Source organism: Oceanospirillum sediminis (assembly GCF_014164585.1).
Classification (GTDB): domain Bacteria; phylum Pseudomonadota; class Gammaproteobacteria; order Pseudomonadales; family Halomonadaceae; genus Oceanospirillum; species Oceanospirillum sediminis.
In genome coordinates, this window is record NZ_JACJFM010000017.1 from 1 (window position 1) to 102329 (window position 102329).

Below are 102329 nucleotides of genomic sequence, written 5' to 3' on the forward strand. Positions count from 1 at the left end.
CAAAGAACTTTATCAATATGATTTACCTGATTGGCAGTCCAATAGAGGTACAGGTTCAATCAGGTAAATCCACATGAAACGTCGAAGAACCGAAAAACAGCAAACCCGGCCTCTGGGACCGGGTTTTACTAACAGATATGATTGTGAGCTATATCAGGAGGCTTCTGAGGTACTGAGAACCTGACTGGATTTCTTATCCTGCTGATCAGACTTCTTACCTTTAAAAAGCCTGCGAAGTAAACGAAACAGCCAGTTGTTTGCAAAGCCTTCGCCAATCACCAGCATACAAGGTGTCAGGAACAGTGTCAGCAAGGTCGCAAAGGCCAACCCACCAGCAATTGCACTGGATAACTGAGTCCACCACTGAGTAGACGGAGCCCCTATACCCAGAGAGTGCTCAACCAGATTAACATTAACTCCCAGCACCATAGGCATCAGCCCCAGAATGGTTGTCGTTGCAGTCAATAGCACTGGCCGAAGTCTGATAGAGCCAGTTTCCAGTGCTGCATCAAACGCGGACAAGCCATCTTGGCGCATATGGTTATAGGTATCAATCAGAACAATATTGTTGTTTACCACAATACCGGCCAGAGCAATAATCCCCATACCGACCATCACAACACCAAAAGCCTGACCTGTTACCAGCAGCCCCAACAGCACGCCTGCAGTAGAAAATACAATGGCGGAAAGTACCAGAAGTGTCTGATAGAAACTGTTGAATTGAATAATCAGAATCAGCATCATCAGCAGAATCGCGATGACAAAAGCACTGGCCAGGAAAACCATAGATTCCTGTTGATCCGCATCTTCACCACCAAACTGAACTTTTACTGTATCTGGCAGCTCGTTCAGACGAACTTTCAGAACTCCCAGGCGCTCATCGACCTGATAACCTTCTGCCACATCCCCCTCAATCGTAATGGTTCTCTGTCCATCCAGACGACGTAACACCCCTGTTTTAGGCACAGGTGTCAGCGTCACGAAGTTACTGAGAGGAACCAATCCAGCCGGTGTATTCAGAGTCTGACGATTCAACTGATCCAGTGTTCGGGCATATTCTGGCAGACGAACCCGGATATCTACTTCATCACTGGCATCTTCCGGACGATAGGTTGCCAGCTTTAAGCCATTACTCACCAGTTGTACCGCATTACCCACACTGGCAACAGTGGCACCATAACGAGCCGCCTGAGCACGATTAACCTCAAAGCGCCATTCAATACCCGGTAATGCCCGGTTATCATTAACATCAGAAAAGCCACCCAGCTCATCCATAATATCCCTGACTTGCTGTACGGCGCGGTTAATCTCAGCGGGTGCAGCACCACTGACCTGAACCTCAACAGGCTTACCGCCAGAGGGACCATCTTCCTGTTTGCGGAATTCAAGTATCAACCCCGGAATATCCCGGGTACGTTCTTTCATTTCCGCCATGATTACACTGGCAGGCCGGCGCTCTTCCCAGTCAATAAACTGGAACTGGATCACACCGATAACATCAGCTCCCAGCTGGCCATCTGTACCATCAAATGAACGGGCGTAAAGTGCTTCAACTTCAGGCATGCCATACAAACGGGATTCAACCCGACGCAGCAACTCATCCTTTTCATACACAGAAAAATCACCCAGGGTACGAATCTGCACCTGAGCAGATTCGGGTTCAACATCGGGGAAGAACTCAACACCATAATTATTCTGGGCATAGAACCAGTAGATACCCGCCATAATTAACATTAATCCCGTAAACGTCGTACCGGGCCAGCTTAACATTCCTCTGAGTACAGCCCGGTAACCACGTCCTGCCAGAGATGGCTGCTCCACTGACGTCTGATCATTTTCTGCCTCTGTTTTTTTACTGGATTCGGTACGCTCTTTTCGCCCAATAACCTTTCCCATTACAGGCAGAAATACCAGCGCCATAGCCAGAGAGGCAAACAGACAGATCATTACTGTTGCGGGCAGATATTTCATAAACTCGCCCATCACGCCAGGCCAGAACAGCAGAGGAAGAAAGACCATAATAGTCGTCATTGTAGAAGCGATAATCGGCCAGGCCATTCGACTAGCCGCCTGCGCCCAGGCCTCCTGACGACTCATGCCTTCAGACTGATTCCGATCTGCCAGCTCTGAAACCACAATCGCACCATCAACCAGCATCCCTGCAACCAGAATCAGAGAGAAGAGCACAATCATATTCATGGTAAAGCCCAGCCCCCAGACCACCAGAATGCCAGTCAGAAAGGCTCCGGGAATCGTCAGCCCCACCAACAATGCCGGTTTGGTCCCCATAGCAAACAGCATAATGATCAGCACCAGAATGACCGCAGTCAGTACGTTATTCAGCAGATCTGATAACATATTACGCACTTCAGAGGACTGGTCCATAATAAAACGGACATCCAGATCGGCAGGTAACTGATCACTGGCAATATCCAACAGAGCTTTTACTTTCTCTGTGGTCATTATGATATTCGCACCCGCCCGCTTGGATATTTCCAGTACAACACCCGGCTGCCCATTAATGCGGGCAAAGCCTTTAGGATCAGTAAAGGTCCGGCGAATCATAGCCACATCCTGAAAAGTCACGACGGTATCGCCATCAACCTTCACCGGCATATTCATCACATCATCCAGCCCTTCAATGACTCCGGGGATTTTAAGTGTCATTCGCCCGGCACCTGAATCCAGGCTGCCAGCAGCGACCAGCTGGTTGTTACTGGTCACCAGGTTATACAGATCGGTATAGTCCAGGTTGTAGCTGTCCATTGCCTGCGGATCGACAATAATTTCCAGTAAATCCTCACGATCACCGCCAATATCCACTTCCAGTACTTCAGGAATACCTTCAATTTCCTGCTTCAGGCGACGGGCAATAAACACCAGATCCGCTTCACTAAGCGGACCGGATAACCCTACTGATAATACCGGAAACAGCGCTACATTAATCTCATGAACCGCGGGCTCATCAGCTTCTTCCGGCAGTTTGGCTTTTGCGTTATCTACTTTTTCCCTGACATCCTGCAATGCCGTTTTAGGGTCAAAACCAGCATCAAACTCCAGAGTAACCGAAGAGTGCCCCTCCCCTGCCACTGACGTCATTTTTTTCACACCAGCCAGAGATCTCAACTCCTGTTCCATTGGTCGAACCAGCAAGCGTTCAGCATCTTCCGGGCTGATACCGCTAAGGCTCATGGAAACATAAATAACAGGAATAGTGACATCCGGGTTAGATTCTTTCGGAATCACCTGATAGGCGGAGAAGCCGCCGATAATCAGCATCATGAGGATAAAAAGTGTTGCCCGGCTACGATCCATGGCAGCGCGAATTAAGGCTGTCATATTCAGTTACCTCCGGCAGAAGCCGTGTCAGCCAGAGCCGGACTAACCTGTTGCCCGTGCTCAACAAAGCCACCACCCACCGAGATCACACGTGTCTTTTCAGGCAGACCACCAATCCAGGCACCATCTGTTCCGGTACTAAGCAACTCTACCTTCTGAAATACAACCCGATCTGCGGCATCAACCCACTTCACACCCAGCTGGCCTTTATCATCCAGACTTAACAGAGCCGGGGATACTTTATGAGCACGGATACTGCCCAGGTTGATGACCAGAGTGGCACTGGCACCCGCAATACGCAGCTGCTCAGGGTTTTCAACCATCACTTCGACCCGAAAGCTCCGGGTACTGGTTTCAGCAGCACTGGCAACAAAACTGACCACTCCCTCCAGTTCCCGGCCATCCAGCAATACAACCCTGGTCGTCTGCCCTACTGAAACTTCAGCAATATGTTGCTGAGGTATCTGAGCCGTTACTTTCAGCTTATCGATATTGACCAACCTGCCCCAGCTATCTCCGGATGACAGAAATTGCCCCAGCTCGGCATCATTTTTATCCAGCACACCGGCAAAAGGTGCTACAGGTGCCGCATGTTTCAGGTTTTCTTTTGCCGACACCAAAGATGCTCTGGCATTTTCCAGCTCACTTTGAAGCCTAAGAACTTCTGTCTCTGTCTGCAGATTCGTACGCTTCAGCCGTTTTGCTGCTTCCAGCTCAGCCTTTTTCAAACGAACCTCAGCTTCTGCACTACGCAGCCGGGCCTTAAATTCAGAGTCAGACAATTTCAGCAGCAGGTCGCCTGCTTCCAGGCTATGCCCTTGTTCAACAGGCAGTTCGCGAACCGTGCCTGAAACCTGAGCTCTTAGCTCAACACTGCGCCAGGCTTCAATCTGCCCCTGTGCTACTCTTTGCTTATCATAAGACTGCGCCTGAATAATACGGGTCTCCACCTGGGTTAATGCTGACACCGATACAGCATTATCTTCTGCATCCGGAGCTTCTTTTTGTGCAGACAACACTTCTGCGGTCATTCCCCAGTATATAAGACCAGCAACAGCCGCTACTGCAACGATCCGGGAAAACCTAATCTTTGAGGAAATCATACCTGTACCATATGCGCAGACGTTGCTGCGAAGAACGAAAAGAATATAGATGTAATACTCTAAATATTACCAAAAACCCATTACAGCAGTCACTTCTGCAAACATATAAAGCCTGTTAACACCGATTATAACTACTGAATAAAAACCAGTCCCCGTTCAAAAATATCCTGACGCGATGACCTGATAACAGACTGATCAGCTTAATCTATAGTGGTGGGCGTGATCAGTCCGGGCCAGGTACTTTTTACGATAATCTTTGCACCTGGGTATTTTTAATACCTCAGAAGGTATAGGTTGTGATCAGGCTGGTACTCCAGATTTTATCTTTACGTACAATCGGAGAATCGGAAATGCCATCACCCAGCCAGGTGTAAGTGTTCGCATTAATAATGTTCCAATGATCTGTGATCGGAATGATAAAGCTGACACCCAGTGTTGTATTTACTGTGCCATCGCCTTTGTAAGCGGCGCGATCAGCCGTAGCTTCTTTATCCTTTACGCCGAAGTAATAGTCGACATAATCTTCACTCTGATAGCTTACCCCGGCAGATGGAGATACCAGCAGATACGGGTGCACAGGTAAGGTGATTTCATAGCCCAGATCCAGTTGCTGGCCTTTATGGGTATCAGATACATCCTGACGCACCATAGCAGAGAAAGACCCCATACCCGTTTCCCAGGCGATTCCTGCACCAATATCAACACCATCATGACGACGTGACATACCTTTCAGACCGTCAGCATCACTGCTTTTGTAGCTGTTACCGGATACACCCAGACCTGCACTAATTGCAAACTGGCCATCTTCGGCTTCGGTCAGACGATATATAATGCCCTCTCCGCTGATGCTTAACGGGCCGTTCTCATAAGAGATAACAGGGAATGCAAAATCCTCTGTATCCTGCCCTTTGTATAAACCATCGTGTACTCCGCCGCCTACCCCCAGAGTCAGCGTTCCTTCATCCAGCATGTCTGCTGTGACGTGAGCAGAAGAGATGACAGAGCAACACAGTGCCGTAAAAACAAGCTGTTTCATAACTAATCCTGATTAATCAATCCCGGAATTAAGTCTGAAACAGGCATCATTAGAATAAAAGCTCGTATGTGTATGAGTATGTAATACTGCAATAACATGCCATGACATCACTCCGACTACTTCAGACATCCTCCTGCAGATCTGCAGGCAGCACCAGCATAATACGGGCTCCTCCAAGATCAGAATCTGATATCTCCAGACGGCCTTTGTGCAGTAAGGCAATTTCCCGACAGATCGACAATCCAAGACCATAGCCACCTGAAGAACGATTTCTGGAACGATCCAGACGTTCAAAAGGTTCCAGTACCCTTTCACGGTCCGACTCAGGAATACCCGGCCCATCGTCGTCAACGGCGATGATGACGTGACGCCCCGAACGATAACAGGATACCTCCACAGTAGTCTGAGCATACGTTGCGGCATTACCGGTCAGATTACTTAAAGCCCGCCGAACAAGATCAACATCCAGGTTGATACAGATAGCAACAGCATTTTCTGCAGGAAATAAAATTTGCTTCGGACAGGCTCTGGCGAAAAAATCTGTCTGCTGCCGCAGCCAGCTATTCAGTTCGGTACTTTGTAAAGAAACAGACTGCCGCCCTGATTCCATTCGGGCATAGCTCAGCAACTCATCAACCAGAGTATCCAGTTCTTCCAGATCTTCATCCATACTGACAACAAAAGCATCAATCTCTTCCTCCGACATATTGGGAAATAGTAACTCCAGCTGACAACGTAAACGGAAAACCGGTGTTCTTAATTCGTGAGCAACGGCATTAGTCAGACGTTTATGACTGGAGATCAGCACCTCCAGCCGCTCTGCCATATGATTAAAAGCTTTATTCAGATGACCTACATCCTGAAAAAAACCCTCAGGCGCTCTGGCTGACAGATTACCTTCTGCCAATTGCTGTGCCACCAGTTGTAGCTTCATCAGTTTGCGATGAAAGCGCCACAACCAGAGTGCCAGAGCAATTGCAATAATGATAAAAAGACCAAAGCGAACAAAGAAAATAGCTACTTCAGATTCCTGCCAGTAATCACTGCTATCATCATAACGAACCCTGACGACGGCTCCGGGCGTTGTTTCAGCAATGAAAAATTCATCATAAGGCGTTCCCTGCTGACTTCTGGCCAGAGAACCCTGTTTATGAAGTTGCTGTTTTTCTTCATCAGACAAGAAATCATCAACGTTAACCGGTTCGATTTTCATCAGATTGATTCTTGCCGCAGTATTAAGTGCTTCCAGCCAGGCCTGTTCACCTTCCATCTCATAAATCATACCGGATAAAGCGGTATAGCCCTGAAGAATCCTGCGGGATTCTATCTGCTCCCGTTCGCCATACAGATAGACCATCGTGACCCAGAACAGCAGAATCGCTGCAATAAGACCGGCATACAAAGAAATAAAAATACGGGCCATGTCTTCCCCATCAGAGAATAAAAAGAAAGAAAACGGGAAGGTATGGGCAAAGACTTTAGCAGTACCAGCTATTAAAAATGCTTACACTGAACCCTATCGCGTTTACCAGCTATCTGTTGCCAGCATATAACCTTTCCCACGTACAGTGATGATATGTTTCGGCCTTGAAGAACTATCTCCCAGCTTTTTGCGTAAGCTGACAATTCGATTATCAATGGTTCTGTCCAGGCCATCATACTCAATGCCCCGGGTTTTCCTGACCAGTTCATCTCTTGATAAAGGCTGATCTCCGTGACAGGCCAGCAGCCAGAGCAGATCAAACTCTCCGGATGTCAGAGCGACCTCTTCTCCGTGGAGTAAACAAACCTGTTGTTTTCTTCTCAGCTCCAGAGAACCTATTAACAGGCTTTTCTGGGATTCATCACCGTGATTGCCAGGCTGAGATTCCTGCTCTTTGCGCCTGAGCAGCATACGAATTCTGGCCAGTAAGACTCTGGGCTGCAGCGGCTTGCAGACAAAGTCATCCGCTCCCATTTCAAGAGCCGCAACCTGATCCATATCATCGTCACTGGCAGTCAGAAACAGTATTTTTCCAGCATAATCTGAACGTATATGACGACAGATACTCAGCCCGTCCATACCGGGTAACATCAGATCCAGAATAATGATATCCGGCTCAATATTTTCCAGTAGTGCAATGGCATCTTCACCTGTCAGCGCGATATCAACATCAAAACCATTGCGGGTAAAATAAGCCTTAAGAATTTCGGCAAGTTTTTTATCATCCTCAACCAGCAGGATTTTCTGCACCACATTTCTCCCCTGAAAACCACCTGCCAGTCTGCTGTAGCAAGCGGAGATTATCGTAAAGCTGCCGAGCCCTGGCAGTATAGAAATGTATGAAAGTGTATAGCAGACACATAGCAAGTCATGATGCTATATGAACAGAAAAGGTTTATCAGCCTCAATTCACTGATATATGTACAGTAGATTTAATTTCAGCCGTCAGATAATAGCTCCGGAGACTGCTTTAATTTCAAAGCGCAAACACTGAAGACGCTGGCTATCCTTCACGGGACCAGGCTCTGATCTGCGTAATTTCTTCAGCATCGATATTCAGAGACTCCAGAAACTTCTGATGCTCTTCTGGCCGGCTTAATTCAAACTGACGATGCCAGTTATGCATATCATCATCAGTGAGCCCTGCATCGCGCATGATCTGCGTCCAGCCTTCTTTACTGATCATTTTTTGTTCCAGTAACTCTGGACATCCCATAAATTGAACAATGGCTTTTTGTTGTAGTCTGAGCTGCTGAATTTCCTGCTCCAGAGCATTAAACTGAGCCATCAGAATACTTTCTTGAGCCACGGTGTCATTCTGTGGTCTGTCCAGTAAATCAGTCAGTTGCGCAACAGAGACACCAAAGGAGCGATAAGCCAGTATTTTTTCTAACCGGGCCTCTTTTTCAGGACCATACCAGCGATAACCATTATCTGAACGCCGGGAAGGCACTAACACACCTTCTCGTTCGTAATAGAGTAGTGTGGTTCTTGATAGCGCAAATTTCTTTGCCAGTTGGGATATTGTGATCATAGGCATCCTTTACAGGCTATAAAACCAGTGCATCAGACAACGATATTAAGTAAATTTTTGCTCATAACTTATTCAAATAACATAAAAAATTGAGGTAAAGATGTTTATTGCAATGAACCGTTTCAAAATCAAACCAGGCCATGAGCAGGAATTTATCGAGATCTGGAAAGGACGTGATTCCTACCTGGAAACCGTACCAGGTTTTAAGAACTTTAATCTTCTTCAGGGCGCAAGTACTGATGAATACACTCTGTTCTCTTCTCATGCCAGCTGGGAGTCCCGCGAAGCGTTTGAGAACTGGACTAAATCGGAAGCTTTCAGAAAAGCCCATGCTAATGCCGGATCCCGTAAAGAAATTTACATGGGACCGCCTCAGCTGGAATGCTTCGAATCTGTGCTGTAACGCAGTAATCCCGAACCGGAATATGAGCAAAACATCTCATATCGCGGGCTTTTACCCGGGTGCTATTTATAAGCACCCGGTTATCAATTAATCATTTTCTATCAGACAGGCGGCTGATTCGAGCTGAACCTGCGGACAGATAAAAACGTCATCAACAAAGGCAGTATCGCACTGGTAAAAATGATCAGTACTCCCAATACCGCTAACGTGTCCGGAGTCTCAGCAAATAACCAGTAACCCAGCGCCAGAGAATAAACAATTTTGGCGTACTCCACATTCGCAATAACATTCGCTTCTGCCAGTTTATAAGCCGTGATGCCAATCCACTGAGCAACAGAAGAAATAACTCCAACCAGAATTAACAGCATCAGTTCATATAAAGTCGGCCATTGCCAGCTCATAAGGCTGGGAAGTAAAGCGATCAAACCAACAAATACAGCCTGATAACTCAGCAAAACAACTCGGGGTTCTGTTTGAGCCATTTTTCGAACACAAACCACGGCAACAGCAGCACCTGAAGCAGCAATCAGACCTGTCAGGGTATACACAGCACTCTGATTAAACTCTGGTTGTACCACTAATATCACACCTGCAAAACCGATCAATATAGTTAACAATCTGGATAGCCCGACCGCCTCAGACAGAAATAACCGTGAGATGACTGCCACAAACAGTACCTGAGTAAATCCCAGTGCCGTTGCGTCTGCCAGGGGGATATGGCTGACAGTGACAAACCCCAGGTAGAGTGCCAGAAATGCGCCGAAGATACGCAGGAAGTGTAATTTGACCTGCCGGGGCTTTAACAATATATCGATCGAAGCTTTAACGGATGGAAGTAATAGCACAATAAAGACCAGCTGGCGGAACAACAGAATCTGAAACAGATCAATGCGTTCACTTAATATCCTGACCAGAACCCCCACCAGTACAAACAAACCGGTAGATATTAATGCCAGCAAAATCCCTTGTATCTTTACCGGAATCACATGATTAATGCGTTGTTCCAGCCGCTTTAAAACTAGCTCTCTGGTGAGTACTGACATGAACCTGACCTCATTTCTTCACAAAAAGCCATCATCAAGCCGTCACCTGTAGACGGGTCAAGCGCCTTTGATTCAGTTGTAGTCAGGTTGCCAGCTTGCCGATATGAAAATGCGGACTGAGATCTGGACGCACAATGTCACTTCATTCATTTTAAAGTCCCGCTTTTCTGGTATCCTTGCGCGCTTTGCCTGAAATCCGGGCAAACGGTAAGTGTGTCGATAACGTTCTGATTCACTCAGTGAAATAAACAGCAGGTAAGCAGGCGATAGGTAAAAAAATGGCCATTGGTTTTGATTTTGGTACAGCAACATGTTCAGTCGCTCATGTGGTCAATAATGAGGTACAGGCAATTCCTCTGAATGGCGATGAGCTGTTAATTCCGTCAACACTGTGTGCACCTAACCGTGAGACCGTATCAGAATACCTGTACCGCCACTGGGACATTAAGCCAATTGGTGCTGTCAGCGAAGGATTGTTGAGAAGCTCAATTAACACCAATCGATACGAAGGTTTTGATGTGCTGAGGGATGACTTACGCTTTGGTAAACAGGCGACAGATCTGTATCTGGAAGATCCCACTGATTTTTATTACGTCAAATCGCCAAAATCTTTCCTGGGAATGCTGGGGCTGGATGAGATCCGTTATGCCATTTTTGAAGATATTGTCTGTGCCATGATGGCGAACGTTAAACAGCGCACAGAGTTATCCTTACAGCAGGAAGTTGATTCCGCGGTGATTGGTCGCCCGGTCACCTTTCATAACCGGGGCGGTGAAAAATCGAATCAGCAGGCAATCAATATCCTGCACAAAGCTGCAACCCGGGCCGGTTTTAAACATATTGAGTTTCAGTTTGAACCTGTGGCTGCCGGGCTTGAATATGAAGCCAGCCTGACATCTGATCAGAACGTCCTGATTGTGGATATTGGCGGCGGTACATCTGATTGCTCTCTGATTCGTATGGGGCCTGACTGGGTGGGTAAGCATGAACGCTCTGAAACCCTTCTGGGCCACACAGGCAGTTTTACCGGTGGTAATGATCTGGATATCCATCTGGCAAATAAGAACTTTATGTCCGAGTTTGGCAAAGACACTGAGACGCGCTCAGGGCTGCCAGTCCCTAATATGCCGTTCTGGGAATCGATTGCGATCAATGATGTTGAAGCTCAGAGGCGATTCTATGCCCGGAATAATATCCATGAGCTGAAGCAGATTCAGCAAACGGCTCAACAACCGGATAAGCTTCAGCGTCTGATTGAGGTGCATGAAAATACACTGGGTTACAGCCTGGTTGCAGAAGCCGAACAAGCTAAAATAGCGCTTTCCAGTGCAGATCACTATCAGGCCTGTATCGATTTGCCATCCGGCCCACTAGATATTCCGGTCACCACTGAAGCAATGGAACGGGCAGTCAGTACTCCGGTCAGGCGAATTAAAAAGCTGGTTGAAGAGACTATTGCTCAGGCTGCAGTTAAACCGGATGTCATTTATATTACAGGCGGATCATCACGTTCGCCGGTACTAAGAAGTGCTGTGCAATCGGCAGCAGGCGACATTCCCATGGCTAACGGTGATTACTTTGGTTCAGTCACGGCGGGGCTGGCTCGGTGGGCTGAGTTGTGTTTCAGATAAGCTTTTTTACTAAGCATCTGAGCAAAAATTATTCTGCAAGAAACTGAAGCATTCTCCAATCTATGGCTGGAGAATGCTTCATATTCACTGATGGCAAAGATCTGTGCTGATGACGGTTTTCAGCATAAATCAGCTCTTGCAGTAAGGCAGATCTCTGGTGGCCAGAGCAATACGCTGTTTTTTTCCTTCATCACGGAATGGGCTCCAGTATCTGGCGGCCCCCAGCCACGACCCACTAAAAAACAACCATCCGGTATTACCGGATACAACCTTGTCCCTCTGACCTACCCAGCGATTCAGAATACGTACGCCACAACTGATGTTGGTTTTAGGGTCATGTAACTGCTGAGGGTTCGTTAGTCCACACTGGTAGCCGTTACCGCTTTCAATAGATATCTGTAACAACCCCCGGCTGATGACTGGCCGACCTTGAGCATCGTTAAAACGTTCCTGATACCAGACCTGATTTTTATGGTTGCTTTCGAAATAAGATAAGCTGGAGATAAACCTGTTCCAGAACTGCATTCTTTCCCATCGGGTCGCATCAGCATAAGCCGGACAATACATTTCGATATCATCAGGCACTGTTTTTAACAGATCACGACCATGCTTCTGTAAAGCTTCTTCAGTATAACTTTTGAGTTGTCCGGGGTTGTCGTATCCCTGCCAGTTTGAAATAGGCTCTTTGTTCAGACCCGATAGCTTCGGACTACTGCTACAGGCGACAATCAATAGCGACAAAACAGAGATTACAGAAATCCGGGCCAGACAATTATTCATACCATCTCTCAGCGAGTTAAAAAGCACTACTTGTAACAAGCCCCTGACCTTATAGCAAGAAACAACCCGGACTCATCTGATTTTCCCCGAAAGAACATTTTAATGTCCCGGATACGTTAACTCTCCATATAAATGCACTCATTCTGAGTGCAGCATAAGTGGCTATTTCTGGCCATTATAAGAGTTACTAATAGTGGTTATATCTGCTTGTTGGCTGTCAGGGAATTATCAAGAATAGTCTGAAGAAACCGCTTCAGACTGGTGAGTCAGAAGTGAATTATTTATCTGATAACACCCGTTGTGTATTCGAATGTCGTTATCACATCAGGTTCCTGTAAGTCTTAATAAGGATAACACTATGGCTTTTCCAACCCATTCCCCCTACGTCATTATTGGTGCAGGTATTCATGGCCTGAGTACGGCTTATCATCTGGCTCTGCAGTTAAAAGCTCAGGGTAAAGGCAGTGGCAGCGATATTCTGGTGATTGATAAATCAGGTATCAGTGCTGGCGCTACAGGCATTGCCTGCGGTGTTATCCGCAACAACTACTACCAGCCAGCAATGCGGGAACTGATGGCCCACAGCGTTAAGGTATGGGAAAGCGATCCTGAAGCATACAGCTACCACCCTGTGGGCTACATGCAGATCAGTCCTGAGTCGATGCATGAAGATGTTGCTTCTATCTATGAACAGCAGCAGGCTATCGGTTATGAGTCTCGCTTCATCGAAGGCGAAAAAGACTGTATGAACTACATGAAGGATATCTTCCACGACTGGCAGGCTCAGGGCATCACTTCGGTACTGCATGAAATGCCTGGCGGTTATGCGAACAATACGAAAGCCATGTATGGCCTGGCTGGTAAAGCAGAAGCAGAAGGTGTTCGTATCATGTCCGGCGTGGAAGTCACCGGCTTTAAACAAGCCACGGATGGTGCGATCACCGCTGTAGAAACCAATCGCGGTACGATTGAAACTGACTATCTTGTGATAGGTGCAGGTCCCTGGGTAAAAACCTTCTGGGATATGCTGGATATGCCCAATACCGTGGATATCAAAAATCCGGCAGATGGCACTATCGCAACGGATATCCCTATGTGGGTGTACTGGTCTCTGCAGGAAGGTACTCTGGGCGTGGATCCGAAAATGCAGGTCACCAATGATGGCAAGATGCCACCTGTTATTCATGTCGACTCTAATGCACCACTGTTGTCGGATGAAGATGGTTCTCTGATCACAGACGAGATGTGGGGTATTTACTACAAACCTGATTTCCACTTTGGTGGTGTTCAGGGTGGCGCAGCGCCCTTTATTGTTGATAAACCGGCGGATAAAGTTCAGGTTGATCCGTATGGCCCTGAATCACCGGAGTTTATTGTCGGCCCTGAGTTTGCTCATATGTGGGTATCCGCACTGGCGCACTGTCAGAAACGTTTCTCCGGTACTATTGTGAAGTACAAGGACGAGCCATCCGGTGGTATCGGCTGCTTTACTCCGGATAGCTTCCCGGTATTTGATACCGTACGCAAAAACTGTTTTGTGATTGCAGACTCTAACCACGGCTATAAAATGCTGGGAGTCGGTAAACTTGTGGCAGAAGAGATCTGTGGTGCTAAACCTGCTCTGCTGGAACCATTCCGTTTATCCCGCTTTGCTGAAGGTAAACTGCATCCGGTTTCTAACAGCCCGTTTCCATGGAGTTAAGCGGTTATTTCAGACTTCAATCTACTTGCCTTGCGCTGAACACCTGAACAAAAGCGCCATATGGCCATGCCATCTATTACTGTTATTACGCGGAATATCTCGGGAACGCTTTTGTTCAGTATTGGGCAGATTCCGATCTGCCTCCTTTTCTTTATTCCGGTTATGATTTCTTTTCAGCATGAGTAATGTATGCTGCGGATTTAATCCTTCGGACAGTGCTTGTAATGACTCTCTGATACTGTCCCGCAGACTCTGTCTTTGCTGATTTCACAGGTTATTGATTATCACAGGAGAGCATGATGCTGAAGCCAGAAAAATCAGTTGAGTTCAGTGCATTGCGCATTCTGCTGACAGTGGCAGAGTCTGAAACCCTGACTCAGGCAGGGGAAAAGCTGCACATCACTCAGTCTGCCGTTTCACAGGCTATGAAACAACTGGAAAGTCAGCTGGGCACCGAGTTAGTGGTACGACGTTCCCGCCCGTTAAAATTAACGCCCGGTGGCAGGGTACTACGTCGCTATGCTCGTAAACTGTTCGCCGATATGCAGCGGATGCATGCGGATGTACAGATGGCTTCTGGGCATAGTCTGAGCAAATTACGGCTGGGCATGATCGATTCTTTTGCAGACGCTGCAGGGCAACAGATTCTGGAAATGCTGATGCCGGTAGCGGATCAGCTGACGCTTCGCACCGGTCTGGTTGCTCCGTTGAAAGAAGCCCTGCTGGAGCGGGATATTGATATGCTGCTGACCAGCGACCCTATGCAGGATCATCCTGAACTGATCATGCAGCCCATATTGCGAGACCCTTTTGTTTTGCTGGTGGCTGAACATCATACTCAGCTATCCGGTAGTACCGTCTCTGAACTGGTTCAATCGCTGCCTTTTATCGCGTATAACCGCCAGCTCAGGCTAGGCAGCCTGACTCAGTTAATTGCCCGTCGTATCGGTGTTGAATTACCGATCCGTTTTGAACTGGATAACACCACCACTCTGCTGCGTTTTGTCCAACAGGGTCATGGCTGGGCGTTTGCGCCTGCGACCTGCCTGCTACAGAATCAGGCTCTGCTACAGGGTGTCAGAGTATTACCCATTGAGCAGGGCAATCATGCCCGTTATATCGGCTTATTATTCCGCCGTGGAGAGTTCGGAGATCTGCCTCAGCAAGTGGTGCAGATCTGTCAGGATATTTACACTCAACAGCTGGTTCCTCAACTTCCGGCTTTTGCACCCTGGTTGCAGGAGCAGGCCTATGCCATTGATGAGCTTCCACCTCTATAGAGACGTCACTTTCCTCTCCTTACATCTGCTATTACTGCGTAATATTTTGTCCTCATAGCATTCATCGGAGTTAATCCTCTGAGTATTGTTTCTGTACCTCTGTTTTGACCGGATCAACCCTATGGTTGATTACCTTTATCTGACAAATCCGTTGCAATAGAACTCCGTTCACCCGACATCAAGAAATCGGATTCGGATAAATCTGCTTTGCTCTACTCAATCGCACCGAATCATTTATCAGAGTAAAACAAGAATTTTTACTAAAAAAACAACGCATTCACTCAGTAAACAGGCATAGCCAATAAATAAAAACAGAGGTAATCCTATGAGAAAAATAAAAAAAGTTCTGATCGCTGCAGCGATGGTTGCTGCCCCTCTTCTGACCAGCCATGCAGTTGCTGCAGAATATCCTAATCGTCCGGTTAAGTTTGTTGTCCCCTGGCCTCCCGGTGATCTGGAAGATGTTCTGACTCGTCTGATTGCTGAAGAGATGTCACGGGAGACAGGCAAACCCGCTTCGGTACTGAATAAACCCGGCGGCGGCGGTGTACTGGGTGCCAGCAGTGTTGCCCGTGCACGGGCTGATGGCCTGACAATCGGCTCTTTTGTAGCCGATCTGGTAACCACTCAGCTGGTATCGGGTAATGCGCCCTATGATCAGGATACGTTTGAACCGGTAGGCATCTTCCTGGATTATCCATTTGTTATCGCCACAAAAGCCGATGCCCCTTATAGCAATCTGCAGGAGCTGGCTGAATACTCTAAGAGCAATAAAGTCTCGCTGGGTCATTTTGGCTATCAGGCTCTGCCAACAGCAATTACCTTCAAAGCGGCAGAAGCTGCAGGTATTCACTTCTCGTCTGATGCCCCATTTGACAGTAATGACTGCTCAACACTGGCCAATGGCGATGCCGATGTCATTAACACCACAACTCAGCAGATTCTGGCCTGCATTAAATCTGGCGAAGTAAAACTGCTGACCTCTCTGACCAATGAGCGTCTGAGCATTGCACCTCAGATACCAACGTTGCAGGAAGAAACAGGTATCGCCCAGACAACCTGGAATGGTCTGTTCGTGAAGAAGGGTACACCTCAGGCAGTGAAAGATAAGATTGCCTCTATTGCCCAGAAAGCTCTTAAATCTAAAAAGGTTCAGCAACTGGTTGAAAATACCGGTGCAGCGGTATTCTGGATACCGGAAAGCAGCGCTAAGAACATGATCAGCAATGACTACAAAGAAGCAGAAAGCCTGCTGAAGTTCATGCAGAAGTAAACCCCTGGTTAACCGCAAGAATCCCGACTGCAGTAGCGCTATGCTGCTGCAGCCGTCAATCAGGATATTTATTATGAATGCAGAAAACACTCCGGGCACCCGTGAGAGTCAGGGCTTAAATCCATTATCGGCAGCCAGCACGCAGGACGCATTTCAAAAGTCGGCTTATCATCCGGACACCACAGAGCAGGATGTACAGCAGGCTATTAAGGAAACACGCAGCAACAGTGTGTACTGGTTAATACTGCTGGCCGGTCTGGTACTGATGGCCAGCGTGCCGGAACAGGCCGGATGGATCGATACCAAACGAGGCTGGTTTACGCAGCCAATGGTGGGGTCTGTTCTGGGGTTAGGCGCTATGGTGCTGTTTGCCGCCTGGAAGGTACTTTTTTCCTGCCGGATCAGAAGCCTGAATCCGGGCTATCTGCTGGAAGCCGCTTTTATCAGCGCAGGACGTTACCGGGTTGCCATTATTACCAGTGGCCTGTTTTTCCTCTACATCAATACACTGTCTGTGATTGGTTTCGTACCTGCTACTCTGGCCTTCGTCACCCTGTTGCTCTGGCTGGCCCGTTTACTGGACCGCTTCTGGTTTTCAGTATCTGTTTTTGCTCTGTTTGTCATTGTACTGATTTTCCGGGTTGGCCTGAGTCTGTGGCTGCCGGATGTCTGGTTATACGAATTTCTGCCTGAGCACTGGGCAATCTTCGCCAATCAGTATCTATAACAAGGTGATTTGCGATGGAAACTTTATTACTCGGATTATCTGAAGTTGGTACCAGCAGCGTGCTGCTTGCCATTCTTATCGGTGCCCTGATCGGTGTCACTATTGGCTCTATTCCCGGACTGGAACCCGCCGGGGTGATCTCCATTCTATTACCACTGAGTTTTTCAATGGAGCCACTGGCAGGGGTGATGCTTTTGGTGGGCGTTTATGGCGGTGCCTGGTACGGAGGTGCTATCCCTGCCATTCTGATGAATACTCCGGGTACCCCGGTAGCGGTTCTGACGACTTATGACGGCTACCCTATGGCGCAAAGGGGGGAGGGCAAGCGGGCATTATCCATTGCTTATACCTCTTCATTTGTTGGCGGCATTATCAGTGTGACCTCTCTGGTTCTGCTGGCACCTATGCTGGCCCAGGTGGCCCGTCTGTTCGGTTCAGCAGAATTTGCCATGCTGGCAGCTCTGGGCATGATTTTTGTGGTACTGGCTCACCGCAAACATACTCTGGAAGCGGCAATGATGCTGGGGTTTGGTTTTTTTCTGGGCACGATAGGTATTGACCGCTCGTATAACACGCAGAACTTTACCTTTGGTCAGGAGTGGTTGCTGGGAGGTATCCCGTTAGTACCTGCCGTTATCGGCTTATTTGCCATGTCACAGGCTTTTGTGCTGTTATCTCAGAAAGGCCAGGATGCCCATATCACTAAGCTGGAAGGCAGCGGATTTTTCTCCGGTATGATGGAAATTGTACATCATAAAGTCACCGTAGCCCGCTCTGCTTTTCTGGGGGTTGTGATGGGACTGTTACCAGGTGTGGGAGAGTTTGGCTCGCAGTTTTTCTCTTATACTCTGGCGCAGAAGTTCTCTAAAACACCGGATAAATTTGGTGATGGCGCTCCGGAAGGTCTGATCGCATCCGAAACATCCAATAATGCAGTGACCGCTTCTGTGATGGTGCCATTGCTGGCTTTCGGTATCCCGGCGGATGCTCTGATGGCGATGTTACTGGCTGTGTTTATGGTACATAACTATATCCCTGGCCCGACACTGTTTATGGAGCGTCCTGAATTTATCTCCGGTCTTTATATCTCCCTGTTCCTGATGAATATTGTGGTTTTCCTTTATTTATCCGTAGCCACTCGCTGGATTGTTAACCTGACCCGAATCCGTGGCCGTTTTATCGGTGCATTTATTCTGGTACTGGGTTTTATTGGCAGTTATAGCCAGAACTACCTGTTTTCAGATGCACTGATTGCACTGGGGTTTGCCATCATCGGTTATATCCTGCGACGTAATGAGATTCCAGCAGTACCCATTGTACTGGGTCTGGTACTGGGGCCGGTATTTCTGACCCGATTCCGTCAGGCTATGGGAGTTGCAGAAGGCGATCTGATGGTGTTTATCGAACGCCCGATCAGTCTGATGCTGTTTATGCTGATCGTGCTATCGATCGGATTTTATATCAGAGGCCGTCTGAAAGATGCCAGACAAGCCGCAACAGCCTGAGCCTTTACATTCTGTTCCGGTGTTTATGCATACCCTGTATACATTTTAGCAAGACCACTGCTAAGCCTTTTGGGGTCTTTGGGAAGGCCCCCTTTTTCTTCCTCTCGACAGAGAGTTCCAGGGACGACAGACCCACTTCCAATAAAAGCCCCGGAGCAAACGCGCAGAATTCAGCGTGTTAACTGTGTCAGCCATGCCATGATTCTGGCATTATCTGCCGGATCTGTCGCTTTTGCCCTACTGGTCTCTATCATCATAATCAATGCCATTCGTCGCCCTATGAAGCACTTCGGCCTCTTGCTGGAGAAACTATCTGTTAACACTCTGCTTTCTTTTAACAGACATCGAAATGCACCCGCCCCGGCTGAAAAGAAAAATACTTTTTAGCCGATGAGGAAAAGTCAGTATTGCAGACAAATTTTTGACAGCTGCCCCTATAGACTAATTGACCTTTTGAACCAGAGTGATAGGGTACGCTGATCTTTTGTTCGACCCCCTCAGATTAGTGAACTTATCCGGAATACAGCCTCTAATGAGCCCGGAGGTTTCTTTTTACACAGGGATTTACTGCAATCAGTGAATGTCCGGGAATCATAATGTCCGGGATGGGCAGGAACAATCAGAAATATTCAATTGCTGTTATGGGTATCTGGTTGATATCATTAACGGAATTTTGTTTTCGGTTTTTTATTTTTAACTTTAATTTAAGGGGGTGCCCATGGGAATTAGTAACGCTGTGCTGATCAGTGTTTACCTATTTGTTTCCATCGTAATTTTTAAATCCATTTCATCAAAAATTGACATGGTACAGTGGAAAAAGAATATTCTTGGTGGACTGATTGGTTCAATTGCGTTGTTCCTGTACAGCCTGCATTTCGAAAGCAGCAGCAGTGCGGAGTTTTTCTATCTGGCTATCAGCTCAATTCTGTCTTTTGCTTTTGCTAAGACAATGGCTGACAAAGCGAAAAATACTTACAAGCCATTTCTGGATCAGAACCTGACCAACGTCACTGATAATGACGGTGCCAGAAACCTGATTGAGAAAACTGTTGCTCTGACAGTATTCATTGCGCCATTCCTGTTCATGGTGAATTTCTTCATGCAGGTTCTGGCGATGGTTTTCAAAGGCGGCGACGCTTCTGTTATTGCTCACATGGGTACCTTTGGTGACTTCCTGGGCGGTACTTTAGGTCCTGTTCTGATGTTTGCTACTTTTGTTGCTCTGCTGGCGACAATTGTTCTGCAGCTGAAAGAAAACAAAGAAACCCGTGAAGAGCTGAAAAAATCTTCTGGTGCTCAGGTTTCTCAATCTGAAGCTCTGGAAAAATCTCAGTTTGAATCAACTTTCTTTGCTCTGCTGGACCAGCATAACAATGCTCTGGAAAAACTGCAGGCAGCTAAGCTGACTCATGTTTCCAAGCACGTGTTTGCAGCCAAGTCTCTGGATGAAGCAAAGCAGAAACTGGAAGAAAATGAGCGTTTCAGTGGCCAGTACCTGCGTGTACTGCAGCAACTGCTGAAGTTTGTTGACAGCAATGCGACAAACAAACAGATGTATGCTGATCTGGTTCGTTCATTCGTTGGCTATGAAGCGGCACAGCTGGTAGCTGTTCATGCTTATGGCGATGATGACTACAAGCAACTGCTGGAAGAATATGCATTCCTGCAGCAGATGCCATTTGATGGTGCAGGCAATCAGGATGCACTGTTAAATGAACTGGCTGAAGATTACTTCCAGCCTGCTGCATTTGGCCGTACAGAAGCTTCTGTTGAAGAAGTTGCTACCGAGCAGTAATAATGCGTTATCAGCCCACCCTTGCGGTGGGCTGATATTCTCCTGATCCTTTTCTTTTCTCTTTTCTCTTTTCTCTTTTCTCTTTTCTCTTTTCCAGCCAACTTAGCAGGATTTGTTAAATCCACGGGTGTTACTCTGTAAATGTTCCCGGGAATAACTGAATCACAATAGATGGAAGGAGCTTACTGTGCCTGTTAGTTCGCAAGTTCGTTACCAACAGCGTCTGGAAAAGCTGATTGACTATATATGGAACCATTCGGAGCAACCATTAGACCTCAATCAGATGGCTGATATAGCCTGTATTTCACCCTACCACCTGCATCGTATCTATAACGCGATATTTGGTGAAAGTCTGGTCAGTACAGTTAAACGATTGCGTTTACATAAAGCGGCAGGGTATCTGGCAAACAGCGATCTTGCGGTAAAAGATATTGCTGTGCGATCCGGTTACAGTAGTTTGCAGTCATTCTCTCGTGCATTCAGTGAAGCCTACGGTATGCCTCCTGCCCGTTATCGGCGTGAAGGCAGCCACAAACAATTCAGTATGACACTTATGCCGTCACTGGCCGAGGAAAGCAGTATGCATGATGTAAGAGTTGAGAATATTCCGGGAATCAACTTAATGGGACTGGAGCATAAAGGAGATTATATGGATATTGGCCAGTCTTTTGAAAAGCTGTTTGGCTGGTTAGGGATGAGAGGCCTTGCAAATGCTGAAATGCGTTGTATTGGTATCTACTTTGATGACCCTGACGCTGTACCCAAAGAAGAGCTTCGATCTGCTGCCTGTGCAGGTTTTCCGGCTCTGGAGCAGACCACCCCAGAATCGCCTTATAGCAAAGTCGATGTTCAGGGAGGAGAATACGCTATTCTTCGCTTTAAAGGGCCTTATGCCAACATGCACAGCGCCTATCAATGGTTCTATGGGCAATGGTTACCGCAATCTGGCCGGGAAGCCTGCGATCAGCCTGTCTTTGAAGAGTATCTGAACAACCCCCGTGAAGTGGCTCCTGATGATCTGATCACTGATATTTATATGCCCCTGAAACCGTTATAAATCACCAGACTGTATCCCGCTGTTTTTTAAAAACACATCTTTCCTCTCCGACCTGCGGACGGAGAGGAAAAAGACTGACTGGATACCGCGACAGATCAGAACTGGCCGGAACGAGTTCTTTGCGCTTCTTTTTGTTGACGCTTCAGCTCACGGTTTCTGGCTGCATGGGTCTTTGCCTGACCACCGACATGCTCCATGCCCTGAGCTCTGGCCAGTTGAATCTGCTTTTCCCGATCCCGAAAACGCTCCAGCTGAGCATCACTATGGGTGCCATAACATTTTGGACAGCTGACACCTGCCTCATACTGCTCCGACTGTTTATCCTGTTCTGAGATAGGTAAACGACAGGCATTGCACATATCGTACTGACCTTTTTCCAGATCATGATTGACGGCTACCCGACCATCAAAAACGTAGCATTCACCTTGCCACATAGATTCTTCCTGAGGCACTTCTTCCAGATACTTCAGGATGCCACCTTCCAAATGGAATACTTCATCAAAGCCCTGTTCTTTCAGGTAAGCGGTTGATTTCTCACAACGAATACCACCGGTGCAGAACATAGCAACTTTTTTATGCTTTTCCGGGTCCAGATTCTCTTTCACATAATCCGGAAACTCACGGAAAGTCTTAGTATCCGGATTGACAGCATTTCTGAATGTGCCTATCTCAACCTCGTAGTCGTTACGGGTGTCTACCAGCAAAACGTCCGGATCACTGATCAGCGCATTCCAGTCTTCAGGTTTAACATAAGTACCTGTGACGTGGCGAGGATCGATACCTTCAACCCCCATAGTCACAATCTCTTTTTTCAGTTTAACCTTGGTGCGGTTGAAAGGATTGTGCTCGTTATAGGATTCTTTGGTGACAATATCTGACAGGCGAGGATCATTGGCCAGCCAGGATAAAACCGCAGAAATACCTTCGGCCGGGCCAGCAATAGTACCGTTGATACCTTCAGAAGCCAGTAGCAGGGTACCTTTTACATCATTCTTCAGCATCTGTTGCTGCAGAGGCTCACGGATCGTCTCAAAATCATCAAGACGGACAAATTTATACAAAGCACAAACAGTAATCATCATCTCTCCTGCTAAACGAAGCGTAAATTCGTCGCAATAATCTGCACAGGTAACGTGCAGCTGAGGAGTATTTTAATGACTCAAATCATTTTTCATACACAAAAAGATAAAATATGTGTGCTTTTTCGTAAATGATACACGCCTGAGCAAAGCCTTTCTGTCAATCGTTGCCTTCCCCCCTCCCCCACGGGTCAGAGAATTACTGCAACACTGATAAGTGGATCTGATCAGTCATCATCCTGCATCGGTATAGAAAACTTACCCAACTTAAGTCCAGCCAGTCTCATAGCAATACTTGCTTCTTCTAAACCTGATAAGACAATGGATTCACTGACAGGCGAGAAAACGTACTCATCCTGAGCACCATCAAACGTGATTTTCCCAATGATATCCCCATTATCATTTATACAATCAAGCTCCTGTTGGGCTGGAAAGAACAGCATTATCTGAAACCTCTTTTTAAACATATCAGGCAAGTGAGTATAACAAGTATGAAGTAACTGAAAATCATCAATATAAGCTAGTGATTAAAAAGAAGACAACCCCATGTTCTCAAACGCACAGCCTGATCTGACAGAAATCATACTTAAAAGATAACTGACAGATCAGGTTTGAATTAATACAAATAAGGCATTAGATTTTTTTAGTTTTTACTCATACGAATGCTGGCACAGGCAGACGGACAATCCCGGTTGAATCATTAATCTGTTAACAAGAATGACATTGACCATTCAACCGGGTATACCGCTATAAGAAAAGCTCTGATCCCTCTATTGCTGTGTACCTTAACCTTACTCTTACAAGACCCCTTATTTGATTTCAACTTCAATCAGGACAATATCCTGATCCGTATTATTCATCACATTATGCTCCACTCCGGCATAACGAAAATAGCATTCACCGGCTTTCATCGGAACTGTCTTTGCTCCTTCTCCGGTATCAATGTCTAACTGGCAATCCTGCATCGGAACAATGACATAATCTCTGTCATGCTTGTGCCACTGGCTTTCTCCTCCGGCAGGGAACAACAGATGGTTAACACAGGTACGTTCATTATCGATCTGTTCTGTAATGGCTAATAACGGTTTGTCCGACATAGGATATTCCTTATATTTTTGTTACCTGATGATTTTGAATCAGGTGTTTTTAAGATCCGGCTAATAAAACAGATGACTGATAGCAGAGCAAGAGCTGAAAGTTTGTTCTGTTTCAACGCTGAGTTTGGTCAGCCAGAGATAGAGGTTTGAAGAAGCAGATGTTTAGCGACACGGCGGATGCACCTTTTATAAAAGCAGGGTATACTTCGCGCCCCGCGCCGGTCTACGCCGTCCGATATTCTGTTAATTCCCGATTAAATTGCCGTGAGCCCCTGTCCGATGTCCAGTTCCCAGTTTTCCAGCCTGAAGCTACCCGAGAAACAATTACAAAACCTGAAAGATCTGGGCTATCAGCAGATGACCCCGATTCAGCAGCAGAGTCTCCCTCTGGTGATGTCTGGCAAAGATGTGATCGCAAAGGCCAAAACCGGGAGCGGTAAAACCGCAGCCTTTGGTATCGGTCTGCTGGAAAACATCCGGGTCGAATCGTTTGCCTGTCAGGCACTGGTTCTGTGTCCGACCCGTGAGCTGGCCGGTCAGGTCGCCAAAGAAATTCGTAAGCTGGCCCGCTATCGCCACAACGTTAAAGTACTGACACTCTGCGGAGGTATGCCTATTGGCCCTCAGATAGGCTCTCTGGCTCATGGTGCACATATTGTTGTAGGTACTCCGGGACGTATCCAGGATCACCTGCGTAAGGGAACACTGAGTCTGGATAAAACCCGCACCGTGGTACTGGATGAAGCGGACCGTATGCTGGATATGGGATTTTATGATGAGATGGTGGATATTCTGGAGCTGACACCGTCAGATCGCCAGACGCTGCTATTCTCAGCAACCTATCCGGATAAAATTCAGCAAATCAGCGGTGACTTCCAGCGTGATCCAGTCATGGTGGAAGTGGAATCGGTACATTCCGGTCAGCAGATTGAGCAAAAATTTTATCAGGTCGCTAAAGCAGCGGATAAAACCGAGTTACTGCTGGATGTACTGGGACACTATCAGCCAGAACACGCGGTGATTTTCTGTAACACCAAACAGGGTTGCATGGATCTTGAAAAAGAGCTGTGGGACCAGGATTGCCACGCCCAGGCGTTACATGGCGACCTGGACCAGAAGGACAGGGACCGGGTACTGGTTAAGTTTGCTAACCGTAGCTCTCAGTTTCTGATTGCCACTGATGTTGCTGCCCGAGGACTGGATATTGATGACCTGCCAATGGTGATCAATTTTGATCTGACCCGTGACCCCGAAGTCCATGTACACCGTATTGGTCGTACAGGCCGTGCAGGAAAATCAGGCCTGGCAATCAGCCTGATCACAGAGTCAGAGCAATATAAAATGAATGATATTGCCGATCTGCTGGGGCTGGACCTGACGGTATCCGACCGGGATAAACTAACCGATGCGGATCGCATCGCCAGTCTGAGACCTCCGATGGTAACCCTGGCAATTGATGGTGGCAAAAAGAACAAAGTGCGCCCTGGAGATTTGCTGGGGGCTCTGACCGGTAAAGGTGGCATTGCTGGTAATCAGGTCGGAAAAATTGATATTTTTGACTTTGCCGCTTATGTCGCTGTTGAGCGTAAAGTCGCTCGTCAGGCGCTGGCGCATCTGCAGGAATCCGGCATTAAAGGTCGTCAGTTCAGAATCCGTCGGGTCTGAGTGAATAAAAAGCACCTGGGGTGAACCAAAGGCAGTCAGATATTTATCGGGTAACTCACTGTTTATCTGCCATCATTGATCTGATGCTTTGCTTACCGTTCACTCCACCTGCAAACCTGACGGGCAATCAGCCGATTTGCTTATTGTCCGGGCCATTATCTGGCAGATGATGAGTTATCTGCAAAATTGATTCTGGCTTTTAGGGACTGGCTTTCAGTAAAATCAGCCAGCATCAATGCATCTGAAATTAAAACAGTGATAAAACTATGGGTAAATCCTTACAGGATCAGCTGCTGAATATGGGCCTGACAGATAAGAAAAAGGCTAAGCAGGCTGAAAAGCACGTTAAGAAACAGAAAAAAGTTCAGCGTAAAACCGGCGCAGAAGATGAGACTAAGCTGCGTGCTGAGCAAGCGCGTAAAGAAAAAGCGGATCGTGACCGAGAGCTGAATCAGCAAAAAACGGCCGAAGAAGAAAGAAAAGCGATTCAGGCTCAGGTGAAGCAACTGATTGAGATGAATCGTCTGGGTGATGAGATCAAAGGTGATGTCGCTCATAATTTCGTACTGGATAAAAAAGTTAAGAAGATCCATGTAGCCGAAAAAATATCTGATCAGCTGGCAAAAGGTCGCCTGGCCATTGCTGAACTGGAAGGTGTATTTGAGCTGATTCCACCGAAAGTGGCGGAAAAGATCCAGCAGCGAGAACCGGACTGGCCTATCGTGCTGAATGAAAAAGCACCGGATACCGGTGACGAGGAAGAAGATGACCCTTATGCGGACTTCCAGATTCCGGATGACCTGATGTGGTAATCACGACTCAGTGATTATTTTGCACTAAAGTCTTGCTTTCAGACCTGCCATAGCAGGTCTGAAATTTATTATAATCTAAGGTTCAGACAGTTATTGTCTGGATAAGCTCAAGTTGTCTGAACAGACATAATTAAGAATAACCTTGAGCCAATACATACCTGAACAGAGGCATTCAGGCATTATTCAATGAATGCTACGAATATACTGCTTTGCAGAGCGATATTGTTCAGCCCTTGATAATATATCCGACTTTATACCCTGCCTTTAAGCACACTCCTGATTTATACCTGCGGAGAATGTATCTTTAGCCAGAATTTAATAAGGTCCGCTGTTGTTACCCCATCGGTGACTATTTATGGGAAGGAACCGGAAATACAGATGAAGACAGGCAATATCTTACTCGTTATTCTGGCGTTATCAGCGCTTGCTGCAAATTCAGTACTTTGTCGTCTTGCTTTGGGAGATACTCTGATCGATCCGGTCAGCTTTACTCTGGTAAGGCTGGGCAGTGGAATCCTGATACTGATGCTGATACTGGCTCGTGTTCGAAAGCGAGAGCAACAGAGAGTCTCTATTCCTGTAGAACATCGCTCTTTGCTGGATGGTATTCCAGTGGTAAAACGCTGGTCACAACGCTTCTCCGACAGAAGTAAAGATCTGCTAAGTGTTTTGTCTTCCCGTGGGGGCAATCGGGCGGCCATTATGCTGTTTGTCTATGCGATCTGTTTTTCTGTCGCTTATCTGGATCTGGATACCGGAACAGGCGCTCTGATTCTGTTTGGTTCGGTTCAGTTAACCATGATTGCATACAGCCTGATAAAGGGGCAAAAGCTGGCATTAATGGAATGGCTGGGTCTGCTAATTGCTTTTGCCGGTTTTATTTACCTGGTATTGCCAGGGTTAAGCACACCGTCTCTGATGGGCTTTGTACTGATGACTCTGGCAGGCATTGCCTGGGGGTTTTATACCCTGGCCGGGAAAGAATCAAATGACCCAGTGGCAGATACGGCTGCAAACTTTTTCCGTACCTGGCCTCTTCTGCTGCTAACGGGCATCTGGCTGCTATGGCAGGGTGCCGAAATGACACCGAAAGGTTTCTTGCTGGCGCTGATATCTGGCGCGATAACATCAGGGCTGGGTTATGTACTCTGGTATCGGGTGCTCAGGCTGTTTACGGCCACCCAGGCTGGCGTTCTGCAGTTACTGGTTCCTGTGATTGCAGCAATGGGTGGTGTCATCTTTGTCGCAGAACCCGTCACTATAAATCTGGTTATCGCCTCTGTGGCTATCCTGGGTGGAATCACCCTGGTGATTTATGGGCGCAAGCCTGTCTGATAGCCGGAGATACCGATGACACACCACAGGCAGGTGCTGCGGATCAAAGTGACTAATGGGACTGGAAGCCACGACGTCTGATCTTTGATTTCCCTGACATCAACAACAAGACCGGACAAAAATTCAGTAACGGCTTCAACAGCCAGCCCACTGTCTGGCATCTTATATACACTTTGAACGGTTCTGAGTCAGGCCTCTTCGAGGCCATCTGACAGCCCGTTCGCTCACCTTCTTCCCGGCCTTCCAAAGTTGATATGTAAACTGATGGCGGAGCCAGCCCGACCATCAGAATACAGACAAAAAACCAGAGCTCAGATAAAAAACAAAGCCCGGATAAAACACATTAACGATTAACGATTGTCGTTATCCCTTTGAAAAAACCTGCTCCAGGGTTTGTGCCGTTAGAATATTATCAGCCCATTGTTCCAGCTGTTCGGCAGAGCCTGAATGCACTCTGGCAACGATCTCTGTTGGCCTCGTTCGAAAACGGCGGCAGAGCTGCCGGGTGAGAACTTTAATCTGCCCCTGCCGTTCTCCTACGGCCAGACCTCTGTTTTCACCAATGGGAATACCTCGTTGCTCACCAATCTTAATACCCCTGGCCTCGGCTCGTGCTTCAGCATCTTTTATCACACCGGTTTCGTCGTATAGCAAACGCTCCAGTACCAGCACTTCGTAATTCAGAAAATCCTGAAAGCTGCCGTGCATACCGACAATTGGTGGCGCTTTACAAACATCAGGCAGTAAATCCCAGCTCAGATGCACCAGGGTAAACAGATCCTCTTCGTCCGGATGCCAGCACAACACCTCATCCGGGTTTCTCTGGTAACGGTGTGCGACCACCCGAATATTTTTGCCATATAAAAAATGACCTTTCGTGATAGCCTGATCTAACTTATCGCCCAGAATCCAGGCCCGTTCATCGCTGACTTCATGCCAGCCCTGCGGTAACTTCATACAATCCCTCGTGGATTCCTGCCGTGCGGCTCAGGCAAACGGTGGAATCATCATTCAGTACAGCCTTTAGCGCTGTACTGCAAACATCGGGTAAATATCCAACCGGTAAATATGCAATCGGCAAATATTCAGCTAGCCAATATCCAACCAATAGCAACGACACTATGTGCCATGCTCCCTCCAAAGAACATGGCACAGGCAGTGTCTCTACCGGCAAAGCATTTAAATCACTCAATACCCTGCCAATCAGAAACAGGGTGAAGTGTTAATCGCCAGTTTTCAGATCTTTATCCACCATTCTCTGAATCAGCTGCATCTCATCCATCAGATCAGAAATGTAGTAACCAGCGCCATAAGCGGCATCATTTCTATGGATGGATGGTTCACTCCCGAAAGCGATATTGTCCAGCGCCACCAGCATAAATGCACAGCGCTGATTAAAGCATTCGAAAGCCTGACTTAACTGATACATATCCAGCGGATCAACGGCCTCTTTTTTCTCCCCGCTTTTAATGTCGGAGACATTATTACTCTGGTTCATAGTGCTAACCTCCGTGTTATTCCGGTTGCTGAATTCGGCCCAGATTTAACCGGCCCTGGTTTAAATAGATCAATCGCGATCATGGCGACGGCAGATTTAAGGCGGGAGGATACCCGGCGCATTAAACCCACAGACGAACAGGAAAACCGCCGATCCGATAAACGAATGATCGATTCAGACAAACGGGAGCACAATCCGGGCGTTACAGCACCTATGGATAAAATACCCTGGGATAAAACATCCCCTCGGTGAAAAAACGACGGACAATGAAGGTTAAAACCCGAGAAACGGAAGGAATTGAGGACGCAAAAAAACCTGGCACCGCAAATGCGATTACAGGCCGTAAGATGATGAAAATAAAGAAATTTTTCTTTAGCCGAGCGGGGCTCTGACGTACTATTAACTGTAGCCATTATTAGATACTCACGTTATCGATGATGGTTAGCTGCCTCTGGGTGGGTAGGATCACTCAGGGGTAGCGACTTTGTTTATGATTTAAATGCTTGCGATAGACACCTCCTTCTTTTTGATCCGGTTAATTAGCAAATATTGAAACATCAGTCAGCGGTTTAAAGCAACTGCTAACTGATGTTTGCTGGTTTTCTGAGCGGCCTGTTTGGCAGTTATGGCAAACGCATCCGCAACCTGCATAATCACTGACGGGTTGCACTTCTTTAAACTGACGACACCGCCTTACACGTTCGTAGTACCGTTATGTTTTTGCCTTAACGCCTCAGCGGCTTTTTGCAAGGGTGCTCTGATGGCCTGTTCCAGTTTACTCATATGCTCCAGATGCCAACTGACAGACTGTGTCCAGGTGTCGGTATTAAAACCGTCAACCTGATAACCAAACTGAATCCGTGATGTTTTCTTATCATCCAGACGCAGCCATTCCAATGAGGCTCCAAAAGCCTGCTCGATATCGGACTGATGAGAAAATAAGTAATCAAACAGAAATTTATTGTCAGCCTGATCAGCACGATCCAGCCCCAGCTCTACCCGTAACTCTTTCTGAGAAAAAATCAGCCGGAACGGACAAGCACTTAATCCAGACCCTGCTGATAACCAATGATCTTTACCGGGGCTGATGTTGTCATACAGTTTGCAATCACTTTGCTGGAACACCTCCAGCAACTGCTCCCAGTAGGCCAACCGTTTTTGCTGAGCATTCTTTAATACGACTTCAGTGCTTTTCTCTTCCGCTTCCTTAGCGTTAATACTGATCATCAGCTCTTTTGCTTCCAGTGTTGGAATAATCTGATCAATATTAATCAGTAGCCGTTCCTCCAGAGAATAAGGCGTCACTTTAAAGCATTGAATACTGATCCCCTGACCTAACAACCAAAGTGCGGTGCTGGTCACCTCCTTACGAAAGTTCGCCGCTACCAGCATTAAACGCTGGCTATTGCCTAAGTTCAGCTTCACTTCGTCCAGATCAGGGGCGTTCAGAAAATCACAGATTCGACTGGCTGCGTTAAGAACGACATCCGCAGATTGATCACCGTGACGTTTAACAGGCGGGTATTTATGTAAATATTGCTGGTAGATATCGACAATCTGGCCTTTGGTCAGGCTGGCGCAATAAGAGGCATATTTCAGCGCCTGCCAGACCACATCACGACCAGAATCATCCAGCTTATTTTCAATAATTACCAGGTTACCGTCTTTATCCAGCGCTAACAGATCAAGCCGTTCACGGGTGTCATCAAAACCGTCAAACTCTTTCTGAATAATCAGAAGCTCTTCACCCAGCGCATCAGGCTGATAGGCCAGCCATTCCTGCAGGTGTTTGCGTTCGGTAAAACCCAGTTCGCTGAATTTTTGCGTTTTAACCGGGCTGATTCGGTTACTCAGATGATCGACTGTGAACATGCACTCTCCCTGTGTTTTATAAACGGTTTTTATGAACGGTATTTTCTGAACCATGCTTTCTGATACATGACTTAGCCAGCGCACTGTATAGCAGAGCACCTGCGATGTGCCTTGATTCTGAATAACAGGCTTTTGTTTTACAACCCGATTTTAAACCGGTGTTTGCATAGAAAGCGTCCATTGATCTTCACTCAGAAAGTCTTGCGGATACCCGAAAATAATATGTCATTAACCTGATAAACTCACTGGACATCATTTTAAAAACAAGACATCATCTTTCTTCGCGAAGCCCCCACCTCGCATAGCAATATACTGAATATAACTGCTTGATCACTATAGTAATTAAGCCAATATCTGCTGGCTGGATAAATCCGTTATTATAGCGTCGCATGACAATTGGAAAGCCGTGTCGTGCTACAAGCAGACAACAGTCAGCCTGTTAATTCAGACAATATATCAGAGGTCAGAGGGAGCGCCCCCATAGCTCATGCGGCATATTGCAATCCTTCTGCTAACAGACCTCAATATTACAGGTTGGAAACAGGCGGGATCAGTAAAACACCATCCGTCCCTACGACCTTAATAAACAGAAAAACACCGGCTTTCCAAACAATATTGAAATGAGTGATGGCCTGCTATTCATCATATTGTCATCAGGCACATTACCCGACATCACAAGACTTAAGTGATTGTTTTAGCGTTTCAGACATTAACGAAAACAGACGACACCAGGAACAGAATCAGCATGGCGAAAGCACCGGCAAAAAAAGCCGCTAAAAAGAAACCAGCCAAAGGCTTTGAAGAAACCCTGTGGGATACCGCCAACCAACTGCGCGGCAGCGTTGAATCATCGGAGTACAAACACGTTGTACTGAGTCTGGTGTTTCTGAAATTTATCAGCGACAAATTTGAAAGCCGTCGTCAGGAGCTGATCGACAACGGTCAGGATGCCTTTGTTGATATCGAAGTGTTCTACCAGCAGGATAACGTCTTCTATCTGCCGGAAGAGGCGCGTTGGAATTTCGTTAAAAAGAATGCCAAGCAGGATAATCTCGCCATCCTGATTGATACTGCCCTGAGCACTATCGAGAAGACCAACTCCTCTCTGAAAGGCGCACTGCCAGAGAACTACTTCTCCCGTCAGGGGCTGGAAGTGAAGAAACTGGCCTCGCTGATTGATGCCATCGACAATATCGACACCCTGGCCAATGAATGTGATCTTAGCGAAGAAGACCTGGTAGGTCGGGTTTACGAATATTTCCTGGGTAAATTTGCCGCCACAGAAGGTAAAGGCGGGGGCGAGTTCTATACGCCAAAATCCGTCGTCACCCTGCTGGCTGAAATGCTGGAACCTTATCAGGGCAAAATCTACGACCCTTGTTGTGGCTCAGGCGGTATGTTTGTGCAATCCCTGAAGTTTGTTGAAAGCCATAAAGGCCGCAGTCAGGATATTGCCATTTACGGTCAGGAACTGACCACCACCACCTACAAACTGGCAAAAATGAACCTGGCGATTCGAGGTCTGTCCGGCAACCTGGGCGAACGCCCGGCGAATACCTTCTTTGCCGACCAGCATAAAGACCTGAAAGCCGATTACATTATGGCGAACCCGCCGTTTAACCTGAAAGACTGGCGTAACGATGCGGAACTAACCGACGACCCACGTTTTAGCGGCTTCCGTACCCCACCAACCGGCAATGCCAACTACGGCTGGATTCTGCATATGCTGTCCAAGCTGAGCGAAGACGGCACCGCCGGTTTTGTACTGGCAAACGGTTCTATGAGTTCCAATACCAGCGGCGAAGGCGAGATCCGCCAGAAACTGATCGAAGATGACCGCGTAGAATGTATGATCGCCCTGCCGGGTCAGCTGTTCTACACCACCCAGATTCCTGTTTGCCTGTGGTTCCTGACCAAAAACAAAAGCGCTGACTCAAAGCACAGTTATCGAGATCGTAAAGGCGAAACCCTGTTTATCGACGCCCGCGAAATGGGCACCATGATCAGCCGGGTACACAAAGAACTGACCGTTGATGACCTTGCTAAGATTGCAGACACCTACCACGCCTGGCGCAGTGATAGCGACGAACTGCAACGTCGTATCGACGCCAAAGAAATCAGCGTTGAAAAATACGAAGATCAAGCCGGGTTCTGTAAATCCGCCACCCTGAAAGAGATTAAAGCAAACGACTTTGTACTGACCCCAGGCCGTTATGTCGGTGCCGCAAAAATTGAAGATGACGGCATCCCGTTTGAAACCAAAATGAAAGACCTAACCACAACCCTGTACAGCCAGCTAAAAGAAGCGGAAGAACTGGATAAAGCCATCCGTAAAAATATGGAGGCACTGGGTTATGGGGAGTGAGTGGCAAATCACAACACTTGGAAAGATTTGTTCAAAAATCACTGATGGTAGTCATCAAAGTCCCAAGTCTGTATTAAACGGAATGCCCATGGCGTCAGTGAAGGATTTAAATCATTGGGGAATAGATTTAAATTCTGCGCGACACATATCTTACGAAGATTACGAAATACTCGTTAAGCAGGGCTGCAAACCTAGTGTGGGTGATGTGCTCGTTGCTAAAGATGGGAATAGTGCCCTTGACACGGTTTGTGTTGTTACGCGGGATGATGAAGTGGTCCTACTTTCTTCTGTAGCAATCTTGAGGCCTATTCTGAGTGACATAGATCCATGGTTTCTAAAGTATTACTTTATGTCACCGCAAGTTCTTTCCTATTTAAAAAACAACTTTATTTCGGGCGCAGCAATACCCCGGGTAATTCTAAAAGACTTTAAACAAGCTGAAATTTTACTGCCTACTTTAGTTGAGCAAAAGAAAATAACCAATCATCTTAAGAGCTTGGATGACAGAATAGACCTCAATCGCCAAATCAACCACACCCTCGAACAAATGGCGCAAACCCTCTTTAAATCATGGTTTGTTGATTTTGATCCTGTGATTGATAACGCCTTGGATGCAGGCAACCCAATTCCTAATGAGTTGCAACAACGAGCAACGCAGCGTAAAGCAGTGCGTGCAAGTGAAGGATTTAAACCTCTTCCAGATAATATCCGTCAGCTATTCCCTGATCAGTTTGAGAAAGGCGAGTTAGGATCGATGCCGAAAGGGTGGGATGTTAAACAGCTTACAGATTTAGGGCGAGTAGTTTGTGGTAAAACTCCATCAAAAAAAGTCTCAGAATATTATGGGGGACAGGTATCATTTATAAAAATACCAGACATGCATGGAAATGTATTTATTACGAAGACATCTGACAACTTGAGCCCTGCAGGTAGTGAATCTCAAATAAATAAGCTTATACCAAAAGGAAGTATCTGCGTTAGCTGTATAGCAACTGTCGGTTTAGTATCTATTTCTACTAGTGATGCTCATACAAACCAGCAGATTAACAGTCTGATTCCTGAGTGTGATTATCACCGAAATTACTTGTATTTCTCATTGATAGAAAAGAAAGATCATTTCCATGATCTAGCTAGTGGTGGGAGTGCAACGCTTAATATGAATACAAGTACCTTCTCAAAGGTGAAAGTCTTATGTCCATCAGAAAACATACTTAGACAATTTCAGATGTATAGTGATCCTTTGCTAAATAAGTTATTAAAAAACATACAAGAAATTGTGTCGTTAGAGTCTCTACGTGACACCCTACTCCCCAAACTAATCTCCGGGGAGTTACGTCTGGATCAGCTCGATATTGATGCAGGCAATCAGGAGAATATCTCCGAGGAAATCGCTATCGCTTAAATAACTTGGGAGTCGGTTGGATAGGCTGCACACCATCCGACATTTTGCTCCCAGAGTGATTGATTGTCGGAAGGCGCCTACGGCTTTTCCGACCTACGATGATGATAGAGCTGTGGCCTGAAAATCATGTCATTAACATTGGAGGGGGATTTGTTATGCCAACAATAAGTGCGTTTTACGGCATTATTATTCAGATGTTTTATGGTGATCATGCCCCACCTCATATCCATGTTAAGTACGGTGAATATAAGGCTGTGATTGATTTCCAAAAGCAGGAAGTGACGCATGGTTCATTACCAAGAAGGGCAACCAATCTTGTGCTCGATTGGGTGGAGCTGCATCAGGCAGAGTTAATGGACAACTATCTTGAAAACTACCGGAACTTTGTTCAAATCATCAGCAACCAAAACCTATTGCCCCTTTGGAGTAAGTTATGGAATGGGATGTTACTGAAGTCAGTGTTAAAGCCGATAACAGGCTTTTTGTTCGTTTTAAAGACGGCGTACAGGGTACTGTAGAGTTTGCAAATAGCTTTTTTTACGGTGTGTTCGAACGCTTGAAAGATCCTGAAGAGTTTCGCCGTGTGATGATTGAGGATGGTGTGGTGACATGGCCGGGTGAGTTGGATCTGGCCCCCGATGCGATGCATGATGCCATCAAAAAAGAGGGAAAGTGGGTTTTGGAGAAATAGCCCTCTCACTCTTACTTTTACTCGTTTTTCCGTTTTTGTCGGAAGGTGCCTACGGCTTTTCCGACCTACGCCGTTTTACAAGGATGAGAAAGATAACGCTATGAGCCTGAAATTTACCGAAGCCAGGTTGGAACAAGCCATTATTGATCTGCTGGGTGATCAGGGGTATCGCCATTATCCCGGTTGTGATATCCAGCGGGGTGATAATAGCGAGGTTTTGATTGAGGAGGATCTACGGCGTTATCTGTCTCGTCAGTATCAGGCGCAGGATATTACGGACAGCGAGATTGATTCGGTTATTCGTCAGCTGAAAGCGTTATCGGCCAGCGTTCTGTACGAGAGTAATAAAACCTTTTGTCACTGGCTGGCAAATGGTTTTGTGCTGGAGCGTGATCCGGCGACGGATTCTGCCGGGCGGCAGAAGCAGGATATCTATATTGAGCTGATGGATACCCATGCTTTACCAGAGCAGCTGGCGCAGATGTTTACCCGCGAACCGGCCCCCGCTGATATGCCGAGTCAGGTAGCAGAAACGCCGGCCAGTTATCTGTCTGAGAAGCGCCAGGATAATAATATTTATAAGCTGGTTAATCAGCTGGAGATTGAAGGCACAGAAGAAAAGCGTATCCCGGATGCCATTCTGTATATCAACGGGTTGCCGGTGGTGGTGTTTGAGTTTAAATCCGCAATTCGTGAGGAAAAGACCAGCACTCATGATGCCTGGCGTCAGCTATGTGTGCGTTACCGTCGTGATATTCCCCAGTTATTTGTCTTTAATGCCCTGTGCGTGGTGAGCGATGGTGTCGCCAATAAGCTGGGTAATCTGTTTGCGCCGTATGAGTATTACTACGCCTGGCGCAAGATCACCGGTAATGAGTCCACCGAGAAAGACGGGATTAATGCCCTGTATACCATGATTCAGGGTTTGTTCGATCCGGTGCGTCTGCGTGATGTGCTGAAGAACTTTGTCTATTTCCCGGATACCTCCAACGAGGAGGTAAAAATTGTCTGCCGTTATCCCCAGTATTACGCCGCCCGTAAGCTATATTTTAATATCAAAAAAGAGCGCAAGCCGTCAGGCAGCGGTAAAGGCGGTACTTACTTTGGTGCCACGGGCTGCGGTAAGAGTTACACCATGCAGTTTTTATCCCGCTTGCTGATGAAAAGCGTGGATTTTGAAAGCCCGACCATTGTACTGATTACCGACCGTACCGATCTGGATGAGCAGCTATCTAAGCAGTTCTGTAAGGCGACGCAGTATATCGGTGATGAGATGGTTGAGCCGGTCACCAGTCGTCAGGACCTGAGGGAAAAGCTGGCCGGGCGCAGCAGTGGCGGGGTATTTCTGACCACCATTCATAAGTTTACCGAAGATATTCAGCTGCTATCAGAACGCACCAATATTATCTGTATCTCGGATGAGGCCCACCGCAGTCAGGTCAATCTGGATCAGAAAGTGGTGGTGGATCAGAAAAAAGGCACGGTGCGTAAAACCTACGGCTTTGCTAAATATCTGCACGATTCTCTACCTAATGCCACCTTCGTCGGTTTTACCGGTACACCGATTGATGCCACGTTAGATGTGTTTGGTGATCCGGTGGACAGCTATACCATGGCCGAGTCGGTCAATGACGATATCACGGTGCGTATCGTCTACGAAGGCCGGGCAGCCAAGGTGGTGCTGGATAATAATAAGCTGGAAGAGATCGAGCAGTACTACAAGGAATGCGAAGAAGCCGGGGCCAGCGAATATCAGATTGAAGAGAGTAAAAAAGCCACCGCCAATATGAACGCTATTCTGGGTGACCCGGACCGTATTGAGGCGTTAGCAAAAGACTTTGTTGAGCATTACGATAATCGCGTCAGTGAGGGTTCCACCATTAAAGGCAAGGCGATGTTTGTTTGCGCCAGCCGTGAAATTGCTTACGATTTTTATAACAGCGTTAAGGCACTGCGCCCGGCCTGGTTTGAAAAGAAGCAGGCCATTGATGGTGTTGAGCTGAACGAAGAGGATCGTAAACAGCTGATGTCACTGCCCTTGGTCAATATGGTGATGACTCGTGGTAAAGACGATGACGCTGAGATGTATAAGCTGCTGGGTAATAAAGAGTATCGTAAAAAACTGGACCAGCAGTTTAAAGACCCGCGTTCGAATTTTAAGATCGCCATTGTGGTGGATATGTGGCTGACCGGCTTTGATGTACCTGAGCTGGATACCATCTATATCGACAAGCCACTGCAGAAACATAATCTGATTCAGACCATCTCTCGCGTCAACCGTAAGTTCAAAGGCAAAAATAAAGGTCTGGTGGTGGATTATATCGGCATTAAAAGCCGGATGAATCAGGCGCTGGCGATGTACTCCAAAGCCGATGAAACCAATTTTGAGGATATTCAGGCATCGCTGACAGAGGTGAAGAATCATCTCGATCTGTTAAGGCAGATGTTCCACAAGTTCGATAGTTCGGGCTATTTCTCCGGTGAAGCCACCGAGCAGCTGGCATGCCTGAATCAGGCCGCTGAATTTATACTGCGCACCAAAAAAGGCGAAACTCGCTTTATGGCGCTGGTGAAGCGGTTAAAAGCCGCTTATGACGTGTGTGTCGGCAATGAACAACTGACTCAGGATGAACGGGACCATATTCATTTCTATATGGCGGTGCGTTCCATTGTTTTTAAACTGACCAAAGGTAATGCCCCGGATACCGCGCAAATGAACCAGAAAGTGCGCGAAATGATTGCCGAGGCCCTACGGGCAGACGGTGTCGAAGAGATCTACCGCATGGGTGAGGATGACGCGGAAACCCTGGATATTTTTGATGAAGATTATCTGGATCGGGTCAGTAAAATTAAACTGCCTAACACCCGCATGCAGTTGCTGCAAAAGATGCTGGAAAAAGCGATCAGTGACTTTAAAAAGGTCAATCAGATGCAGGGCATTAACTTTTCTAAGCGCTTCCAGTCTCTGGTTGATAAATACAACGAACGTAAAGAAAACGATGTGCTCAACGGTGAAGAGTTCGATACCTTCAGTCAGGAAATGACCGATATGATCTACGACATTAAAGCCGAGATGCTGTCGTTTGTGGATCTGGGCATTGATATGGAAGAAAAGGCTTTCCTGGATATTCTGCAGCATATGTGTGAAAAGTACGACTTCACCTATGATGAGGAAAAAATGCTGGAGCTGGCCAGAGAAATGAAGATCATCGTTGATGATAAAGCCCAGTTCCCGGACTGGAGTAATCGGGATGATATTAAAGCCAGTTTAAAGGTCGAGTTAATCCTGCTGTTGCACAAATTCGGCTTCCCGCCTGTAGCTAATGATGATGTTTATCTGGAAGTGTTGCAGCAGGCCGAGAATTTTAAAAAGCATCAACAGTAGATCAGGAAAACGGGGGAGATAATAAGCATCTCGGATACAGGCCATGCAACCATAGACATTGGCCGATATTCACTGCAGGCAACCTGCTTTTCTTAGATTAAACGATATAGCGTTGGCACTATGCTGACACAGGGTCACCCTGTTGGCCGGGCTGAGCAAGCCTGGCCAACAGGTTACAAGGACAAGTTACACGGGATAATGATTTATTGGTAGTGGCTCACTTTCCCAGAATCAGAAATCCAGTTTAGCCGTCATACCCACCAGACGCGGTGCGCCTAACTGGTAGTAAGGTTCTGTGGTGTAGTCATTACGCGGGTCGTTACCGAAGGCACCAAAGCCACGCACGATATAGTCTTTATCGGTCAGGTTTTTCGCCCACAGGGAGATATCCCAGTCTTTAGCGCGATAACCGATACGGGCATTTAACAGTGCGTAATCATCGGTTTGTTCGTCATGGCGATCCGACAGGTAGAACTTGTCTTTCGCTTCCACATCCAGCTGGCTGTACCAGCCTGAGCCGTGCTGATACAGGGCTGCCAGCATCATCTGATAGCTCGGTGCATAAGCCTGATCGCGGCCATCGTAACTGGCACCAGATTCTTTCAGTTCAGTTTGCAGCAGGCCAACACTGCCGGACAGTGTCAGTTGTGATGTCGCTAACCAGCGGCCTTCCAGTTCGACGCCGTAGTTATGACCTTCTGCCGAGTTAGCAGTGTAGTCGATAAACTCGGTGCTGCCATCGTCACGGGCCACCTGACGGGAGCCTTTAATCTGTACGTCTTCACGCTGTTGCCAGAAGAACGCCAGTTGTCCCTGCAGGCGGCTATTCAGCCAGTCACCTTTTAAGCCCAGTTCGTAGTTCCACATATATTCGGTGTCGAAAGTACGCAGTGCTTCGGGCAAGGTGCCGTTGCTGTTAAAGCCACCGGCTTTGTAACCACGGGAGATCAGACCGTAAGCGATAGTGTCGCTATTCAGCAGGTATTCCAGTGCGATGCGACCGCCCCACAGGGTTTCATCCGGGTCCGAGTCAACGCCTTCGCTGTCTTTATAGTCTGCCTGCCATTGTTCTACCCGCAGGCCGGTGGTCAGCGACCAGAGGTCAGACAGTGCGGTATCCAGCTGACCGTACAGGGCAAAACGCTGACTGTCATATTCGCTGGTAAAGTCGTTACCCTGGTAGGTGTATTCACGGGTCATATCCACTTGCTGATCGTAAGCGTAAATGCCTGTTACCCATTTCGTGGAGCCGTTAAACAATTCTGCACCCGACGCAGAGACTAAACGAATATCCGCCGTGGCGGTTTTGCGGTCACGGATATAGTTGTCTGTTGAGCTGTAGCCGTAAGGATGGAAGCCGTCGTAGGTCCAGTCTTCGTCGTAACCGTATTCCAGATCAGCATCAGATACGGATACATTGGTTTGCAGGTCAAAGGCGTTAAAACCGGTGTAGTCGGTGGCGATGGCAAAAGCGGTGGTTTTCTGGCGGTCATGCCCCGGCTGATCTGAGATAGTGCGGCGAGGATCATCCAGCGAGAAAGCGTCATAACCGTTGTTGTTATTGATGTGCAGGGCTGTCAGGTCAACGGTCAGATCGTCTGCTGCATCAATACGGATTTTACCGCGCAGGGTCAGTTCGTCCTGGTTGTGGGTATCATCCCGTTTCAGGTAATCGTTGCGGGTAAAACCGTCGCTGTTTACCGATTGCACCGCCAGACGATAGCCGACCGATTCAGTCGCCGGGCCACTGATCACCGCATTCAGTTTTCGGGTGTCGTAATCCGCCAGTGTGGTTTCGATGCTGCCTTCAAACTCATCCGATGGGTCATTGCTTTTCACATTGATCAGACCGGCCAGTGCATTAGCGCCGTACAGGGTGCCTTGCGGGCCACGGAACACTTCAACCTGCTCAACATCTAACAGGCTGGCACCGTCGGCGATACCGCTCATATCAATACCGTCAACGATCACACCCACCGATGGATTCAACGGCTCGACAAACTGACTGCGTTCACCAATACCACGAATCTGATAGAAACGTGCCCGGTTGCTGCCCCCGGCAAAGTTTACGTTGGGTGTCAGGCCGATCACGTCTTCCATCTGAGTGGCGCCACGTTGTTGCAGCGCCTGCTGATCAATCACACTGACACTGGTAGGCAGTTCCTGCAGGCTGGTGTCGCGCAGAGAGCCGGTCACGACAATGGTCATGATCTCTTCTGCCTGAGTATTGTTACTACCAGCACTGGTCTGTTCCTGTGCCATCAGATTGGCGCTTTGTATCGCTACCACTAAGGCGGTCAGGGAACTTACGGTTTTGAGTCTCATTTCAAGTCTCCGAAAAAATGCAGTCGAAGACCCGGTTGAAATCGGTAAAGAAAGGCGAATTGTTCAGAGTCCTATCCCTACGCCGGTATCATCCGGATCAGGTTCAAAGGGTTTGCCCGGCAGGACATCTCAGGCTGACAGATCAGCCACCCCTTAGGAAGCCGGAATAGCAGGGCTATCCGACAGAAGCCGGATTCTACTCTGACCGATAAGGAATCACCAGAATTTAAAATAACATTCTTTTCAGAGGGTTAAGCGGTTGTGGTTTATACTGAATCAGAGTGGATAAGCAACATTTAAGAGGCCTGCAGACACTGAGCGTGAGTCGTAAATCTGATTTTGTAAATTACAGATAAGGTGAGACGACCTGCATCGCCTGTTCTATCCACTGCTCTTTCTCACCAACAGGGGCCATATAGTGCAAAGCCTCACACGCCTGCTGCACACCTTTTAATCGGGCAATCATCCAGAAAGCCAGATACTGAGAAGCCAGACAACCTCCGGCGCTGGCGATGTTACTACGGGCAAAAAATGCCTGTTCCATAATCGAATTGCCAAAACGCTCAGCATAGGGTCGAGTGGTCAGGTCAGTACATACCGGCTGATCACTCAGCACTCCCAGAGCCAGTAGAATTAACGCCCCGGAACACTGGCTGCCAATGATCTGCCGATTCGGGTCCAGTGCCAGTCGGGATAACTGAGTTTTATCTTCGATAAAGGCCCGCGTTTGCAGCCCACTACCCAGAATGACGGCATCGGTTTCAATAACCTGCTCCAGAGGGATATGGCGACGAATCTCAACGCCATTCATAGAGGTTACTGTGTCTGTCGGACTGGCGATGGATATTTTCCACTGTTCACCCTGTACCCGCCCCAGTAATCCCAGGGCAATAAAGCTGTCCAGTTCATTAAACTGATCCAGTGTCACAATAGAGATATGCATGATTTTGACTCCTGATTGATTGAAGAGCCGTTATCTAACCATTTAAAATAATGACAATCTAAAAATCGTCATGGATACAATATGCCCAGCCCACGATACAAACAGCTTGTCGATCGGTTTGCCGGAAAGATACGTTCAGGCGAATTGCCGCCGGGTGAAAAGCTACCACCACATCGCACACTGGCGGCAGCCGAAAATATGGCTCTGGTGACTGCCAGTCGGGTTTATGCTGAACTGGAAAAGATGGGGCTGGTCAGTTGTGAAACCGGGCGTGGCACCTTTGTCAGAGAAACCGCGTTACCGACCGGACACGGTGTTGATCAGAAAAGTAACCCGCCTGATACCCTGGATCTGAACTTCAACTCGCCCCTGGTTGAAGGGCAGTCTGAGTTATTTCGTGACGCCCTGAAAAAGCTGGCCTCTTCAGGAGATCTGGAAACGTTACTGCACTATCAGCCCCATGCAGGCAGACCAACAGAGCGACAGGCGATCAGCCATTATCTGGCAGACAAAAAAACGGAGGTTTCTGCAGAGCAGATTTTTATTACCAACGGTACACAACATGCCCTTTCTTCTGTCCTGCTGACGCTGTTTAATCCGGGCGATGTAATCGCTGTGGATGCTCAGACCTACTCTGGTTTTAAAGTGCTGGCGCAGTTACATCATATTGAGCTGGTTGCCATACCTGTGACGCCACAGGGGCCGAATCTGAATGCTCTGAGAACCCTCTGTCAGGCACGCAGGGTTCGCGGGATATATACCATGCCAACCCTGCATAATCCGCTGGGCTGGGTACTGGATCTGGAATGTCGAAAACAGCTGGCAGCAATTGCAGAGCAGTCTGATCTGATCATTATTGAAGACGGTGCCTATGACTATCTGGCAAATGATGCCCCGGCCAGAATGATGACCCTCGCACCGGACAGAAGTGTCTACGTGTCTGGTTTTTCTAAAAATGTCGCCACAGGACTACGGGTTGGTTATCTGGTTACGCCGGTAAAATGGTGTGAGTCATTCGAACGCTGCATTCGGGCAACCAGCTGGAATACCCCGGCTTTAAACACGGCCTTGATTACTCGCTGGCTGCAGGATGGCACTGTGGCTCGCCTGGAACAGGAGAAACGCCAGGATGCCGGTCAGCGCCAGGATATCGCCCGACAAGTTCTGCAGGAACATCACATCTGGTCACACCCTAACGCCTATACTCTTTGGCTGCCGTTACCTGAAGGCGTCAGAGCGGATCAGGTGGTCCACTCCCTGTTAAACCATCATATCGCCGTTGCAACGGCAGAGCCTTTTACTGTCGGGCCATCCGTCCCGCAAGCGATAAGGATTGCACTGGCTTCTATACCTTTGCCACAGTTACAGGCAGCTCTGGTAACCATTAACCAGGTCATAGAGGATCATTATTGCGGTATTACAGATTGAAATCCTGATATTTCATCCGGTCACTATCGAATATCCCTCTGCCATAATTCAACCCTATGGCGGATAGCTTATCCCGGCATGATTTCTTCCCATAAGTGATAATTGATAAAGAACAATATTCAGTGTTTCGGGCTTGATATTCATTAATATGTTAATTATATTGAACCGGTTAGTTAACATATTAACTACTTTATTCTGTCATCAGGGTTCAGACAGAGCTAAACCGGCAAAAATAACGATTCATCAGGGCGTCCGGAAAAGACCGTCTTATTGACCATATAACGTGGATCGTCCTGAGAGCAGCCAGAATAAAATAACAGAGGTTCAAGAAGATGGGCGAAATTGTTTTAGCAGCAAAAGTTACACACGTACCCACCATGCTGATGTCAGAGCAGCCTGGTCCACTGGAAGGTTGTCGTCAGCAAGCTATTGATGGTCACAAGGAAATTGCCCGTCGTGCTCGCGCTGCCGGAGCAGATACTATTGTTGTGATCGACACTCACTGGCTGGTTAACGCCGGTTATCACATTAATGCAGCAGATAACTTTAAAGGTAACTTTACCAGTCACGAGTTCCCGCACTTCATTCAGAACCTGGAATATGAATATCAGGGCAACCCGGCACTGGGTGATCTGATTGCTGACAAAGCGATGGCGAAGGGAGTACACACCCTGTCTCACCAGGTAGAGTCTCTGACACTGGAATACGGCACCCTGGTACCTATGCGCTATATGAACCCTGAATCTGACCTGAAAGTGGTTTCCGTCGCGGGCTGGTGTACGGTTCATAGCATTGAGTCTTCTCGTCTGCTGGGTGAAGCCATCCGCGAAGCGATTGAAGAAAGCGACAGCAAAGTACTGCTGGTTGCGTCTGGTTCTCTGTCTCATCAAATCTGGGCTAACGATGATTACGCGGCTAACAACGGTACTTTCACTATCTCCAGTGAATTTAACCGTCAGATGGATCTGCGTGTACTGGAGCTGTGGGAAAAAGGCGAATATGCCACGGTTCTGAAACTGCTGCCAGAATACGCCGAGCACTGCTCCGGTGAAGGCGGTATGCACGACACCGTTATGCTGTTTGGCGCTCTGGGCTGGGATAAGTACAAGGGTAAAGCCGAAATTATCGGCGAATACTTCCCAAGTTCAGGTACAGGTCAGGTTAACGTGGCCTTTGAAGTATAAATCTGCCGCTTTAAATCCTGTCGCCACAGGAGCTTATATCTCTGGCTTCTGTGGCGCGACATCGGGCATATCAAGCCTTGATTATTATTTCTAAGCCTCCTGGAAGCTGCCCTTATGTCTTCAGACATCACTGATTGTATCGCTGATCCGGATATCTCTGTCTCTGTGGAAGAACAGGTGCTTAACTGGCGCGTTGCTTCACAGATGGTGCTGGCGGCCTGCGAATACGCCAGCCAGCACAACCTGAGAATATGCGCCTGGGTTGTGGATCGTCATGGTAACCCTCTGGCCATGCAACGTATTAACCAGGCTCCGGTTTACTGCACGGATATTGCCCAGGGCAAAGCACGTACCGCAGCCAGTTTTGGTTTTGCCACCATTCTGTGGCAGAGCCGGTTACAGGAAAAGCCTCATCTGCTCAGCAGCCTGAGCCAGCAACCCGGTCTGATCACCTTTGGCGGTGGTATTCCTGTTGTTCTGGATGGCATTGTACTGGGCGCTATCGGTGTTTCCGGTGCGTCGGAACAACAGGACTGTGACTGCGCCCAGGCCGGTATTGATGCCCTGACAAGCCTTATCAATATAAATACAAACTGATTTTCTATCTGCAATTGAGAGCACACCATGTTAAAAGCCAGCTACCCTTATTTTCTTGCTAATAAACCAGAAGCCCCTAATACGGATTTGGTCGTAACAGACAAATACACCGGCGAAACCGCGACTCGCGTAGCCATGGCCGATGCGGATGCCATTGATCGCGCCATCGCAGCAGCTGATCAGGCTGCAGATGCGATGCGCAAAATGCCCGCTTACCAGCGTCAGGATATTCTGAATTACTGTGTACGTCGTTTTGAAGAACGCTTTGAAGAGCTGGCACAGGCACTGTGTATTGAGGCCGGTAAGCCGGTAAAAGATGCCCGTGGCGAAGTCACCCGCCTGATTGATACCTTCCGTATTGCGGCGGAAGAAGCGGTACGCATCGGTGGTGAAGTGGTGCCGATGGACATCACACCACGGGCCAAAGGCTATTCCGGCATGTGGAAGCGTGTGCCGATTGGCCCTTGCTCTTTTATCTCACCGTTTAACTTCCCGCTGAACCTGGCGGCTCATAAAGTGGCTCCGGCTATTGCGGCGGGTTGCCCGTTTATCCTGAAGCCTGCCAGCCTGACGCCCATTGGTGCGCTGATTATTGGTGAAGTACTGGCAGAAACCGATCTGCCAGAAGGTGCTTTCTCTATTCTGCCATGTCGCCGTGATGGTGCGGATCTGTTTACCACAGATGACCGCCTGAAACTGCTCAGTTTTACCGGCTCTCCGGATGTGGGCTGGCAGCTGAAAGCCAAAGCTGGTAAAAAACCGGTTGTACTGGAACTGGGTGGCAATGCCGCTTGTCTGGTGGATGAAGGTACCGATCTGGATGATGCCGTTGCCCGTATCGTATTCGGCGCGTATTACCAGTCGGGCCAGAGCTGCATCAGCGTACAGCGTATTATGGTACATGACAGCCTGTATGACGCGATGCGTGATAAGCTGACTGCGGCTGTTAAAGCTCTGAAAATGGGTGATCCGAAAGAGGAAGAAACCTTTATCGGTCCTATGATCTCTGAAAAAGAAGCTGAGCGCCTGCACGGCTGGATCAATGATGCGGTGGCTAACGGCGCCACTGTATTGTGTGGTGGCGAGCGTGATGGCGCTATGCTGCAGGCCACTCTGATGGAAAATGTTGGCAGCGATCAGACCGTAAACAACGAAGAAGCGTTTGGCCCGGTTGCCGTACTGTCTCGTTTCAGTGATTTTGATGCCGCGCTGGAAGAGATCAATAACAGTGATTTTGGTCTGCAGGCCGGTATTTTCACTAAGGATATCTACAAGGCGCATAAAGCCTGGGACGAACTGGATGTGGGCGGTGTCGTGATTGGTGATGTGCCTTCCTGGCGTGTTGATCATATGCCCTATGGCGGCGTAAAAGACAGTGGCCTGGGTCGTGAGGGCGTGCGCTACGCCATTGAAGATATGACAGAACTGCGTCTGATGGTACTGCGTAACCCTGAAGCGTAAGTTTTTCGTTCACCCTGCAGTCTGTTCCGGGGGCTTTGCTGTTATGCGAAGCACTCCCATCCCCGGTACTCATCCCCGGTGCTCATGTTTTACCCCGGAACAGACTCGTCTGCGGTATCCTTCAGTGATGTGTCAGGCCTCTGCCCGACATGGTAAGTGCATCACCTCCTGAAATAGCAACGACACCCTTTGCCAGAAATAGCAGGCCCTGTCATTCCAGATTGTCTTATTCGGAAACAGCCCACATGTCTACCCGAACCAAAACAGCACCCATGCCCATGCTACTGGCGATGGCGACAGCCAGTCCGGTTGCACTGAATATTTTTGCCCCGGTGATGCCTGAACTGGCCGAAAGCTTTGCTGCCGATCCGTTCACGGTACAACTGGGTTTTACTCTGTATCTGCTGACTCTGGCCATCGGTCAGTTCCTCAGCGGCCCACTGGCCGATCGTTTTGGCCGACGTCCGGTTCTGCTATGGGGATTTATTATCCATATTCTGGGTTGTCTGCTGGGAGCACTGGCAACGGATATTGCGCAGTTACTGGTCGGGCGTATTCTCCAGGCACTGGGAGGCTGCACAGGTATGTTGCTTGCCCGCAGTATTCTGGTACAGCAGCATGGCCGGGACCAGGCTGCGGGCTATCTGGGTTATATCACTCTGGGCATTGCGGCATCGCAGGCAATAGCACCAACCCTGGGGGGGTACCTGAACCTGACAGCAGGCTGGACATCCGTATTTTATCTGTCGCTGGTAATGGGATGTATGGTGTGGCTGGCCGCGATCTGGTATCTGCCCGAAGATGAATTATCGTCTGAGAAACGCAGTATTACTCAGGTTTTCAGCAGCTATCGCGAAGTCTTGCGTAATCGCCAGTATCTGATGATGGCAATGTCCAGTACCCTGATTGCTTCCTGCTTTTTCACCTTTATCACCAGTGCGCCCTTTGTTGTGGCGCAGAATCTGACCGGTGATTCTGCCGATTACGGTAACTGGTTTCTGATGGTGGCAGGCGGTTTTTTTGCAGGCAGTATGGTGGCTGGCAAAACCTCCGCTAAGCTGGGCGTTAACCGAATGATTCCCGCAGGACACTCTCTGTCTCTGCTAGCGGCCAGCCTGATGCTGATCATGTTTCTGTTGAGCGGTGTTTCTTATTTCAGTCTGTTTTTACCCATGGCGCTATTTACCTTTGGCCGAGGGCTTAGCCAGCCCAGTGCTCAGTCTGTTGCTATAGGATCAGTTGCCAGTGCGGCCACAGCCAGCGGCATGCTGGGCTTTATTCAGTTACTGGCGGGATCGGCTCTCGCACAGATTACGCCTCTGTTGATGCAGATTAATCTGATAATGCTGCCTGTTACCATGATTCTGGCTGTTGTACTGGCTTTACTCTGCTTTTATCAGAGTAAAAAATAGTCTGCCTGAACCCGGTTCAGCTTATATTTTAGTGATTGACTGAAAAATATCGAAAACGTCTCATTCTACCGTGCAACATCTCTCATGTTCTGGCAGTATCTCCCTGAATAACGGGAGGAAAAGCAGAGACTATGTTCAGTGTTGAAGAAATACAATCCAGAGCTGAAACCAACAGTCTGAGCCGCGGAGAAGCGCTTTACAGACAGGATAAAGTCAGTGTGATGCATCAGACTGATACGACCATAAAAGCCACTGTAACGGGGCAGCATAAATATGTTGTTACGCTGACTGCCACTGATCAGGGCATTAAAAACCTCTGCACCTGCCCTGCTGCCAGTTATCAGGATTTTTGTAAACATTGCGTTGCCGTCGCGTTGACGGCAATACACGGAGCCGCTACGGACCAACCCGCCCAGAAAGCGAAAAACAATCGTAAGATAGTAGAAGAGCAACAACTGCGTGAATTTCTGCTGAATAAATCACCAGAAGAGCTTACTGAATTATTAGTCGGTTATATTACCCGTATTCCTGAAGAGTGGGATAAGTGGCAACTCAACATTAAACTGGCCAATGGTGATCTTCCGGTCAGTGAAATCAAAAAAATGATCACTAAAGCACTCCCGTCCCGAACCATTCATCAGTGGCGCAAAGTAGGGGACTATTTCAGTAAAGCAGAAGCCCAGTTCGACTATCTGTTTCAACTGATTAGTACCATGAAGCCTCAGGGTCAGTGGAGCCTGATACTGCATGCCCTGAAGCGCCTGAATAAGGTGCTTGAACGTATTGATGATTCTGGTGGTTATCGCTTTGTGCTTGAGGAGCAGCTGATCCATAAACTGACGGCGCTATTTAATCAACTGAACTGGAATGATGAAAAAAAGGCTCAATGGCTATTTCAGCACCTTGACCAATCCGATATGAATGTCTTCCCTAATGTGCCCGATGATTTTTCACCATCAGACAGCGTTCTGGAGATATTCAGAGAACAGTGTGAACACCAACTGAAAGAACTTGCTGTCCAGCGTCCTGTTGTGAGCCAATCGGATCGCCATTTCGACTACTTCTGGAAGCTCAGCCGATACGGTAAGCCATTAATCGATAAAGCGATTGCAGATAACAACTGGCGGGAACATTGTCGGCTACTGGGACTCACAGCAAGCTATAGCTTTGATATGCTGAAGGCCTGTCAGATCTGTCTGGATAATAACGAGCCTTTTGATGCGGAAGACTGGTTATTAAAAGCGAAAAAGCTCTGCTGTTCTGAGCGAGAGGAAGAAGAGTGCAGGCAGTATGAGGTTAAGGTGAAATTCGCTCTGGATGAAGATCAGGCGGCCTGGGCACTGGCCTGGCAGATCTTTGAACAGAACCCTGGTTTTAACGCCTTCAGAAAGCTGCAAAAACTGGAGCAACAAACCGGCCATATTCAGGAAGATCTGGCGGAAAAAGCCGAAGCTATTTTACTTAAAGCCTGTATGCCTTCAAACCAGGAAAATCCGGAGTTTATCTCTCCGCTATTATCCGATGACGTGCTCTCACTCTATCTGGAGCTGAATCAGCTGGATAAAGCCCGCGCCTGGGCAAAGCAGCATAAAGCTTATCATAACAACCTGATATCACTGGCTAATCTGATTGTTTCACAACACCCTGAAGAAAGTGAAAACCTTTATTATCGGGTGCTGACATCCATCATCAGCCAGACCAATAATACAGCGTATCAGGATGCTATTGCGCTGTTGAAAAAGCTGGAGCTGATCCTGCAAAAGCACAACAGCAGCATGATGCCGTTACAGTCTTTGATACAGACATTGAGTCAGGAGTGTAAGCAGAAAAAAAATATGATTACGCTGCTGAAAAAACAGTTTGCTCAGTACTTTCCGGGCTGAATAGCGCTTATCGGACTGAGTAGCTCATCCAGGGCTGAATGGCCCTTATCGGGCTGAGTAACACTTCCTGGGCTGAGTAGCATCCTCGCCAGAGTGGTTTCAGATCTCCTGCAACATTCTGGCAACCAGTTCACTACGGGAACTGGCTCCGGTTTTCTGAAAAATATGATGCAGATGTGTTTTGACCGTTGCCAGCCCAAGCCCCAGATGACTGGCAATGGCTTTATTACTGGCTCCGCTGATAACCAGTTCCAGAGTATCCAGCTCCCTGCTGGTCAGCTGATAACGGTTGCTAATCTGTTCTCGCTGACGGTTACGTTCAGGCAGATAAACCGAATTCAGGGAGTATTCCATAAAGGGTTGCAGTTTTCTGAGCAGACTGAGTTCATCAGATGTGAAAGCCCCCAGCTTGTCGGTCCGGAGCATGCTTAATACTGCAACAATATCCCCATCCTGCCGGAAAAACATATCAGCAACATAGCGGTGATTATAAGGCTGCATAAACTCCTGATAATACAGTGTCTGCCGAAGCATATAAGGTGACATCTGAGAATCCAGAGTCACCACTGTCAGATCTTTATCAGCAAAGCGTTGCGGGTTCAGAGGGTCCAGACTGGCATAGGTGGCAGTGTATTCTTTTTCAATTGAAGGCTGCAGATTATACAGCACAGCGCCTTTGTGGCGCATATCTGGCTCTGTCAGAAAAAAGACAGAACCACTGAGAGTGACGACACTATTGATCAGTGACAAACTCTGATGCTGGAACTGATGAGGCAAAAGCTGATCAGACATAACGACTTTCTGCTCAGTCAGGGGTTAATTTTACTCAGATCATTTAACAGTATCATTAGCTGTTGCAGCTTTTCCTCTCCATACTTATCACTGAAAGCTTTATAGCGAGCATCTACTTCGGGACTCATTTTATCAAATAGCTCTCTGGCCTGGTCTGTAATGCTCAGCAGTGTACGTCGTTGATCTTCCGTCGATTTACGTCGTTGAATATATCCCTGCTGTTCCAGACGATTCACAATACCTGTCAGGCTGGGACTCAGTACACAACAAAGATTTGCCAGCTGTTTAGTTTCCAGCTCTCCATGAGCATGCAGAGCTCTGAGTATTCGCCACTGCTGTTCTGTAATTCCATTCTCCTGCAAAAGAGGACGGAAAAAATTCATACAGGCTTCACGGGCTTTTAACAGTTGAAGAGGAAGCGAATCGTCAAACTGGCGCATAATATCTCGCAAAAATAGTTAACATGTTCTCTTTATTTTGCGCATGCTATGAAAATATTCAAGCTCTGATTACGTTTATCTGACCAGGATCACTTATGAATCAGCATGTTATATATAAAAGGTAAAGGCTTCACAGAGTACCTGAAACAGCTCCTGCCACAAACATTCAGGAGTAACCGAGGAAATCGGGTTGCACTTATCAGTAGAATACAGAGGGAATCAATACAGGAATCAGAACGTTAAGAAAGATGGAGGCCGAGGTCGGAATCGAACCGGCGTACACGGAGTTGCAGTCCGCTGCATGACCACTCTGCCACCCGGCCATCTATTACATCTTAACTGGAGCGGGAAACGAGATTCGAACTCGCGACCCCAACCTTGGCAAGGTTGTGCTCTACCAACTGAGCTATTCCCGCTTCATAGAGAACCTGACAATTAAAACTGTCAGAATCTGGTCGAAAATAAAGCAACCACAGAATGGTGCCCGGAGCCGGAATCGAACCGGCACGGTGTTACCACCGAGGGATTTTAAGTCCCTTGCGTCTACCAATTTCGCCATCCGGGCAAAACTCTGAAATGGAGGCCGAGGTCGGAATCGAACCGGCGTACACGGAGTTGCAGTCCGCTGCATGACCACTCTGCCACCCGGCCTTTTCAGATACGTTCATAGTGGAGCGGGAAACGAGATTCGAACTCGCGACCCCAACCTTGGCAAGGTTGTGCTCTACCAACTGAGCTATTCCCGCAGAACGTGGGGCGTATTATATACAACCCTTAGAGATCGTCAATACTTTTTTCTCGAAAAATCTAAAAAAAATCATTAGCTTAGCTAACACACTGTTCTTACAGGCTACATGCCTGATTTCAGATCCGGCCATGCTGCTTTAAGGTACTGAACCATAGACCAGATTGTCAGAATCACAGAAACATACAGCACGGCCATACCTGCCCAGGCAATCTGAGTATCCGGAGCCTGTGTCAGCAAAATAAAAATAGCCAGCATCTGCAGGGTTGTTTTAGCTTTGCCAATCATGGACACCGCGATACTGGCTCGCTTACCCAGTTCAGCCATCCATTCCCGCAATGCAGAGATAACAATCTCACGGCCAATAATAATTAACGCAGGGATGGTCATCAGCAGAGAGGCATGACTTTCAATCAGCAGTCCCAGGGAAACAGCAACCATCAGTTTATCAGCAACAGGGTCAAGAAAAGCACCAAATGCAGTGGTCTGATTCAGCTTTCTGGCCAGAAAACCATCCAGCCAGTCTGTCCATGCGGCCAGAGCGAAAATACCAGCTGTGTAGTAGAGATTATTTTCCACCGGCAGATAAAACATCAGCACGACCAGAGGAATAAAGCAGATGCGTAACGCGGTAATAATATTTGGCAATTTCATGTAGCTTATTACTGTTCCGGATGTAAATGGTAATAAATCTGTTCAGCCAGGGATTTACTGATTCCTGATACTTTCGCCAGCTCCTGGATACTGGCATTTAATACTTCTCTCTGACCACCAAAATGACGAAGCAAAGCCTGGCGTCGTTTAGGACCTACACCTGGAATGGACTCAAAACGGGATGTCCTTCGCGTGTTATCCCTGCGCTGTCGATGACTGGCAACAGCAAACCGGTGAGCCTCATCCCGGACCTGTTCAATCAGGTGCAGTGCCTTGGAATCAGCTTCCAGATCAAACTCCTGATCATTATTTTCCAGATAAAGTGTTTCAAAACCCTGTTTTCGGGTACTGCCTTTCGATACGGCTAACAGGACAACATCAGTCACACCAAGTTCAGTAAATACCTCACGGGCCTGACTCAGCTGCCCTTTACCGCCATCAAGTACCAGAATGTCAGGCTTCTTACCATCACCACTCTGTAAACGCTTATAGCGGCGAGTCAGGGCCTGTTTCATTGCCGCATAATCATCGCCCGGAGTAATACCTTCAATATTGAACTTGCGATACTCACTCTTAATCGGGCCATCTTTTCCCAATACCACGCAGGAGGCAACTGTCGCTTCGCCAGAGCTGTGACTGATATCGAAACATTCCAGCCTATCCGGAGAAAAATCCAGCCCCAAAGCCTCTTTTAATGCTCTGAAGCGCCCCTCTAATGTCCCTTTCCTGCTCAGATGGCTGACCAGGGCCTGTTCAGCATTGGTTATCGCCAGTTGTACCCATCTTGCCCTGTGAGAACGGACGTTGCTACTCAGAGATGGCGACTTCCCTTTGTACAGCTCACCAATAGCAGCAATCAGCATATCGCCATCGCTGACAGCATGATTGCAGATAATCTCTGCGGGTATTTCCCTGTTGTCCGAGGCCAGATAATAATGATTCAGAAAGGCCTGCAAACGCTCTGCATCATTATCAGATAAGACATCAGAGGGGAAGTAATGCCGCGAACCTAACACCCGGCCAGCGCGAACAAAAAGCACTGAAACAGCAAAGCCGCCAGGACGGGATACCAGGGCAAAAACATCAGCATCGCCCTGCTCACCATACACATACTGCTGCTCCTGGATCTTTCTGAGCTGTATCAGCTGATCTCTCAGATGGGCAGCCAGTTCAAATTCCAGTGCTACCGCAGCAGCATCCATCTGTACCTGTAACTGTTCCAGCAGTTCATCACTTCGTCCCTGCAGAAACAGTTCCGCTTTACGTACATCCTGCTGGTAATCCTCATCACTGATCAGATCCACACAGGGTGCACTGCAACGCTCAATCTGATGCTGCAGACAGGGACGACTGCGGTTATTAAAAAAGTTATCGTCGCACTGACGCAGTCTGAATACTTTATGGATCATATTCAGAGTTTCTTTCACCGCCGTAGAATTAGGGTAGGGTCCGAAATAACGTCCTGAACGCTTTTTTCGCCCCCGGCTAAATTCTATCTGCGGATAATCTGAACGACTGATAAAAATATAGGGATAGGATTTATCATCCCGCATCAGAATATTAAACGGCGGGCGATGCTCCTTAATCTGGGTCTGTTCCAGCAATAACGCCTCGGTTTCACTGCTGGTAACAGTAAATTCGATACGGGCGATCTGAGACACCAGCGCCTGTGTTTTCAGGCTCAGTCCACTGGTGCGAAAATAGCTGCTGACACGATTTTTAAGGTTCTTAGCTTTCCCGACATATAACAGCTGCTCATCCTGATCATACATCCGGTATACCCCCGGATGAACTGACAGGGTCTTCAGGAAAGCTTTGGCATCAAACTCAGACATTCTCAGATAGATTCTGTATCCAGCATATTATGTCGAATGGCCAGATGGGTCAGTTCTACATCACTGGATATTTTTAATTTGTCAAAAATGCGGTAGCGGTAGGTATTTACCGTTTTAGGACTCAGAAAGAGTTTATCTGAGATTTCATTCACTTTATGGCAGTTCACAACCATCAGAGCGATTTGCAGTTCACGGTCGGATAACACATCGAACGGGTTCTGATTACCCGGCATCATCTGCTTAAGAGCAACCTTCTGTGCTACTTCAGCACTGATATAATTCTGTCCTCGGCTTACCTGACGAATGGCCTGCACCATTTCAGCAGGGTCAGTTCCCTTGGACAGGTAACCGGCAGCCCCGACTTCCAGCGAGCGTACCGCATAGGTTTCTTCAATCAGGGCTGATAACGCGATGACCCGGCATTCAGGGTGCATGCGCACAATCTTGCGCGTAGCTTCCAGTCCACCAATTCCCTGCATTTTAATATCCATCAGAACCACATCCGGTTCAGTCTCCCGAACCATCTGCACCGCTTCTTCGCCGCTGGCAGCTTCACCAACAATATCTATCCAGTCTTCGTCAGCCAGCATTTTTGACACAGCAGCGCGCACAATGTGATGATCATCAACAATAAGCAGCTTAACCATATCAACCCCTGCAGGAACAAACATATTGAAAACATAGGCTTATAGATAACACTCTGGTGTTACAACTGCAATCTAAATTACCTTTATTTTTTGTTAATGTAACCGCCAGAACCGGGAATTATCCGGTAAAAAAGGGTTTTCATTAACTGATCCTGATCAACAGTACTGCGCGGCTATTCTACTGATTACCGATACCGTGCTGACGCAGCTTATTCGCAATCGTAGTATGAGACACTCCCAGGCGTTTAGCCAATAATCTGGAGCTTGGATGATCAGGATATAAAGCAGCCAGAATCTGTCGCTCGATACGTCCGGTTATTTCAGACCAGGAACCAGTCATATCAACTTCGGCTCCATTACTGTTATTCAGTGCCGGCAAACGGATATCGGATGTACGTATTTCCTGACCATCACACAGGGATACTGCCTGATACAACACATTTTCAAGTTGACGCACATTGCCGGGCCAGTGGTAGTTTTTCAGCAGAATAACCGCATCTTCATGCAGATCAGGCAGTTCACTGCCAATCTGGTGGCAAGCCCGATCAATAAAGCGCAACGCCAGATCCAGAATCCCTTCCTTACAACTGCGTAGAGGAGGAATCGTCAGAGACAGTACATTCAGGCGATGGAAAAGGTCATCGCGGAACGCACCCTGTTCACACAGCTCAGACAGATCTTTCTGAGTCGAGCAGATGATACGCACATCTACCTGAATTTCATCATCACTGCCAACCCGGCGAAAACGTCCATCCTGCAAAAAACGCAGCAACTTCACCTGCAGATGCGGACTCATCTCACCCACTTCATCCAGAAAAATAGTGCCACTATTCGCCAGATCCAGTAATCCCAGTTTGCCTTCTTTGCGAGCACCTTCAAATGCTTCTGGCGCATAGCCAAAGAGTTCACTTTCCGCCAGATTATCCGGCAGAGCCGCGCAATTGAGCACCATAAAAGGCGCTCGTCCCCTGGGGCTGCCCAGATGAGCGGCACGAGCCAGCATCTCTTTTCCGGTGCCCGTTTCACCCTGAATCAGCAAAGGGGCATCCAGAGGAGCCATGCGTTTCGCTTCCCGGATCAGACTCAGCATTTTTGGAGCCTGTATCTGAATACCATCAAAACCATAGTCTTCATGTTTCTGAATGGCATAAATCCGTGCCCCCAGAGATTCCACAGGATGCAAAGAGATCACAGCGCCAGCTGCTTCCTTTCCATTCAGCTTATCTTCGAGGTAAATCGGGGATATATCTGCCAGAAAGGCATCACCGCGCACTTCCACCCTGAGACCATTCAGACGCGATTCCAGTCTGGGTAGCAGGGTTTCCAGATCCAGGTTTTTAATACGTTTGGTCAGAGACATGCCTGGCACTTCATCCACCCGGACACCAAGCACTTTCCCTGAAGCAACATTAGCCACCACAACCCGTCCGTCACTGTCTACTGAGAGTACAGGAATATCCAGTGACTGAAGCAGAATATCCAGTTCAAAATGACGTCGTTCACTGGGGATCAGATTGATACGGCGTACCTTGTACACGCCAGCAATTTTCTCCAGTCGTCCTCTTACACTCTGCAGCTGCATATTGAGCATACCCGGCATATAAAGGTAAATTGCATTGCCTTTATCTCCACCGGCCTCTGCACGAGAAACGTTAATACGAAACTCAACAAATACTTCGAGGATATCGCGCATGATGCCCACGCGATTCTGACAGACAATCTCTAAACGCATTAGCCGATGTTACCCTGTGGTTACTGTGTAAATCATTTTATACAGTATGGCTGTTAAATACATCTTTTGCTGGAAAAATAAGAATTTACTTAACTTTAATATCGGTATCGCAAGTCTGAATAAAACATAATAAAGAGGGATGGCAGGACCAGAGAGAGCAGAAGACCCTCTCTGTTTATCGTAGAATAATGTTCAGCAACCAGTAATCAAAGCATGCAGACGACACCAGTTCCTTTCAGTCCACAATAGCCACCCGGATTCTTATCCAGGTACTGCTGATGATATGGCTCCGCATAATAGAAAATCGGTGCCAGAGCGATCTCTGTAGTAATCTGTCGGTAACCCGAGTCTGTCAGACGGCCCTGGAATTGTTCAGCACTGGCTCTGGCCAGTGCCAGATCATCCTCATTAAACAGATAGAGGGCTGAACGATACTGTGTGCCCTGATCATTCCCCTGTCTCATACCCTGGGTTGGATCATGTTCCTGCCAGAAAATAGCCAGTAACTGCTTTAATGAAATTTTTTCCGGGTCCCATGCCACAGCAACCACTTCAGTATGACCGGTTTTCCCGGTACAGATTTCATCGTAGATTGGATAAGGCGTGAAACCACCGGCATAACCCGATGCTGTCGCAATCACGCCTTCTGTCTGCCAGAAAAGGCGTTCAACACCCCAGAAGCATCCCATCCCGACAATCAGTTTATTGGGATGATTCATCACCTCGGATACCTTACCAGCAAAAATCGTATGATCCGCAATATCGAAGCTATAATCGTCGCGTCCGGGCAGGGCATCATGCTCCGCAACCATTTTTGTTTTTTCAGTATGAAACACAGGGAATACTCCGTATGATGCTCGAAAAAATTAATCCGGGATTAGCAAAATGAGTGTAACACCAGAAAGTCATTCCGTCTGTCCTTGCCAGTCCGGCAAAGTTTTTTCAGAGTGCTGTCAGCCATTTGTTCAGAAAGAACAGCTACCGGAAACAGCGGAAGCTCTGATGCGCTCCAGATATACAGCCTACGTTGCTGCGGATCTGAATTACCTACAAGAGACCACGCAGGAAGCGATGCGTTCAAAGTATGATTTTGTCGCACTGAAAAAATGGGCAGAAGAATCAGAATGGCTGGGACTGACGGTCCATTCCTCAACAGAAGACGGCGATACCGCCCGGGTACAGTTTACAGCCAGATACCGTGATAACGACACCATCATCCGTCACTCTGAAGACTCTCAGTTTATCAGACAAGATGGCCGCTGGTTCTTCGTACAGGGTAAAGACTTTACACCACCGGCTGAAAAGGCTCCGGGACGTAATGATCCGTGCTTATGTGGCAGTGGTAAAAAATACAAGAAATGTTGTCTGAATAAGTAAGACCGAGCATCAGATAGCCAGTGAATTTTCGGGTTCCTGCACGCCTGAGCAGGAACCTTGAGCGACCATCTTTTCTTCATCTGTTGCATACTATCTTATCTTTTAAGCGACATCACTCCAGATCTGAGCAACATAATTCCGGGTTTCTCCGGGCGCTTTTTCCAGCCAGTGACTACCGTATTTTTTCTGAGCATTACGCACATTACCCTGCCCCCAGTTATAGGCAGCCAGAGCCGTAGGCCAGTCGCCAAACTGACGCTTAAGACGAGTCAGATAATCCGCAGCATAATCAATGCTGGCATTAGCATCCAGAGGATCGACATCCGGATGCCAGCGGGGAACAATCTGTGCAATACCCACAGCACCGGCAGAACTGATAGTTTTTCCACTAATAATATCTTCCCGATAACGCGATTCCTGCCAGATGAGTCTGGCCAGCAGGTTCTCTGGCATATCATGCCGGGCTTCTGCTTTATAGATACGACTCAGCCAGGGACGTGCTGTTGCTGGTGGTGTCCACTTTCCAGAACCGTGTGGTGAGTATTCATAAGCTTGCTCAGCCGGTTCTCTTTCTCCTTTACCGGTAAACTGGCGAAATGCTCGCTCAAACACTTGTCCGGCTAATAATGTTTTCAATGATGTTGTTTTCAATGTACCAGATGCCAGCTTACCGATCAGTCCAGGAATCCGGGCTAATACTTTCCCAATCAGCCATTTCATCAACATCTTTTTAATCATCTGTTCTTGCCTGCCTCATATTTTAAAACTCAAAACCATCAAACACCTGGCAATACGCCATTGTTATCAGCTTATCCGACTAAAAATCAAAAAGCCCGATATCAGAGATACCGGGCTTTTGACAACAGAGTACAAGAAAAGTCTCTTTTGGATTCAAGTCAATACGAGCAATAGGCTATAGCGCTTCAGGCGTCTGTTCTTCTGCCAGCTGTAACTGACTAAGCACCAGCATCTGTTGCTCTTCTTTCAGCATAAAGTGAGGTTCACGACTGGATAACACATCATAGACAACCCCGAATTCAAGCACGCTTTGTACGTAGCTACGAGTCTCTTTAAATGGAATGACTTCAATCCAGATATCAAGAGGCAGATCACCTCTTTCAGCCAGCCACTTTTTCACCCGGTGTGGACCGGCATTATAAGCGGCAGTGGCATAAATCCGGCTGCCGAAGCGTTCTTTCATCTGAGCCAGGTAAGCTGTGCCCAACGCAATATTTATATCCGGGTTATACAGTTGCTGTTTTCCTTTATAGGGCTGCTTAATACGTTTCGCTACACTGCGAGCCGTACGAGGCATCAATTGCATCAACCCCCTGGCCCCCACGCCAGATTGAGCCACAGGGTTAAATGCGCTTTCTTTACGGGTAATAGACAGCGCCCAGTTCAGAGGAATACCGCTTTTCTCGGTATGTTTCTGATACAGCCCGAAATACTGTACAGGGAAGCGAATATCCAGGTCATTCCATTTTCGTATCTTCGCAGCGCCATAGATCGCTACAGAGTGCCACTTCCATTCATCGGCCAGGTACGCAAGAGCATGCTTACCATTCAGATCCAGAGTCTTAAAAAGTCGGCTCCATTCCGCCCTGGCATAATACATATGATTATGATGTATCAGCTCCTTCATACGCAGCACAGCATCATGACCAGCAACGTCCTGACGGATTTTTTCCGGTATATTCGCCTTTTCATAGTTCATAGTGAACTTAACGCCCAGCTGGTCAGAAGCCAGGAAGCCATAATAGCTTCTGTCTTTTGCAATTCTGGCAAATGACAGTGTCTGATTACTGCCAGTCAGATGCTGTGCTGCAACAGCCTGCCAGTATGCCCAACGACTGGACATCTTCAGCTCGTCAGGCAGACGATCAATACAATCAGATACCAGCTGCCAGTTCTGTGCCGCCAGTGCCAGCCGAATACGCCATTCAGTTACCTCCGGATACAGAAACTCCGGGTCCAGCTGAGCAGTAAGAAGATCAGCATCTTTAACAAAGTTGGCTGAAAGCCGAATACCAAAGTACTCATTCAGAGATTTCAGCCGACTATCACTCATGGTGACATCTTCTCTGACAATCAACCAGCGTCTTGCTGCTTCTTCCAGCTGTTTACCTGCCATACGCCGCACAGCATAAGTCACTATGATGTTATGGTGGGAATTCTCTTTTTCAAAGACACCTTTTTTAAGATAACGGGCCGGGTTGGTACGTACTTTCCAGAACATCTCAGCATCCTGCTGAGCTTTCCTGTCCTTAATAAATGTCTGAGCATAACGGGCCAGTTTAAAATCCCGCTCTTCCACTGCATTCCAGAAACGGGTCTCAGCCAACTGTGAATTCATACCGCCTGCCGTTAGCCAGCGTTTAAAAACAGAGTTACAGCTGTCAGGCTGAGAATACCCCTGCTGCCACATACCGCTGATGTCCCGCATCAGATCATCCGGAATCTTTTGTTTCTTCTTCAGAGAATTCAATGCTGCTTTAAGATTCAGACAACGATAATGGTTACCTCTGACCGGGTATGACTGATAAGCCTTGAGATAACCGCTCCAGTCTTTTCTGGCAGCAAGAGAAGATAACCAGCGTTGCTGCAGGCGAGAAACAGGCGGCAGTTGCTTATTCTCCAGAATAAAGCGATCAATCTCTTCGGCAGAAATATTGTTAAGATCAAGAGAATAAATCTCAGTCTGCAGATAAACCTGCAGAGGGTAGCCCTCCAGAAGAGGATAAATACGTTTAGCGTCTGCCAGTTTTTTCTTTTTGATCGCAGCCATCGCCTGCTGATAAAGCTTACGTTGCTGTTCAAGCTGTTCAGTCTGTTTTTTATCAGAAGTCGCAGAGGTTGTTTTCGTATCGGATTTCGCAGCAGCATCTTCAGCAGATAATACATAACCACTGCTAAGCGTCGCTAACAGAACAATAGAGGTCAGGACGGTATTTTTCCGAAAAATACCGTTAAACAGTGATGCAGGCATTAAGCCTCTCCACAGGTCTTTTGTCAGTCCACAGGCCTGACAGATGTATCACCCCGGATTATCTATAACTCTCTGATCTTTAGTAACATTATTATGATCAGAACGTCCGGCCTTAATGTTACTGTAATCCATCTTTATTAAACGAACAAATTAATCCTGTTAAAAAAATGTTCTGCCGGATTACACTGGCAGAACATCTTAATAACATAGCCCACACAGACTCATATCTGTGTCAGACATACTCAGAGTATTGCAACTTTATCCAGGATAAAACATCAGCGGGTACGCGCGAGTGAAGGATATCCTGTACTAATAGATAAAACAGCCACTAAAGCTAATAGCCAGCAATACTGAACAGAAGAGACCAATTCTAATGGTGAAATGCTGGCAATGGATGCCGCTAACAACATTTGCGCGCCCCATGGGATAATGCCCTGTACCACACAGGAAACAATATCCATCAGACTGGCACTTCGTCGGGGATCAACGCCGTAACGTTGTGCAATCTCTTTAGCCAGCCCTCCGGAAATCACAATAGCGACGGTATTATTCGCAGTACAAAGATTGGTTAATACAACAGATAAGCTGATACTGATCTCTCCTGCTCTGGCAGAGCCTTTCTGACTGAAAGAGCTAATTTTATAAGCCAGCCATTCCAGTCCTCCATGAGCCTTCATTAAAGCTCCCAGCCCACCAATCAGCAGTGACAGAATCAGTATTTCCTGCATACTGGTATAACCGTTATAAATATCTTTGGACCAGTTCGCCAGAGAATAGTCACCGGGCTGGATTAAACCAATCAAACCTGCAGCCAGAATACCGGTAAATAAAACCAGCATGACATTCATACCAGTGATGGCCAGTATAAGTACCAATAGGTACGGGAGTAGCGCAATAAGATCGTAATCACCGGGGGGGGGGCACTTGTACACTCTGCCCTTGAAAATACAGCCAGATAATCGTTAGTAATGCTGCTGGTAAGGCAATACGCAGATTTAAACGAAATTTATCGCGCATATTACAACCCTGAGTTCGGGTTGCAGCAATCGTTGTATCAGAAATAATGGACAGATTATCGCCAAACATGGCACCACCTATTACAGCGCCCATTGTTGCCAGTACAGGTAAATCAGTCGCTTCTGTTAATCCAATGGCAACAGGGGCAATCGCTGCAATAGTCCCCATAGAGGTTCCCATAGCCGTTGCAATAAACCCTGCAATCACAAATAACCCGGGTAACACCCACTGAGCCGGAATCACACTTAACCCCAGATTAACAACAGCATCAACGCCACCAACAGACTTTGCTACGCTGGCAAAAGCACCTGCCAGCAAATAAACCAGCACCATAGTAATAATGGTGTTATCACCCACTCCCTGAACAAAGGTATTGATCCGCTCATTCAGGTGTTTGTTTTTCAGTCCCCCCAGATTGAGAAACAGTGCCAGAGCGATGGCTGGCAAAATCGCTACCGGAGCTGAAATTTGATAGAAAGCAAAATCAGTTCCCTGCGACTGATAAAACAGCCCGCTACCAATAAACAAACTCAGAAATAACAATATGGGTAGCAGGGCTACAGGAGAGTTTTTCATTTAACACACCTGAAAATATCGACTAAAGTTTAAAGGCGCGCAATTATAAGAAATAAAAAACACTTTTCTAATAATATTTAGAAATATAAAAACAACCAGATGCAAAAAACGGGCTATCCATCACTCTGTTTCTGCCATATATCAAGACCATCCACTGCAAAATGATAGCGATCTGATACTCTGAGGATACTTTCAACACTGGTTCAGTGTTTCTTTTACCTGTATCTTTCCGCTTCTTCACCTGATTTTCAGAGCCCGTACTTGCCATGACATCGTCACTACCAATCTATGAACGCCTGCCCGATCTGCTGGAGCAGTTGAAAGAACAGGAGATCACTCTGCTCAGTGCCGAGCCTGGTGCAGGTAAAACAACTCGGGTCCCCGTCTGGCTCCAGCAACAAACTCTGTTTGCTGACAGCCGTATTCTCATGACAGCCCCCAGAAGGATTGCTGCTCAGGCCTCAGCCGGCTATATGGCTGAACTGCTGCAGGAAAAAATCGGAAACACCATAGGTTATCGGGTAAAAGGCGATACCTGTGTCAGTGCTGGGACACGGGTTGAGATTATCACCACCGGTGTACTGCTACGTATGCTACAGAGCGACCCATTACTGGAAGGTATTGAGCTGGTTATTCTGGATGAGTTTCACGAACGCACCATAGAAAGCGATCTGATCCTGGCCATGCTACGTCAGATGAATCTGTTATACCGGGAAGACAACCCGGTCCGGATTCTGATTATGTCAGCCACTCTGGCCAGAGATGAACTGGAACAGGCTCTGGCCACTGATGTAATTTTCTGCTCTGGCAGAACCTTTCCTATCGAACATCATTACCTGAAAAACAGTACCCGCCTGTCTGAGCGACTGGATAAGGTTCCTGAACTATGTGAACACGCACTGACTTACCATGATGGTGACCTGCTCTGCTTTCTGCCGGGTATTTATGAGATTGAGAAAACACGCTCGGCGCTGGAACCTTTTTGTAACCGGCAGGGATACACTTTACGTGCCCTGCATGGTCAGCAGAAACTGACAGAGCAACAACAGGCACTATCACCATCAACACAAAGACGCATTATTCTGGCAACCTCCATTGCAGAAACCAGTCTGACCATCGAAGGCATCACTCTGGTTGTGGACAGTGGACTGGCCCGTGAAGCCCGCTTCGATAAAAAAACGGGTCTGAGCCAGCTTCATACCCGCTCCGTCACTCAGGCAGAAGCCAGACAACGTGCCGGGCGGGCGGGCCGTACCCAGACAGGCCATGTGTTTCGTTGCTGGAGTGAAGAGCAGCATCCGTTGCTGGCCAGTCAGTCAGAACCTGAAATTAGTCGTCAGGATCTCAGCCCGATCAGTTTTCAGCTGATTCAGTGGGGCAGCGATGATTATCAGGAATTCGACTGGATTACGCCGCCAGAGCAGACTCGCTGGCAAAGCGCCCTGACTCAGCTCAGTCGCTTGAGACTGATTGAAAAAGAAGGGCATCAGTATCAGCTCACCAAAGATGGTCAACAAGCAGCCCGGTTGCCATTGCCCGCTCATCTGGCAAAAGCCTGGCTCAGGCTGTCAGACTCTGAACAGGTGCCACAGCACCATGCCGCCTGGCTGATTGCGATGCTCCAGGAGCAGAGTAAAACAGACGGTTCTGATCTGCTGACGGCACTGGAGATGATAATCTCGCAACCCGGACTGCCACTGCATCAGCGATGCCGCCGAACAGTCAGTCAGCTGACCCGCTCTGCCAGCGCCTCTGGCAAAATATCCTCTGCTGATCTGATACAAACAATGGAACAGCCACAGGCACAAAAAGCGTTACAGGCAGCTCTGATCAGTGCATTCCCATTGCAGGTTGCCCGACAATCTGCAACACCATCAAATGGTAAAACCCTGTTTAAACTGGCTAATGGCCGGCAGGCTGAACTATCACAGGCTGTTGATCATCACTGGTTACTGGTCTTGCAAACCCGCTCCCGCACCGATCAGGAGCGGGATAAAATAACTTTATGGCTGCCGGTTGAAGAAAGCATCATATTCCGGACACTGGAACACCTGATTTCCACAAGCAGTCACTGCCAATGGCAGGATAACCGCCTGCTGAATCATGAGACAACCACATTGGAAAGACTGGAACTCAGTCAGAAGCCCGGCCAGTCACTATCCGCCGAGCTTTGTATACAAGCAGGTCTTGAACGTTTTATACAGGGCGGACTGAAAGCATTGCCCTGGGATGAGCACTGCGATGCTCTCTACCAGCGTCTGCAATTTGCTTATCGTCAGCAGCCAGAGCACTGGCCTGATGTTAGTGAAGATACCCTGAAACAAACTGCACAGGCGTGGCTTGCCCCTTATCTTAACGATGTCAGCAGCCAGAAAAAATGGCAACAGCTCCCCACAACACAGATATTAGTGTCACTGCTGAGCTGGGATAAACAACAGCAACTGACTCAGTCAGTACCGGAATATTTTACCGCTGCCAGTGGACGCAGAGTGCGTCTGGATTACAGTGAACACCGACCAGTGATGCATGTAAAACTGCAGGAAATGTTCGGCACCCATGACGTTGGCAATATCCTGAACAGCGAAGTGAATATCAGCCTGCTATCACCAGCGGGAAGGCCTTTAGCAGTGACTGCCAGCCTGCCAACCTTCTGGCGGGATGTCTATCCGGAAGTACGTAAGGAGATGAGGGGGCGCTACCCGAAACATCCCTGGCCAGAAGACCCTATAACGGCACAAGCCACACACAAAACAAACCGTCAGCTGAAAAAATAGCTCTGTGGAACCGAAAAGTGAAAGAAGCAGATAGCTGTTAATCATCCTGGACCAGCCAGAACAGACCGAATAGCTTTTTTAACCGGGCACGGATGCCTCCATGCTCTGCTTCAAAAACAAGCATAGGGGCATCCGGAACAATCTCTGGTTCTGACTGAACAGGTTCACTGTTAACAGCAGGATGCTCTGGCTTCCGTCGCCCAGATACTGCTCTATGCTTTTTTCCAAGTGTATTGCACACATCTTACCCTCATCGGATACAAGTCAATACATAATAAAATACAGGTATGGTTAGTTTAAGGAGCTTTTAAAACAGCATAGAGACAGTTGTTTCGATACGTCCAATGAAATTCTGACAGAAAAAACAGGATCAGTCGTCGCTCAGATCTGAGCTGAATTCTTCCAGCAGTTCCAGAATCTGCACATCATAACGCTTATACCAGCGCTTACGTGCCCGGTCATGAGCCGCAACATAAACCGGATGTTGCTGAAAGGCTTCAATCTGCTCTCGGGACTCCCAGTGAGAGATAAAAATTTCAGTGTCGCCTTCACTGACTGAGGTATATTGCTTACAGCCAAACTCATTGATTGCCAGCTCACGAATTCTGACGGCTGTCATATCGTACTCTGCATCCACACGTTTAATTTCGGCTTTAAAAATAACGGTGTACATAATGGCTGATCCTTGACCGACTGTAGATTATTCTGATGACTTTATGGTCATATTGCCCAAAAAGGCCCAGAAATTTAACACAATTGATTAATTACAGATACCCGTTTATGCCAAAATCCCCAGAAGAAAAGCAGGGAAATAAGAAAAAGCCGAAAATACATCCCCCCTGGCCATAAACAAGAAAAGTCCGTAACCTGCTCGTATTCAGGTTACGGACAATGGGCTTAAGCGGGACGGCTTAAACAAATTTTTTCATAAGCTCAGAGATAAGACTTTTACTTTTACGCGGCCTCTGTTGCCCGAGCGGCCAGCACCGGACTCACGGCTGCCAGTACTGCATTCAGGTTTGCTGCAACAGTATCTTCACTGACCGATACTCCGTAATGCGGCTGACCTGCGACCTGAGCCTTGATATAAGTAACTGCTTTCGCATCACTGCCAGATGACAGGGCGTGCTCGCTGTATTCATTCACTTCTACAGCATCACCCAGCTCAGCCTGTAACGCCTGAGTCAGAGCATGAATAGCACCATTGCCTTCACCGGAAATCTCCTGCTCCTGACCGTTCTGACGGATCACAGCAGTCAGATAATCTTTGTCGCTACGCTCCAGCTTGTAACTGACCAGGGTCGCACACTCCGGATTGTCCAGGTATGCCTGATTAAAGGTTTCCCAGATCTCTGCAGATTTCAACTCACGGGATTCATTCTCAGTTCTGGCCTGCACTTTCTTCGCAAATTCGACCTGCATCCAGCGAGGCAGTACCAGCCCATACTCACTTTCCAGAATATAGGCCACACCACCTTTACCAGACTGGCTGTTAATGCGAATCACAGCTTCGTAACTTCTGCCCAGGTCACGAGGATCAATCGGCAGATACGCAATATTCCAGTGATCACCTTCATCATAGCGATTCAGACATTTCTTAATCGCATCCTGGTGGCTACCAGAAAATGCGGTGTATACCAGTTCACCAATATAAGGATGGCGAGGATTCACCGGAATGTTGGTACAGGCCTCAACCACCTCAACAATTTCTTCAGCACCAGACAGATCCAGTTGTGGGTCTACCCCCTGGCTGTACAGATTCATAGCCATAGTGATGATATCCATATTACCGGTACGCTCACCATTGCCCATCAGAGTGCCTTCAATACGATCCGCGCCCGCCATAACACCCAGCTCAGCAGCCGCAACGGCACAGCCCCGGTCATTATGAGTATGCAGACTGATCTCGATGCAATCCCGGTGTTTAATTTCACCACAGAACCACTCGATCTGATCGGCAAAAATATTTGGTGTCGACATTTCAACGGTAGCAGGCAGATTCAGAATAATCTTATTATCCTGACTCGGCCCCCATTCCTGGACCACGGCGTTACAGATCTCAACGGCAAAATCCAGCTCAGTACCGGTAAAGCTTTCCGGCGAATATTCCAGACGCCATTCCGTGTCGGTGTGATGACATACACGCTCTTTCACCATACGTACGCCGGACACAGCAATATCAACAATCTGTTCGCGCTCCATGCAGAAAACCTGCTCACGCTGTACTGTCGATGTTGAGTTATACACGTGAACAATCGCTTTTTTCACACCCTGCAACGCTTCAATCGTACGATCAATCAGATGCTCACGGGCCTGCGTCAGTACCTGTACGGTGACGTCATCCGGGATCATATTTTCATCAATCAGTGCCCGGACAAAATCAAAGTCCGGCTGAGATGCGGCAGGGAAACCGACTTCAATCTCTTTGAATCCCAGTTTAACCAGTAAAGAAAACAGTCGCTTCTTCTGCTCTACAGTCATAGGGTCAATCAGAGCCTGGTTACCATCACGCAGGTCAACGCTGCACCAGGTCGGTGCTTTATCGATGGTTTTATCCGGCCACTGACGGTTCTCAATTTTAACCGCAGGGAAAGGGCGATATTTCTTATGGTCAAAACGGTTCACGGTGAATTCCTTATTTATCATCACACCAAAAATAATATGCTGGCAGGTGCAAATACGCTGCCCTTATCAGCTGGCTCTTATGAAGCACTATACTGCACAGAGACAGGTTTCCTTATGGGACACCCTGGCTAATCTCTGTTCTCTGCCAGCGGAAATAAGTATAACGAAATCACCGCGCACAATAATTGCGAATATTGCGTATTTTTCTCATAATTACGCAATAAATAATCACATAAAAATATATTTACAACAAAAAATTGCACATCATAAAAATATAACGCTATATTAATAAAAAACATAAGTGAGTATTCCCGTGAAACTGGACAGAACCGATAAACGCATTCTGGATGAGCTGCAGAAAGACAGCAGCATCAGTAATCAGGATCTGGCAGAAAAAGTAGGTCTGTCACCCTCTCCCTGTTCCCGCCGGGTAAAACATCTGGAGGATGAAGGCTATATTGATCACTACGTTGCCCGACTGAATCAATCCAAACTGGATCTGAAACTCACCGCCTATATACAAATCGCTCTGGACCGACACACTCCGGACCGCTTTAAAGCTTTTGATGACACCGTTAAAAACTGCCCGGAGGTTGTTGAGTGCTATCTGGTAACAGGACAATCCGCTGATTACACCGTCAAGGTGATCGTACCGGATATGGAGTACTACCAGGAGTTTCTGCTGAATACCATCACACAGATTCCGGGCGTCACCGGAGTGCATTCCAGCTTTGTGATGCGCAAGGTCGTTGATAATACAGAAGTGTCACTGAAGCATCTGAATAGCACCTGAATTCCCCTGATACACAGCTCAGAGCTGGTAACCCAGCAGAACCACTGCAACAGGCACAGCCAGTACTGCGAGCAGGGTCTGAACAGAAATAATGGAAGCGATCAGCGGAGCATCGCCTCCCATCTGTTTAGCTAATGGGTAGCCTGCCGTCGAAGTAGGTGCTATCGCAAATAATACCGCAATCACAATAAACTCTTCAGGCAATCCGGCGAGATACGCAACACTCCAGGTAACCAGAGGGAATATCAGCATTTTTCCGGTACAAGCCATCAGAACAGGCATCAGCTGACGACTCATACCGGAGAATTGTAAACCGGCACCAATGCATAACAACACAATGGGCAAAGCAGCCTGCCCTAACTGACCAGTTAACTCATAGAGCACAGGGTCACCACTCATGCCCAGTACATTAACCAGAAATCCAGCTGACATTGACATAATTACCGGGTTTCTGGCGGTATCCAGCAGAATAGCAGACAGGCTTTTCTTATTCTGCCCCAGCAGAACAGACATCATAAAAACCATTACGACATTGGAAAACGGCACCAGCACCGCCGTTGCCACCGTTCCGGTGGCGGCTCCACTAGCGCCAAATAGCTGAGCACTGACCGCCAGAGGAATAAAAGTATTATGTCGCCCGGCTCCCTGAATAACAGAGGTAAGAGCAGCAGACGCTATACCCGACACTCTCCCCCAGATCCAGGCCAGAGCCACCGCAGCCAAAAAACCGGCCAGAAGCGCAATTGAAAAATCAATAATCCCCGGATGCCCAATTTGTACCTGAGAGGTTTTATAAAACAGAAATGCAGGAAACAGCACCCAGTATGTTAACTGGCTAAGATGATTCCAGAACCCGGCATCTTTAATAAACCTCCACCGAAGAACAGCACCCAGAAGAATGACCAGAAATACAGGCAGAACAAGCAATAAAAGAGTCATAGCAGCACACAAAACCGGTAACACATTCGGATTAAATCAGAACAGCCGGACTGAAACAGAGAAGAGAACCATGCCAACCACCATCGGCACGGCTGACACGTAAGGTCGATAAGCCCTGAAAGTCAGCAATTTATGCTGACTTATACGCCAGGATACAGAGCCATCACTCCAAGACGACTTATCAGAAGTAAAACAGCAACGATGCGGGCTGCTGAGTCACCGCTATAATTTTTCCAGCACAACACGGGACCAGATAATATTTTCTTTACCCTGTATAAGGCCGGGAAAATGCTCCAGATGCATCATACATTTAAAACCTGCTCGTAGAAACTGCGCTATCGTTTCATCAGCATCGGTTGGATAAACACAGCTTCCCATGCCCATAGGGCCATTTCTCAGGGATAAAGCACACCGACCACCGGGTCTTAATAGCTCACCGAAACGCAGAACAGTAGACTGCCGCTCTGTTTCATCCAGATGGTGCCAGACACCTTCGGCCAGAATAAAATCAAATGACGCTTCCTTTCCATCCAGACATGCCAGCCCCGGCATCTGGCACTGATGCCAGTTAATCGCCTGATCACTATATGCGGTCTGTGCAGCAGTAAGAAAAATATCCAGGGGTTCTATCGCAGTGACGTTATATCCCATATCAGCCAGGGCTGCAGCATTCTGACCAGCTCCAGCGCCAACATCCAGAATGCGGGCAGGAAACTCAGGCAGATAATCAATAAACGCCTGGCATACCACCCGAAAGTCCATAGATTGACTGCTTTCAACAAACCGGCTGGCAAATCTCTCGTAGCCAGCGGTTCCTGTAACCTGACTCATAATCTCTCCATAGTTCATGATAGTACCAGCGTGCATTCTAATACCTGAGCGGATTAGTTAGGAACATATCATTTATAGGAATCAACGTCTTAAACTGGCACTGAACAAGATATTTCAGGTATAAAAACCAGCACAGACTCAAAAGCTGTCCAGCTGGATAAACAGAAGATTCCATCTATTCAGATCATGTATTCAACATAGTGCATATCGTATAAAGCACCAACAAAAATTCTTCCGTTATTTTCACTCTGATGATTCCGTTACAAAGAATCATCGGCAGGAACAGACAATACCGGCTATGGTGAATTGAAGCATCGCTGTTGCGTATCAGGACAGAGGTGATCAGGAAAAACCCTATCTCAAAAGACAGGGTTTATCAGCAATCAGAAGAAAAACAGGGCATCTTTTTTTATTCAGGATACAGCGGTTATCAGAAAAAAGCGTACTTAATACCAAGACCTAACAACATACTCGACAGAATAGGTTGCAATACACTGTTTGGCAGTCTGGAGCTGAGTTTTGTCCCCAGATAAATAGCAGGCAAAGAACCAATTAACAGAGCGCCCAATAACTGATAATCCACATTACCCAGCATCATATGCCCCAGACCTGCAATCAGTGTCAATGGAACCGCATGAGCCAGGTCAGTACCTATAATCCGGATGGCACTTAACGCCGGGAACAGTGTCAGAAGAATGGCTGCACCGAATGCGCCAGCCCCAACAGAAGACAACGTTACGCAGAACCCCAGCAAAGCACCCATAATCAGGGTAAAGCGGTACTTGTGTTTGTCCAGAAATTGCCGCACAGGGCCGTCACGGGTATCGTGTATTTTACGAATACGGCCTTTAAGTAACAGTACACCTGCAGTGAGAATCAGCATCCCTCCCAGGCTATGGGTCAACAGGCCCGCATAGCTTTCCGGGGATGGGAAGTAGTTAGCCAGCAGCCAGACGGTTACAGCAGCAACCGGCAGACTGCCAGCAGCCAGTGTACCGGTTACTTTCCAGTCCACGGTCTTTTGCTTGTGATGGGAAATAACACCACCGGCTTTGGTAATAGAGGCATACAACAGGTCGGTACCAATCGCGATATGCGGTGGAAAACCGAACAGTAACAGAAGCGGGGTCATCAGTGACCCGCCGCCGACTCCTGTCAGCCCTACGGCAAGACCGACGGCCGCGCCTGAGAGAATATATAGTAAAAAGTCCATAAATGTCCGAGCATTAAAGCTGATTACACAAGCTGTTTTGGATATTGCAGGGTAATCTATCCTGTCTGCTATATTCTTAAAAGTAATGTTTATTTATATTTTTATGGCATAATTGTCTTAAAAACCGTTAGTCACGAGAGGAAAGGCGGAATGAAGCTACAGCAGCTGCGTTATATCTGGGAAGTTGCACATCACGATCTTAATGTATCTGCAACCGCTCAGAGTCTTTACACGTCGCAGCCTGGTATCAGTAAGCAGATCCGCTTACTGGAAGATGAACTGGGCATAGAAATTTTTGCCCGTAGCGGTAAACACCTGACCCGAATTACACCTGCTGGACAGGCTGTCATTGAACTGGCAGGTCAGGTACTGCGTACGGTTGATAATATAAAACAGGTTGCCCAGGAGTTCAGTGATGACCGGATTGGCAGCCTGACTCTGGCCACCACACATACTCAGGCCAGATATGCATTGCCCGGAGTGATTAAAGACTTTATCGCCAAGTATCCGGATGTATCCCTGCATATGAAGCAAGGCACACCTATGCAGATATCTGAGATGGTTTCGGAAGGTGCGGCGGATTTTGCTATTGCGACGGAAGCAATGGAGCTGTTCAGCGATCTGGTGATGCTGCCATGTTATCGCTGGAATCGCTGTATTCTGGTACCCAAAGATCACCCTCTGGCTCGTGTCAAAGGCCCGCTGACATTGAAGCATGTTGCTGAACATCCTATTGTCACTTATGTCTTTGGCTTTACCGGACGCTCAAAACTGGATGAAGCCTTCAGCTCGGCAGGGTTAGAAGCCAGAGTGGTGTTTACTGCAGCAGATTCCGATGTGATTAAAACCTATGTCCGTATGGGAATGGGTGTCGGTATCGTTGCGCGTATGGCATACGATGAGCAGGTTGATACTGATCTGGTTGCTCTGGATGCCAGCCATCTGTTCCAGTCCAGCACGACCAAGATTGGCATTCGCCGGGGCACCTTTATGCGCGGTTACATGTATGAGTTTGTGACCCGTTTTGCACCTCATCTGGACCGGGACCTGATTGATAAGGCGCTGTCGTGTGGCTCAAAAACCGATCTGGATGAACTGTTTGAGCATATCGAACTGCCAGTATACTGACGAATTATAAGTTGATAAAAATCAGGCCGAAAAGGAATATCTGCCTGATTTTTTATTATCCGGGCGAATACACTCTATCTGCTCAGGACAAATAAAACGAGTCAGTAATCACTCCGCACCTGCTAATGATTACTCCCGTACCGGGCGTTTTTGCAGCTTTCTTTGCAACGTTCTTCTGTGCATACCTAACTGGCGCGCTGTTGCAGAGATATTACCATCGTTCTCATTCAGTATTTTCTGAATATGCTCCCACGTCAGACGATTAACACTCATCGGTTTTTCAGCAATGGCTTGTTCCGGGTTACCTTCTTCCTGTTCCAGCGCTGCCAGAATTTCATCGGTATCGGCAGGCTTACACAGGTAATTGACTGCACCCAGCTTAATCGCTTCAACCGCGGTTGCAATACTGGAATAACCTGTCAGGATTACCACCTTACAATCCGGTTGTATTTCCAGCAGTCTGGGCAGAAGCAACAAACCGGTTTCACCTTCCATTTTCAGATCGAGCGTCACCAGATGGGGATTAAACTCTATGGCTACAGGCAAGGCTTCCTCAGCAGACTCTGCCACACGAGTGCTATACCCGCGACGAGTCAGAGAACGGGCCAGTACCCGGGAAAAAACAGGATCGTCATCAACGATCAGAAAACGTGTTTCAGGCATACTGCCGCCTCTTCAGAAAATCGTAATGTGCTTTTATTCTGTCTCTGCCAGAGGCAGACTGACCTGCGTAATGGTGCCGCCATCTTCGGGACTATATAGCTTCACAGTACCGTTAAACCGGTTGACTGTTGAATGGGTCAGAAACATACCAATCCCCATACCCTCTTCTTTAGTGGAGACAAACGCTTCACCTAGCTTTTCAGCAATATCAGGGGCAATACCCGGACCATAGTCGCGAATAATGATACGCACTTTTTCATCATCCCAGTATACGCTGATATCCACCAGACCCGGACTGGCATCCGCCGCATTATTCAAAAGATTTAACAGGGCCTGCTCCAGTGTCTGATCGGTATAGATCTCTGGAACAGGTTCAGCATCAGGACTGTGCAGGGTATATTTCACCTCGGGACGCAGTACTTTCCAGTATTCAATAACAGGCAGTAACAGATCACAGACGGGCACACGGCTCTGTCTGAGTTGTTGATTCATATCGGCCTGACGGGATAATTGCTGCAACTTCTTTTTACAGCTATCAACCTGTTCCTTCATCAGCTCCAGATCTTCCTGCAGTAAAGGATCATCCGGATAATCCCGGGATAGGTCTTTAATCATAACCGCCAGTGTTGATAAGGGTGTGCCCAGCTCATGGGCCGTCCCTGCCGCCTGAGTAGCGACGGCCAGAATCTGTTCATCCCGCATTAACTGCTCTCTGACCTCGCCCAGCGCTTTCTCTCTGGCTCTGAGTGTATGTGCCATTTTAAACACAAAGGTTGTGATTAATCCGGTAGACAACAGAAAGTTCAACCACATTCCCAGCAGGTGAAGATTGATACCAGCATGATTAGCATGGCTGAGTTCAGGCACAGCAATATAGAACTGCATCAGGAAGGTGTATGCACTCAGTACTGCAGCGGCAATAATCCAGGTAAAAATCCAGGGTAAAGTAGCAGCACTGATAGTCAGAGGCACCAGGAAGTACGAGATAAAGGGGTTACTGGCACCTCCTGAGTAATAGAAAAACATACTCAGCCCGATAACATCCGCCAGCAGATGAAACAGATATTCTGAGTCAGTCACTTGCCAGGGCTTTCTAAGACGCCACCAGGTCAGCATATTCAGGCCAGCCATAACAATGATGATCAGCATGAGAGGGACGGCCAGCAAGTGTATGCTCAGAACTTCTGTTCCGACGATGACAGAAAGAAGAAAACCACTCCAGGCAATGCCTCTCATCAAAGTGAGACGAATCAGGTTTCTACCCGGAGTTGAAAGTGGCAAAGGCTGTGTCATTAGAAAAAGAGTATCTGCTTGCAGGTGGATAATATGTGAATATATAACAATATTATGCCTGCTTCTTCATAAAAACGGCACTACCTGACCTGCTGCAAAATGTCGCAGCCTGAGTGATGTTCAGAAATATCAAAGGGTCGTCTGACAGAACAGTGCAATCCATAGAACTGAAGCGCTCTGCTCTGTAAAGGCAAATTAAAGATACAGCAGGGCTATCAAACCCGGGAGAGCTATTGAGCTTATCTGTGAGATCCACACACACAGCTTATTAAAACAAATGAGGGCCTATCTTTTCGTGCTTATATCTCTATATATCTGCAACCAGTTTAGCGAAAAAAGTCCGAACGGAGAACAGAAGCCAGTTTATGGCTGATAGATCAGAACCCGTTTAGCAGGAGGTTCTCTGATATTTATCCAGACAACTTTTAAAGGCTTCTGTAAAGGTTTCTCCTTGAGCACTCAAAAGTTTATCTCTGCCTGTAAGCCGTATCTCAGCCAGCCAGAAGCTGACGCCATATGCACTGTTTATTAATCGAACTCTCAAAATGGCATCCTCCGCCAGTTAGCTACCCATTGATGTAGCCCAAGTTAACGACCTGATATTGTTCAGAGGTAGTAACATCCCGGATGTTTTTAGCAGTAATCAGACAGCTTTTTATAGTCCGGCTTTGTATCGATCTGTTCGGGTTCGTTTCTTTCAATGATATTAGATATCGGCAAGGATACTTAAAGGTTTAATTTTTTTAGATATTTTTACTTGAGATAGATCAATTTTTGTCGTGGTAAACCAGACGCGAATAAGAGGGTCTGATGTTTTTCGTACCCGGAGAACGAAAAACATCAATGATCAGACCGACCCGGAATCAAAAACAGGCCATGAGAGCATCTACTGTCAGACTTTGAATGACCCCACAATACCTCTTAGCCCTTCTGCCAGTTGTGCCATTTCGTGACTGGCTGTAGCCGTATCCTGGGTCCAGGCATTACCCTGGTTTGCCAGTTCAACCATATTGGATACATTTTTACTGATCTCACTGGCAGCTGCGGTTTGTTCTTCCGCAGCACTGGCGATCTGCATATTCATCGTATTAATCTGAGTAACGGCATCCCGAATAATCTGTAATGCCTCATTGGCCTGATTAGCGACATCTACCGTCTGATCAGCCTGATTCAGGCTGGATCTCATTTCAGTGACAGCAGTCCCGGCTGTTTGTTGCAGCGCTGAGATAATCGAGTGAATTTCTTCTGTGCTCTGCTGAGTTCTGCCAGCCAGTTGCCGGACTTCATCAGCCACAACGGCAAATCCCCGCCCTTGCTCTCCGGCACGGGCCGCCTCAATTGCCGCATTGAGAGCAAGAAGGTTAGTCTGTTCAGCCACATCTCTGATCACACCAAGCACACTACCAATAGCCTCACTACGTTCTTCCAGTTGATGAATCACGTTTGCAGAGCTTTGTACCTTACTGACCAGGTGACTCAGGCTATCAATCGCAGCAGCCACTTTATCACTGCCGTGGGCGGCCTGAAGGTCAGCTTTTCGGGCGGCTTCTGCTGCATCCGCTGCGTTTCTGGCCACATCTTCAATAGTCTGGGTCATTTCGTCAATAGCCGTAGCCATCTGATCAGTTTCATCCGTTTGTTTCTGAATAAGCTTACTGCTGTTGGTCGTAATCGTATCCAGCTCTTCTGCTGCAGTAGCGACCTGATTAGTTGACTGACGGGCTTCATAAACAAGATCATGGATTTTATCCACAAACCGGTTAAAGTGCCGGACCATACGGCATATCTCATCATCACCTTCGGCCTCGATATGACGAGTCAGATCGCCTTCGCCCTGACTGATTTCATCCATTGCTTCAACCGTGCGATTGATAGGACGGATAATAGAACCAGAGATAGTAATCACCATCACGGCAATAATGGCAGCAACAATGCCTGCGATAATGATAAATAGCCGGGCACTGCTCCAGAACTGTTTATCGATATCATCCAGGTAGATGCCTGAGCCAATAATCCAGCCCCATTGAGGTTCATATTCTATGTAAGCTACTTTCTTAATAGCCTTATCCTGGCCAGGTTTAGGCCAGGAGTAATGGATAACACCTTTACCATGAGTTCCGGCCAGCTCTGTCATCTCTTTAAACATATAGATCCCGTCAGGGTCTTTTATATGAAGTACGCTCCGGCCTTCCAGATTCTGACGGGTTGGATGCATCACGATATTACCCTGCATATCCTGAACCCAGAAATAGTCGTTATCGCCATATCGCATCGCTTTCAGGGAATCAAGTGCATGGTTTCTGGCTTCTGAAGGTGACAGCTCTCCTGTTTCAACTTTACGATGCCAGAAGTCCAGCATCTGGTGCGCAGCTTCTACCAGATGCTGAGTTTTCAGACTTTTTTCTTCCTGCATTGAAAACCTGATTTCATTCAGCGCAACAACAGCCAGAATAGCCATACCAGCTAAAGTCACCAAAAGCATAGAAGCCAGACGCCAGCGAATCGCCATAGACCGCAGATTGAAGTTCATCTATTTATCCTTAATTTATCAGATGATATGTTTTTATGCTGCGCCGCAATGTTTTCAGTATGGTGACTATCCTGTTAACCCACTTTTAAATGTCATGGATACAATGCACAGATCTCATGCTTCAGTTGCCAGGGTGCTATACGAATGAGTTCTTCTGAACCAATGTTTTTTCTGCATAAGGTTGTCATCTACTCCAGACGTTGACCGAAAAATACGACAGTGTTGCTATTCAGATATCTCTGCGACTTTTTTAAGCCCACTGAAATCAGCATTTTCCTGAGGTGGAATAAGGACCGCAGGCTTGTTGTATTACTGGCGGTTCAGAGTCTGAATCCGGTAAAGAGTTCGCTTCAAAACCGGATAATAGTGTGTCGGATACTTTTTTCCAGCTAGCTGATATTTCAAGAATTTCCTCTGCAATCCACTGGCGGAATTTCTGCACTTTACTCCGTCGGAAATGATGCTCTGGTGCAACCAGAAAGTAGGAAAAAACAGAGTGCCAGTAAAAAGGCAAAGGGCACACCAGTTGCTCAGATTCTATTAACCGGTATGCCAGACTGAATCTCAAAAGCGCCAGACCCTGGCCCGCCAGCACAGCATCAGTCAGCATGGTGGCATCATGTACCAGCAACGAGGAGTGTATCGGTTCAGGCAAACCGACACGCCGGGCAAAATCAGGCCAAAGATTATCATCATCGGGCAGATCATCACTCAGTATAGGGATGCCGCCCAGTCCGGGTTTACTGAGATCATACCGGTCAAGGATGGAAGGAGAGCAAACCGGTAAATAGTAGTCCTCCAGTAACAGCTCGGTTTTAAGGCCGGGATAATGCCCTCTGCCGAATCGAATAGCCAGATCCGTGTCACTGTGTTCGAACGTTTCCAGCGCATGCCCCGGAATGATACTGACGGTTAATGCCGGATTCTGCTGCTGGAAACTACCCAGCCCCGGAACCAGCCAGCGCCCGGCAAAGGAGGGCAGACAATTAATAATCAGAGCATCCGGATTGGAATCTTCATTCAAGCGTTCAAGCCCGCGAGATAATTCTTCAAAGCCACTGATCACAAAGGGATAAAGAGTCTGGCCAGCCGGTGTCAGACGCACCTCACGGTTTAAACGGATAAAGAGTGTCTGACCAAGATGTTCTTCCAGTAAACGAATCTGTTGACTGACGGCTGCCTGAGTGACAAACAGATGCTCTGCCGCCTGTTTAAAGCTCTGGTAATGAGCCGCGACGGCAAATACACGTAAGGCTTTCAGGGGAGGCATGCGTCCTGACAGTATGCCGGGCAGTGATGGATAAGACATAATAACTTAAGATTTTCTTAACTGAATGTAAAAAATACTCGTTTGTCAGTATAAGCCGGTTTGATGAAAATTAAAGCCAGTTCTTCCACCTGAACAGGAGTATTATTATGTCAGCCAGTAGTTGCACAGTATGTGACTCTGACCGTTCTTTTGCAGGCGATCGCGAAATCAGAAAAGAAAAATTAATGCCTGCCACAGTAAAAAAACAGTCCGACCACCACTGTTTCCGGCAGGTCACGGACAAGCTGCTTCACTGGATACGGAATTATCAGACCAGAGAGCAGTTGCGTTATCTTGATAAACGCCAGCTTAAAGATATTGGCCTGAGCAATGCAGATGTCAGTCAGGAGCTGAACAAACCGTTCTGGAAAGATTGACAACAACAGGGATACAGTAACCTTCTTTGTATTCCTGTCAGATTCAGTCTGATAACTAACGACCTGAAAAATCAGATGTATCTATCCCCACTCATGGATAAGGAGTAAAACATGGTTACCTGTTATCTGAAGTATATTATTGATCCCTGGAAAATTGCTGAGTTCGAGCATTATGCAAAGCTCTGGATACCTCTGGTAAATCAATTTGGCGGCCAGCATCATGGTTATTTTCTGCCATCAGAAGGTGCCAGTCATATCGCTTATGCTCTGTTTTCATTTCCGTCGCTGGCAGAATACGAGTGTTACCGTCAGCAATCCATGCAGGATGAAGCCTGTCAGGCTGCGTTTCGTTATGCTGAAGAGACCCGATGTATCGTCAGCTATGAGAGAAGCTTCTTACGCCCGGTGTTTGGGGATCAGGATGATGCCACCTCAGCAGAAAACTGAGCAAACAACCGCTGGCCGTTACGTAATGCCATTGTACTGGCTGCTTTCCGGGAGATTCTGGTATTCAGTATCTCGTCTCCCAGTTTCAGTCTGACAGTCAGGTAGCCAGGTGAGCAAGGCTGCAGATCGATAAGGCTACAAGGCAGGGTATTCAGCATACTGGATACCTGACCGGGTTGCGTGGTCAGATGAATATTTGATGCAGCAATTTCGACACATACGGATGGTTGAGTTATCTCTTCGCCCGGAATCAGCAAGGTGCCACCTGAAAACGATAAGCTGTTCAGGCTGGACTCTGCGTCAAATCCATCTACCCTGGCTTTGATAATATATTTGTCTCTCGATAAGTGGCTGATCTGATTTTCTTCCGGTTGAGATACAGTAAATAAAGAAGAACCAGACAGAGATGGAGCTGACATCAGAGAGGATGTGGCTCCCTGCTCAACCACAGTCCCTTCGTCCATAATCACCAGATACTGACTTAAGCGACACACCTCATGTGGATCATGGCTGACATACAGCACAGGGATACTAAGCTTCTGCTGTAGTTTGTCCAGATAAGGTAAAATTTCCTGTTTGCGTGCATTATCCAGTGCTGCTAAGGGTTCATCCAGCAATAACATATCTGGCTGAGTCGCCAGAGCTCTGGCAATGGCCACCCGTTGCTGTTCCCCGCCAGATAGTTGCTCCGGATGTCGATCCAGCAAATGCCTGATGCCCAGCAGATCCAGACTGAATTCGGATTCAACCCGGTTGTGTGGCTGACGGCGTTTCATTCCATAAGCGATATTGTCATATACCGTCAGATGTTCAAATAAGCTGGCTTCCTGGAAAACATAGCCAATAGCACGCTTATGAACAGGCGTGAAATGCTGCTTATCCTGCCAGGTCGCCTGATTGGTTTTTACAATGCCTTGCGCAGCAGGCTCAAGACCAGCAATAGCTCTGAGCAATGTGGTTTTACCGCAACCGGATGGGCCGTAAAGTGCAGTGACGCCAGAGGCAGGCAGACTCAGACTGGTTTGCAGAGTGAAGTTCTCTCGTTGCAGTGTCAGATGCACTTCTATTGTCATAGCCGTACTACCGAAAAACGACGATTCAGGCCATATACGATCATCAGCAGAATAAATGACAGCAGCAACAGACCTGCAGACAATCCGTGGGCCTGGCTATATTCCAGCGCTTCGACATGATCATAAATCGCAATAGAGATTACCTGGGTTTCTCCGGGGATATTACCGCCAATCATCAACACCACACCAAATTCACCCAGGGTGTGGGCAAAGCCCAGTACTGCAGCAGTCAGGAACCCCGGACGAGCCAGAGGCAGAACGATACTGAAAAACTGGTCTTTCGGAGAGGCTCCCAGAGTTGCGGCAACTTCAAGCGGACGCTTACCAATACGAACAAAGCTGTTCTGTAAGGGCTGAACCACAAAAGGCAGAGAATAAAATACAGACCCGACCACCAGGCCAGTAAAGGAAAAAGTCAGAGGCCGGAAGCCCAGCCAGCGAACCAGTTCACCAATCGGGCCATTAGGCCCCATCAGAGCAAGAAGATAAAAGCCGATCACGGTCGGTGGCAGCACCAGTGGCAGTGCTATTACCGCTTCTGCCAGAAAACGATAGCGCCATTGACTGGTTGCCAGCCACCAGGCCAGAGGTGTACTTATCAGTAACAGGATAATGGTTGTAATGCCAGCCAGCTTCAGGGTCAGCATTAAGGCGGTGAAATCGTTTACATCCATTATCCGGTGATTTTCCGTCAGATTATAAAAATGATAGAGCGTACTATTGATGATACAAAGGCTGTGACAGATGATTTGCCAGCATATCCGGCATCAGGTAACCGCGACTGGCAATCAGCTGACGAATATCACTGGAACGGACATAATCCAGAAACTGTCGGGCAACAGGATCAGCCTGTAATAGAACAACCTGTTGCTGTATCGGTGAATAGCTGCCTGATGGCGGGTGCCAGTAACTGCCTTTATCCTGCCCATTACGCTGCAGTACCTGAGACCAGGCCACAAAACCCAGCTGAGCATTGCCGCTGGAAACAAAGTGATAAGCCTGAGCAATATTTTCCCCCATCACAATCCGGCCTTTCAATTTATCCCATAACTGAATGTGATCCAGCACTTCTTTTGCAGCCTTGCCATACGGCGCCAGTCTGGGATTGGCAATGGACAGATAGGTCAGGTGCTCCGGCTGTAACTGTTCAGGATTCAGGGCGGCGTGATTTTCAGGACTCCAGAGTACCAGTTTACCTGAGGCATAGGTGAAACGACTGCCGGGGACAATACGCTTCTCCTGTTCCAGACGTTCCGGGCGGACACTGTCTGCAGCAAAAAATAGCGCAAAAGGTGCGCCATTGCGAATCTGAGCATAGTGTTTTCCCGTGGACCCCGGAACCAGAACCACTTTGTGTCCGGTTAGTTTTTCAAAACGCTGGCTGATCACCTTCAACGTTGGAGCAAAATTACTGGCAACAGCGACTCGTATCGAATGATTCGACTCAGATAATGATGTTGTACTCTCACTGGCCATTAACCCGGAGCTGATCAGCAGCAAAGACAGACAGAACAGTATATTGATACAGATCTTAATTATCAGGACAGAAATCCCCCCCTTGACAAAAAGGACACGTAGGGTTGACAGAGATCTGATATATGCAGTGATATTCATAAATTGAGTTGTTCGCTACGATCGGCCATAAATGCCTGGAAATCTCTGTGAGCTGCACGAAAGCATGCAATTGCTTTTATACCACTGGCTGTCAGAACCGCACCACCACCGCCTTTCCCCCCCGTTGTCAGTTCTACGACGGGGGTCTGGCTTTGCCTGTTCATTGAATCCACCAGATTCCATGCCCGTTTATACGACATTTTCATTGCTCTGGCGGCGGCACTAATCGAACCATGATCCCGGATATTTTCCAGCAGAGTCACTCTGCCTGCGCCCAGATAAGTCCCATCAGGACCTTCAATCCAGATACGCCCGGATAGTTGATAATTCTGCTCCATCACTTTTATTCCATAATGTTCTGCCGTCGTAATGTACGGCAGGATATAACGCAAAGCAATACTCTGACAGCTTATGAAATAGGCAAATTTGTTCCTATATCAGGGTAAAGGAGAGGACAGATTGGATAGGAAAGTATATTAATATCAGGAAAGATCAAATGTGCGCCGCTGGCCAGCCATGACAAAAGAGTCTCAGCCAGCCATTACAGAATTCCCCGGCAACAAACCAGAGAATCCTGTAGCTTTATATTCAAAGATAAAAATTGGCTACTGCAGACCCGGTACGATAAAACAGGACCTTGAACAAGGGGTTACTGAATCAGCTTTCTACAAAAGCTCTTTCAATAACATAATGGCCTGCGCCACTGTTCTTCCCTTCAGTAAATCCATTTTCCTGCAGTATTTCACAGGTTTCTTTCAGCATGCTGGGACCACCACAGATCATGAAACGATCATTTTCAGTATCAAATGCTGGCATCCCCAGATCTTCAAACAGCTTTCCGCTACGCATCAGGTCGGTCAGACGTCCGGTATTTTTGTATTCTTCTCGGGTTACTGTCGGATAGTAAACCAGTTTTTCACGGATCAGATCACCGAAATATTCATTTTCTGGCAGTTGCTGCAGGATCATGTCCTGATAAGCCAGTTCTCTGATATAGCGGCAGCCATGAGTCAGAATCACCTTGTCGTATTGTTCATAAATCTCCGGATCTCTGATAATACTCAGAAAAGGCGCAAGGCCAGTGCCTGTGCTGATCAGATACAGATTTTTACCCGGTAGTAAGTGGTCATTGACCAGAGTCCCCGTGGGTTTGCTGCTCATCATCAGAGCATCACCAGGCTGAATATTCTGTAAACGAGAGGTCAGAGGACCATCTGGTACTTTAATACTGAAAAACTCAAGATGGTCTTCATAGTTTGCACTGGCAATGCTGTAGGCTCTCATCAAAGGACGACCTTCAACTTCCAGCCCTATCATGATGAAGTGGCCATTTTTAAAACGCAGACTGCTGCCCCGACTGGTTTTAAAGCTGAACAGGTTATCTGTCCAGTGATGTACACTCAGCACTTCTTCTTTTATCAGTGCAGACATTGTTTTCTCCTCTGGCAACAAGCCAATAATAAACAGGATAGCGGATAGAGTATCAGTCAGTGCTGATTGACTGTCTCCGCCAGGATTGAAGCCAGTGTAGAGGATCAACTTCATATCGGTGAAATGGTTAAAACAGATTTTGTTTATCTATAAAATAGATATAAAAGATCTATTGTGAGAGTTCCCTATCGGCTCAGGCAGAGTGCGATTCAAAAAGAGGCCGTCGATGAAATATAGTATCAGGCAGCTGGAAGTGTTTCTGGCAGCCGCTAATACAGAAAATATAACACGGGCAGCAGAAAGCCTTTCTATGTCGCAATCTGCAGCCAGTAGTGCTTTAAAGGAGCTGGAACAGCAATTTGATATTCAGCTGTTTGATCGGGTGGGTAAACGGTTACAGCTCAATGAACTGGGGCGCTTAATTCGCCCACAAGCAGAAGCACTGCTGGCCCAGGCTACAGAACTGGAAGTGGCGTTACGTCAGCACCAGCAGCCAGGAAACCTCAAAGTCGGTGCAACTCTGACTATAGGCAACTACCTGGCTGTCAGTATTATGGCGCGCTACATGGCTGAGCAGCCTGGAGCCAAAGTGATGCTGGATGTCGAAAATACCGCTACTATTGCCCGCAAAGTACTGAACTTTGAACTGGATCTGGGGCTGGTAGAAGGCGAACTGCAACAATCTGAACTGGATGTGATTCCCTGGCGCTGTGATGAGTTAGTGGTTTTTTGCAGCCCGGATCATCCACTGGCCAAACGGAGCCAGCAACCGTTATCTGATCAGGATCTGAAGGAGGCTACCTGGATTCTCAGAGAGTCCGGCTCAGGAACCCGGCAAACATTTGATCGCATTATGAGTGGCATTCTGCCAGAGCTGACCGTGCTGCTGGAACTACAGCATACCGAAGGGATTAAACGAGCCGTAGAAGAAGGGCTGGGACTGGGCTGTTTATCCCGTGTCGCACTGGAAGATGCATTTCGTCGAGGGAGCCTGGTGCCTCTTACTATGCCGCATCGCAATACTGAACGTCGTTTTTATTTTGTCTTGCATAAGCAGAAATATCGCAGTGCGGGTGTCGAGCGCTGGATTGAGATGTGTAAAGAAAATTATTGAAGATTCAATGGGATAACACGCAGTCCGGGGGTATCATCAAAAACAGAGTTCTGCCAGGCTGTATGTAAGAGAATAACCTCTCTGAAAAGCCTGATTGAACAGTCATATAGCCTGACTCAGCAGCAATTACCGGGGGACATTTTGATTAAGACGATTAAATACGGCTTGCTGGCATTATCTGTCGTAGTATCAGTCAATGCACTGGCTCAGTTTACACCGAAAGACAGTCGTGTACCTGGCGGAGTCGCAGTGATTGAGCTGCCTCAGCGCGGCGATTCCCCGCCTCATGTTTTTTTCCAGAAAAAACGGGTGTATACCGCTAAGCAGGAAGGACGCTGGTTTGCCTGGGTAGGCCTGCCTTTATCTCTTAAACCGGGTTCTTATCAGGCCTTCTGGAAAACCAAAGAGGGCAATAAACCCTTTGCCATTCAGGTAAAAGGTAAAAAGTACGAAGAGCAGCGATTAACGGTTAAGAAAAAGCATGTAAACCCTGACCCGGAGCAGCTGGCCCGTATCCGTAAAGAGACGCCCATCATCAGAGGAGGAATGGATACTTTCCGACCGGTGGTCTATGCTCTGCCTGAGAAACTGGTTCAGCCGACACAGGGCAGAATCAGCAGCTCTTTCGGCCTGAGACGGGTGTTTAATGGCCAACCCAGAAGGCCTCACAGTGGTATGGATATCGCAGCACCAACTGGCACACCTGTATTATCGGCTCTGAACGGAAAGGTCGTCGCAATCGGTGATTATTACTTCAATGGTAAAACCGTCATTGTGGATCATGGTCAGGGATTAACGACTCTGTACTGCCACCTGTCCCGGACAGAAGATCTTAAAGTGGGTGATAAGGTTTCAGCCGGACAGCAGTTAGGCGATGTAGGTGCGACAGGCCGTGTGACCGGGCCTCACCTTCACTGGACCGTAACACTGAATGGTGCACGGGTTGATCCTGCGCTGTTTCTGAACTGACAGGAGCGGATTTTTGCTCAGTATTCTGAGGAATTTTTACTCAATGGCAAAATCGCCTCTGGCCCGGAAAGTCGGGCTGGGGGTGTTTCTGGGGATCATTGTTATTGAGCTGATTATTCTTGTGCCTTCCTATGACAAACGAAAGTCAGACCTGCTTAACCTGAAACACATGCATGTCAGTCAGGTGGCGGAAAGCTTTATGCGCCAGAAACGTTTATCTCTGACTGAGAAGCTGGCCCTGATACAGGCATTACCTGAGGTAACCGGAATTCGCTTACTGGATGTTATCGATGTCGCATCTTCAGACCCGGTTTATGTTCCTGACGATGGAGAGCTGATTATCTATGAAACCTTACCGGATGCCCGTGGCACCAGGCTGGAAATTGTACTGGATGTATCAGGCGTTGCCATTCAGCTGTCAGAGTATGTTTTTCGCATCATTGCGCTGGTATTGCTAATCTCGCTGTTTGTCACCGGTGTAACTATGCTGATCCTTGGACAATTGATGATTAATCCGTTGATTAATCTGAAAGCAGAGATCACCAGATCAGATCGGATGCCCACCGATACTACTCCTGCAGATACTGATAATACCCTGATAAAACGGGAGGATGAGCTGGGTGAACTGGCTCGCGCCTATCAGGTATTCAGGCAGCGTATCGATAAGGCATTTCAGGATATCGCCCTACTGGCCCGGATTCCAGAGGAAAATCCCAATCCCATTCTGCGTTGTAATCTCAGATATGAAGTGATTTATACCAACCCCAGTGCAAAACGGGAAAGCCTGTTTTTCTGCTCCTCAGCACAGACACTCGTGGACGAACTGGAGCGCAGCGCTGTAGAAGCAATGGAAAGCCTGAAAAGTATATCGCTGACATTTCAGCGTCATCATAAAGTGTTTGCTGTCGTGATTGTTCCTATGACTGAGCAGGGATATCTCAATATTTATGCCAGGGATATCTCTGCGGAAGTGGCAGCAGAGACTGAATTACGGAAACTTAAAGATCATCTGGAGTCTCTGGTGAATATACGGACCCAGGAACTCAAAGAAAGAGAGCAGCAACTGCTTCTTGCCAGAGATGAGGCGGAACAGGCTCGGGATGATGCCGAGCAAGCCAGGGATAGTGCTGATAAAGCCAGGGATAGTGCTGATAAAGCACGGGAGTCTGCAGAAAAAGCCGATCGTGCCAAAACAGAGTTCCTGGCAACAATGAGTCATGAACTCCGTACCCCGATGAATGGGGTGATGGGAATGTTATCACTGCTGGAAGACACGGAGCTGAACGGAGAACAGAGAGAACTGACGGAAATCATACGAAACTCTGGCCAGTCTCTGCTGAATATCATCAATGATATTCTGGAATACACTCGCCTGGAAGCGGGCAGAGTTCAGCTTAATCACTCAGAATTCAGCCTGAGAGAACTGCTTATCAATGCCACAGATGCCATGCAGCCAGAGGCAACACAAAAATCGTTGCAACTTGGCTATCAGCTACAGGCAGATTGTCACCAGATTTACTGTGGAGATGCCCGGATGATCAGTCGTATGCTAATGAATCTGATCAGTAATGGTATTAAATTCACACCCACAGGCTCGGTTCAGGTTCAGGTAGAACAGGTATCAGATCACATAGAGTCAAACCGGCAATGGGTGCGTTTTCAGGTGGCAGATACAGGGATTGGTATTGCATTGGATCAGCAAGCACAGCTATTTACCCGCTTTTCTCAGGTAGATGCCTCTATGAACAGAGAATATGGTGGCACAGGACTGGGTCTGGCAATCTGTAAATCACTGGCAGAACTTATGGGAGGCCGGATTGGTGTTGAATCTGAAGCGGGTTCCGGTAGCTTATTCTGGTTTGAGTTACCTTTGCTGGTCACTGACTGATATCTGCTAGCCCGACATTCAGCTTTGTATCCGTTGTTATTCTGATCTGACTCAGTAAACTGGTAACTAACAGGAACCTTTCATTTCTGAGAAAGAGGGCGCTTCTGTACAATGCCGCTGCTTTCTTTAGTATTCGGATGACACAAGAAGGCATTTGTCATCATCACTGGAACTCTTTTCATGCTGACTTTTGTGCGCAGTTTTGTGGAAATGTACAAATCTCCTCTGGCATCCAGAGTGGTATTCGGCGTATTTCTCGGCATTATCGTCATTGAAGCCATTATTCTGATTCCCTCATACAATAAAAAAGAAAGGGACTTACTGCTGGATATCGAGAGCCGGACCCGCCTGATTACAGAAACCCTGATGCGACTTGAACAGCTGAGTCCTGAAGAGCGAATCAGACAACTACAGACCATTCCAGAAATTCATTCTGCAGAACAGATTAATCAGACAATCGAAACACCGTTACTGAGTCGCTATCAGGCCGATAAAGGTCTGCATGATGTGCTCTTTCCGTTAGCCGGAGAGAATACACTGGTTATCAGGACAGAAGCCCACCATGTTGAGCATGAACTCAGCGCATATGTACTACGTATTATCGGGCTTATTCTGATTATCTCCGCATTTGTCACTTTTGTGACCATGCTGATTGTCGGGCATCTGATGATACGGCCAGTTATTCAGCTGACTCAGACCTTAAGTTCAGCCAGAGAAGAAACAAACTTCGATGACATTGATGCATCCCTGACAGAACGAAAGGATGAACTGGGTGACCTGGCCCGTACTTACAGGACACTGGGACAACATATTGAATCAGCTTTCCGCGAAGTTGAAGTCATGGCTCGCTTTCCCTTTGAAAACCCTAACCCGATTTTGCGCTGCACCTTTGATAACGATGTTATCTATCGTAACCCGACGGTTAAAAAAGAGCCGCTGTTTTTTGCTGACGGCAGACAACAGCACCTGACGGAAGAACTGCATCAGGCGATTAAAGAATCTATAGGCGTGTCTGAAGGGTTAACCGTTAATCTATCCGGGGATGGTAAAACATATTCGGTCACTGTCATTGCCTTTCCTGAGCACGAATACGTCAATATTTATGCCCGGAATATCACCCATCAGGTTGAGGCAGAAGCCCAGCTGAAAGCGATCAGGGATGAACTGGAACTAAGAGTTGAAGAGCGTACCCAGGCACTGAAAAACCGGGAACAACAGCTAATCCAGGCCAGAGATGAAGCAGAGCGGGCAAATCAGTCTAAATCCGACTTTCTGGCGACAATGAGTCATGAAATCCGCACTCCGATGAATGGGGTTATTGGTATGACGGGATTGTTACTGGATATGCCGATGCCAGAAGAACAGCATCACTATGTCCGTACCATTAAAGATTCAGGCGAGTCTTTATTACGTATCATCAACGATATTCTGGATTACACCAAAATTGAAATTGGAAAACTGGAACTGGAAGATGTTTCGTTTGATCTGATCGAACTGTGTGAAAGCGTGGTTCAGTTAATGGCTTCCAGAGCGGATGAGAAAAAACTGGAGTTTGGCTCAGTGATCTCACCAGATATCAGCGGCATCTACACGTCTGATCCCGGACGCATTCGCCAGGTGTTGCTGAATCTGGTCAACAACGCTATCAAGTTTACTGCATCAGGCTCCATTGTACTAAGAGCATTCAGCACAGAGCAGGGTGTTCGATTTGAAGTCCAGGATACCGGTATTGGTATTCATCCGGACAATATGAATCGTCTGTTCAAACGTTTTTCTCAGGTGGATGCCTCGACCACTCGCCGGTACGGAGGGACTGGTCTGGGACTGGCTATATGTAAACTGATTGTAGAGACTCTTAATGGTCAGATTGGTGTAGAAAGCACCCCGGATAAGGGCAGTACCTTCTGGTTTGTACTGCCGCTGGAACCAGTGAATATGGATCATGTCCCGGACCTGAATGATGTGGATGAGCTGGACAGAAAACATGTTCTCCTGATTGAAGATAACCAGGTAAACAGGGAAATCTTTGAAATTAATCTGGATAGCTGGGGACTCCATTATCAGTCAGTCACATCCGTAGCAGAAGGACTGAAGCGGCTGGATGAACAGGATTTTGACCTGATAATTCTTGATCTGAATATGCCGGATAAAGATGGTAATGATTTTATCTGTCAATACCATGCCAGAGAACCGGAACACAGGGCACCGATCATACTCGCCTCTTCTGCCGATATGATTACCGACGAAATGCGACAACATATTACGGGCTTTATTATGAAGCCAATACGGCAGAGAGTACTGCAGGAACACATTGCCCGTTGTCTGTCACTCGATCTGCCTGAAATCGGACAGATTCATCCATTACCTCCTGCGGCCCCGTCTCCTGTACGGGAGCGCCCGGTTGACAGACGTTTGCGAATACTGGTAGCAGAAGATAATCAGGTCAATCAGCTGGTAGCTCAGGGTTGTCTGGAAAAGCTGGGACATGCTGTTGATTTTGCTGCTGACGGAAACGAAGCCTTAGTGGCCGTAAAAAGCTTGCCTTATGATCTGGTGTTCATGGATATCCAGATGCCAGTATGCGATGGTTACCAATCAACCCGCCTGATCCGTGCCTTAACCGGTCAGGAAGCGAATATTCCGATTGTCGCCATGACGGCTAATGCGATGCGGGGCGACCGGGAAAAAGCATTACTGGCAGGCATGAATGACTATCTGGCAAAACCTGTCAGTGCCGAAAAAATAGCCGCTGTGATTGATCGCTTATTCTGTGCTGATGTTGTGCTGCCTGAACCGTTAGAAACAGACACAGATATTGAGCTCCAACAAACAGACATGCCTGCTGATACCACAGACATCATCGTGCAAGACGCTATGCCAGAAACGATCCTGGCCACGGCCCCTGATGACGGTTCCTTATCAGATATTGAAATTCTGCCGGATCTGATAACAGAAAAAGAGTCATTACCAGAAGAGATTTGGGCTGAAGCCAGTTTACAGCGCCTGATTGATCAGATTGGTCCGGCAGGTATAAAAGGCATTGCCGATTCGTATCAGGCTGATACTCAGCGTCGTCTGGGGATACTGAAACAGCTGCAGACAGAAAAGAACCTGAAGATGTTACAACATGAACTCAGAGGACTACGAAAGGCGGCACAGATGCTGGGTGTATTACAGATTGAGTACCTGGCTCGCCAGGGAGAAGTGTCTCAGAAACCAGTCAGTATTAACGAGCTGGAAGAGGCATTAAATCGCTTTTCTGACTACGTTGAGCAGCAGATTTTATCCTGACATATACGAATCCATACAGGAGCTGATAGCTCCCGAGCAGGGTTCTTTGCCTGGTGTGTTGTCCGGTTATTAGCCAGCAACACACCAGATTGTCCCTATACGACGCCCTATCTGACCATGCTCCGCACTTTGAATGCAATTATTAAGCAAACCGTTACCAGGCAGAGTTCAGACTCGCAGTATTAATCTTTATCACATTTCAGTTTAAAGGCTTTATGACCTTTTTTACTCTGAGCACCTACCTGCTTCATTAGTTGCTCAACCTGATCCGAATCCTTAGCTGCTTCAGCTTCAGCTAATTGGTTCAGCAGACTTTCCAGCTTCTCCATACCTTGTTTATATTTTTCAGTCATCGCCTGTTTTTCAGCGTCAGACTTATCGTGGGCCTTATAAGGTACTTCACTCTGACCAGCGATAGTCAGACGCTGTAATTCAGCACGGTGCTCAGACATCACCGCCCAGTCATCTGATTTAGAGGCCTGCTTATAGCCTTTCAGATGTTTTTTCATCTCTTTCATCTGGCTGGACAGCTCTGTTTTTCCGCATTCTGCTGCACCATGGCTATCCGCCATAACAACAGGTGCCCCCAACATCAGGGCTGAAGCAACAGAAACAGTGGCCAGAGCGTTACGTAAAGAAAAGGTATTCATGGTTTCTCCATCATCTTAATCAGCTTTTATATCAAAGAGTTATATTTTTATAATTATTTTCTTATATAAGACCAGAAAATCATTTATTAGTCCAGTGAACTGACAAATGAGTTCCTGTAAAGAATGTAAATTTCAGACGGATAATAAACCTGAAAACGCTCAACTGCCTGCCGTTCACATAAGCCAGTTTGCGGCATACCTGTAAAACCGGGCTACGCATTGTCACTGTCAGTCAGGCATATAAACGCTATGATATGTCCAGGATAAACATCATAGTGGTGCACTATTAAGGAGAAAAGAATGCTGCGTATACTGCTGATCACAGGTCTGGCCGTTTTAGCGACAGGTTGTAACTGGGTAAAGCCTATCGCCGGAAGTGAGCAGGTTCGTTTGCTACAAAGCAATCAGGTCCAATCCTGCCAAAAACTGGGCAGTACTACCTCTTTTGTAAAACATAAAGTAGCGGGTATTGAGCGTAGCCGTGAAACAGTAATGGAAGAGCTGGTTATTCTGGGCAAAAATCAGGCTACAGAGATGACAGGCAACGCGATTGTCAGCCAGGGGGCAATGCAGAATGGCAGAATAAAGTTCCATATTTACCGCTGCCCATAGCCTGTCTGATCCGGGGCAAGCAAAGCTTGCCTCTTTGATCATCATATAAAAATAAAATACATACTACTCAGGAATGTTTTAAACTAGTATTTAGTATATAAATCTAATTAATAGACCTCAGACAAGGAAAATCAAAGGGTTAGCAGAGTATGATATCAGATTGTGATGTGCAGAAGCAGACGCTGCGAAGATATGCGCGCTTTTGGCAACACATCATAGTTGCGCATCAGTAAGGAGGACATCCCCGTGTTCTGGAATAAGAAATCATCTGACCGACGTGGCCCGCCGGATCATCAGATTCCTGTCATCGTCAAAAATATCCGACAGTCGGACATTCACAGTGATCGCTTGTCATCACTGAACTTTGGCGATCAGCAAACTGCTCTGGTTATTGCATTTATTTCACCCTGGCTGCCTTTTGAACAAACCGCTCGCAGTCTGAAACAGGCGATGCCTTTTGCCGACCACTTTATCGCCATTATGACCGCGGGAGAGTTAAGCTCTTGTGGCACAGGCTTTTACCATGATGCCAATGGCCAGTGGGACAATATTGTGCTGCAAAGTTACAGTGCCGTGCTATTTGATCAGGTAGAGATAAAAAAAATCCCTCTGCACTGCGACGATATGAAGCAGGGGCAGATTCGGCTGAACGAACAGGAACGTATTAAGCGGATTGAACAGGAAATATCCCGCATCAGTCTGCCTTTTGACGTGCGTTCCCAGGATACTCTGGCTCTGACATTTTTTGATGGCCTGACCGCCTGTGAAAACTTCTTTATGCAGGCCCTGTATGCCAGTAACAAACATCCCTGCTACTTTGTTGGAGGCTCTGCCGGAGGAAAGCTGGATTTCCAGCAAGCCTCTGTTTTTGATGGCAATCAGATTATTGATAATCATGCCTTAGTTATCTTCTGCAAACTGAAGCCTGATATTCGCTATGGTATATTCAAAAGTCATAATTTTCAGAAGACCGGAACTCACTTCACCATTATTGAATCAGACGCTCATAGTCGCTCCGTGCAATCTGTCATGCAAAAAGGAGATACCAGGGCTACCACACTGATTGAGGCGCTTTGTCACCACTTTCGTTGCTCCCCTTCAGAACTGGACAATAAACTGGCAGGCCATTCATTTGGTGTAGAAATCGGCGGCGAACTCTTTGTACGTTCTGTTGCCGGGATGGACCTGAACTCAGGTGTTGTCTCTTTTTTCTGTGACATGCATTTTGGCGACACTCTGCACCTGGTTAAAGCTAATGGTTTTGCCAGCCAGACCGATCAGGAATACCGGCGTTACGCATCAGACAAACCAGAGCCTGTTGCTATGCTGGCCAATGATTGTGTGCTGAGACGCCTGAACAACAGCAATGAACTGTCCCAGGTATCCAGTTTCAATCAGATTCCGGCAGCGGGGTTCTCAACCTTCGGCGAACTGCTGGGAGTCCATATGAATCAGACGCTGACAGCGGTTTTCTTCTACCGCTTGAAGCAAGGGGACCGCTTCCGGGATGAGTATGCCGATAATTTTCCTCAGTACTACAGCCATTTCCGAATGTACTTTATGGAGTCCCGGCTTAACAGCCTGCGTCAGATTAATGAGCTTCAGGCCGCACTGATTGATCGCATGGCAGAGTACAAACCTCTGGTCCGATCCATTATGGGAGGCTTTGATTCTTTGCAGAACTATACTGAAACCTCACGCAATGTGCTGAGTGATGTCCAGCAACGCTTTAATCACTTCAATACCACCATTGATGCCCAGGAAACAGATCGTGTTCAGCTCAGATCTGATGTTAACATCCTGCAAAACAATGCTGATGAAGTTATGTCAGTACTGAATGTCATTTCTGACATTGCTGACCAGACCAGTCTGCTGGCACTGAACGCTGCTATCGAGGCGGCCAGAGCCGGTGATGCCGGACGAGGGTTTGCAGTCGTTGCTGATGAAGTCCGTAATCTGTCTCAGAACACACAAAAAAGTGTCGATGAAACTGGCAAGACTATTAAGAATGTATCCGGTTCAATTATCAGTATTAAAGGTACCATTGATCGTACCAGTCTCTTTATGGAAGATATCACATCCAGTTTTTCTGAATTGAGCAGCGACATTGATAATATGATGCAATCTTCTACCCGTACCGGTGCAGAGGTCGCAACCAATATTGATAATATGAATGAGCTGGCAGAACGTCTGGATCAGATTGACGAAGAAGTCGATGCGATTCACAAACTGAAATCCCTGAGTGAATACTGATTCACGGTTATAAAAGCCCGTTAAAACACCCTTCATCCTCACTCTTTCATACTTTCCCCTGTTTCTGTATCCGTCCGAGAGACAGAAACAGGGGAAAACAAAATAAGTGGCAGCGATTCAGCAACCATCTACACTAAAATCTAACCCGGCAAGGAGGTTAAGCTATGTACCTGGTTCGTTTGATTTATTGCAGCACATCTGTGCAAGAACTCAATATAAATGATATTGAACAGATCATTCACATCGCGAAAGAAAATAATGCCAGGCATAATGTATCTGGCCTGCTCTGCTTTAATCGCAAGTATTTCCTGCAATGCCTGGAAGGTTCCAGAACAAACGTCAATAAGACCTATCGATCAATTCTGAATGATCCTCGGCATAACAATATTGTATTACTGGAATACAATGAAATTACCCAGCGAGAGTTTCAGCAGTGGTCAATCGGCTATGTATCAGAGAACAGCATTACCAAACCACTCTGTATGAAATACTCTGGCCATAGTGAATTTACCCCTTATGAGATGCGAGGTCAGAGCTGTCTGAATATGATGCTGGAGTTAAGGGACAGCGTCATCATTATATAAAACAGCGTATTCTGGTAAGTCTGACCAGCTAATGTAGCTGATCATCTTCAAATTCTGCCAGCATCTGTCGTTGATGATAACCCTCTTTGTAATCTTCAACTTCCTGCTCCAGCAAAGCAACTTTCTCTTTCAGACGAAAAAAAGCAGCCCTGACCATAGCAACATCCTGTAGCACCATAGGCATCTGGTCTGCCAGGAATTCAGCATCCTCTGCATCTCTTTCTTCTTTCCAGCGCGACAGCCTTGCCAGAAGTTCAGGCGATGTAGCAGAGCGGTATTTTGACATTGCATTACTCCGTTATTCAGATAACCAGTATGGCAGCAAGCAGGCCGGTATGTCACGGAAAACCAGTCAATTAAGGATGATATCGCAACAGAAATATCTTTTCTTTATATATTAAAAATCAGTGAGTTATACAGGAAGTTATAAGCGAAGCAGTGAAAACTCCGTTATCATATACCCTATATCCTGTTGACTCACTATTATTCCCGGAGAACTCAGTAATGGCTGAAGAGACTAAAGGTCGCTTAACAACACGCACTATGGCAATGCCTGCCGACACCAACCCTGCAGGTGATGTTTTTGGTGGCTGGGTGCTGTCTCAGATGGATATCGCGGCAGGTATCTGTGCCAGTCAGCGAGCCCAGCAGAGAGCGGTAACGGTGTCTGTTGATGGCATGAGCTTTATTCAACCCGTTAAAGTAGGAGATATCCTTGGAGTGTACACGGATGTGGTTGAGGTAGGCCGCACCTCGATGAAAATCCATGTTGAAGCCTGGGTCCGGCGAGGCCAGATAGGCTCCCGCGAAAAAGTGACTGAAGCTATTTTCAAATTCGTCGCACTGGATCAGGATGGAAACCCTACACCAGTACCCGATAAGAATGATCTGCCGGAATATGCCGCAGAAGACTGCAGTCTGTAACGGTAACGCACACCTGTGTGCACCCTGCCTGTTTTATTCAGATGAAAAATAGTCAGATCAGGGCAGGTACAATGTGCCTGTCCCCATATTTGCGAGCCATCCCGCATAATCTAATGCTCAGAGCGTATCATATCCGCTCTGCTGAGTAATAAAGCGGGATACAGCCTTATCCGATGGAATATAAAAGACCAGCTCTTCTTTAGCCCGTGTGGCGGCCACAAATGCCAGTCGTTGCTCCTGTTCAATATAATCAGGCAGGTTCAACTGGTAGGGAATACCGTTCTGATCCCGTTCTGCATGTCGTCTGGCAAACGGAAAAACACCTTCAGAAAAATCAAACAATACAACTTTATCAAACTCCAGCCCTTTAACTCTGTGCGCCACCTCGACATGAATATAATTCTCTGCTTCCTGAATCTCGGATAACTGGTCTTCATAACGACTATAAATGGTTCTGACAAATCGATCCGCCATCACAGGAACCAGCTGCTCTTTACTGCTCTCTCCGGCATCCTGCTGTAATAAAGTGATACATTCGCGCAGAAACTCTTCATAGATACGTTCATAAATATTCAGCATAGTCTGAGAAGGAGAGACCGCTTTCAGCTTGTCCGTTAACAAAAATGAGCGCACAAAACCTTCAAACTGAACGGTTATATCATCCGTGTCATCTGCCAGAGCTGCAGGATTAAGAGCCGGGCCTTCAGCATAGCGCCAGAAAGATGGTCGCTCAGACCTTATCCGATTTTCCACCCAGCAGTTAAGAATATACATCAGGCTCTCTGTAACACAGCTCAGCGCTTTATAATTGATTGCCGCGTTATGTTTAAAATGCAATCCGGCCCTTACCAGAAAAGCTTCCACATCAACCTTCTGATCATGCGTTCTGACGATATAAACCACACTTTTATTCGTTCTCAGCCAGCCAGCGGTAATTTCCATCAGTTGCTGGTCACTCCGCTCAACCCAGGCTGCATCCCGGGGTTTCAGCCCTATGATTTCGGCATTATGAATATCAGCTAAAGGCACATCATCCAGGAAAGGATCATCGAACAGTTCGTCACTCTCCTGAGTGTCAGAGGAGATCAGTAAGTTGCGGGCAATTTTATTGGCAAAACCGGCTATGTGCTGACCAAAACGGAAAGATTCTGACAGATAATATGTGGTGATATGGCCCAGTGCCTGATCAATCCCGCGGATCAGATAAGCCGGATCAGCTCCGGCAAACTCAAAGATACTCTGCCTGGGGTCACCGACAGCATTCAGCTGGCAATGTTTGCGACAGGCATTCACTACAAGGAATTGTGATACTTCAGAAACATCCTGAAATTCATCTACCAGAATATAATCATACCGATTCTGCAGATACTCCAGCGCCCGCTCAGATCGGGTCAGATACATGGCAGCACGATACAACTGATCTTCAAACAGAGAGACACCCTGAGCGACCAGATACTCATCCACTCTGGCCACAAAACCCACCAGCTCATCCCATTCACCATGGGGTACTTCAGCTGGTTTTTTCTCCCGCATATCATTGATGACACCAATCATATTGCGATACGTGGTCATCACCGACACACAGTGCTCAATCAGCTCATGCTGCCGGGGCCAGCTCCGAAGCAAATCACTGATGTCCCGCTCCATATCAGGAATAGCATCGACCACCTGTTGTGCGTTGATCTGCAGGTTTTTATTTTTCTGAACCACTCGAATGCCACGGTTACGAAAAACGCCACCCGAGAAAATCCCCTTAAATAAAACGGACAGACTGTTGGCGCTGACCGGCTCATGACTGAGAATTAACGAACGATCCGGGCATACATTAAACAGATCATAAGTCAGGCTCTGCCCCCAGGAATGGAAAGTTCTGATATCCGGTAAAGCAGAGTGTATACCTTCAGCAAACAGTAAACCGCTCAGCTTATTCTCAAACTGATTTTTGATACTACGGTTAAAAGCCAGAATAAGAATCCGTGAAGCAGGTACTCCCGTCGTCAACAGATAGCGTACGCGGGCCAGCAGAGTGGTTGTTTTACCGCTGCCAGGCCCTGCAATAACTCTGACATGCTGATCTTTATCCAGAGAATGGTGAATGAAGCTCTGCTGGGATTCGGTGTACTGATATTTACTCATCGGAGTCAATCCTCCCGATTCAGCGCTTCCAGCAATTCAATTTCGAAGATCAGATTAGAATTCGGTGGAATCTTGTCACCTATCTGACGCTCGCCATATCCCAGCTCAGCAGGTACAAACAGTTTACGTTTACCGCCAACTTTCATCCCTCTCAGCCCCATAAACCAGCCCTGGATTACTTTTCGACTACTGAGTACTGTCTCAAAGGGCTTACCCTTATGATAAGATGAGTCAAACTCAGTACCATCTTCCAGAAAGCCACGATAGTGTGCCGTAATCAGTGCACCTTTCTTAACCTCAGTGCCTTCTCCAACCACCAGATCTTCAATAATCAGTTGTTCTGACATCTGTTCGTACTGCCCTGTTGTTCTGTTATGTTAATTCAGCAGCAGAGCTTACGGGCTTTGGCTCTGAGCTTCAATATTCTCTAGAGACAAGCAGCCCTCCTGAATATTGTTTGAATAAGGTCCAGAATCAGCCCAATCCCATTTCATCAGAACGACCTCAAAGCCCCCCTCAACAACGAGACAAACACCATGCATGTGAATCAGACAAGCATATATCCGGCAGTCACCACTCAGCCTGAAAGAAAGGCCCTCAAGTAATCCGGATGAGAGGGTAAACTATGCCGTATATCTGAAACTTCAGCTAAACTCTTCTGTATCGATTTCCAGCTGCGTATCTGCATTATAACGAGGCCCGGAAACGGTAGTCTGGTTAATAATCTGATCCAGACGATCAAAAGCGCTAGCGCTTAGCGTGATATCCTTTGCACTGAAATTTTCCTTCAAATGCTCAGGGTTGGTGGTTCCCGGAATCGCAATAATATGATCGCCACGTCCCAGCACCCAGGCCAGAGCCAGCTGTGCCAATGTACAGCCTTCTTCCTGCGCTATCCGGGAAACCTGGTCCAGCAACACCAGATTCCTGGTATAATTTCCTTGTTCAAAACGGGGCATACTCCGGCGCAGATCTTTTTCAGCCAGGGCCGAAAGATCTGTTAACTTTCCAGTCAGAAAAGCCCGCCCCAGAGGGCTGAACGCCACAAATTTTGTGCCCAGTTCACGGCAAGTTTCCAGTACAGCAATTTCAGGGTTACGGGTCCATAGAGAGTATTCCGTCTGCATTGCTGCAATCGGATGGACTTCATGCGCCCTACGTAATGTTTTTGCAGACATCTCCGACAGCCCTATATTTCTGATCTTGCCTTCTTCCACCATACGGGACAATTCACCCACACTATCTTCAATAGGCACATTGCGATCCAGGCGATGCAGGTAATACAAATCAATTACATCCGTCTGCAAACGTTGCAGGCTGCCTTCCAGGGTTTTACGGATTGTTTCTGGCCTGGCATCCAGTATGCGTTTACCCAGGTCATCTTTAAACAGCACACACTTACTGGCCAGAATAAATTCGTTCCTCCGGCTCTTCAGCGTCTTGCCTAATAAGCTTTCATTAGCCCCAAAACCATATAACGATGCGGTATCCAGATGGTTATAGCCCAGATCCAGAGCGGTCAACAGCAAGCGTTCTGCATCCTTTTCAGGAGGTGGTGTTCCGTAGGCATGAGACAGATTCATACAACCCAGTCCGATGGGGCTACAGTGATTAAAAAGCTCCGAATGGTGTGATGTCATAAACAAACTCCTGCTTCAGTAGTGCTATACATACTCTTCGTAGTCATCAGGTAAGAACCAGAACAACTCAAAGGTTTATCAGTGTCTACTATTTTGTGAATAAAATCATTTTGATACGACCTGATCAGTGCCTGGATAGTGTAAGGGTATCAATATCGGCAAATAGTCAGGCAGATAACTGTTTTATCTGAGATGATTTTTTTATTCAGAAATGACTGACTTCTGTGTATAACAAAAAATTATGAAGAACAGACAGAGCGGGGAAATAAAACTAATGCTATCAGTTTACAGAGTATTGCCACTGATAATTTGGGGCATATTCATAGCATCTCCTGCTGTGCAGGCGGATACAGGCACCCTGACTGAGCAAATCAGATCGGTTGAAGCTGATACAGGAGCACGTATTGGTGTCTATGTACTGGATACTTCAAACGGTACGAACTGGCAGTATCATGGCCAGGATCGCTTTCCACTGATGAGCACATTTAAAACCCTGGCTTGTGCTAAGCTGTTGCACGATGCTGACTATGAAGGCTTGTCATTAACGGAATCAGTTGTCATCAAAGCGCATGATCTGATCACCTGGTCGCCAGTCATGAAAAAAAGAGTGGGCCAGGCCGTTTCCCTGACAGAAGCCTGTGCCGCCACGATGTTGATGAGTGATAATACTGCTGCCAACATTGTTCTGAACGCCATTCAGGGGCCCGATGCTTTAACTGCTTTTTTGCGCCGGACAGGGGATCGAGTGACCCGCCTGGATCGTGTTGAACCGGCATTAAATGAAGCCTTGCCGGGAGATGAAAGAGATACAACTACTCCGGAAGCAATGGTCGATAACCTGAAGCGCTTATTACTGGGAGATATCTTATCTGATGCCGCTCGCCAACAGCTTACAGACTGGATGAAGGGTAACAAGGTGTCAGATAGCCTGCTGCGTTCAGTGCTTCCGGATGGCTGGGCTATTGCAGATCGCTCAGGAGCCGGAGGTTCAGGTTCCCGCGGGATAACGGCTGTTGTATGGCCCGCGGATAAAGCGCCTTTGATCATCAGTATCTATATGACAGAGACTGAAGTGTCATTTAAGGAAAGAAATGCGGCTATCGCTGCCATTGGACGTGAGATATTTAAGACATGGCAGTAGCATGTATTACTATTTTACGAACAATAGCCCTTTGGTCAAACATATTGACCTTGTGCTGCTTTTACTGACATACTCTCTGGCTATGAACACATCTAACTTTTCTCAGATTATGGCATGCCACTCTCACCGAGCACTGCGACGCAGTGTTGCGAAGGCCTGCGCCTGTCTGAGAAAAAGATCCCGACGACGCTGATTTTTAAATCACGTTTCTCTCAGAAAGCCGCAGAACATATCCTGCGGCTTTTTTGTTTCCGCATGCGATGTTCTGCCTTCAGGCCCTTTCGGGCTGCTCCTGCTGGTCTGTTTTCACACTCAAATTTTATGACCAGTTATTTATAAAGGAATATCGCAATGTTGAGCTCTGTTTCAGATATATCTGCTGCTGATGGCAAAAATTATCTTATGCCCATTACCTCCCGGCCTGATTTTGCCATGGTGCGAGGAGACGGGAATTATCTGTATGACAATACAGGTAAAGCCTATCTGGATTTTATTCAGGGCTGGGCTGTTAATACGCTGGGGCACAATCCCGCAGTAATCAAACAGGCTTTGCTGGAACAAGCCGATTGTCTTATTAATCCCGGACCTGCATTTTATAACGGGCCTATGCTGAATCTGGCCAGGGTATTGTGTGAACACTCCGGGCTGGATCAGGCCTTTTTTGCCAATTCAGGGGCTGAGGCCAATGAAGGAGCTATTAAACTGGCACGTAAGTGGGGAGCAAAATATAAGCAGGGTGCTTTTAAAATTATTACCTTCGAGAAAGCATTTCATGGCCGTACCCTGGCGACGATGTCAGCTTGCGGAAAAACTGCTTTTGAACCTCTGTTTGAACCCAAAGTCAGCGGCTTTACCAAAGTACCCTATAACAATCTGGCCGCTGTTGAACAGTCGATAGATGCACAAACCACAGCCATTATGCTGGAGCTTATTCAGGGGGAAGGCGGCGTTATTCCGGCAGATGCAGAGTTTATCAAAGGACTGGAAAGTCTGTGTCAGCAGCACAACCTGTTGTTGATTGTTGATGAGGTGCAAACGGGTATTGGCCGGACCGGCGCTTTGTTTGCTTGTAACTATTCAGCCCGCTCTCAACTATTTGCTACCTTGACGAATAGTTGAGATCTGTCAGTTTATGCATAGCAACAGACATTGAAGAGC

At 47.4% G+C, this 102329-nt stretch carries 87 protein-coding genes, 5 tRNA genes and 1 riboswitch; of the genes, 40 read left to right on the forward strand and 52 right to left on the reverse strand.

From position 1 onward, the window contains the following. Positions 1–153: 153 nt before the first annotated feature. The 6 genes from H4O21_RS13395 to H4O21_RS13420 all read right to left on the reverse strand — a co-directional run bounded on the left by H4O21_RS13395 (position 154) and on the right by H4O21_RS13420 (position 8495). Positions 154–3339, reverse strand: a complete 3186-nt coding sequence (locus H4O21_RS13395) for an efflux RND transporter permease subunit (protein ID WP_182809386.1) — start codon at positions 3337–3339, stop codon at positions 154–156. Between the two features lie 2 nt (positions 3340–3341). After that, the gene (locus tag H4O21_RS13400) at positions 3342–4442 is read right to left on the reverse strand and encodes an efflux RND transporter periplasmic adaptor subunit (RefSeq protein WP_182809387.1); all 1101 of its coding nucleotides are present in this window, start codon (positions 4440–4442) and stop codon (positions 3342–3344) included. A 280-nt stretch (positions 4443–4722) separates the two neighbouring features. Next, entirely contained in the window at positions 4723–5478 is a 756-nt protein-coding gene (locus H4O21_RS13405; RefSeq protein WP_182809388.1) for a MipA/OmpV family protein, read from the reverse strand. A 121-nt stretch (positions 5479–5599) separates the two neighbouring features. Beyond that, a complete protein-coding gene (locus H4O21_RS13410) occupies positions 5600–6901 on the reverse strand; it encodes an ATP-binding protein (RefSeq protein ID WP_182809389.1) in 1302 nt (433 codons plus the stop codon). A 102-nt stretch (positions 6902–7003) separates the two neighbouring features. Further along, positions 7004–7714 carry a response regulator gene (locus H4O21_RS13415; protein ID WP_182809390.1) on the reverse strand — a complete coding sequence of 237 codons (711 nt, stop codon included), beginning with the start codon at positions 7712–7714 and terminating at the stop codon, positions 7004–7006. Positions 7715–7964: 250 nt separating this feature from the next. After that, positions 7965–8495 (reverse strand): MerR family transcriptional regulator, encoded by a 531-nt coding sequence (locus H4O21_RS13420; protein ID WP_182809391.1) that lies wholly within the window; start codon positions 8493–8495, stop codon positions 7965–7967. 100 nt (positions 8496–8595) lie between these two features. Between H4O21_RS13420 and hmuQ the strand changes: the two genes are divergently transcribed. Then, positions 8596–8898 carry a heme-degrading protein HmuQ gene (gene hmuQ, locus H4O21_RS13425; protein WP_182809392.1) on the forward strand — a complete coding sequence of 101 codons (303 nt, stop codon included), beginning with the start codon at positions 8596–8598 and terminating at the stop codon, positions 8896–8898. A 101-nt stretch (positions 8899–8999) separates the two neighbouring features. Here hmuQ and H4O21_RS13430 read toward each other — a convergent pair whose 3' ends face one another. Beyond that, positions 9000–9941, reverse strand: coding sequence for a DMT family transporter (locus tag H4O21_RS13430; RefSeq protein WP_182809393.1), 942 nt, complete (start codon positions 9939–9941; stop codon positions 9000–9002). A 278-nt stretch (positions 9942–10219) separates the two neighbouring features. Here H4O21_RS13430 and yegD point away from each other — a divergent pair, with 278 nt between their 5' ends. Continuing rightward, complete coding sequence (gene yegD / locus H4O21_RS13435) at positions 10220–11572, forward strand: molecular chaperone (protein WP_182809394.1); 1353 nt, start codon at positions 10220–10222, stop codon at positions 11570–11572. A gap of 129 nt (positions 11573–11701) precedes the next feature. Here the strand turns inward: yegD and H4O21_RS13440 are convergent, their stop codons facing one another. Continuing rightward, the gene (locus H4O21_RS13440) at positions 11702–12352 is read right to left on the reverse strand and encodes a hypothetical protein (RefSeq protein WP_182809395.1); all 651 of its coding nucleotides are present in this window, start codon (positions 12350–12352) and stop codon (positions 11702–11704) included. Between the two features lie 358 nt (positions 12353–12710). Between H4O21_RS13440 and H4O21_RS13445 the strand changes: the two genes are divergently transcribed. From H4O21_RS13445 to H4O21_RS13475, 7 genes are all read left to right on the forward strand, one after another. Then, positions 12711–14054 carry an NAD(P)/FAD-dependent oxidoreductase gene (locus H4O21_RS13445; RefSeq protein ID WP_182809396.1) on the forward strand — a complete coding sequence of 448 codons (1344 nt, stop codon included), beginning with the start codon at positions 12711–12713 and terminating at the stop codon, positions 14052–14054. A 296-nt stretch (positions 14055–14350) separates the two neighbouring features. Further along, positions 14351–15334 carry a LysR family transcriptional regulator gene (locus H4O21_RS13450; protein ID WP_182809397.1) on the forward strand — a complete coding sequence of 328 codons (984 nt, stop codon included), beginning with the start codon at positions 14351–14353 and terminating at the stop codon, positions 15332–15334. A gap of 325 nt (positions 15335–15659) precedes the next feature. Further along, positions 15660–16607, forward strand: a complete 948-nt coding sequence (locus H4O21_RS13455; RefSeq protein ID WP_182809398.1) for a tripartite tricarboxylate transporter substrate binding protein — start codon at positions 15660–15662, stop codon at positions 16605–16607. Positions 16608–16680: 73 nt separating this feature from the next. Further along, a complete protein-coding gene (locus H4O21_RS13460; RefSeq protein WP_255487304.1) occupies positions 16681–17334 on the forward strand; it encodes a hypothetical protein in 654 nt (217 codons plus the stop codon). A 14-nt stretch (positions 17335–17348) separates the two neighbouring features. Continuing rightward, positions 17349–18839 (forward strand): tripartite tricarboxylate transporter permease, encoded by a 1491-nt coding sequence (locus H4O21_RS13465; protein ID WP_182809399.1) that lies wholly within the window; start codon positions 17349–17351, stop codon positions 18837–18839. Positions 18840–19557: 718 nt separating this feature from the next. Next, positions 19558–20634: a putative phage abortive infection protein gene (locus H4O21_RS13470; RefSeq protein WP_182809400.1), complete on the forward strand. Its 1077-nt coding sequence runs from the start codon at positions 19558–19560 to the stop codon at positions 20632–20634. A 187-nt stretch (positions 20635–20821) separates the two neighbouring features. After that, positions 20822–21691 carry an AraC family transcriptional regulator gene (locus tag H4O21_RS13475; protein ID WP_220495660.1) on the forward strand — a complete coding sequence of 290 codons (870 nt, stop codon included), beginning with the start codon at positions 20822–20824 and terminating at the stop codon, positions 21689–21691. 95 nt (positions 21692–21786) lie between these two features. Here the strand turns inward: H4O21_RS13475 and trhO are convergent, their stop codons facing one another. The 3 genes from trhO to H4O21_RS13490 form a co-directional block, all read right to left on the reverse strand. Further along, complete coding sequence (gene trhO / locus H4O21_RS13480) at positions 21787–22773, reverse strand: oxygen-dependent tRNA uridine(34) hydroxylase TrhO (RefSeq protein WP_182809401.1); 987 nt, start codon at positions 22771–22773, stop codon at positions 21787–21789. A 224-nt stretch (positions 22774–22997) separates the two neighbouring features. After that, a complete protein-coding gene (locus H4O21_RS13485; protein ID WP_255487305.1) occupies positions 22998–23213 on the reverse strand; it encodes a hypothetical protein in 216 nt (71 codons plus the stop codon). Positions 23214–23579: 366 nt separating this feature from the next. Next, the gene (locus tag H4O21_RS13490) at positions 23580–23867 is read right to left on the reverse strand and encodes a cupin domain-containing protein (protein ID WP_182809402.1); all 288 of its coding nucleotides are present in this window, start codon (positions 23865–23867) and stop codon (positions 23580–23582) included. A 279-nt stretch (positions 23868–24146) separates the two neighbouring features. Here H4O21_RS13490 and dbpA point away from each other — a divergent pair, with 279 nt between their 5' ends. The 3 genes from dbpA to H4O21_RS13505 all read left to right on the forward strand — a co-directional run bounded on the left by dbpA (position 24147) and on the right by H4O21_RS13505 (position 27679). Continuing rightward, positions 24147–25532 carry an ATP-dependent RNA helicase DbpA gene (dbpA, locus tag H4O21_RS13495; RefSeq protein ID WP_182809403.1) on the forward strand — a complete coding sequence of 462 codons (1386 nt, stop codon included), beginning with the start codon at positions 24147–24149 and terminating at the stop codon, positions 25530–25532. 266 nt (positions 25533–25798) lie between these two features. Then, on the forward strand, positions 25799–26344 hold the full coding sequence (locus H4O21_RS13500) for a DUF2058 domain-containing protein (protein ID WP_182809404.1): 546 nt from the start codon (positions 25799–25801) through the stop codon (positions 26342–26344). Positions 26345–26722: 378 nt separating this feature from the next. Beyond that, positions 26723–27679, forward strand: coding sequence for a DMT family transporter (locus tag H4O21_RS13505; protein ID WP_182809405.1), 957 nt, complete (start codon positions 26723–26725; stop codon positions 27677–27679). A gap of 363 nt (positions 27680–28042) precedes the next feature. On the opposite strand, the gene H4O21_RS13510 is transcribed toward H4O21_RS13505, so the two are convergent. Beyond that, a complete protein-coding gene (locus tag H4O21_RS13510) occupies positions 28043–28636 on the reverse strand; it encodes a DUF4351 domain-containing protein (protein WP_182809406.1) in 594 nt (197 codons plus the stop codon). A gap of 265 nt (positions 28637–28901) precedes the next feature. Then, a complete protein-coding gene (locus H4O21_RS13515; protein ID WP_182809407.1) occupies positions 28902–29177 on the reverse strand; it encodes a hypothetical protein in 276 nt (91 codons plus the stop codon). Between the two features lie 81 nt (positions 29178–29258). Here H4O21_RS13515 and H4O21_RS13520 point away from each other — a divergent pair, with 81 nt between their 5' ends. Then, a complete protein-coding gene (locus H4O21_RS13520) occupies positions 29259–29429 on the forward strand; it encodes a hypothetical protein (RefSeq protein WP_182809408.1) in 171 nt (56 codons plus the stop codon). A 441-nt stretch (positions 29430–29870) separates the two neighbouring features. Here H4O21_RS13520 and H4O21_RS13525 read toward each other — a convergent pair whose 3' ends face one another. Beyond that, complete coding sequence (locus H4O21_RS13525) at positions 29871–31049, reverse strand: DUF4268 domain-containing protein (protein WP_182809409.1); 1179 nt, start codon at positions 31047–31049, stop codon at positions 29871–29873. Positions 31050–31794: 745 nt separating this feature from the next. Here H4O21_RS13525 and H4O21_RS13530 point away from each other — a divergent pair. The 5 genes from H4O21_RS13530 to H4O21_RS13550 all read left to right on the forward strand — a co-directional run bounded on the left by H4O21_RS13530 (position 31795) and on the right by H4O21_RS13550 (position 38892). Continuing rightward, positions 31795–33414, forward strand: coding sequence for a type I restriction-modification system subunit M (locus H4O21_RS13530; protein ID WP_182809410.1), 1620 nt, complete (start codon positions 31795–31797; stop codon positions 33412–33414). Then, a complete protein-coding gene (locus H4O21_RS13535) occupies positions 33404–34816 on the forward strand; it encodes a restriction endonuclease subunit S (RefSeq protein ID WP_182809411.1) in 1413 nt (470 codons plus the stop codon). Before H4O21_RS13530 ends, H4O21_RS13535 begins: the two co-directional genes overlap by 11 nt. 155 nt (positions 34817–34971) lie before the next feature. Beyond that, positions 34972–35334, forward strand: a complete 363-nt coding sequence (locus H4O21_RS26320; RefSeq protein WP_220495661.1) for a DUF4160 domain-containing protein — start codon at positions 34972–34974, stop codon at positions 35332–35334. Then, positions 35250–35507: a DUF2442 domain-containing protein gene (locus H4O21_RS13545; RefSeq protein ID WP_182809412.1), complete on the forward strand. Its 258-nt coding sequence runs from the start codon at positions 35250–35252 to the stop codon at positions 35505–35507. The genes H4O21_RS26320 and H4O21_RS13545 overlap by 85 nt, the downstream gene beginning before the upstream one ends. A 100-nt stretch (positions 35508–35607) precedes the next feature. Next, positions 35608–38892 (forward strand): HsdR family type I site-specific deoxyribonuclease, encoded by a 3285-nt coding sequence (locus H4O21_RS13550; protein WP_182809413.1) that lies wholly within the window; start codon positions 35608–35610, stop codon positions 38890–38892. A 231-nt stretch (positions 38893–39123) separates the two neighbouring features. On the opposite strand, the gene H4O21_RS13555 is transcribed toward H4O21_RS13550, so the two are convergent. Both H4O21_RS13555 and H4O21_RS13560 read right to left on the reverse strand, forming a co-directional pair. Further along, on the reverse strand, positions 39124–41217 hold the full coding sequence (locus H4O21_RS13555; protein WP_182809414.1) for a TonB-dependent receptor: 2094 nt from the start codon (positions 41215–41217) through the stop codon (positions 39124–39126). 57 nt (positions 41218–41274) lie between these two features. Further along, positions 41275–41381, reverse strand: a riboswitch (TPP riboswitch). Between the two features lie 182 nt (positions 41382–41563). Further along, positions 41564–42160, reverse strand: a complete 597-nt coding sequence (locus H4O21_RS13560; protein ID WP_182809415.1) for a DJ-1/PfpI family protein — start codon at positions 42158–42160, stop codon at positions 41564–41566. An 81-nt stretch (positions 42161–42241) separates the two neighbouring features. On the opposite strand from H4O21_RS13560, the gene H4O21_RS13565 reads away from it, so the two are divergent. The 6 genes from H4O21_RS13565 (at position 42242) to H4O21_RS13590 (ending at position 50125) form a co-directional block, all read left to right on the forward strand. Then, the gene (locus H4O21_RS13565) at positions 42242–43588 is read left to right on the forward strand and encodes an aminotransferase-like domain-containing protein (RefSeq protein WP_182809416.1); all 1347 of its coding nucleotides are present in this window, start codon (positions 42242–42244) and stop codon (positions 43586–43588) included. 332 nt (positions 43589–43920) lie between these two features. Next, a complete protein-coding gene (hpaD, locus tag H4O21_RS13570) occupies positions 43921–44772 on the forward strand; it encodes a 3,4-dihydroxyphenylacetate 2,3-dioxygenase (RefSeq protein ID WP_182809417.1) in 852 nt (283 codons plus the stop codon). A gap of 114 nt (positions 44773–44886) precedes the next feature. Then, a complete protein-coding gene (locus H4O21_RS13575; protein ID WP_182809418.1) occupies positions 44887–45369 on the forward strand; it encodes a GlcG/HbpS family heme-binding protein in 483 nt (160 codons plus the stop codon). Positions 45370–45396: 27 nt separating this feature from the next. Continuing rightward, positions 45397–46830 carry an aldehyde dehydrogenase family protein gene (locus H4O21_RS13580; protein WP_182809419.1) on the forward strand — a complete coding sequence of 478 codons (1434 nt, stop codon included), beginning with the start codon at positions 45397–45399 and terminating at the stop codon, positions 46828–46830. Positions 46831–47075: 245 nt separating this feature from the next. Beyond that, positions 47076–48242, forward strand: coding sequence for a multidrug effflux MFS transporter (locus H4O21_RS13585; protein WP_182809420.1), 1167 nt, complete (start codon positions 47076–47078; stop codon positions 48240–48242). Positions 48243–48373: 131 nt separating this feature from the next. After that, the gene (locus tag H4O21_RS13590) at positions 48374–50125 is read left to right on the forward strand and encodes an SWIM zinc finger family protein (RefSeq protein WP_182809421.1); all 1752 of its coding nucleotides are present in this window, start codon (positions 48374–48376) and stop codon (positions 50123–50125) included. A gap of 99 nt (positions 50126–50224) precedes the next feature. Here H4O21_RS13590 and H4O21_RS13595 read toward each other — a convergent pair whose 3' ends face one another. From H4O21_RS13595 to msrA, 12 genes are all read right to left on the reverse strand, one after another. Then, positions 50225–50917: a response regulator transcription factor gene (locus H4O21_RS13595; RefSeq protein ID WP_182809422.1), complete on the reverse strand. Its 693-nt coding sequence runs from the start codon at positions 50915–50917 to the stop codon at positions 50225–50227. Positions 50918–50934: 17 nt separating this feature from the next. Next, the gene (hpaR, locus tag H4O21_RS13600) at positions 50935–51357 is read right to left on the reverse strand and encodes a homoprotocatechuate degradation operon regulator HpaR (protein ID WP_182809423.1); all 423 of its coding nucleotides are present in this window, start codon (positions 51355–51357) and stop codon (positions 50935–50937) included. Between the two features lie 249 nt (positions 51358–51606). Beyond that, a tRNA-Cys gene (locus H4O21_RS13605) sits at positions 51607–51680 on the reverse strand. A gap of 17 nt (positions 51681–51697) precedes the next feature. After that, a tRNA-Gly gene (locus tag H4O21_RS13610) sits at positions 51698–51773 on the reverse strand. A gap of 62 nt (positions 51774–51835) precedes the next feature. After that, a tRNA-Leu gene (locus H4O21_RS13615) sits at positions 51836–51922 on the reverse strand. Between the two features lie 12 nt (positions 51923–51934). Further along, positions 51935–52008, reverse strand: a tRNA-Cys gene (locus H4O21_RS13620). A gap of 19 nt (positions 52009–52027) precedes the next feature. Next, positions 52028–52103: transfer RNA gene (locus tag H4O21_RS13625), tRNA-Gly, on the reverse strand. Positions 52104–52207: 104 nt separating this feature from the next. Beyond that, entirely contained in the window at positions 52208–52756 is a 549-nt protein-coding gene (pgsA, locus tag H4O21_RS13630) for a CDP-diacylglycerol--glycerol-3-phosphate 3-phosphatidyltransferase (RefSeq protein WP_182809424.1), read from the reverse strand. An 8-nt stretch (positions 52757–52764) separates the two neighbouring features. Further along, on the reverse strand, positions 52765–54591 hold the full coding sequence (gene uvrC, locus H4O21_RS13635) for an excinuclease ABC subunit UvrC (RefSeq protein ID WP_182809425.1): 1827 nt from the start codon (positions 54589–54591) through the stop codon (positions 52765–52767). A 2-nt stretch (positions 54592–54593) separates the two neighbouring features. Then, on the reverse strand, positions 54594–55238 hold the full coding sequence (uvrY, locus tag H4O21_RS13640) for a UvrY/SirA/GacA family response regulator transcription factor (protein WP_182809426.1): 645 nt from the start codon (positions 55236–55238) through the stop codon (positions 54594–54596). 178 nt (positions 55239–55416) lie between these two features. Then, positions 55417–56970 carry a sigma-54-dependent transcriptional regulator gene (locus tag H4O21_RS13645; RefSeq protein ID WP_182809427.1) on the reverse strand — a complete coding sequence of 518 codons (1554 nt, stop codon included), beginning with the start codon at positions 56968–56970 and terminating at the stop codon, positions 55417–55419. Positions 56971–57176: 206 nt separating this feature from the next. Beyond that, positions 57177–57806 (reverse strand): peptide-methionine (S)-S-oxide reductase MsrA, encoded by a 630-nt coding sequence (msrA, locus tag H4O21_RS13650; protein ID WP_368737552.1) that lies wholly within the window; start codon positions 57804–57806, stop codon positions 57177–57179. 49 nt (positions 57807–57855) lie between these two features. Between msrA and H4O21_RS13655 the strand changes: the two genes are divergently transcribed. After that, positions 57856–58347 carry a YchJ family protein gene (locus H4O21_RS13655; protein ID WP_182809428.1) on the forward strand — a complete coding sequence of 164 codons (492 nt, stop codon included), beginning with the start codon at positions 57856–57858 and terminating at the stop codon, positions 58345–58347. A 102-nt stretch (positions 58348–58449) separates the two neighbouring features. On the opposite strand, the gene H4O21_RS13660 is transcribed toward H4O21_RS13655, so the two are convergent. The 4 genes from H4O21_RS13660 to H4O21_RS27815 form a co-directional block, all read right to left on the reverse strand. Next, on the reverse strand, positions 58450–59085 hold the full coding sequence (locus tag H4O21_RS13660) for a lytic transglycosylase domain-containing protein (protein WP_182809429.1): 636 nt from the start codon (positions 59083–59085) through the stop codon (positions 58450–58452). Between the two features lie 175 nt (positions 59086–59260). Next, complete coding sequence (locus H4O21_RS13665; RefSeq protein WP_182809430.1) at positions 59261–61336, reverse strand: transglycosylase SLT domain-containing protein; 2076 nt, start codon at positions 61334–61336, stop codon at positions 59261–59263. 275 nt (positions 61337–61611) lie between these two features. Next, positions 61612–62175 carry a Na+/H+ antiporter NhaC family protein gene (locus H4O21_RS27810; protein WP_306667887.1) on the reverse strand — a complete coding sequence of 188 codons (564 nt, stop codon included), beginning with the start codon at positions 62173–62175 and terminating at the stop codon, positions 61612–61614. Between the two features lie 67 nt (positions 62176–62242). Beyond that, complete coding sequence (locus H4O21_RS27815) at positions 62243–62929, reverse strand: Na+/H+ antiporter NhaC family protein (protein ID WP_306667888.1); 687 nt, start codon at positions 62927–62929, stop codon at positions 62243–62245. A 266-nt stretch (positions 62930–63195) separates the two neighbouring features. Here H4O21_RS27815 and hrpB point away from each other — a divergent pair, with 266 nt between their 5' ends. Then, positions 63196–65703, forward strand: coding sequence for an ATP-dependent helicase HrpB (gene hrpB, locus H4O21_RS13675; RefSeq protein ID WP_182809431.1), 2508 nt, complete (start codon positions 63196–63198; stop codon positions 65701–65703). 37 nt (positions 65704–65740) lie between these two features. On the opposite strand, the gene H4O21_RS13680 is transcribed toward hrpB, so the two are convergent. The 3 genes from H4O21_RS13680 to leuA all read right to left on the reverse strand — a co-directional run bounded on the left by H4O21_RS13680 (position 65741) and on the right by leuA (position 68328). After that, a complete protein-coding gene (locus H4O21_RS13680; RefSeq protein ID WP_182809432.1) occupies positions 65741–65944 on the reverse strand; it encodes a hypothetical protein in 204 nt (67 codons plus the stop codon). Between the two features lie 129 nt (positions 65945–66073). After that, the gene (locus H4O21_RS13685; RefSeq protein ID WP_182809433.1) at positions 66074–66376 is read right to left on the reverse strand and encodes an antibiotic biosynthesis monooxygenase family protein; all 303 of its coding nucleotides are present in this window, start codon (positions 66374–66376) and stop codon (positions 66074–66076) included. A 281-nt stretch (positions 66377–66657) separates the two neighbouring features. Then, a complete protein-coding gene (leuA, locus tag H4O21_RS13690; protein ID WP_182809434.1) occupies positions 66658–68328 on the reverse strand; it encodes a 2-isopropylmalate synthase in 1671 nt (556 codons plus the stop codon). Positions 68329–68641: 313 nt separating this feature from the next. Between leuA and H4O21_RS13695 the strand changes: the two genes are divergently transcribed. Next, positions 68642–69121 (forward strand): Lrp/AsnC family transcriptional regulator, encoded by a 480-nt coding sequence (locus H4O21_RS13695; protein WP_182809435.1) that lies wholly within the window; start codon positions 68642–68644, stop codon positions 69119–69121. A gap of 18 nt (positions 69122–69139) precedes the next feature. On the opposite strand, the gene H4O21_RS13700 is transcribed toward H4O21_RS13695, so the two are convergent. The 3 genes from H4O21_RS13700 to H4O21_RS13710 all read right to left on the reverse strand — a co-directional run bounded on the left by H4O21_RS13700 (position 69140) and on the right by H4O21_RS13710 (position 72104). Continuing rightward, a complete protein-coding gene (locus H4O21_RS13700; protein WP_182809436.1) occupies positions 69140–70060 on the reverse strand; it encodes an AEC family transporter in 921 nt (306 codons plus the stop codon). Between the two features lie 222 nt (positions 70061–70282). Beyond that, positions 70283–70927 carry a class I SAM-dependent methyltransferase gene (locus H4O21_RS13705; protein ID WP_182809437.1) on the reverse strand — a complete coding sequence of 215 codons (645 nt, stop codon included), beginning with the start codon at positions 70925–70927 and terminating at the stop codon, positions 70283–70285. A gap of 394 nt (positions 70928–71321) precedes the next feature. After that, positions 71322–72104 (reverse strand): sulfite exporter TauE/SafE family protein, encoded by a 783-nt coding sequence (locus H4O21_RS13710; RefSeq protein WP_182809438.1) that lies wholly within the window; start codon positions 72102–72104, stop codon positions 71322–71324. A 150-nt stretch (positions 72105–72254) separates the two neighbouring features. Here H4O21_RS13710 and cysB point away from each other — a divergent pair, with 150 nt between their 5' ends. After that, positions 72255–73232, forward strand: a complete 978-nt coding sequence (cysB, locus tag H4O21_RS13715; RefSeq protein WP_182809439.1) for an HTH-type transcriptional regulator CysB — start codon at positions 72255–72257, stop codon at positions 73230–73232. Positions 73233–73361: 129 nt separating this feature from the next. Here cysB and H4O21_RS13720 read toward each other — a convergent pair whose 3' ends face one another. From H4O21_RS13720 to H4O21_RS13735, 4 genes are all read right to left on the reverse strand, one after another. Next, positions 73362–73895, reverse strand: a complete 534-nt coding sequence (locus H4O21_RS13720) for a response regulator transcription factor (protein ID WP_182809440.1) — start codon at positions 73893–73895, stop codon at positions 73362–73364. A gap of 33 nt (positions 73896–73928) precedes the next feature. Further along, a complete protein-coding gene (locus tag H4O21_RS13725) occupies positions 73929–75188 on the reverse strand; it encodes an ATP-binding protein (RefSeq protein WP_182809441.1) in 1260 nt (419 codons plus the stop codon). Between the two features lie 892 nt (positions 75189–76080). Then, entirely contained in the window at positions 76081–77718 is a 1638-nt protein-coding gene (locus H4O21_RS13730; protein WP_182809442.1) for a methyl-accepting chemotaxis protein, read from the reverse strand. 265 nt (positions 77719–77983) lie between these two features. After that, positions 77984–79027, reverse strand: a complete 1044-nt coding sequence (locus tag H4O21_RS13735) for a LysR substrate-binding domain-containing protein (protein ID WP_182809443.1) — start codon at positions 79025–79027, stop codon at positions 77984–77986. Between the two features lie 107 nt (positions 79028–79134). On the opposite strand from H4O21_RS13735, the gene H4O21_RS13740 reads away from it, so the two are divergent. Both H4O21_RS13740 and H4O21_RS13745 read left to right on the forward strand, forming a co-directional pair. Next, positions 79135–79404 (forward strand): DUF1127 domain-containing protein, encoded by a 270-nt coding sequence (locus H4O21_RS13740; RefSeq protein ID WP_182809444.1) that lies wholly within the window; start codon positions 79135–79137, stop codon positions 79402–79404. A 111-nt stretch (positions 79405–79515) separates the two neighbouring features. After that, positions 79516–79851, forward strand: a complete 336-nt coding sequence (locus H4O21_RS13745; RefSeq protein ID WP_182809445.1) for an NIPSNAP family protein — start codon at positions 79516–79518, stop codon at positions 79849–79851. Here the strand turns inward: H4O21_RS13745 and modC are convergent. The 5 genes from modC to H4O21_RS13770 form a co-directional block, all read right to left on the reverse strand. After that, on the reverse strand, positions 79821–80924 hold the full coding sequence (modC, locus tag H4O21_RS13750) for a molybdenum ABC transporter ATP-binding protein (protein WP_182809446.1): 1104 nt from the start codon (positions 80922–80924) through the stop codon (positions 79821–79823). The two genes, H4O21_RS13745 and modC, sit on opposite strands and share 31 nt — an antisense overlap. Then, positions 80921–81598, reverse strand: a complete 678-nt coding sequence (modB, locus tag H4O21_RS13755; RefSeq protein WP_220495662.1) for a molybdate ABC transporter permease subunit — start codon at positions 81596–81598, stop codon at positions 80921–80923. The genes modC and modB overlap by 4 nt, the downstream gene beginning before the upstream one ends. A gap of 43 nt (positions 81599–81641) precedes the next feature. After that, a complete protein-coding gene (modA, locus tag H4O21_RS13760; RefSeq protein ID WP_182809447.1) occupies positions 81642–82400 on the reverse strand; it encodes a molybdate ABC transporter substrate-binding protein in 759 nt (252 codons plus the stop codon). A 134-nt stretch (positions 82401–82534) separates the two neighbouring features. Next, the gene (locus H4O21_RS13765) at positions 82535–82930 is read right to left on the reverse strand and encodes a winged helix-turn-helix domain-containing protein (RefSeq protein ID WP_220495663.1); all 396 of its coding nucleotides are present in this window, start codon (positions 82928–82930) and stop codon (positions 82535–82537) included. 265 nt (positions 82931–83195) lie between these two features. Further along, positions 83196–83969: a ferredoxin--NADP reductase gene (locus tag H4O21_RS13770; protein WP_182809448.1), complete on the reverse strand. Its 774-nt coding sequence runs from the start codon at positions 83967–83969 to the stop codon at positions 83196–83198. A 226-nt stretch (positions 83970–84195) separates the two neighbouring features. On the opposite strand from H4O21_RS13770, the gene H4O21_RS13775 reads away from it, so the two are divergent. The 4 genes from H4O21_RS13775 to H4O21_RS13790 all read left to right on the forward strand — a co-directional run bounded on the left by H4O21_RS13775 (position 84196) and on the right by H4O21_RS13790 (position 91231). Beyond that, positions 84196–85083 carry a LysR family transcriptional regulator gene (locus H4O21_RS13775; protein WP_182809449.1) on the forward strand — a complete coding sequence of 296 codons (888 nt, stop codon included), beginning with the start codon at positions 84196–84198 and terminating at the stop codon, positions 85081–85083. A gap of 141 nt (positions 85084–85224) precedes the next feature. Next, positions 85225–86052, forward strand: a complete 828-nt coding sequence (locus tag H4O21_RS13780) for a peptidoglycan DD-metalloendopeptidase family protein (RefSeq protein ID WP_182809450.1) — start codon at positions 85225–85227, stop codon at positions 86050–86052. A gap of 43 nt (positions 86053–86095) precedes the next feature. Continuing rightward, positions 86096–87940 carry an ATP-binding protein gene (locus H4O21_RS13785; RefSeq protein ID WP_182809451.1) on the forward strand — a complete coding sequence of 615 codons (1845 nt, stop codon included), beginning with the start codon at positions 86096–86098 and terminating at the stop codon, positions 87938–87940. Positions 87941–88120: 180 nt separating this feature from the next. After that, positions 88121–91231 (forward strand): hybrid sensor histidine kinase/response regulator, encoded by a 3111-nt coding sequence (locus tag H4O21_RS13790; protein WP_182809452.1) that lies wholly within the window; start codon positions 88121–88123, stop codon positions 91229–91231. Positions 91232–91413: 182 nt separating this feature from the next. On the opposite strand, the gene H4O21_RS13795 is transcribed toward H4O21_RS13790, so the two are convergent. Next, positions 91414–91881 (reverse strand): cytochrome b562, encoded by a 468-nt coding sequence (locus H4O21_RS13795; protein ID WP_182809453.1) that lies wholly within the window; start codon positions 91879–91881, stop codon positions 91414–91416. Between the two features lie 300 nt (positions 91882–92181). Between H4O21_RS13795 and H4O21_RS13800 the strand changes: the two genes are divergently transcribed. The 3 genes from H4O21_RS13800 to H4O21_RS13810 all read left to right on the forward strand — a co-directional run bounded on the left by H4O21_RS13800 (position 92182) and on the right by H4O21_RS13810 (position 95330). Beyond that, positions 92182–92493, forward strand: coding sequence for a DUF4156 domain-containing protein (locus H4O21_RS13800; RefSeq protein ID WP_182809454.1), 312 nt, complete (start codon positions 92182–92184; stop codon positions 92491–92493). 246 nt (positions 92494–92739) lie between these two features. Then, positions 92740–94746 carry a methyl-accepting chemotaxis protein gene (locus H4O21_RS26125; RefSeq protein ID WP_182809455.1) on the forward strand — a complete coding sequence of 669 codons (2007 nt, stop codon included), beginning with the start codon at positions 92740–92742 and terminating at the stop codon, positions 94744–94746. A 164-nt stretch (positions 94747–94910) separates the two neighbouring features. Beyond that, positions 94911–95330: a BLUF domain-containing protein gene (locus tag H4O21_RS13810; RefSeq protein ID WP_182809456.1), complete on the forward strand. Its 420-nt coding sequence runs from the start codon at positions 94911–94913 to the stop codon at positions 95328–95330. A gap of 28 nt (positions 95331–95358) precedes the next feature. Here the strand turns inward: H4O21_RS13810 and H4O21_RS13815 are convergent, their stop codons facing one another. Further along, entirely contained in the window at positions 95359–95616 is a 258-nt protein-coding gene (locus tag H4O21_RS13815) for a hypothetical protein (RefSeq protein WP_182809457.1), read from the reverse strand. A 218-nt stretch (positions 95617–95834) separates the two neighbouring features. Here H4O21_RS13815 and H4O21_RS13820 point away from each other — a divergent pair, with 218 nt between their 5' ends. Further along, the gene (locus tag H4O21_RS13820) at positions 95835–96254 is read left to right on the forward strand and encodes an acyl-CoA thioesterase (protein WP_182809458.1); all 420 of its coding nucleotides are present in this window, start codon (positions 95835–95837) and stop codon (positions 96252–96254) included. A 117-nt stretch (positions 96255–96371) separates the two neighbouring features. Here H4O21_RS13820 and H4O21_RS13825 read toward each other — a convergent pair whose 3' ends face one another. From H4O21_RS13825 to H4O21_RS13835, 3 genes are all read right to left on the reverse strand, one after another. Then, complete coding sequence (locus H4O21_RS13825) at positions 96372–98390, reverse strand: UvrD-helicase domain-containing protein (RefSeq protein ID WP_182809459.1); 2019 nt, start codon at positions 98388–98390, stop codon at positions 96372–96374. A 5-nt stretch (positions 98391–98395) separates the two neighbouring features. After that, positions 98396–98737, reverse strand: a complete 342-nt coding sequence (locus tag H4O21_RS13830; RefSeq protein ID WP_182809460.1) for an FKBP-type peptidyl-prolyl cis-trans isomerase — start codon at positions 98735–98737, stop codon at positions 98396–98398. A 297-nt stretch (positions 98738–99034) separates the two neighbouring features. Next, a complete protein-coding gene (locus H4O21_RS13835; protein ID WP_182809461.1) occupies positions 99035–100030 on the reverse strand; it encodes an aldo/keto reductase in 996 nt (331 codons plus the stop codon). A 265-nt stretch (positions 100031–100295) separates the two neighbouring features. Here H4O21_RS13835 and bla point away from each other — a divergent pair, with 265 nt between their 5' ends. Beyond that, positions 100296–101171, forward strand: a complete 876-nt coding sequence (gene bla, locus H4O21_RS13840) for a class A beta-lactamase (RefSeq protein ID WP_370463930.1) — start codon at positions 100296–100298, stop codon at positions 101169–101171. A 351-nt stretch (positions 101172–101522) separates the two neighbouring features. Then, positions 101523–102290, forward strand: a complete 768-nt coding sequence (locus tag H4O21_RS13845) for an aminotransferase class III-fold pyridoxal phosphate-dependent enzyme (RefSeq protein ID WP_182809463.1) — start codon at positions 101523–101525, stop codon at positions 102288–102290. Positions 102291–102329: the final 39 nt, after the last annotated feature.

Bases quoted from the DNA above. Each gene is read 5' to 3' on its own strand.
- H4O21_RS13395 (WP_182809386.1), bottom strand. From the start codon at position 3,339: ATGACAGCCTTAATTCGCGCTGCCATGGATCGTAGCCGGGCAACACTT.
- H4O21_RS13400 (WP_182809387.1), bottom strand. From the start codon at position 4,442: ATGATTTCCTCAAAGATTAGGTTTTCCCGGATCGTTGCAGTAGCGGCT.
- H4O21_RS13405 (WP_182809388.1), bottom strand. From the start codon at position 5,478: ATGAAACAGCTTGTTTTTACGGCACTGTGTTGCTCTGTCATCTCTTCT.
- H4O21_RS13410 (WP_182809389.1), bottom strand. From the start codon at position 6,901: ATGGCCCGTATTTTTATTTCTTTGTATGCCGGTCTTATTGCAGCGATT.
- H4O21_RS13420 (WP_182809391.1), bottom strand. From the start codon at position 8,495: ATGATCACAATATCCCAACTGGCAAAGAAATTTGCGCTATCAAGAACC.
- hmuQ (WP_182809392.1), top strand. From the start codon at position 8,596: ATGTTTATTGCAATGAACCGTTTCAAAATCAAACCAGGCCATGAGCAG.
- H4O21_RS13430 (WP_182809393.1), bottom strand. From the start codon at position 9,941: ATGTCAGTACTCACCAGAGAGCTAGTTTTAAAGCGGCTGGAACAACGC.
- yegD (WP_182809394.1), top strand. From the start codon at position 10,220: ATGGCCATTGGTTTTGATTTTGGTACAGCAACATGTTCAGTCGCTCAT.
- H4O21_RS13440 (WP_182809395.1), bottom strand. From the start codon at position 12,352: ATGAATAATTGTCTGGCCCGGATTTCTGTAATCTCTGTTTTGTCGCTA.
- H4O21_RS13445 (WP_182809396.1), top strand. From the start codon at position 12,711: ATGGCTTTTCCAACCCATTCCCCCTACGTCATTATTGGTGCAGGTATT.
- H4O21_RS13450 (WP_182809397.1), top strand. From the start codon at position 14,351: ATGATGCTGAAGCCAGAAAAATCAGTTGAGTTCAGTGCATTGCGCATT.
- H4O21_RS13455 (WP_182809398.1), top strand. From the start codon at position 15,660: ATGAGAAAAATAAAAAAAGTTCTGATCGCTGCAGCGATGGTTGCTGCC.
- H4O21_RS13460 (WP_255487304.1), top strand. From the start codon at position 16,681: ATGAATGCAGAAAACACTCCGGGCACCCGTGAGAGTCAGGGCTTAAAT.
- H4O21_RS13465 (WP_182809399.1), top strand. From the start codon at position 17,349: ATGGAAACTTTATTACTCGGATTATCTGAAGTTGGTACCAGCAGCGTG.
- H4O21_RS13470 (WP_182809400.1), top strand. From the start codon at position 19,558: ATGGGAATTAGTAACGCTGTGCTGATCAGTGTTTACCTATTTGTTTCC.
- trhO (WP_182809401.1), bottom strand. From the start codon at position 22,773: ATGATGATTACTGTTTGTGCTTTGTATAAATTTGTCCGTCTTGATGAT.
- H4O21_RS13485 (WP_255487305.1), bottom strand. From the start codon at position 23,213: ATGCTGTTCTTTCCAGCCCAACAGGAGCTTGATTGTATAAATGATAAT.
- H4O21_RS13490 (WP_182809402.1), bottom strand. From the start codon at position 23,867: ATGTCGGACAAACCGTTATTAGCCATTACAGAACAGATCGATAATGAA.
- dbpA (WP_182809403.1), top strand. From the start codon at position 24,147: ATGTCCAGTTCCCAGTTTTCCAGCCTGAAGCTACCCGAGAAACAATTA.
- H4O21_RS13500 (WP_182809404.1), top strand. From the start codon at position 25,799: ATGGGTAAATCCTTACAGGATCAGCTGCTGAATATGGGCCTGACAGAT.
- H4O21_RS13505 (WP_182809405.1), top strand. From the start codon at position 26,723: ATGAAGACAGGCAATATCTTACTCGTTATTCTGGCGTTATCAGCGCTT.
- H4O21_RS13510 (WP_182809406.1), bottom strand. From the start codon at position 28,636: ATGAAGTTACCGCAGGGCTGGCATGAAGTCAGCGATGAACGGGCCTGG.
- H4O21_RS13515 (WP_182809407.1), bottom strand. From the start codon at position 29,177: ATGAACCAGAGTAATAATGTCTCCGACATTAAAAGCGGGGAGAAAAAA.
- H4O21_RS13520 (WP_182809408.1), top strand. From the start codon at position 29,259: ATGGCGACGGCAGATTTAAGGCGGGAGGATACCCGGCGCATTAAACCC.
- H4O21_RS13525 (WP_182809409.1), bottom strand. From the start codon at position 31,049: ATGTTCACAGTCGATCATCTGAGTAACCGAATCAGCCCGGTTAAAACG.
- H4O21_RS13530 (WP_182809410.1), top strand. From the start codon at position 31,795: ATGGCGAAAGCACCGGCAAAAAAAGCCGCTAAAAAGAAACCAGCCAAA.
- H4O21_RS13535 (WP_182809411.1), top strand. From the start codon at position 33,404: ATGGGGAGTGAGTGGCAAATCACAACACTTGGAAAGATTTGTTCAAAA.
- H4O21_RS26320 (WP_220495661.1), top strand. From the start codon at position 34,972: ATGCCAACAATAAGTGCGTTTTACGGCATTATTATTCAGATGTTTTAT.
- H4O21_RS13545 (WP_182809412.1), top strand. From the start codon at position 35,250: ATGGAATGGGATGTTACTGAAGTCAGTGTTAAAGCCGATAACAGGCTT.
- H4O21_RS13550 (WP_182809413.1), top strand. From the start codon at position 35,608: ATGAGCCTGAAATTTACCGAAGCCAGGTTGGAACAAGCCATTATTGAT.
- H4O21_RS13555 (WP_182809414.1), bottom strand. From the start codon at position 41,217: ATGAGACTCAAAACCGTAAGTTCCCTGACCGCCTTAGTGGTAGCGATA.
- H4O21_RS13560 (WP_182809415.1), bottom strand. From the start codon at position 42,160: ATGCATATCTCTATTGTGACACTGGATCAGTTTAATGAACTGGACAGC.
- H4O21_RS13565 (WP_182809416.1), top strand. From the start codon at position 42,242: ATGCCCAGCCCACGATACAAACAGCTTGTCGATCGGTTTGCCGGAAAG.
- hpaD (WP_182809417.1), top strand. From the start codon at position 43,921: ATGGGCGAAATTGTTTTAGCAGCAAAAGTTACACACGTACCCACCATG.
- H4O21_RS13575 (WP_182809418.1), top strand. From the start codon at position 44,887: ATGTCTTCAGACATCACTGATTGTATCGCTGATCCGGATATCTCTGTC.
- H4O21_RS13580 (WP_182809419.1), top strand. From the start codon at position 45,397: ATGTTAAAAGCCAGCTACCCTTATTTTCTTGCTAATAAACCAGAAGCC.
- H4O21_RS13585 (WP_182809420.1), top strand. From the start codon at position 47,076: ATGTCTACCCGAACCAAAACAGCACCCATGCCCATGCTACTGGCGATG.
- H4O21_RS13590 (WP_182809421.1), top strand. From the start codon at position 48,374: ATGTTCAGTGTTGAAGAAATACAATCCAGAGCTGAAACCAACAGTCTG.
- H4O21_RS13595 (WP_182809422.1), bottom strand. From the start codon at position 50,917: ATGTCTGATCAGCTTTTGCCTCATCAGTTCCAGCATCAGAGTTTGTCA.
- hpaR (WP_182809423.1), bottom strand. From the start codon at position 51,357: ATGCGCCAGTTTGACGATTCGCTTCCTCTTCAACTGTTAAAAGCCCGT.
- pgsA (WP_182809424.1), bottom strand. From the start codon at position 52,756: ATGAAATTGCCAAATATTATTACCGCGTTACGCATCTGCTTTATTCCT.
- uvrC (WP_182809425.1), bottom strand. From the start codon at position 54,591: ATGTCTGAGTTTGATGCCAAAGCTTTCCTGAAGACCCTGTCAGTTCAT.
- uvrY (WP_182809426.1), bottom strand. From the start codon at position 55,238: ATGGTTAAGCTGCTTATTGTTGATGATCATCACATTGTGCGCGCTGCT.
- H4O21_RS13645 (WP_182809427.1), bottom strand. From the start codon at position 56,970: ATGCGTTTAGAGATTGTCTGTCAGAATCGCGTGGGCATCATGCGCGAT.
- H4O21_RS13655 (WP_182809428.1), top strand. From the start codon at position 57,856: ATGAGTGTAACACCAGAAAGTCATTCCGTCTGTCCTTGCCAGTCCGGC.
- H4O21_RS13660 (WP_182809429.1), bottom strand. From the start codon at position 59,085: ATGATTAAAAAGATGTTGATGAAATGGCTGATTGGGAAAGTATTAGCC.
- H4O21_RS13665 (WP_182809430.1), bottom strand. From the start codon at position 61,336: ATGCCTGCATCACTGTTTAACGGTATTTTTCGGAAAAATACCGTCCTG.
- H4O21_RS27810 (WP_306667887.1), bottom strand. From the start codon at position 62,175: ATGCTGGTTTTATTTACCGGTATTCTGGCTGCAGGTTTGATTGGTTTA.
- H4O21_RS27815 (WP_306667888.1), bottom strand. From the start codon at position 62,929: ATGAAAAACTCTCCTGTAGCCCTGCTACCCATATTGTTATTTCTGAGT.
- hrpB (WP_182809431.1), top strand. From the start codon at position 63,196: ATGACATCGTCACTACCAATCTATGAACGCCTGCCCGATCTGCTGGAG.
- H4O21_RS13685 (WP_182809433.1), bottom strand. From the start codon at position 66,376: ATGTACACCGTTATTTTTAAAGCCGAAATTAAACGTGTGGATGCAGAG.
- H4O21_RS13700 (WP_182809436.1), bottom strand. From the start codon at position 70,060: ATGACTCTTTTATTGCTTGTTCTGCCTGTATTTCTGGTCATTCTTCTG.
- H4O21_RS13705 (WP_182809437.1), bottom strand. From the start codon at position 70,927: ATGCACGCTGGTACTATCATGAACTATGGAGAGATTATGAGTCAGGTT.
- H4O21_RS13710 (WP_182809438.1), bottom strand. From the start codon at position 72,104: ATGGACTTTTTACTATATATTCTCTCAGGCGCGGCCGTCGGTCTTGCC.
- cysB (WP_182809439.1), top strand. From the start codon at position 72,255: ATGAAGCTACAGCAGCTGCGTTATATCTGGGAAGTTGCACATCACGAT.
- H4O21_RS13720 (WP_182809440.1), bottom strand. From the start codon at position 73,895: ATGCCTGAAACACGTTTTCTGATCGTTGATGACGATCCTGTTTTTTCC.
- H4O21_RS13725 (WP_182809441.1), bottom strand. From the start codon at position 75,188: ATGACACAGCCTTTGCCACTTTCAACTCCGGGTAGAAACCTGATTCGT.
- H4O21_RS13730 (WP_182809442.1), bottom strand. From the start codon at position 77,718: ATGAACTTCAATCTGCGGTCTATGGCGATTCGCTGGCGTCTGGCTTCT.
- H4O21_RS13735 (WP_182809443.1), bottom strand. From the start codon at position 79,027: ATGTCTTATCCATCACTGCCCGGCATACTGTCAGGACGCATGCCTCCC.
- H4O21_RS13740 (WP_182809444.1), top strand. From the start codon at position 79,135: ATGTCAGCCAGTAGTTGCACAGTATGTGACTCTGACCGTTCTTTTGCA.
- H4O21_RS13745 (WP_182809445.1), top strand. From the start codon at position 79,516: ATGGTTACCTGTTATCTGAAGTATATTATTGATCCCTGGAAAATTGCT.
- modC (WP_182809446.1), bottom strand. From the start codon at position 80,924: ATGACAATAGAAGTGCATCTGACACTGCAACGAGAGAACTTCACTCTG.
- modB (WP_220495662.1), bottom strand. From the start codon at position 81,598: ATGGATGTAAACGATTTCACCGCCTTAATGCTGACCCTGAAGCTGGCT.
- modA (WP_182809447.1), bottom strand. From the start codon at position 82,400: ATGGCCAGTGAGAGTACAACATCATTATCTGAGTCGAATCATTCGATA.
- H4O21_RS13770 (WP_182809448.1), bottom strand. From the start codon at position 83,969: ATGTCTGCACTGATAAAAGAAGAAGTGCTGAGTGTACATCACTGGACA.
- H4O21_RS13775 (WP_182809449.1), top strand. From the start codon at position 84,196: ATGAAATATAGTATCAGGCAGCTGGAAGTGTTTCTGGCAGCCGCTAAT.
- H4O21_RS13785 (WP_182809451.1), top strand. From the start codon at position 86,096: ATGGCAAAATCGCCTCTGGCCCGGAAAGTCGGGCTGGGGGTGTTTCTG.
- H4O21_RS13790 (WP_182809452.1), top strand. From the start codon at position 88,121: ATGCTGACTTTTGTGCGCAGTTTTGTGGAAATGTACAAATCTCCTCTG.
- H4O21_RS13795 (WP_182809453.1), bottom strand. From the start codon at position 91,881: ATGAATACCTTTTCTTTACGTAACGCTCTGGCCACTGTTTCTGTTGCT.
- H4O21_RS13800 (WP_182809454.1), top strand. From the start codon at position 92,182: ATGCTGCGTATACTGCTGATCACAGGTCTGGCCGTTTTAGCGACAGGT.
- H4O21_RS13810 (WP_182809456.1), top strand. From the start codon at position 94,911: ATGTACCTGGTTCGTTTGATTTATTGCAGCACATCTGTGCAAGAACTC.
- H4O21_RS13815 (WP_182809457.1), bottom strand. From the start codon at position 95,616: ATGTCAAAATACCGCTCTGCTACATCGCCTGAACTTCTGGCAAGGCTG.
- H4O21_RS13820 (WP_182809458.1), top strand. From the start codon at position 95,835: ATGGCTGAAGAGACTAAAGGTCGCTTAACAACACGCACTATGGCAATG.
- H4O21_RS13825 (WP_182809459.1), bottom strand. From the start codon at position 98,390: ATGAGTAAATATCAGTACACCGAATCCCAGCAGAGCTTCATTCACCAT.
- H4O21_RS13830 (WP_182809460.1), bottom strand. From the start codon at position 98,737: ATGTCAGAACAACTGATTATTGAAGATCTGGTGGTTGGAGAAGGCACT.
- H4O21_RS13835 (WP_182809461.1), bottom strand. From the start codon at position 100,030: ATGACATCACACCATTCGGAGCTTTTTAATCACTGTAGCCCCATCGGA.
- H4O21_RS13845 (WP_182809463.1), top strand. From the start codon at position 101,523: ATGTTGAGCTCTGTTTCAGATATATCTGCTGCTGATGGCAAAAATTAT.